The sequence below is a fragment of the Thioclava sp. NS-SX20 genome (assembly GCF_057380695.1).
This window is the reverse complement of the sequence record NZ_CM170816.1, coordinates 1660489-1775831: the sequence shown is the minus strand read 5'-3', so window position 1 is coordinate 1775831 and position 115343 is coordinate 1660489. Positions and strand designations below refer to the sequence as shown.

Genomic DNA, 115343 nt, shown 5'->3' with positions numbered 1-115343 from the left:
TGGATCCCCGAGTTATAGCTGTCGAGCGTGCCCTGGATGGCGCCTTCCAGCTCGGCACGGATCGCCCCGCGATCACGGTTGAGCACCGGTGCCAGTTCCGAGCGCGCGATGATGTCGCGCATGGCCGATTCGGCCACCGCGCGGATCGATTCCTGCGGATCGGAGAGGTTGAAGAGATATTTCGCCGGATCCTTGATGTTCCAGACGACTTGGAACTGGATATCAACGATATTCTGGTCGCCGGTCAGCATCAGGCCGGTATCGTTCGAGCCTGCGCGCCCCATCCCGATATCCACCGTCTGTTCCAGATCGACAGGCAGGATTTCATGGGTCACCACAGGCCAAGGGGCGAAGTTGAGGCCTGCGGTCTTGGTGGCCGAATATTTGCCGAAGGTCATCTCGACGGCTTCTTCGCCCTGCTGCACGGTATAGAACGACGACCATGCCCAAAGCACGGCAGCCCCGACCACGACAATCGCGCCGATGGTCTTGGCACCGGGACCATTGCTTGGGCCGCGCGGTCCGGCCCCGCGACCGGACCCCGAACGCCCGCCCATCAGCACGCGCAGCTGTTCGGAGCCCTTTTTCATGAACTCTTCGATCTCGGGGACCTGCTCTTTGCCGGGGCCACGTTGTCCGGGGCGCTTGTCGGACCCTTTCGGCTTGTCGCCGTCATCTCCGCCGCCCGTTCCCCAGGGACCTGAATTGCTCATGAGACTCCTCACCTTTTCTTGATCTCCGCAGTGATTTGGGGAGGGAACCCGCAGGTTTCAACCCGCCCCATAGCAGTTCTAAGTATATGATTGTCGATATTTCCGGATTCCCGCAGGGCCGGTTTGCCTGCGGGGGCCGTGGCTCAGACGCTGCGCGTCGGGCTGCGCATGGTTACCAGTTCTTCGGCCATTGTCGGATGCACGGCGCAGGTCGCATCGAATTGCGCCTTGGTCGCGCCCATCTTCATGGCAATGGCCACCATCTGGATCATCTCGCCCGCATCGGGGCCAACGATATGGCAGCCGGTCACGACCTGTGTCTTCTGATCCACCACCAGCTTCAGGAAGACCTTCTCGTCATTGCCCGCAAAGAGGCTCTTCATCGGGCGGAAGCTAGAGGTGTAAATATCGGCACCGGTGCCCGCGGCCTCCTCCTCGGTCACGCCACAGGTGCCGAATTCGGGCTGGGTGAAGACCGCCGAGGCCACCAGATCATGGTCCATCTTGAGCGGATTGGCCCCGAAGACGGTATCGGCAAAGGCGTGGCCCTCGCGGATTGCCACAGGGGTCAGCTGGATGCGGTCGGTCACATCGCCCACCGCAAAGATCGAGGGCACGTTGGTCTGCGACCATTCATCCACCAGCACCTCGCCCCGCTGGCCCAGTTTGACGCCGGCCTCCTCCAGCCCCAGCCCTTCGGTCAGCGGCACACGGCCCGTGGCGTAGAGTACGGCGTCATAGGTCTCTTCGGTTTGTCCCGCGATATGCACGCTGAAGGCCGTGCCCTTGCAGGTGACGCGGTCGATGACATGGCCGGTGCGAATGCGGACCCCCGCGCGTTCCATCTGCCCCACGATCACATCGCGCGATTCCGCATCGAAGCCGCGCAGAAGGGCCGAGCGGTTGAGCAACGAGACCTCGACACCCAGGCCGTTCAGGATGCAGGCGAATTCGCAGGCGATATAGCCCCCGCCCACGATCAGCATGGTCTTCGGCAGGGTCTTGAACTTGAACATGTCATTGGAGGTCAGCACATGTTCGCACCCCTCGAACTCCGGCACGAAGGGTTTGCCGCCCACCGCCACCAGAATATGCTTGGCCGAGACGATGCGCCCGTCGGCCAGTCTCACCTCATGCGGGCCCGCCACGGTCGCGCGGCAGTCGTGGAGGGTGACGCCCGCGCCTTCCTGTCCCTTGCGATAAAGCCCTTCCAGACGGTCAAGCTCGGCCTCCAGCTTCCTGTGGAAGACCTCCCAGTCGAAGGCACCGATCGTGGCGTCCCACCCATAGGCCTGCGCCTCGCGCACGGCTTCGGGATAGCCCGAGGCATAGACCATCAGCTTTTTCGGCACGCAGCCGCGAATGACACAGGTTCCGCCCATGCGGTATTCTTCGGCCAGTGCCACTTTCGCCCCGTGGCCTGCCGCGATCCGTGCGGCCCGGACCCCGCCAGAGCCGCCACCGATGACAAAAAGATCAAAGTCGAAATTGCTCATGGGAGATGTCCTTACGTTCCGCTCCGCCAGACGCGGGGCTGTCATGGGCAGCACATGGCCCTTCTGTTGCGCGAAGATAGACCACACATCGGCGGGCTTGGCCAGAGTTGCCGTCGTCGGGTCGCGTCTGCCCCGAATGCGCGGCCAATATGGTCAATGCGGCGGGTGGCCCAAAGCCGTGCCGTGGGACCATGAGCGCTTGAAGCCGGCATGTGTTGACACAGCTTGCACGGTGCTGGCGGCATTTCGGGTCTGGGCGGGGCAGGGCGGGGCCTTGGGCGGGGCGCTTCGATATGCGGAACGCCTCCCGCAGGCCCTGGAAAAGAAACGGGCCCGCAGCGGCAGCGCCGCCCGGACCCGGTCTAGCTTATTGGCCGTCGCAGCACGCCCGCAAGGCGGGTGGCTTGGCGGAGTGGCGGTTATTTCAGATCGCCGAAGATGTTGTCGTTCTCGGCAAAGTCGATCTTTTCATGCGCCACGGTGCCAGCATTGATATCGCGCACTTCGACGCGGCCATCGGCATCACCGATGATGACCATATCGCAGATATCGATGAACAGCCCGCTTTCCACCACACCGGCGATCTGGTTCAGCGCCAGTGCAAGTTGGCGCGGATTGCCGATCTTGTTCAGATGGCAGTCGATGATATGGTTGCCCTCATCGGTGACCAGAGGCTGGTCGCCCTCCATACGCACGGTGGTCTCGCGGCCCAGCACATCCATCGACGACAGCACTTCCTCGATCAGGGTGCGGGTCACCGGCCAGCCGAAGGGCGTGACCTCGACGGGCAGCGGGAAGGCCCCCAGATGCGCGACTTCCTTGGAGGCATCCGAAATCACGATCATCCGGTCCGAAGCGGTCGCCACGATCTTCTCTTGCAGAAGGGCTGCACCGCCGCCCTTGATCAGGTTCAGCTCGGGGTCGAATTCATCGGCACCGTCAATGGTCAGATCCAGCCATTTCGCCTCTTCCAGCGAGACGACCTTGATGCCCATCTGACGCGCGAGGTCTGCGGTGCGGGTCGAGGTCGGCACGCCGATGATGTTCAGCCCTTCCTCGCGCACACGCTCGCCCAGACAGCGCACCATCCATGCAGCGGTCGAGCCGGTGCCAAGGCCGACACGCATGCCGTCCTCGATGAAATCCACCGCGCGGCGGGCGGCGGCGAATTTGGCCTTGTCCATGGGGGAAAGCTCGGCGGGCATGGTTTTGCTCCTCAAAGATCCGTTCGCGCGGCTTATAGCAGACCTGCGCGACCATGCACGCGCTATTCCTCAGGGTTTCGTATAAAATCATATGGGGCCGCGTGATCAGGCGCGCGTGATCACGCGCGCTGGGGCAGGCGCAACATCCGCTGCGCTTTGCCCGTGGGCACGATCGGGCGCGCAGGCAGCATGCCGAACGGGTCGGCCTCGCGCGTGGCTTGCAGATAGCGGGCCGTTTCGGGGCCGACGCAACTCAGTGCGGCGGGGCCGGGCAGCAGGCTTTCGGTGCGGGCATCTTCGGCAAAGACGACCTCGTGGCGTTCGAACAGCAGATGGACCCACTGGATGCGGTCGCATTCGGCGCGGGTGATGCCGGGTTGTCCCACAAGGGCGCGGGCCGCCACAAGAATTTCCTCGCCCTGCAACGGGCCCCGCTCCGGTCGCATAAGCACCCTGTGCCGGCCCGACAGAAACAGCGGGCGCGTATTGCCGATAACTCCGGTTTCAAACCGCACCGGCGCATTGGCCCCGCGTCCGTTAACCAGCCAGCGCCCCGCCCATTCCAGCGGGCGATAGCCGTTATCGACGGTCTGGATACGCATCCCCTCGCGCAGCTTTTCCACCGGCACCGGCCCCTGTTTGGTGGCCACCAGACTGCCTGCCGCAAAGCAGATCGCCATCGCACTATAAGCAATAACCGGATCATTGCTGTCGATGCCCACAATATCGTAGCTCTGTCCGGCAAAGAGCCGTTCGGTAGAGGCGATCCCGTGCACTTGCCCCTGATATTCCAGCACATAGATCGTGATATTGTTGGCAGGATCGCTCGAACCGCTGGGGCGGATGATATAGCTGTATTCGGTCTCGACCCCGTCGCCCGCATCCCACGCGACCCCGTCGAATGTGGCGGCGGCGGCCAGCGCCTGCCCGCCATCGGCATCCTCGAAGCTGGCATCGTCATCGACCAGATCGACAAACTGCAGATCGGCGCCGGGGGAGATGACAAAGCTGGTGGCACCGGGCGCATCTGTCTCGGCCGTCGCATTCGATGCAAACGGGTCAGGCCCCGTGATCACGAGGTCGGAAATTTGCCAGGCGCCAAAGGTTGGCATGTCACCATCACGTCAGTTACAGAACCAGCCCTATCTGACCGATTTTCGGTAAATGTTCAGCTAATGTTCTTAATCTTGTGGGGGAATTCGCGCGTTTGATGCGCCGAATGTCGTTTTCGCGCAGGTCCGCCGGTCGGGCTGTGACATTGTGCAAAGGCAGCCATCCCCGCCCGCGCGGGACCATCCAGGGAGTGCGAGATGTTTCTGAGTGTGTTCGATATCTTCAAGATCGGGGTCGGGCCGTCCTCTTCGCATACGATGGGGCCGATGGTCGCCGGTGGCATGTTTCTGGCGCTTCTGCGGGGGTCGCATTTCAAGGCGCACGGGCTGCGTGCGCGGCTTTACGGGTCGCTGGCTTTCACCGGTAAGGGCCATGCCACCGACCGTGCCACGATCCTCGGTCTCGCGGGGGTTCTGCCCGAGAGCTATGACCACGAGGCCGCCGAAGCGGTTCTGGCGCAGAACGCCAAGGATCATCTGCTAAACCCCGAGGGGCTGGGGCCACTGGTTTTCAACCCCGAAACGGATCTGATCTTCGACTATGGCCCCGCACTGGAAGGCCATGCCAACGGGATGGTGCTGGAGGCGCTGGATAAGCAGGGCGACGTGCTGGCGCAGGAGACCTATTATTCCATCGGCGGCGGCTTTGTGCGCAGTGCCCGCGAGATGGCGGCCGCCGATGATGCCGCGGCCAAGGATGCGCCATCACCCGTGCCCTTCGGGTTCCGCTCGTCGGATGAGATGCTGTCGATGGCCCATGCCTCGGGGCTGGGGATCGCGCAGATGAAGCTGCAGAATGAGGCCCGTTTCCGCAGCCGCCCCGAGATCGAGGCAGGGCTGGTGCGCATCTGGGAGGTGATGAACGGCTGCCTATCGCGCGGGCTCGAGACCGATGGCATCCTGCCCGGAGGTCTGAAGGTTAAGCGCCGCGCCAAGGCGATCCATGACGCGCTGCAATCCGAACGCGGCCAGAACCTGCAGGCGCCGCATATCGTCAACGACTGGATCTCGACCTATGCGATGGCGGTGAATGAGGAAAATGCCGCCGGCGGGCAGGTCGTCACCGCGCCAACGAATGGGGCGGCGGGTGTGCTGCCTGCGGTGATCCGCTACTGGCTGGACCATGTTCCGGGGGCAAGTCGAGCCCGCGTGGGGGAATTCCTGCTGACGGCGGCGGCAATTGGCGGGCTGATCAAGACCAATGCCTCGATCTCGGGGGCGGAATGCGGCTGTCAGGCCGAGGTGGGGTCGGCGGCGGCCATGGCTGCGGCAGGTCTGTGCGCCGTGATGGGCGGCACGCCCGAGCAGATCGAGAATGCCGCCGAAATCGCCTTGGAGCATCATCTGGGCATGACCTGCGATCCGGTGCGCGGGCTGGTGCAGGTGCCCTGCATCGAGCGCAACGGTCTGGGGGCAATCAAGGCGGTCTCGGCGGCGTCGCTGTCGCTGCGCGGGGATGGCACGCATTTCGTGCCGCTTGACGCCGCGATCGAGACCATGCGTCAGACGGGCCGCGACATGCATGAACATTACAAGGAAACCAGCCTTGGCGGGCTGGCGGTGAATGTGCCTAATTGCTGAGCCCTGATCTTTCCTGCCCCCCGTCGAGATACTTTATCGGGAAACTTTTGGGGGTTTTGCGGCTTTTGCTAGGGAGATTGGCGAAAGGACAGGGGATGGCGCGCGAAATCAGGATCGAGGAACAGGCGCAGGTGCCTCTGGACGGGGCGATTTTCGGCTGGCTGGCGATGGTGCCGATCTGGCTCTTGGCGCTGACGGTTTGTCTTCAGGGCGAGATGCAGGATCTGGCGCTGCGCGGTCTTGTCCTATGGAGCGCGGGGATCGTGATGTTTCTGGCAGGTGTCCGGCGGGGCTTGAGCTTCCGCACGCCGGGCGGGCCTCGGGTCGGGCAGCTTGCGGTGATGCTGGGGATGTTCGGCGCTGGGCTTTTGGCGCTGATCCTGCCCGAGGCTATCGGGCTGGTGCTGCTGGCTTTGTGTTATGCGATTTACGCGGTCTTGGACCCGAGGGCCGCGCGGCGCCAGGAGGTGCCTTTGTATTTCATCCGGCTGCGGCCATGGCAGATGGGCAGCGCATGTCTGGCGCTTGGGGCTGCGTGGTTGGCGCTGGTGCTGTAAGGGGCTGACTTGCGGGCGGGGCACGGGCTGGTTAGACCGAGCGGGATTTATTTTGCGATTTCCTGCAGAGGTTTTTATGATCGAATTCGAGCGCGCTCCGAAAGGGGTCGATTATCACGATCTGACGCAGATCCCCCACTATCAGAAATATATCGAACTGGCTTTGCCACTGCCGTGGTTTGTCGGGTCTTTGGTACTTTATGCGGGGCCGTTCTGGCCTTTGGGTTTTATCTGCAGCTTTATGTTTTTCCTCTGCTGTCTGCGGCTGAACCATGAGGCGATCCATGGCAATCTTGCGGCTCCTCGGGCGGTGGATCACGCCGTCATGCATGGGCTGAGCGGTTTGATGCTGGGGTCGAACCATGCGGATGCCTTCTGCCATCTGGAGCATCACCGCGACATGATGGGCGAGGGCGATCACGAGGGCCATTGCGCGCGCATGAGCTTCTGGGAGGTGCTGCGCTATGGGCCGAGGTTTCCGGTCAAGCTGAACACGACAACATGGGCGAAGGGTGGTGCGCGCTGGCGGCGCAGGCTGCTGGTTGATTGGGCTTTGGTGGCGGCGCTGGTGCTGCTGGGAGTGCTGCTGCCTGCGTCTTGGGGAGGGGTGGCGCTGCGCTTCCATCTTCTGGCGATGGCTTTGGGGCAGTGTCTGACGGCGTTTTTTGCCGTGTGGATCACCCATCAAGGAACGGAAGAGACAGGGCTTGCGGGGCGCAGTCAGCGCGGACCGCTGGCTTGGGTCGCCTATCTGATGTTCTACCACCGCGAACATCATCTGTTTCCCAAAGTGCCGGTCAGCCGCCTGCCGGAACTGGCGCGGCGGCTGGATGCGACGGTGCCGGGCTATGCCGAGGGGCGCCAGCCTGTGGTGCCTGTCTGGGATGATGTCCGGCGCTAGGAATAGCCCAGCAGGGTGGCCCCTTCCTCGGGGAGGGGGACCCTCCCGCTCGGGCGGGGCCTCGGGGGCGCGTTACGCCCCCGACACGCGGCTCAGAGCGCGCGCCAGCCGATATCTTTGCGGCAGAAGCCCTCGGGCCAGTCGATCTGGTCGACCAGCGCATAGGCGCGGTCGCGGGCTTCTTGTAGCGTAGCACCTCGGGCAGTGACATTGAGCACGCGCCCGCCGGTGGCAAGGATTGCGCCGTCTTTTGCCGTGGTGCCTGCGTGGAAGACCGTTTCGCTTGAGGTCGAGGGCAGGGCGTCGAGGCCGCGGATCTCGGTGCCTTTGGTATAGCTGCCCGGATAGCCGTTTGCCGCCAGCACCACGGTCAGCGCATGGTCATCGGCCCATTGCGGTTGCACCTGATCCAGACGCCCTTCGGCACAGGCCAGCAGCAGGTCCAGCGCCTGCGCGCCCAAGCGCATCATCAGCACCTGACATTCCGGATCGCCGAAGCGGACGTTATATTCTACCAGACGCGGCTGGCCGTCCTTGATCATCAGGCCCGCATAGAGCACGCCTTGAAACGGGGTGCCGCGACGGGCCATCTCGGCCACGGTCGGTTTGACGATCTGGGTGATGGCCAGATCCTCGACCGCCTGCGTCAGGACGGGGGCGGGGGAATAGGCACCCATGCCGCCGGTATTTGGGCCGGTATCGCCATCGCCCACGCGCTTGTGGTCCTGAGCGCCGCCCACGACCGCGATATTCTCGCCATCCGACAGGATGAAGAGCGAGGCTTCCTCGCCCTCCATGAATTCCTCGATCACCACCTCTGCGCCGGCCTCGCCAAAGGCACCGCCGAAGATCTCGGTGATGCCGTCGAGCGCTTCTTGCAGCGTCATCGCCACGATCACGCCTTTGCCTGCGGCCAGACCATCGGCCTTGATGACGATGGGGGCGCCCTGTGCTTCCACATAGGCGCGGGCCGCATCGGCATTGTCGAACCGCGCATAGGCGGCGGTGGGGGCGTTGCAGGCATCGCAGACGGCTTTGGTGAAGGCCTTGGACGCTTCGAGCTGGGCGGCCTCGGCCGAGGGGCCGAAGGTCAGAAGGCCCGCCGCACGCAGCGCATCGGCCACACCTGCGGCCAGAGGGGCCTCGGGGCCGATCACCACGAAATCGATCGCCTGTTCCTGACACAGGTCCAGCACGGCTTGCGCATCGCAGGGGTCAATAGCGGCGCATTCGGCAATCGCGGCAATCCCCGCATTGCCCGGCGCGACGATCAGACGGTCGCATTTGGGGTTTTGCTTGATGGCCCATGCCAGCGCATGTTCGCGCCCGCCGCTTCCAAGAACCAGAATGTTCATATGTCGTCCCTTTGCCGCACTCGTGTGATCGCGCCCCGTTTACGGCGAAGGGGGCTTTCGGGCAAGTGGCATTGACGCCTTGAAGCGGCAGGGAGGATGGGCGAAACAGGGGCATGGATCTTTTTGAAGATGAATCAGGCCCGAGCGGCAATAACAACGCCCATGATTACACGGTCTCCGAGATTTCGGGGGCGGTCAAACGCGTGATCGAAGGCGAATTCGGCCGCGTGCGGGTGCGCGGCGAGGTGGGGCGTGCGACACGCCCGCGCTCGGGGCATCTGTATTTCGACCTGAAGGACGACCGCTCGGTGATCGCTGCGATCAGCTGGAAGGGGCAGGTGGACCGGATGGCGGTGATCCCCGAAGAGGGGATGGAGGTGATTGCCACCGGCAAGATGACCACCTTTCCGGGCCAGTCGAAATACCAGCTGATTGTCGATACCGTCGAGCCTGCGGGGGCGGGTGCGCTGATGGCGATGCTGGAGGCGCGCAAGAAGGCCTTGGGCGCCGAGGGTCTGTTTGATGCGGGGCGCAAGCGGCCCCTGCCGTGGCTGCCGAAGGTGATCGGGGTGGTGACCTCGCCCTCGGGGGCGGTGATCCGCGATATCCTGCACCGGCTCCGCGACCGCTTTCCGCGCCATGTGCTGATCTGGCCGGTGGCGGTGCAGGGGCAGAATTGTGCGGGCGAGGTGGCACGGGCGATCCGTGGCTTCAATGCGCTGGCGCCCGATGGGCCGATCCCGCGGCCCGATCTGCTGATCGTTGCGCGGGGGGGTGGCTCGATCGAGGACCTCTGGGGGTTCAACGAAGAGATTGTCGTACGGGCGGCGGCGGAAAGCCGTATCCCGCTGATTTCGGCGGTGGGCCATGAGACCGATACCACGCTGATCGATTATGCCTCGGACAAGCGGGCGCCCACGCCGACGGCTGCGGCCGAGATGGCGGTGCCGGTACGTGGCGAGCTGGCCGTTTGGCTGCAGGATGCGGGGGCGCGGATGGCGCGCGCGGTGCGGGCGCGGGTGGATATCCAGCGCCAGCGCCATAGCGATCTATCGCGTGCTTTGGGGCGGCCCGAGGCGGTTCTGGACCCCGTGCGCCAGCGCTATGACTGGTGGGCTGACAGGCTGGATCCGGCGCTGCGCGGGGTGACTTTGCGCAAGCGCTCCGAGTTTGGCCGGATCGAGGCGCGGCTGTCTCCGACCCTGCTGACGCGGGGGCTTTCGGAACAGGGGCGCAGGCTTGAGGGGCTGTCCGCGCGGCTGGTTTCGGCACGGGCGCGCAACCTTGATCTGGCGCGCTCGCGCAATGCGCAGTCGCGTGAAAGGCTGGAGGCTTTGGGCGAGCGGATGGCGCAGGCGCAGCAACGCCGGATCCGTCAGCTGGGCGAGCGGCTGGAGCAGATGGACCGTATGCGCCAGACTTTGGGCTATCGTGAGACGCTCAAGCGCGGCTATGCGGTGGTGCGCGCGGGCGAGAGCGTGGTGACGACGGCTGTTGAGGCGGCCGGGCACGCGGCGCTGCAGGTCGAATTTGCCGATGGCGTTCTGCCGATGGTCACTGGTGGGGAGGGCGGGCCGTTGCTTGGGGCGACCAAGGCCCCCGAGCCGAAATCCCTAGAGCCGAAATCCCCCGTGGCGAAATCCCCCGTGGCGGAGACTGCTGCGCCGAAACCCACCAAAAAGGCGCCCAAGAAGGCGGTGAAGACTCCACCGCCAGAGCAGGGCAGCCTGTTCTGATCGCGCCGATCTCCGGCGGGGCCGCGTCCTGTCGGGGCATTGAACCCCGCCAGTCCGCGCGATGCGTGCCGCATCGGGGCGCTTTACCCATAGGTCTTCGAGACTTGTCAGACGCCGATATCGGGGCCGGGGCAATTCAGCGGGGTCTCGCTTTCACTGAGCGAGATTAGCGGTTCGGACATACCGCCATCGCCCATGAACTGGGCTTTCAGCCCTTTGTCGGTATCGTAGAACTTCCAGCATTGCTGGCCGTTCTCGTCCTGATAGTCGAAGCAGATCTCTTCGCCCTGCTGATGCCAGACGCCCACTTTGCATTCGCTTTCGGTGAAGGCCCAGAGCACCTTGTGACCGGGCAGATATTGCTCGATTCCATAGGCTTGGCCATTGGCGGAATAGGTGATTGTCTTTCCGGTGGTGCGGGCGTCGAACCCCGCGGCATCCAGCGGGGGCGTGGCATCTTCGGCCTGCGACACAGTGGCAAGGAGGGCAAGCGGGAAGGCGAGGACGAGGGCGCGCATCAGGGGCTCCGGCTGGGCAAGATCGGGGCCATCTTGGCAAAAACCGTGCCAATGTGAAACCCACAGCCCCGTGAAACGCCTGCTATGCGCGCATTCTATCCGGGGGGCTGGAAGCCAGGGGCTTTTGCGGGGGCTGGACGCGAAGTTCAAGGCGGTTTTGGTGGGCGGAACCGCCGCTGCTTTGCGTGGCCTTTCCCTGCGCCAAGGCCGCGCCAAGCCGCTTCTGGCCGCAGGACCTTGCCGACGGCCGCCTGCTAGCGCCTGTCTGTGTGCGTAGCGGGTCCAGCGAGCCGGTCGAGCCGCCGATCCATGACGCGCCGCCACATCGGCGGGCAGAGCGCCAGCGTCGCCATGACCGGCAGCGAGCGCGGCAGGATCGGGCGGGTTGCCGTGATCTCGCCGATCCGCAGGGCAGGATAGGCGCGTGCGGGATGGGCATGGTGGTCGCTGTGACGCGGAGCGTTGAGCATCCAGAGCGAAGAGGCGGGTGGGCAGGCATCCCAGCTGTGATCCGGTCCTGCCGGTTCGACCCGCCCGTTCCGGATCTGCCGCCTTAACCCGTAATGCTGCACGTAATCGGCCAGCAGGAGCTGGATCTGCGCATGGGCGCATAGGCCCAGATAGGCGCATAGCCCCCAGGGCCCCCAAGCCAGTGTCACCATGCAGATCATCAGCACAGCCCCCAGACCATAGGCGAGATAGACCCTGTGCCGGACCGGACGTCCCGCCTTGCGACGCAGCGCTTCTTCGGCCTGCAAGCCCGCTTTCCAAGACCCGATCCAAGCGCGTGGCAGGAAGGTCCAGAACCCCATGCCGCGCGGCGCGGAATTGGGGTCTTGCGGGGTGGCGACATGGATATGGTGCACCAGCCTATGGGCCGAGGCGTGATGGCCGAAGAGCAGTGTGATATAGAGACATTGTCCCAGCCGGAAGAACAGCCGATTGCGGCGATGGATCAGCTCATGGGCGGCGGGCACGCTCACCTGCCCCAGAACGAAACCACATGCAAGAAACAGGGCAAGTTTGGACAGGGCAAGCGTGAACGGGTCCTTGTGCAGGGGAGTGGTGGGCAGCGGAGCGGCGCCCCATCCTGTGACCAGTGCGTTCAGGCACAGGGCGAAGATAACCAGATGGCCTGCGAAAATTGCCAGCAGAAGCCCGTCTGCGGCCGGAAATTCCACCCCTTCCGGCGCATCCGGCAGGGGGTCGGGGAAGAGCCTGTCGAGCAGGTGCAGAACCGTCGAACTGGCGCAGAAAGCCAGCAGGCACCACCAGCCGCCAAGCTCTGCTGCCAGCCCGACCAAGATCATGGGCACCAGTGTCGCACAGGCGAAGAGCGATGTTCCGGGCGGGCGCTTCATGGGGGTCCTTCGGTGGATCTGGGCAGGTTGCGACGGTGATACGGGATTTTCGGGGTGGAATCGACGGAAAACGGCGCAATTTCCCTGCGCTTGCGTGGAGAATGCTTTGGCAAGCCCTTCCATCGCTCGGCAGGATTGATTAGGTGAAAACGAAACCAATCTGGTCGGGGCCGTCAGGGCAGGGCCATCAGGCGTATAGGGGCAAGCTATGTCGTTTTTCAAAAAGTTGAAATCCCGTCTGACACGGTCCTCCTCGCGTCTTGAGGAAGGGATTGAGGATCTTGTGGCCGAAAAGCCGGCGCTGCCCGAACCCGAAGCGGTGCCTGACGTTGCACCCGATGCACAGGGTGTGGCGGCGCCCGAAGATACGAAGCCCGAGGCGGTAACGCCGGAAAAGGACAAGCCCGAGGCGGCAGGGTCGGGGGATGCGGGGGTGGGTATGTCGCGGCCCGATGCACAGCCGTCCGCTCAGCCGCAAACGCAGGGCGCGGCTTCTGTTGTGCCGCCTGCGGCTCCGGTCCAGAAAATGCCCGCCGCAGCGGAGCCGCTTCGCCCTGCCGCGCCAGCCAGCAAGCCCGGTTTCTTCGGTCGGCTTCTGGGTGGGGCGCGCGATGACAGCCCGCGCCGTGTGCTGGATGACGAATTTCTGGAAAGCCTCGAAGAGTTGCTGATTGCCTCGGATATGGGGGTCGATACGTCCCTGCGCGTGACGGCAAACCTTGCCGAGGGTCGTATGGGGCGCAAGCTTTCGGTCAACGAGATCAAGGGGCTGTTGGCGCAGGAAGTCGCCCGCATCATGGAACCCGTCGCCAAGCCGATGCCGATCTTCCCCAAGCGCCCGCAGGTGGTGCTGGTGGTGGGGGTCAATGGCTCGGGCAAGACCACGACCATCGGCAAGCTGGCCAGCCAGTTCAAGGCCGCCGGAAAATCGGTGGTGATTGCGGCAGGCGATACCTTCCGTGCAGCCGCGGTGGAGCAGCTGAAGGTCTGGGGCGAGCGCGCCGATGTGCCGGTGCTGACCGCGCCCGAGGGCTCGGACCCTGCAAGCCTTGCCTTTGACGCGATGACCCGTGCCGAGGCCGAGGGCGCAGACCTTCTGATGATCGACACGGCAGGCCGCCTGCAGAACCGCGCCGATCTGATGGAGGAGCTGGCCAAGATCGTCCGTGTGATCCGCAAGAAAGACCCGAGCGCGCCGCATAACACGCTTCTGGTGCTGGATGCGACGACGGGGCAGAACGCGCTGAACCAGGTGGAGACCTTCCGCAAGCTGGCCGATGTGTCGGGTCTGGTGATGACCAAGCTTGACGGCACCGCGAAGGGCGGGGTTCTGGTGGCGCTGGCAGACCGCTTCGGCCTGCCGATCCATGCCATTGGCGTGGGTGAACAGATCGATGATCTGGCCCCGTTCGACCCGCAGGAATTCGCGCAGGCGCTGGTGGGGATCGAGGCGAAATAATGCGTCTATCATGGGCCGCTGTGTTCGGATTGGGTCTGCTAGCATCCGGCCCCGTGGCCGCGCAGGCCCCTGATTGCGCTTTGATCGCGCAATGGGCCGATAGGGCGGGGCTGCGCTATAGGGGCATGAACCCCACGTCACAGGGCTGCGTGTTCAAGGATGTCTCCTTGCCGTATGAGGGTGGCCACAAGATCGCCTATGCCGACAGTTTGGACGTCAATGCCCGCGGAATGGCTGATGTCTATAAACAGGGGCTTCCGTCGCATCTGGATGTGAAAGCCACGAACCTCTTTTCCAGTACGGTCATGCCGCAGGACCTCGAAGACCCTCTTTTTGCCTATCTTCGGGTCGAAAGGGAACGGGTTGACGCTTTTCAGGTCTCTCTGGATATGGATTGGGCCTTCGACACAGGCTCTCTGGCGGTGAATACGCTGGAGATTACCGATCCCTCGGGGGCGGTGTCGCGGCTGTCCGTCACGCTTGGAGGGGTCTCTCCGGCGCTTCTGGAAGGCGGGCCTATCGAAGAAACCCCCTCTATCGAGAGTTTCGAGGCCGAGCTGGCTTTGAAACGCAATTTCGAGACATTCCTGTTGCGGCCTCTGGGGCTGGCGCTGCTGCCGCTTGAGGGTAACCCCGAAAGGAATGTCGAACGTCTGAAGGACGGTTACGCCGGTCTGGTGCGGAATATCCCCGAGACCTATATCGACGTGCCTTCCCAAAAGGCCTTGATCCGTCTGATTGGTGATATGCCCCATCCGCAGGGGGCTTTGAAAGTCGCCCTGCGCGGGCGGGTTGCTTCACAGGCTGTTCCGCCAGCACTGCTTGGGGATCCCTCGGGCTTATTGGCCCTTTTGGGGGAGATCGCGGGTGAGGGCGGCTTTGGTCTGGACATCCTGTATCCGCCGCAGCAATGAAGCTGCGCTGATAGGTATGTGAGCGGGCGAGGGCGTGACTTCCCGTGCCATTCGCGGCATATCGGAATAAAGGCCCAGCTAGGACAGGACGGAATATGTCGGAACGCAAGATCAGCCCCGTGGTGAAGGCCGCGCTTGAATGGGGTCCCATTCTGGCCTTTTTCGTGGTCTATATGAAACTCAAGGACCAGACGGTGATGTTCCACGGCACGGAATATCACGGCTTTATCGTCGCGACGGCGATGTTCATTCCGCTCTTGACCATCTGCACGCTTGTGCTGTGGAAACTGACGGGCAAGCTGGCGCCGATGCAGATTGCGACGCTTGTCTTGGTGATTGTCTTCGGCGGGCTGTCGGTCTGGCTCAATGATCCGAAATTCTTCAAGATGAAAGTGACGCTGATCTACTTGCTCTTTGCGGGGATCCTTGGCGCGGGGCTGCTGCTGGGAAAACCGTGGTTGCAGCTTGTGCTCTCTGACAATCTGCCGATGAAACCCGAGGGCTGGACCATCCTGACCAAGCGGCTGGCGCTGTTCTTTCTGGGGCTTGCGGTGCTCAACGAAGTGATCTGGCGCACCCAGTCGGAAGAGATGTGGGTCAATTTCAAGACCTTCGGCCTGATGATCCTGATGTTCGTCTTCCTGATGGCGCAGGGGGGGCTGCTGAAACGCTATGCCCTCGAGGAGAGCGCCGAGGACAAGACCGACGACTGAGGCGTTCCGGGGCAGCCAATCCTTGACCGGCCCAGCCTATAGGCGTATCGCATCGGCAAGAAGCGCCGGGTGACGGTCCGGCCATTTAGGATGAGGACGACGATGACCAAGGATTGGAACACCCGCACGAAACTGGTTCATGAAGGCATCCGCCGGAGCCAGTATGGCGAGATGGCCGAGGCTCTGTTTCTGACCCAAGGCTTTGTCTACCCTTCGGCAGAAGTGGCCGAGGAACGTTTCCTGCATGCCGGTCCGGACGAATTCATCTATGCCCGCTACGGCAACCCCACCACCCGCATGTTCGAAGACCGGATCGCCGCGATCGAGGGCACCGAAGACGCCTTTGCCTGCGCCTCCGGCATGGCCGCCGTCAATGCCGCGCTGACCTCTCAGGTGAAAGCGGGCGACCATATCGTGGCCGCGCGCCAGATGTTCGGGTCGTGCCTTTACGTGCTGAAGGTCCTGCAGGGCTTTGGCGTCGAGGTCACGCTGGTCGATGGCACCCAGCTTGCCGAATGGGACGCCGCGATCAAGCCCAACACCAAGCTCTGCTTCTTCGAGTCGGTCTCGAACCCCGGGCTGGAAGTGATCGATATCACGGGCGTGGCGAAAATCGCCCATGCGCATGGCGCGAAACTGGTGGTCGATAACGTCTTCGCCTCGCCGGTCTTCTCGAATGCGGTGGCGCAGGGCGCGGATATCATCGTCTATTCGACGACCAAACATATCGACGGCGGCGGGCGCGCGCTTGGCGGCGTGGTCTGTGGCGACCGCGAGTTCATCCGTGGGCCGCTCGAAACCTATGCCAAACATACCGGCGGCGCGATGAGCCCCTATCACGCATGGCTGCACCTGTCGGGCATGCAGACGCTGGACCTGCGGGTGCGGGCGCAGGCCGAAAGCGCGGCCAAAGTCGCCAAGGCGGCCGAAGGCCATCCGGCGCTGAACCGCTCGATCTATCCGGGCCTGCCGAGCCATCCGCAGCATGATCTGGCGATGGCGCAGATGGGGTCGGGTGGCACGATGGTGGCGCTGGATCTGAAGGGGGGCAAGGAGGCCGCGTTCAAATTCCTCAATGCGCTGGAGATCGTGAAGATTTCCAACAATCTGGGGGATGCCAAATCCATCGCGACCCACCCCGCGACCACCACCCACAAGAACCTGACCGAAGACGAACGCGCCGAAATCAAGATCACCCCCGGCATGGTGCGCATCTCGATCGGGATCGAGGATGGCGATGATCTGGTGAAAGATATCGTCGGGGCACTTGACGCAGTTTGATAAGCTTTTGTCGTTAAAAGGGTGGCACGATCACATCTGCCACCCTATCTGTGCGATCTACGGAAAGGACAAATCCCATGAACGTCGATCGCCGTATTGATGCCCGTCAGGAACGTGCCCGCGCAGCTTTGAACGAGTTGCGGGATTGGGCGGCTTCCGTCACACCGGAAGAAGTAGCCGCACTGGATCCGGCTATTGCGCGGCTCCTGCCCGGGCGGGAAGTGGCCAACTATCCGGATCTCACGCGCCGCTACGATCACGATTTTACCGTGGATGAGGCCTATAAGGCCACAATGCCCGATCTGCAGAACGGGCCGTCCTCGCTGATTGTAGGGGCCAAGGCGCGCATCGGCCACGTGGGGATCTCGAACTTCCGGCTCCCGATTCGTTACCGCCGCCGCGACGGGGGCGAGCGCGAGCTGGAAACCTCGGTCACCGGTACGGTCAGCCTTGAGGCCGAGAAAAAAGGCATCAATATGAGCCGCATCATGCGGTCCTTCTATGCCCATTCCGAGACGGATTTCTCGCTGGATGTGATGGCGGGGGTGCTGGACGATTATAAAGCCGACCTCGAAAGCTTCGATGCGCGCCTTGCGATGGCGTTCTCTTACCCGATGCGGCGCGACAGCCTGCGCTCGGGGCTGTCGGGCTGGCAATATTACGATATCGCTCTGGAGTTGATCGAACATAGTGGCCAGCGTCGCAAGATCATGCATCTGGACTATGTCTATAGCTCGACCTGCCCCTGCTCGCTGGAACTGTCAGAGCACGCGCGTTCGCAACGCGGGCAACTGGCGACACCACACTCCCAGCGTTCGGTGGCGCGAATCTCGGTGGAGACGCTGCCGGGTGAGCGCCTGTGGTTCGAGGATCTGATCGCGATTGCCCGCCGCCAGATACCCACTGAAACGCAAGTCATGGTGAAGCGGGAAGACGAACAGGCCTTCGCCGAGTTGAATGCCGCTCATCCGATCTTCGTTGAAGATGCCGTAAGAGTGCTGGCCGAAGGTCTGAAAGCAGATCCGCGTATCGGCGACTTCCGTGTTGTTGCCAGCCATCAGGAAAGCCTGCACAGCCATGATGCCGTTGCGGTGCTGACAGAAGGGTCGGTCTTTGCATCCGAAAGCCTTGACCCTCGATTGTTTGCGAGCCTGATTCACGGGGGGTAAGAGGCTCTGCCTCTCTTGAGCCTGCGGCTCAATTCACTCCGGGATATTTTTAGCAGCTGGAATGTAGCGTTTGCGCCCTAGTTCCAGCTGCCTGAAATATCCCGGGGGAGGCGCTCGGAACGAGCGACGGGGGCAGAGCCCCCTTTTGGTCGACGGGCATCTTTGCTATGACGGGAACAATGGTAGAACGCTTGGGGCCGGAACATGGCGCGATTTGACGAAGATGACGCATTTGAAGGCGCGGTCAGCCTGTCTGCGCGTGCAATGGCTGGGGCTGTGCCGCGTGCGCTGCCCTATCTTGACGGGTTGAACCCTGCGCAGCGCGAAGCGGTGGAGACTCTGGACGGGCCTGTGTTGATGCTGGCAGGGGCGGGCACGGGGAAGACCAAGGCTCTGACCTGCCGGATTGCGCATCTGATGACTACGGGGCGGGCGCGTCCCAATGAGGTTCTGGCCGTGACCTTCACCAATAAGGCCGCGCGCGAGATGAAGGACCGGATCGGGGCGCTACTTGGCGGCTCGATCGAGGGGATGCCCTGGCTTGGGACGTTCCATTCGGTTTGTGTGAAGCTTTTGCGGCGCCATGCAGAGCTTGTGGGGCTGAAGACCAATTTTACCATTCTGGATACCGACGACCAGATCCGCTTGCTCAAGCAGTTGATCATCGCGGCCAATATGGATGAGAAGCGCTGGCCTGCGCGGATGTTGGCGGGGCTGATTGACGGCTGGAAGAACAAGGCTTTGACGCCGGATCGTGTAACAGGGGGCGAGACAGCGGCCTTTGATCACCGCGGGTCCGAGCTTTACGCGCAATATCAGGAACGCCTGCGCACGCTGAATGCCGTGGATTTCGGTGATCTTCTTTTGCATATGGTCACGATTTTCCAGAAGTTTCCTGATGTGCTTGAACGCTATCAGCGCTGGTTCAAATATATTCTGGTGGATGAGTATCAGGATACCAACGTCGCTCAATATCTCTGGCTGAGGCTTCTGGCGCAGGGGCATAAGAATATCTGCTGTGTGGGCGATGATGACCAGTCGATCTATGGTTGGCGCGGGGCCGAGGTGGGTAATATCCTGCGGTTTGAACGCGATTTCGCGGGCGCCAAAGTGATCCGTCTGGAGCAGAATTACCGCTCGACCGAACATATTCTGGCGGCGGCCTCGCAGTTGATTTCCGGCAATGAGGGGCGCTTGGGTAAGACGCTCTGGACCGAGGAGCAGGGCGGCGAGAAAGTCCGGCTGATCGGCCATTGGGATGGCGAAGAAGAAGCGCGCTGGATCGGTGAGGAAATCGAGGCGCTCTCGCGGGGGACGCGGGGCATGGCGCCCTATAGCCTGGAGGATCAGGCGATTCTGGTGCGGGCCTCGCATCAGATGCGCGCCTTCGAGGACCGTTTTCTGACCATCGGCATGCCTTACCGCGTGATCGGCGGCCCGCGATTCTATGAGCGCATGGAGATTCGCGATGCGATGGCCTATTTCCGGCTTGCGATCAGCCCCGAGGACGATCTTGCCTTCGAGCGGGTGATCAATACGCCCAAACGGGGCTTGGGCGATAAGGCGCAGCAGAAGATCCAGATCGAGGCGCGGCAGAATGGTGTCAGCCTGCTGGAAGGCGCGCGGCTCTTGTTGGCTCAGGGCGGGATTAGCGGCAAGGGAGCAGGGCAGCTACGGGCCTTTGTGGCCAATGTCGATCGTTGGAATGAGGTCGTGAGGGCGGCCTCGCCTGCCTCGGCGCGCAGCCCTGCCGATGACGATGATGACCTGTTCGAGGTGCTGGATGATGCGGTGCCGCCGGCCAATGATCATTCGCATCTGCGTCTGGCCGAGGAAATTCTGGAGGATTCGGGCTATGTCGCCATGTGGCAGAACGACAAGACCCCGGAGGCTCCGGGTCGTCTGGAAAACCTCAAGGAACTGATCAAGGCGCTGGAGCAATTCGAGAACCTGCAGGGGTTCTTGGAGCATGTCGCGCTGATCATGGACAACGAATCGAAAGACACCGAGGCCAAGGTCACTCTGATGACGCTGCATGGCGCCAAGGGTCTGGAGTTTCCGGTGGTCTTCCTGCCCGGTTGGGAGGATGGTCTTTTCCCCAGCCAGCGCAGCATGGACGAATCGGGGATGAAGGGGCTCGAGGAAGAGCGCCGTCTGGGCTATGTGGGCATCACCCGCGCCGAGGAGGTCTGCTATATCTCTTTTGCGGGCAACCGTCGGGTCTATGGCCAGTGGCAGTCGCAGATGCCCTCGCGCTTTATCGACGAGCTGCCGTCAGATCATGTGGATGTCATGACGCCGCCCGGTCTGGGCGGGGGCGCGCCTTCGACGCTGGGCAGCCAGATCGATGCGCGCGCGGCCAGTGCCGATGTCTATAATTCGCCCGGTTGGAAGCGGCTGCAAAGCCGTGGGGTGCACAGCCAGACGCCTTCGCGCCCGCGTGCCGTCACCGTCGAGAACGACTTTGATATTGGCGACCGCGTGTTCCACAAGAAATTCGGCTATGGCGAGGTCATGGGCACCGAGGCCGACAAGCTGGTGGTCGAATTCGACATGGCGGGCACGAAGAAGCTGATCGCCTCTTTCGTGGTGCCCGCCGAGAGCGCCGACGATGTGCCGTTTTAAAGCGTGTTGAACAGTTTGGTGAGGCGCTTTGCCTCGCCATCCAGCCCGAAGGGCGGGTTGATAATGAACATCCCCGAGCCGATCATCCCATGCCCTTCGCGGGCGGGCGGGAAGCGGACTTCATGGGACAGCGCCTCGGGGTATTGGCCCACAAGCCGCGCCACCATTCCCGCCTGCGCGCGGTTTTCAAGAACCGGATACCACAGCGCGATAATGCCGACATTCCAGCGCGTCACCAGCTTGTCGATCAGCTTGGGGATGGCGGTGTAATCACTCTTCACCTCCCATGAGGGGTCGATCATGATCAGCCCGCGCCGCGGCGTGGGCGGCGTCATGGCCACAGCCATCTCCAGCCCGTCCTTGTTATGTAACCGCGCATGGCGCTTCATCACCGGAAACAGCGCCTGATATTCCTGCGGATGCAGTTCACAGACCTGAAGGCTGTCGATTTCGCGCAGGAGGGTCGCTGCGATCAGCGGTGATCCGGGATAGGCATCGGGGCCGTGGGCTTCGCGGGTCTTAGTAATCGCGCGGGCATAGGGATGATCGGGTTTGAACCAGCCCGCGACCTCGGGGCGCTGGATGCCTTGGGCGGCCTCGCCCGTCTTTACCGCTGAAGCATCCGACAGGTCATACAGCCCGCGCCCGCCATGGGTTTCCAGATAGCTCAGCGGCTTATCCTTGCGGGTCAGATAGTCCAGCATCACCGACAGCAGCGCATGTTTATGCAGGTCTGCCAGATTTCCGGCGTGATAGGCGTGTTGATAGGACAGCATGGCAAAGGCTCCCGGTCGTTTGGGCGGTGATGCCGCGATACGGGCCGTGGCGCAAGGGGGCGCGTGAACAAGGGGCGGATTCGGGGGAATTAAAGAAAAACGGCGACGCCCGGGAGGAGAGGGGCATCGCCGTTCTTGTAGACCAGGGCACTCGGGAGGAGGAGTGAGGGCCCTTGGAAACGGAACGGTTCTCAGGGAGGAGGAGGAGAACCGGTCCTAACGCGCGCCTCGGGAGGAGGAGTGAGGCGCGGTATCTGATGCGGTGTCCTCAGGGAGGAGGAGAACACCGCGAAACGATCAGCCCTAGGGAGGAGGAGCGGGCTGTCCGTATGCAAATGGGAAGAGGCTTCCCGTGTTTCAAGACCATCGGCGGCGTCTCTAGCCGAAAGAGAAGTCTGGCGGTTCCCCAAGGGAGGAGAAGAGGAACCGCCGACTTCACAAACGCGATCTTCAGGGAGGAGGAGGAAGATCGGCGTATCCGGCTGTGGCGCAACAGGGCCTGTAAAGGGTGGCGGCGGTCTCAGGGAGGAGGAGGAGACAGCCGCCCATTCCTAAGGCTCAGGGAGGAGGAGAGAGCCTATGGAAGCTTATGTTCAGTGACGACCGTAGGCGGCTTCTGCAGCAACGCGGGTCAGCATTGCGCGGCTCATGCCCAGATCATCCAGTTCGCGGGTCGAGAGCGAGCGCAGCTCTGCCAGCGTTTCGTTATAGAGTTTGCGACGAGCGATCGCGTCCTTGAGGGCTTCGATCAGTCCAAAGCCACGGCGGTCTTGGCGGATTTCAGTTGCTACTGCCATTTGCGTATTCCTTTGGGTTCGTGCTTGCGTTCGTGGCGTTTTCGCCTTCTGTTGTCGCTAACATGGCGAAAATGCCGCGTTCGCACAATGGTGACGGCGGCAAGCCCGTCATGCGGAAAGTGCATAACACATTCTGACCTATTTCCCCTGGATTCGGATATTTCATTGCGTGTGCCCCGTCATGGTTGCGGGAAAACGGCGGGCAGGGCGTTTCGGGGGCTTGAACAGCGCGTCCAAATGGCCACAGTCGGCGAAATTCGAGTTCTGGAGGCCCCGATGACACTCACCAAAGACACCGTTCTGGCAACCCTCGCGCAGGTCAGGCTGCCGCAAGGCGGCACCGTAACAGAGCGCAACCTGATTCACGCGCTGGCAGTCGAGGCGGGTGTGGTGCGATTCGTGCTGGAGGGGGCACCGCAGGCCGAGCTGGAGGCGATCCGGTCGCGGCTCGAGGTCGAGCTGAAGGCTCTACCGGATCTCAAGAGCCTGTCGATTGTGATCCCCGCGGCCGGACCTGCAGGGGCGAAGGGGCCGACCATTGGCGGGCATCCCAAGAAGCAGTCCGGTCCGCTGCCGGTGGAGGGGGTGACACATGTGATCGCCGTAGGGTCGGGGAAGGGAGGGGTCGGGAAATCGACCGTTTCCGCCAATCTTGCGGTTGCGCTGGCGCGTCAGGGGGTAAAGGTCGGGCTGCTGGATGCCGATATCTACGGCCCCTCCCAGCCGCGTATGATGGGGGTGTCCAAACGTCCGGCCTCGCCCGATGGCCATACGATCCTGCCGTTGCAGGCGCATGGGGTCACTCTGATGTCGATCGGGTTCATGCTGAAAGAGGACGAGGCGGTGATCTGGCGTGGTCCGATGCTGATGGGGGCGCTGCAGCAGCTTCTTGGGCAGGTGAAATGGGATCATTACGGGCCGCTGGATGTGCTGATCATCGATCTGCCGCCCGGAACGGGAGATATCCAGCTGTCCCTGTGTCAGAAGACCAAGCTTGACGGCGCGGTGATCGTGTCCACCCCGCAGGATATCGCGCTGTTGGATGCGCGCAAGGCGCTGGATATGTTCAAGCGTCTTGGCACGCCGGTGCTGGGCTTGGTCGAGAATATGTCCACCTATATCTGCCCGGAATGCGGCCATGAGGCGCATCTCTTCGGTCATGGCGGGGTGGCCGAGGAGGCCGCGCGGCTTGGTCTGCCGCTTTTGGGGTCTTTGCCGTTGAATATCGAGGTGCGTCTGGCCGCAGATGCGGGTACCCCTGTTGCGGCGGGCGAAACCGCTGTGGCGGCGCCTTATGCGGGGCTGGCCGCGACGCTTGCGCGGGTCGCGGATCTGGCGGGCTGAAGGGCCGGTCCGGTCCGGCGCCCGAGAACGCCGATCCGTGTCGTCCGATCCGGCAAAGCCGTGGCGGGGGCAGGACGGGAGCCCGCTGGGAATTCACGGGAACGGGCCACGGGAGTTCGCGGGACGGGAAATGACGGGAAACGGTCGGCTTCTGGCGAGGCCGACCGATTCTGATTCTGACTGAGGAGATAGTGGTCCTGCTTCCGATTCGGGGTGCGGTTGGCCGGTTAATCTCCCGTGACGCAGCGGAACTGCTTCGCGCATATTCCCCTTCTCCCGCAGTTGCATCATAAAAAATGGCGCATTTTGCCTAATTTTTGGCGAATTCCGAGGGTGGGTTGGGCTTGACTCTGGTGGCCGATCACGAGAGATCACGCTCCGGTGATAGTGGTTAATAAATAGTTAATAAGTTCTGGACCCGTGGTTTTTGGGTGACATTGTGCTCCGCCATTTGGGATTTGGCGGGATTAAGCAAAAGTTTTTTCATCACTAGATTTGGTGTCTGAATCTCACAAAACCACGATTTATTACTATGCCGTTCCCCTCATGTTCTCAGAAGGTTAACTTATCCACAGAGTTGTCCAAGGTCATTAACCAACTGTTAGCTAAAAACCTATTGCCTCCCGTAAATTCCCGTGGCATCCCTAACTCATCGCAAAGGCGGGAACATAGAGGCACAAAGACCTCACGGCGAAAAGAGCAGTTTCATACAGGCACCCCCTGACGCGAAAAAGAGAGATCCGGCGCGCGAGCGAGCAGACATCCCCCCAGGTGGCGCGCGCAGTCGGACAGCCCAGAGATGGGAACGAGGGCGGCGGATTGGGCAGTGGCAGCAGCTCAATCCGCCGTTTTCATTCTGACCCTTCGGGGTCGCCAATACACCCGACGGCCAGAGGCAGAAGGTGCGTCGAGAGGGGCAGGAGAGGGTTCGCAATTGGCGGGCATGTTCATAGGCGAATACACCTTCAAGGTGGACAGCAAGGGTCGCATGTCGATCCCGGCTGCGTATCGCCAAGAACTGGCCGACGGTGACCCGAGCCGCCCCAACCAAGATCGCCCCCGCATGGTGATCGTCTACGGGGCCGACAATCAGAAAATGCTTACGGTTTACACGCAAAGCGCCTTCGAGGCGCTTGCGGCCGATATCGCGGCCCTGCCGCGCGGCTCGAAAAACCGTACCATCCTGCAACGTATGGTATTGTCCAAATCGCAACCGCTGGAGATCGATCCGGATGGCCGTATGGTCCTTCCGGCATTCCTGCGCGAAAAGATCGGTCTTGAGAACGAGGCCTATTTCGCCGGCGTCGGCGAGACCTTCGAGATCTGGAAGCCCGAGACCTTCGAGGATGCCGATCAGGCCAATGTGGATCAATGGATCGACGAGATGGGCGATGATTTCGACCCGCTCTCGCTTTTGGGGGCCTAAACCATGAGCGCGCCCGGCCGTCCGCATATTCCGGTTCTTCTGCGTCCCTTGCTGAAGGCTGTGGCCCCTGTCGAGGGCATCTGGATTGATGGCACCTTTGGCGCGGGCGGCTATTCGCGCGGCCTTTTGGCGGAAGGTGCAGCAACGGTGATCGGTGTGGACCGTGATCCGATGGTCTTTGACATGGCCGAAAGCTGGCGCGGCGACTATGGCGACCGGCTGCGGCTGGTGCATGGCACCTTCTCCGAGATGGATGACTATGCCGCCGAGATCGCGCCCGAGGGGCGTGTGGATGGCGTGGTGCTGGATCTGGGCATCAGCTCGATGCAGATCGATCAGGCCGAGCGCGGCTTCTCCTTCATGCAGGACGGCCCTCTGGATATGCGTATGTCGCAGAGCGGGCCGTCGGCGGCCGATCTGGTCAATACGCTGGATGAGGAAGAGCTGGCCGATATCCTCTATCATTATGGCGAAGAACGCGCCTCGCGCCGGATTGCCCGCAATATTGTGAAAGCCCGCGAGATCGCGCCATTTGCTACGACCAAACAGCTGGTCGAGGTGATCGAGCGCTCGCTTCCGCGCCCCAAGCCCGGTCAGTCGCATCCGGCGACCCGCAGCTTTCAGGCGCTGCGCATCGCGGTGAATGATGAATTCGGTCAACTCATCGAGGGGCTTGAAGCCGCCGAGCGCGCGCTGAAACCGGGCGGGCTTCTGGCTGTGGTCAGTTTCCATTCGCTGGAAGACCGTGTTGTGAAGCGCTTCTTGCAGGCGCGCTCTGGCGGGGGCGGGCAGGGCTCGCGCTATGCACCAGTGCAGAAATCCGCCGTGCCGGGCTTTGATAAGCCCTCAAAGGCTATTCCTCCGGACGAAGAAGAGCTTATAGACAACCCGCGCGCCCGTTCGGCCAAATTGCGAGTCGCGCGTCGTCTTGATACCCCCGCCGCACCGGCGGACCGTAGCACGCTGGGGCTTCCTGCCCCTGTTCTGGAACCCGCTGGCAAAGCCACGCCGCATAAACGGAGAACTCGATGAGATCGTTGATCTATCTTGCAACGGCTCTGTGTGTGATGGGGCTGGCCTTCTGGGCGTATCGCGTCAATTACGATACTCAGGACAAGCGGGACGAGCTGCGCGCACTGGATCGCGAGATCGCGTCGCTGAACGAGGGTCTGGGCGTTCTGCATGCCGAATGGGCCTATCTCAACCGGCCCGATCGTCTGCGGGAACTGGTGAACCTGAATTTCACCGATCTCGAGCTTTTGCCGCTACAGGCCGACCAATTCGCCACCGTATCGGAAATTCCCTATCCGAATCCGGTCGAGATGGCGGATCCGGATGCCCCGCAGGAGCCGGATGTCTTGGCGCAGAACGGTCAGGCGGCGAAAAACGGGCAGGCACCAAAAGAGGGGTTGTAAGATGATCCGCATTCCGCTCCGGCCTTTGGCAAAGATCATTTCGGCCCGCAATCGCGGCGAGAACCCCGACGATATCGAACGCGAGAACACCCGCATCCGTGGCGAGGCCACCCGCGACCGTGCGCGGGTGCGTGCCGAGGGGCGGCTTCTGGTGATGGGGCTCGCCTTTGTGGCGGGCTTTACCGTTGTGGGTGTGCGGATGGGTTCGCTTGCGGCCTCCGAGCCGGTCGAGCCGCGCGCGGCCGCCCCTTCGGGCATCCATGCGCAGCGGGCCGATATCGTCGATCGCGAGGGCCGCGTGCTGGCCACCAATCTTGTGACCCATGCGCTTTATGCACAGCCGCCGATGATGGTGGACCCTGTGGGCACGGTTGACAAGCTGATCAAGATTTTCCCCGATCTTGACCATGACCGGCTGATGAAGGATTTCACCGGCAACCGAAAATTCGTCTGGATCAAAAAGAAGATCTCGCCCGAGCAGATGCAGGCCGTGCATGATATCGGCGAGCCGGGGCTGTTGTTCGGCCCGCGCGAGATGCGGCTTTATCCCAATGGTGCCGTGGCGGCCCATATCCTGGGCGGGTCGCGCTTCGGGGCCGAGGGGGTAAATTCTGCCGAGATCGTGGGGACGGCAGGTGTCGAGAAAGAATTCGATAGCTGGCTGCGCGATCCGGCCAATAAGGGCGCGCCGCTGAGGCTGTCGATCGACCTGACCGTGCAGGCGGCGCTGGAAGAAATTCTGGACGGCGGCATGAAGCTGATGAATGCCAAGGGCGCCACCGCGATCCTGATGCAGGTGCAGACCGGCCAGATCGTGGCGATGGCCAGCCTGCCCGATTTCGACCCCAACAAACGCCCGCGTCCGCTGACCACGGGCGATGCCTCCGACAGCCCGCTGTTCAACCGCGCGGTTCAGGGGCTTTATGAGCTGGGCTCGACCTTCAAGATTTTTGCGGTCTCGCAGGCGATGCAGATGGGGCTGGTGACCCCTACCACCGTCGTCGATAGCCAGTCGCCGATGAAAGTCGGGCGGTTCCGTATCCGCGATTTCCACAATTACGGTGCCCATCTGACGGTGACCGATGTCATCAAACACAGTTCGAACGTCGGCACGGCGCATATTGTCGAGATGTTCGGCCCCGATGCGCAGAAGAAGTTTCTTGCCAAGCTGGGCTTTCTCAAGCCGACCTCGGTCGAGCTGATCGAGGCCGAGACGGGCCAGCCGCAACTGCCGCCGAAATGGGGAGATGTTTCGGCGATGACCATCGGCTATGGGCATGGTCTGGCGGCCAGCCCGCTGCATCTGGCGGCGGCCTATGCCACCATTGCCAATCACGGTATCCGCGTCGAACCCACACTTCTGGCGGGGGTGGATAAAGGTCATGGCGAGCGGGTGATCAGCGATGATGTGTCGCGCAAGGCACTGGCGATGATGCGGATCGTTGTGACGCAGGGGACGGCCTCGTTCGGCAATGTGCCGGGCTATGAGGTGGGCGGCAAAACCGGCACCGCCGATAAGGTGAAGCCGACGGGCGGCTATTATGACGACAAGGTCATCGCCACCTTTGCCGGCGCGTTCCCGATTTCGGATCCGAAATATGTGCTGGTGCTGACGCTGGACGAGCCTTCGGACAATTCCGGCCCGATCCCGCGCCGCACCGCAGGCTGGACCGCTGTGCCCGTGGCCGCCGAGGTGATCCGCCGTTGTGCCCCGCTTCTGGGCCTGCGCCCGATGCCCGCGCATGACCAGATTGCCGGTATTCAGGTCACCAAGAAGCCGGGCGAGAAGACGGTCGCCGACGAGTGATCGGGGCAGGTCGCGGGGCCTGTCCGCACCGGTCGGAATTTGCCGATACGGTCGGGCGGCAGGCAGGCGATGCGTTGACCTTGTCCACTTGCCCGCGATAAATGAAGCCTATGGGGCAGGGGCCGCTTTTGACGGAAGGCGCGTCATCTCCGGCACCCTTTTCGCCGCGCGCCGAAATTGAAACAGAGAGCCATAATCATGCCGACAGATGTGCCGCAATCGAGCCTGATCGCATTGGGGCTGACCCCGCATTCGGGGGGGGACCGCCAGATTACAGGGCTTTCGGTCGACAGTCGTCAGGTCCGGCCCGGTCATCTTTTTGCAGCCCTTCCGGGCACGAAGGTGCATGGGGCCGATTTCGTGCCTGCCGCGCTGGCCAAAGGTGCGGTGGCCGTTCTGACCGACCGCGCGGGGGCGGCGCTGGTGCAGGCGGCTCTCTCCGAGGCGGGGGCGACGCTGGTTGTGGCGGAAGATCCGCGGCAGGCGCTGGCCTATGCGGCGGCGCTGTTTTTCGGGCAGCAGCCTGCCACGATGATCGCGGTGACCGGCACCAACGGGAAAACAAGCGTGGCCACGTTCACCCGCCAGATCTGGCAGGTTCTTGGCTATGAGGCGGTCAATATCGGCACCACCGGTGTAGAGGGGGCCTATTCCGCCCCGTCCAATCACACGACCCCCGAGCCGATCACGCTGCACCGCCTTCTGGCCGAGATGGCCAAGACCGGCATCACCCATGCCGCGATGGAGGCTTCGTCGCATGGTCTGGCCCAGAAGCGGCTGGATGGTGTGACCCTGCGCGCGGCGGCGTTTACCAACTTCACGCAAGACCATCTCGATTATCACGCCACCTTCGAGGACTATTTCGCGGCCAAGGCGGGGCTGTTCGGCCGTGTCCTGCCGGAAGACGGGGTGGCCGTGATCAATATGGATGACCCCAAAGGCGAGGCAATGGCCGAGATCGCCCATGCCCGCGGGCAGCGGGTGATCCGTGTGGGGCATGGTGAAGAATGCGAGATGCGGCTTCTGGGCAAGCGTCCCGATGCCACAGGGCAGGATGTGCGCTTTGCATGGGAGGGCAAGCCGCAGATGGTGCGCCTGTCGCTGATCGGCGAGTTCCAGGCGATGAATGTGCTGACGGCTGCGGCGCTGGTGATCGGCTGCGGGGCCGACCCTCTGTCTGTGGTGCAGGCGCTGGGGCATCTGACGACCGTCAGGGGGCGGATGCAGCAAGTCGCGGTGCGCGAGAACGGTGCGACGGTGTTTGTCGATTATGCCCATACGCCCGATGCGGTGGCCACGGCGCTGAGCGCGCTGCGTCCGCATGTGCTGGGCAAGATCGTGGTGATCGTCGGGGCGGGCGGGGACCGTGACCGGACCAAGCGCCCGCTGATGGGCAGGGCCGCGACCGATCATGCCGATATGGTCTTTGTCACCGATGATAATCCGCGCACCGAAGATCCCGCCCTGATCCGCGCGGCGGTGATGGAGGGCGCGGGCCCGACCGCAATCGAGGTGGGCGACCGTGCCGAGGCCATCCTGCTGGCGGTCGACAAGCTGGAACCGGGCGATGCGCTGCTGATTGCGGGCAAGGGCCATGAGACGGGGCAGGTGATCGGTACGGATGTCTATCCGTTCGATGATGCCGAACAGGCATCGGTTGCGGTGGCTGCACTGGATGGGAAAATCTGATGACACTCTGGACCACAGCCGAGATTGCCCGTGCCACGCGGGGACGGGCCACCCTTGACGCACAGATCGGCGGGATCTCCATTGACACCCGCACGATTGCGCGGGGGGATCTTTTCGTGGCGCTGACCGCGGCGCGCGACGGCCATGATTTCGTGCGGCAGGCGCTGGATAAGGGGGCGGGGGCGGCGCTTGTGTCGCGTATTCCCGAAGGCTGTAGCGAGGCCGATCCGCTGGTGCTTGTGGCGGATGTTCTGGAGGGGCTGCAGGATCTGGGCCGTGCGGGGCGCGCGCGCTCTGGCGCGAAGGTCATCGCGGTGACGGGGTCGGTGGGGAAGACCTCGACCAAGGAGATGCTGCGCGAGGTGCTCAAGGGGCAGGGCAAGACCCATGCGGCCGAGGCCTCTTTCAACAATCACTGGGGGGTGCCGATCACGCTGGCGCGCCTGCCGGCCGATGCCGATTTCGCGGTGATCGAGATCGGGATGAACCATCCGGGCGAGATCGCGCCGCTGGCGCGGATGGCGCGTCCGCATGTGGCGATGATCACCACGGTGGCTGCGGCCCATCTGGCGGCATTCGACGACCTCTTCGGCATTGCCCGCGAAAAGGCGGCGATCTTCGAGGGGCTGGAGCCCGGGGGCACCTGTGTCGTGCCCTTGGGGCTTGAGGTGTCGGACGTGCTGGTGCAGGCGGCGAAAGCGGCGGGCGAGGTGGTGACGTTCGGGGCGGACGAGGCGGCAGATTACCGGCTGGTCAGGGTGGATATTCATGGCGATACTACCGTGGTGCAGGCTGATGCGCGCGGGCAGGATCTGCTTTTCAAGGTGCAAAGCCCGGGGCGGCATTTCGCTTCCAACGCTTTGGGCGCGATTGCCGCCTGCGCGGCGCTTGGCTGCGAGCAGGCGGTGGCGGCCATCGATCTGGGGCATTGGGTGCCACCGGCGGGGCGCGGCACGCGCGAGAGGGTGCTGTTTGACCCGATCAACCCCGAACAGGGGATCGATCTGTTTGATGATGCCTTCAACGCCAATCCGACCTCGATGGCGGTGGCGCTTGAAATGCTGGCCGCCCAGATGCCGCAAGATGGTGTGGGGCGGGTCAAGCATGGCCGCCGTGTGGCCATTCTGGGCGAGATGCTGGAGCTGGGGCCGGGCGAGGCGGAGATGCATGCGGGGTTGGCGCGTCTGGCACCGATGGCGTCGATCGATGTGGTGCATATGGTCGGTCCGCGCATGGCGGCCTTGCGCGATGCGCTGCCTGCGGCCAAGCGCGGCGAGTGGTATGAAACGGCGCAGGACATGGTCAGCCGCGTGCGCCATCTGGTCGATGCGGGCGATGTGATTTTGGTGAAAGGCTCCAAGGGGTCGAAGGTGAGCCTTGTTGTCGAGGCGCTGCGTAAGCTTGGTCAGCCGGTTTCGACCGAGGTATAAAGGATAAGACGGAATGCTCTATTGGTTGACAAATCTTTCGGACGGGGGCGACCTCTTCAACCTGTTCCGTTACCTGACCTTCCGTGCGGGAGCGTCGTTTTTTACCGCGTTGATCTTCGGGTTCCTGTTCGGTCCGGCACTGATCAATTTCCTGCGTCGCACGCAGGGCAAAGGGCAGCCGATCCGCAGCGACGGGCCGGAAAGCCATCTGGCCAAAGCCGGTACGCCGACCATGGGGGGCTTGCTTATTCTGGCCTCCATTCTGGTGTCCACGCTGCTTTGGGCGCGGCTGGATAACGGCTATGTCTGGCTGGTTCTGATGGTGACGGTGGGCTATGCGCTGATCGGGTTCGCCGATGATTACGCAAAGGTCTCCAAGCAGAATACCAAAGGCGTCAGCGGGCGCGTGCGGATGGGGTTGGGGCTTTTGCTTGCGGCGGTTGCGGGGGTGTGGGCGGCATGGCTGCATCCGGCAGATCTGTCGGGACAACTGGCGGTGCCGGTGTTCAAGAATGTGCTGATCAATCTGGGTGTGCTCTTCGTGCCTTTTGCGATGCTGGTGATCGTGGGGGCGGCCAATGCGGTCAACCTGACCGACGGTCTGGACGGCCTGGCGATCATGCCCGCCATGATCGCGGCAGGCACTTTGGGGGCGATTGCCTATATCGTGGGCCGGAGCGATTTCACCTCCTATCTGGATGTGCATTACGTGCCCGGCACCGGCGAGATTCTGGTGTTTACGGCGGCACTGATCGGCGCGGGGCTTGGGTTCTTGTGGTATAACGCGCCGCCTGCGGCGGTGTTCATGGGCGATACGGGATCTTTGGCGCTTGGCGGCGCGATCGGGGCGATTGCGGTGTGCACCAAGCACGAGATCGTTCTGGCGATTGTCGGCGGGCTGTTCGTTGTGGAGGCCATGTCGGTGATCATTCAGGTGGCCTATTTTAAACGGACCGGCAAGCGGGTGTTCCTGATGGCGCCGATCCACCACCATTTCGAGAAGAAGGGGTGGGCGGAGAGCCAGATCGTGATCCGGTTCTGGATTATTTCTCTGATCCTTGCGCTGATCGGTCTTGCGACGTTGAAGCTGCGCTAAGAGAGGGGGCTGTCTGCCCCCTTTTGGGCCTTGCGGCCCAATTCACCCCCGAGGATATTTCGGGCAGCTGGAAACAGGCGACATGGGAAGGGTTTTGTCATGATTGCAGTACGCGGTGTCGAGGGGCAGAAGATTGCCGTTCTGGGCTTGGGCCGTTCTGGGCTGGCGACAGCGGCAGCGTTGCAGGCGGGCGGGGCCGAGGTGCTGGCGTGGGATGACAGTCCGGAGGGCCGCGCGCGGGCGGAGACGGCGGGGTTTGTCTGCCGCGATCTGTCGAAGGCGGGGGCTTTCGAGGATGTCGCCTTGCTGGTGGTCTCGCCGGGGATTCCGCATCTTTATCCGCATCCCAACCGGATTATCGCGCAGGCGATGCAGATGGGTGTGCCGGTGGATAACGATATCGGGCTGTTCTTCCGCTCTTGGGCGGGGCCGGACTGGGACAGCTTCGACGTGGCCCCGAAGACGATCTGTGTGACCGGATCGAATGGCAAATCCACCACCACCGCGCTGATCCATCATGTTCTGACCCATTGCGGGCGTCGGTCGCAGATGGCGGGCAATATCGGGCGCGGTGTGCTGGATCTGGAGCCTGCCGAGGATGGCGATGTGGTGGTGCTGGAATTGTCGAGCTATCAGACCGATCTGGCGCGGGCCTTGACGCCGGATGTGGCGGTGTTCACCAATCTGTCGCCGGACCATCTGGACCGCCATGCGGGAATGGGTGGTTATTTCGCGGCCAAGCGGCGGCTCTTTGCCGAGGGCGGGCCGGATCGGGCGGTGATTGGTGTGGACGAGCCCGAAGGGGTCTATCTGGCCAATCAGATCGCCACCAACCGCGAGGATGACCGGCTGATCCGTATTGCCGTGTCGCGCAAGCTGGGCGATTGGGGCTGGTCGGTTTTCGCGCGCAAGGGGTTTCTGGCCGAATGGCGCAAGGGGCGGCAGGTGGCCTCTATCGACCTGCGCGCGATCAAGGGGCTGCCGGGGGCGCATAACCATCAGAATGCCTGTGCGGCCTTTGCGGCACTGCGCGCCATCGGGCTTGCTCCGCGCGAGATCGAGGCCGCTTTCCACAGCTTTGCAGGTCTGCCCCATCGCAGCCAGACCGTTGCCGAGAAAGGCGGGGTGGCGTGGGTCAACGACTCCAAGGCGACCAATGTCGATAGTGCGTCCAAGGCGCTTCAGGCTTTCAAGAATATCCGCTGGATTGCGGGCGGGCTTGGGAAAGAGGGCGGGGTTGCCTCGCTGGCCAAGGATCTCGAACATGTGAAAAAGGCCTATTTCATCGGCCACTCGGCGCGGGATTTCGCCTTGCAGCTGACGGGGCTGGACCATGAGATCTGCGAAACGATGGACGCCGCTGTGGCGGCCTGTGCGCGCGATGCGGTGGCCGGAGATACCGTGCTGCTGGCACCGGCGGCGGCCAGCTTCGACCAGTATGGCAGTTTCGAAAAGCGCGGCGAGCATTTTGTCGCGCTGGTTGAGGCGCTGGCCGACTGAGAATCGCAAAGGTTTTCCGTTGTATAAATCAGGCTTTCCCTTTTATGGGATGGCCATGCATTTTCCTGAGTAGGAGCGGCGCGCGTTCTGGCGCACAGATCGCGGCAATCTCGTGGCGAAATCCTGCGAAATGCGCCGTAAATCGGACATAGTTTATCTGGCCATAAGGCATAAATTGCGCTAGCATCGAAGGCAGACCCGGAAAACGGGCATTTTTTCGAGGCAGTACGGCAGTAACAGCCCATGACAGATATGGTTTTCGGCACCGCGCCTTCGCGCGTCGGTGAACCTGTACTTCCACGCTGGTGGCGGACCCTTGACAAATGGGCGCTGTCTTGCGTGTTGATCCTGTTCGGGATCGGGATGCTTCTCGGGCTTGCGGCCTCGGTGCCGCTGGCCGAGAAGAACGGTCTTGAGGCGTTTTACTATGTGAAGCGTCAGGCCTTCTTTGGCGGTGCGGGCATCGTTGCCATGCTGCTGACCTCGATGATGAGCCCGCGTCAGGTGCGACGTGTGGGCGTGCTGGCCTTCTTTGCCTGCTTTGCCGCCATTCTGGCCTTGCCCTTCGTCGGCACGGATTTCGGCAAGGGGGCGATCCGCTGGTTCTCGTTCGGTTTTGCATCCGTGCAGCCTTCGGAATTTCTCAAGCCTGCCTTTATCGTGACCGCAGCATGGTTCATGGCGGCGGCTCACGAGATCGCAGGCCCGCCCGGTCGGCTATATTCCTTCATCCTGATGGTCATCATCGTGCTGATCCTTGCGATGCAGCCCGATTTCGGTCAGGCCTCGCTGATCCTCTTTTCGTGGATGGTGATGTATTTCGTCGGGGGCGCGCCGATCATGCTGCTTGTCTCGATCGGGGGGCTGACAGCCATCGGGGGCTTTACCGCCTATAACCTTTCCGACCACTTTGCCCGCCGTATCAATGGCTTCCTGTCCTCGGAGGTCGATCCGCGTACCCAGATCGGCTATGCCACCAACGCCATTCAGGAGGGCGGCTTCTTTGGCGTGGGCGTGGGCGAGGGCACAGTGAAATGGTCGCTGCCCGATGCGCATACCGATTTTATCATCGCGGTCGCGGCGGAAGAATACGGCCTGATCCTCGTGCTGATCATCATCGCGCTCTATGCCACGGTCGTCATGCGCTCGATGCTGCGTCTGATGCGCGAGCGTGATCCCTTCACCCGTCTGGCAGGCTGTGGTCTGGCCGCGGCGTTCGGGGTGCAGGCCTTTATCAATATGGGCGTGGCTGTGCGTCTTCTGCCTGCAAAGGGCATGACGCTTCCCTTTGTCAGCTATGGCGGTTCGTCGATGATCGCCTCGGGGATTGCCGTGGGCATGTTGCTCGCGCTGACCCGCTCGCGCCCGCAGGGGCAGATTTCGGATATTCTGGCGCGCAACAAACGCGGTTGAGAGGGGCTGGCATGACACAGGAGGCGGCACCTCTATTGCTGATCGCGGCAGGCGGCACGGGGGGGCATATGTTCCCCGCGCAGGCTCTGGCCGAAGAAATGGTGCGCCGTGGATGGCGTGTGAAGCTTTCCACCGATGATCGCGGCGCGCGCTATGCGGGCGGCTTTCCGCATGTGGTGCAGGTGGAGCAGGTCAGCTCGGCGACGTTTTCGCGCGGGGGCCTGCTGGCGCGTCTGCTGGTGCCGCTGAAAATTCTGGGCGGTATCGCCTCGGCGGTGGGGCGCAACCTGCGGGACAAACCTGCCGCTGTGGTGGGCTTTGGCGGCTATCCGACGATTCCGGCATTGGCTTCGGCACAGTTGCTGGGGCTGCCGCGTGCGATCCATGAACAGAATGGCGTGATGGGCAAGGTCAACCGCAAATTCGCCCCCAAGGTGAATGCGGTGGCCTGCGGCACCTGGCCGACCGACCTGCCTGCCGGTGTGCGGGCAATCCATACCGGAAATCCGGTGCGCGGGGCCGTGCTGGAGCGGGCAGGGGCCCCCTATATCGTGCCGGGAGACTATCCCATGTCGCTGCTGGTGATGGGCGGGTCGCAGGGCGCGCGCATCCTGTCGGATGTGGTGCCTGCCGCACTGGCCCTGCTGCCGCCCGAGATCCGGCGCAATCTGCGCGTGGCGCATCAGGCGCGGCCCGAAGATCTGGAGCGGGTGATTGCCGCCTATGAAGAAGCGGGTATCACCGCCGAGGTCCAGTCGTTTTTCAATGATGTGCCGCGCCGTCTGACCGAAGCGCAGCTTGTGATCTCGCGCTCGGGGGCGTCGTCGGTGGCCGATATCTCGGTGGTCGGGCGTCCGGCTATTCTGGTGCCTTTCGCCGCCGCTGCGGGCGACCATCAGAGCGCCAATGCCAAAGGGTTGACCGAGGCCGGTGGTGCGATTGTGATCCCCGAAAGCCGTATGACCCCGGAGACCTTGGCCGAACAGGTGGCCCTGGTGCTTGCAAACCCCGAGGGCGCCTTGCAGATGGCGCGCGCAAGCCAGAGCTATGGCATCACCGATGCCACGGCACGGCTTGTGGATATGGTGGAACAACTGACAGGAGACGCGCGATGAACGCGACGAAACTACCCGGTGAACTTGGCCCGATTCATTTCATCGGCATGGGTGGGATCGGCATGTCTGGCATCGCCGAAGTGCTTTTGACCCAAGGCTTTACGGTGCAGGGATCGGATGCGAAAGCCTCCAAGATCACCGACCGGCTGCAAGAGCTGGGCGCCACTTTCTATGAGGGCCAGCGCGCCGAGAATATCGGCAATGCGGGGGTCGTGGTGATTTCTTCCGCGATCAAGCGCGGCAATCCCGAGCTGGAAGAGGCGCGCAAGCGTGGCCTGCCGGTTGTGCGTCGCGCCGAGATGCTGGCCGAGCTGATGCGCTTGCGTTCGAATATCGCGATTGCGGGGACGCATGGCAAAACCACCACCACGACGATGGTGGCCACCCTGCTGGATAAGGGCAATTTTGACCCGACCGTGATCAATGGCGGGGTGATCCATGCCTATGGCTCGAATGCGCGGGCGGGCGAGGGCGAATGGATGGTGGTCGAGGCCGATGAATCCGACGGCTCGTTCAATCGGCTTCCGGCGACAATTGCGATTGTCACCAATATCGACCCCGAGCATATGGAGCATTGGGGCAATTTCGATGCCCTGCGCAAAGGGTTCTACGATTTCGTCTCGAATATCCCCTTCTACGGGCTGGCGGTCTGCTGCACCGACCACCCCGAGGTGCAGACGCTTGTGGGCAAGCTGACCGACCGTCGTGTGACGACCTTCGGGTTTAACGCTCAGGCCGATGTGCGCGCGCTGAACCTGCGCTATGAACGCGGGATCGCGCATTTCGACATAGCCCTTCAGGGCGAGGAACATGACGAGGCAGGCCGCGCCAAGCTGATCGAGGGCTGCACCCTGCCGATGCCCGGCGACCATAACGTGTCCAATGCGCTGGCGGCTGTGGCCGTGGCCCGCCATCTGGGCATGAAGCGCGACGAGATCCGCGAGGCGCTGGCCAATTTCAAGGGCGTGAACCGCCGCTTCACCAAGGTGGGCGAGGTTCTGGGCGGCGTGGCGATCATTGATGATTACGGCCACCACCCCGTTGAAATCGCAGCCGTTCTGAAGGCGGCCCGTCAGGCTGTTTCGGGCACGCCCGGCGCGCGGGTGATTGCTGTGCATCAACCGCACCGCTATTCGCGCCTGCATTCGCTGTTTGATGATTTCTGCACCTGCTTCAACGAGGCCGATGTGGTGGCCATCGCCGAGGTCTATTCGGCGGGCGAGGACCCGATCGAGGGCGCGACCCGCGAGGGCCTTGTGGCGGGGTTGATCCAGCATGGTCACCGCCATGCCCGCGCGATCCTGTCCGAGGACGATCTGGCGCGGCTGGTGCGTGAACAGGCGCGCCCCGGCGATATCGTGGTCTGCCTCGGGGCAGGGACGATTTCGACCTGGGCCAACGGGCTTCCGGCAAAGCTGGGCGCCTGATCTGTTTCGTCGACCTTTGAAGGGGGTGGGCGTTTGACAAGTGTGGCGCATGCCGTCGGAAACCGGCGTATTGCGCGTTGAAAAACAGAGACATGATTTGTCTCTGGACGATGTCCGGGCTGTCCGCCGGTCAGGATGTCGCACTGGGCCGGTCTGTCATGGGCCGGCCATTTCTTGCCAGCAACCCGATTGCAGGGGGCCAGCATCTGTTTTCCGGCAGCCGGACCCGACGCGGGGTCCCGTCACCAGAGACCCGAAGTCCAAGGCCGATATCAGAGGAATGGAGCCGTCATAATGTCACTCTCGCTCACCCTTGCCTGCCTATGGGGCGTCTTTGCCTCGGTTCTGGCGATGGGGCCGCAACGTTGGCACTGGGTCGCGGCTTGGGTGCTGATTGTGACGGGGGTGCCGATCCTCGGGGCGGTGACCTATCAGCAGGGGCCGCTTTGGGGCTTGGTGGTGCTGGCGGCGGGGATGTCGGTCCTGCGTTGGCCGCTGCACCGGCTGATTGCCCGCCTGCATGCCGAGCCGCGTCCGGCGGACAATCGTCAGGACGCCTGATCGCGATCCGCCTTTTGCGATAAATCGGGATAAATAGCGCGAGGGCTTGCCGTGCTGACAGGGCTTCGCTAGGAACGCCTGTATGACCGATATGCTTTCTCCCTCTTCCTATCAGCCGCGCGGTGCCCTGACGCCGCAGCGCGCATTGTCCGAGCTGACATGGCTGCGTGTGGGTGGTCCGGCCGATTGGCTGTTCCAGCCTGCCGATGCGGACGATCTTTGCGCGTTTCTGGCGGGGCTGCCGGAGACGGTTGCGGTGTTTCCGATGGGCGTCGGCTCGAACCTGATCGTGCGGGATGGCGGGCTGCGCGCCGTGGTGATCCGTCTGGGCCGTGGCTTCAACGGGATCGAGATCGAGGGCACGCGCATTCGGGCGGGCGCTGCGGCGCTGGATGCGCATGTGGCCCGCAAGGCGGCAGCAGGCGGCGTGGATCTGACCTTTTTGCGCACCATTCCCGGCTCTGTCGGCGGCGCGGTGCGGATGAATGCCGGGTGCTATGGCACCTATGTGGCCGACCATCTGGTGGAAATCGGTGTGGTCACGCGGGCGGGGGAGGCACGTCGCCTTCATGCGGCCGATCTGCATCTGGCCTATCGCCAGAGCGCGCTGCCGGAAGGCTGGGTGATCACCGATGCCGTGTTCGAGGGGCTCCCCGCCGAACCCGCCGATCTCGAAGCCCGCATGGCCGAACAGATCGCCAAGCGTGACGCCTCCCAGCCCAGCAAGGAGCGCAGCGCAGGCTCGACCTTCCGCAATCCGTCGGGGTTCAGCTCTACGGGGCGGGCCGATGATGTGCATGATCTCAAGGCGTGGAAAGTCATCGACGATGCCGGAATGCGTGGGGCCCGTCTTGGCGGGGCGCAAATGTCTGAAATGCATTCCAACTTCCTGATCAACGCGGGCGGTGCCAGTGCCGCCGATCTGGAAGGTTTGGGGGAAGAGGTCCGCAAAAAGGTTTTGCTCAACAGCGGAATTGAGCTACAGTGGGAAATCATGCGCGTCGGAGAAAGATAAGGCCATAGAAGAAGGGCCGTCTTTTGGCAGTAACCGATGGGCTTAACCAAAAGCGCAAAACGGGGAAAACCCCGACGAGGCAAAGTATGGCGGGTAAGTCGAGCAGGACGACCCAGCTTGTGGCGGTATTGATGGGTGGCGCGTCCGCAGAGCGGGATGTGTCTCTTTCTTCTGGGCGCGAATGCGCCATCGCCTTGCGGGCTGCGGGATATGAGGTGATCGAGGTCGATGCCGGCCCCGATCTGGCGCAGCGTCTCACCGAAATCGAACCGGATGTCGTCTTCAACGCGCTGCATGGCCGCTGGGGCGAGGATGGCTGTGTGCAGGGGCTGCTGGAATGGCTGCGTCTTCCCTATACGCATTCGGGGGTGCTTGCCTCGGCCATCGCGATGGACAAGGACCGCTCGAAGCAGGTCTATGCACAGGCCGGTCTGCCGGTGGTCGACAGCGTGATTGCCGCGCGCGACGAGGTGCGTAAGCGCCATGTCCTGCCGCCGCCTTATGTGGTCAAACCCAATAATGAAGGCTCCTCCGTCGGCGTCTATATCGTGCAGGAGGCGGCCAATAGCCCGCCGCAGCTTTCCGATGACATGCCCGAAAGCGTCATGGTGGAAACCTATGTGCCGGGGCGCGAACTGACCTGTGCCGTGATGGAAGACCGCGCCTTTTGCGTGACCGAGATCGTGACCACCGGCTGGTATGACTATCAGGCCAAATATTCGGCAGGTGGCTCGCGTCATGTCTGCCCCGCCGATATTCCCGAAGAGATCGCGACGGCCTGTCAGGATTTTGCGCTGCGGGCGCATAAGGCGCTTGGCTGCCGCGGTGTTTCGCGCACCGATTTCCGTTGGGATGACACGCGCGGATTGGCGGGGTTGTTCCTGCTGGAAACCAATAACCAGCCCGGTATGACGCCGACATCGCTGGTGCCGGAACAGGCGATGCAGGCGGGGATCGACTTTCCTGCGCTGTGCCGCTGGATGGTGGAGGATGCCTCATGCGGAAGGTAGGGGCGTCGCAGGATCCGTCCAAGGCGGATGCGGGCAAATGGGCGGGCACACGCGCGGTTGGCGGTGCCTCGCGCAGCCAGCAGGGCCAGCTTTACGTGCGCCGCTCGTCGCGCCGCAAGGACCCAGCCCCCTCGCGTCTGGCCTTCCGGCTGAACCGGCTCTGGCTGACGCCCATCGTGCGGTCGCTGACCCGTATCGGGGTGCCGACCTTTGCCGTGGTGCTGGGGCTGGGGATCTATTTCGGGGATTCCGGTCGGCGCGCGGATATGCTGCAGACCTACGAGGATATCAAGGCCTCGATCCAGAACCGTCCCGAATTCATGGTCAATGAACTCAAGGTCGAGGGAGCAAGCCCCGAGGTCGAGCGGGCGGTCTATACGATGCTGCCGACCGGTTTGCCGGTCTCTTCCTTCAATATCGATCTGGACCAGTATCGCGAGACGATCATGCGGCTGGATGCGGTGGCGGATGCCTCGATCAGCATCAAATCCGGCGGGGTGCTGGATGTGGTGGTGACCGAACGCACGCCGGTGATTTTGTGGCGCACGGCGACGGGGCTGGAGATGCTGGACCGCGGAGGGCATCGCGTTGCGACGCTGATCGACCGTGCCGCGCGCTCCGATCTGCCGTTGATTGCCGGTGTCGGCGCCAATCAGGCGGTTCCCGAGGCGTTGGCGATCCTGAAGGCGATGGGGCCGCTTCTGCCCAAAGCGCGCGGTCTGATCCGTGTGGGCCAGCGGCGTTGGGACATTGTTCTGGAGGGAGATCGCCGCGTGATGCTGCCGCAGGATACGCCGGTACAGGCGGTCGAGCGGCTTCTGGCGATGAATACCGCCGAAGATGTGCTTGCCCGTGATTTTACGCGGATCGATTTGCGTGACAAGGATCGCCCCACGATCCGGCTGACACCCCATGCGATGGAAAGTTATCGCGCCATCGCCCATAATTACTGAGCCATAGCTACCGAGATTGCATCCTATGCCCGATTTTTACCAAGCCCAGAGAGCGATGCGCAATATGCGCAAGGCCGCGATGCAGCGCGGTGTTGTTGCGCTTCTGGATATAGGCACATCGAAGATTGTGTGCTTGGTGCTGAAAATCGAAGGGCCGAGCGGTCTGGCAGAGATGGAGGGCGGCGGGCCTCTGGCGGGGCAGGCGGGCTTCAAGGTGATCGGTGCGGCCACCACACAATCGCGCGGGGTCCGCTTTGGCGAGATCGACACGATGGCGCAGACCGAGCGGGCGATCCGCACCGTGGTGCAGGCCGCGCAGAAGAAGGCCGCAATCCGTGTGGATCATGTGATTGCCTGCTTTGCGGGCGGCGAACCGCGCAGCTACGGGCTGACCGGCCAGATCGATATTGCCGGAGATCAGGTCACGGGGCAGGATGTGGGCCGCGTGCTGGCCGCCTGTGATGTGCCTGATTTCGGGGCAGGGCGCGAGGTGCTGCATGCCCAGCCCGTCAATTTCGCGCTTGATCACCGGTCGGGCCTGTCGGACCCGCGTGGCCATGCGGGGCGCAAGCTGGCAACCGATATGCACCTGCTGACGGTGGACGGGTTCGCGCTGCAGAACCTTGTGAATGCGATCCGGCGCTGCGATCTGGAGCTGGCCGGTGTGGCAAGCTCTGCCTATGTGTCGGGCGTGGCCAGCCTTGTCGAGGATGAACAGGAACTGGGGGCCGCCTGCATCGATTTGGGCGGTGGCGCGTCGGGCCTGTCTATCTTTATGAAAAAACACATGATCTACTCCGATGCCGTGCGCATGGGCGGTGATCATATCACCTCCGATATTTCGGCGGGGCTTCAGGTTTCGGGCCAGTTGGCCGAGCGGTTGAAGACAATTCATGGCGGGGTCCATGCGACCTCGATGGATGACCGCGAGCTGATCGAGCTTTCCGCCAATTCCGGCGATTGGGAAAAGGACAGCCGCACCGCCACCCGCGCCGAGCTGATCGGCATCATCCGGCCCCGCGTCGAGGAGATCTTCGAAGAGATCAAGGCGCGGCTGGATGTGGCGGGCTTCTCGCATATGCCCAGCCAGCAGATCGTGCTGACGGGCGGCACCAGCCAGTTGCCCGGTATTGACGGTATGGCGGCGCGAATCCTCGGCCATAACGTGCGCTTGGGGCGGCCGCTTCGCGTGCAGGGGTTGCCGCAGCAGGCGACATCTGCCGGTTTTAGCGCCATTGTCGGTCTGGCGCTGCATGCGACCAACCCGCAGGACGAGTGGTGGGATTTCGAGATCCCCGTCGACCGGCTGGGCGGGCGCAGCTTCCGCAGGGCGTTCCGCTGGTTCAAGGATAACTGGTAAAGCCCAGAGGCTTGCGCGCCAATCTTAATGTTGACGTAACTGTATCTGCCGCGAAAGCTAGGTCTTCCGGGGTGTTTTTTGTCATTCTACCATATCCGGAGAACTGCGCGAAATACCGCTGAGTCGCGCTTCGATCTGCCCAGATTTTGTGTCTTAACCGTGTTTTTCGCGTGACGACGCGTCGTTTTCTGGTAAAATAAGGGTAATTTTTCAAACGGCCGGGACAGGGCCAATCACCAAAAAAACAGGCGGACCTCTATGACCTTGAACCTCATGATGACCGATCAACAGGATCTGAAGCCGCGGATTACCGTCTTCGGCGTTGGTGGCGCTGGGGGCAACGCCGTCAATAACATGATCGAACAGGCGCTGGAAGGCGTGGAGTTCGTTGTTGCCAATACCGACGCGCAGGCGCTCCAGCAATCCAAGAGCCAGGCGCGCATCCAGATGGGGATCAAGGCGACCGAAGGTCTGGGCGCGGGCGCGCGCCCGTCTGTGGGTGCGGCTGCGGCCGAGGAGACGATCGAAGAGATCGTCGACCACCTTGCAGGCGCGCATATGTGCTTCATCACCGCCGGTATGGGCGGCGGCACCGGCACCGGTGCGGCACCGATCATCGCGCAGGCCGCGCGTGAGCTGGGCGTGCTGACCGTTGGCGTCGTGACCAAGCCCTTCCAGTTCGAAGGCACCAAGCGCATGCGTCAGGCCGAAGAAGGTCTGGAAGCGCTGCAAAAGGTTGTGGATACGCTGATCATCATCCCCAACCAGAACCTGTTCCGCCTTGCCAACGAAAAGACCACCTTCACCGAAGCCTTCGAGATGGCCGATGATGTGCTCTATCAGGGCGTGAAGGGTGTGACCGACCTCATGGTCCGTCCGGGCCTGATCAACCTCGACTTCGCGGATGTTCGCGCCGTGATGGACGAGATGGGTAAGGCAATGATGGGCACCGGCGAGGCCTCGGGCGAAGATCGTGCGATTCAGGCGGCAGAGAAGGCGATTGCCAACCCGCTCTTGGACGAGATCTCGCTGAAAGGCGCGAAGGGTGTGCTGATCAACATCACCGGCGGTTACGACCTGACCCTGTTCGAACTGGACGAAGCGGCCAACCGTATCCGCGAGGAAGTTGATCCGGATGCGAATATCATCGTCGGTTCGACCCTCGACCCCGATATGGATGGCATGATGCGCGTGTCGGTTGTGGCAACCGGTATCGACGCTCTGGCCGCTCCGGCAGAAGTTCCGGTGCCGCGTCGCACTCTGGCAGAGCCGCTGCGCAATCCGCAGGAAGCGGCCGAAGAAGCTCGCGCGGCTGCTCCGCATGTGCAAGAACCGGCTCCGGCCCCGCGTCAGCCGCAAGTTGCCGTGACCTCGGCCCAGCCCGTTCAGCAATCGCGCGGCTATCAGGCCCCGCAGCACCGTGCCGCACAGGAATACCGTCCGGCACAGGCGGAGATGCGCCAGTCTGCCCCGCAACAGGCCGAGCGTCATTACGAGCAGCCGCGTCAGGCCGCAGCCCAGCCGCAATACGAGGCACCCGCTGCCCAGCCGCAATATCGCCAGCAGCAGCCGCGCGCCCAATATGCCGCGCCGCAGGAAGAGCCGCAGCAGGCCCCGACCTACCAGTCGCGTCAGCCGCATTATAACGAAGCTGCCGAAGAGGCCGCCGAATATGTGGCCCCGCGTCCGCGTCAGCCCGGTCAGCCCTCGCCCGAGGCGCTTGCCCGTCTGCAGGCCGCTGTGAACCGTCAGCCGGCACAGGGTGTGGCTCCGCAGCAACCGCGTCAGGGCATGGCCGCAGAGCGCGCGCCGCAGCCGCAGGCCGAGAAGCCGCGTTTCGGGATCAACTCGCTGATCAACCGCATGACCGGCCACGCACATGATGCGCAGCAGCCCGCGCAGCAACCGGCCCGTCAGCAGCCGCGTGCTCAGGCGCCCGCACCGCAGCAGCCGCAGGCTCGCGCGGAAGACTATGATGACGAGCAGACCAATGATCAGGATCGTATCGAGATTCCGGCCTTCCTGCGCCGTCAGGCAAACTGATCGGTTTGAAATGTCTCGGTGAGAAACGCCAATCGCGCCGATCTTGCTGAAAAATTTCGATCACAAAATGCATAAAATAGGCCGGGTTTTCCCGGCCTATTTTCTTTTTTATTCAGGGGGTTGTAGGGTGCTTGGCGGGGTTCCGCTACGGCGTGTAGTTAATGTTTCATTCTGTTGCAAAGAGTGAGTTGAGAAAGTCGCAGGTTTTTCTTAACTGATGTTGCGATGGAACGAGGGACAACTTTCAACCGTTCGTCGCTAAGAATCGAAAGGAATTGATCGTGCAGACCAGCCTTGCAAAACCCGTGAGCTTCGATGGTGTCGGCCTCCACAAAGGCCAGCCCGTGCGCATGCGTCTTTTGCCTGCGCCCGCCGATCATGGCATCGTGTTCAACCGCGTGGATGTGACGAACCGTAACGGTCTGATCGCGGCCCGTTGGGATAATGTGACCAATGCCCGCCTTTGCACCCTGATCGAAAACGAAGACGGGATCACCGTCTCGACGATCGAACATATCATGGCCGCTCTGGCCGGTTGCGGCGTGCATAATGCGCTGATCGAAATCGACGGGCCGGAAGTGCCGATCCTTGACGGATCCTCGGCCCCCTTCGTCAAAGGCATCCGCGCTGCCGGTCTGGTGGAAGTGGGCGGCCAGTTGCGCGCTCTGCGTATCCTGCGCCCCGTCGAGGTGACGGAGGGCGAGGCATGGGCGCGACTGGAACCCAACCGCACGCTCGAGATCGATTTCTCGATTGATTTCACCGACAAGGCGATCGGTCATCAGCACAAGCGTCTGGGCATGTCCAACGGCGCTTTCGTGCGCGAGTTGATGGATAGCCGCACCTTCTGCCGCCGTGCCGATGTGGAGATGATGCAGAAGAACGGTCTGGCCCTTGGCGGCACCTATGACAATGCGGTCGTGATCGATGGCGACAAGGTGCTTAGCCCCGGTGGCCTGCGCCACAAGGACGAGGCGGTGCGCCATAAGATGCTGGACGCGCTTGGCGACCTTCTGCTGGCAGGCGGGCCGATTCTCGGGCGCTATGTGGGCAACCGCTCGGGGCATGCGATGACCAACAAGCTGCTGCGCGCGGTCTTCGCCACGCCTGGCGCCTATGAGTGGGTCGTGCTTGATTCCGAAGCGGCAGACGCCACCCCTGGCGCGGGCGTCTGTATGCCGCATCTTTTCGCCGCCCAGTAACGGATCCGGTGGGTTCGCGCCGCTTTGCGGCATGGCGCTCTTGCGATTGTGAAGCCTTCATGCGCTTGTGTGCATGGAGGCTTTTTCATTTGTCACAGTGATGCTTGGCTTCTCAATGCGTTGACGCTAGGAAGGTGCAGTGAAAGGCGTTTTGCGCAGCCGATTGTTCTGTGTTAAGCGGTGTTGAACGTTACTGCCCTCGGGCAGATCAGGAAGAGATCCCGCCCATCGGGGCAGGGCAAGAATGGGATAGGGCAGGGCATGATGCACGGCAAATCAGCGGCTACAAGGGTCGGGTGTCTCTTGCTGGTGGCGACCCTCGCTGCCTGTTCGGGCAAAGGCGACAGCCCCAAGGATGTGCCTCTGGACAACTTCACCGCGCAGCAGATCTACGAGCGCGGCGAATACGAGCTGGAAGTGGGGAACCCGCGCCGTCCGACGGATGCGCTGCATTACTTCCAAGAGGTCGAACGTCTTTATCCCTATTCGGAATGGGCGCAGCGCTCTGTGATCATGCAGGCCTATGCCCAGCACCGCGCGAAGAATTACGAAGAGGCGCGCTCGACCGCGCAGCGTTATCTTGACACCTATCCGGGGTCGGAAGATGCGCCCTATGCGAAATATCTTCTGGCGCTGAGCTATTACGACCAGATCGATGAGGTCGGTCGCGATCAGGGCCTGACCTATCAGGCGCTGCAGGCGCTGCGCGAAGTGATCGAGCAATATCCCGACAGCGATTATGCGCGCTCGGCAATGCTGAAATTCGACCTTGCCTTCGACCATCTGGCGGGCAAGGAAATGGAGATCGGTCGCTATTACCTCAAGCACGGCAATTACACGGCGGCCATCAACCGCTTCCGTGTCGTGGTCGAGCAGTTCCAGACCACGACCCACACGCCCGAGGCGCTGGAACGTCTGGTCGAGGCCTATCTGGCTCTTGGTCTGACCGACGAGGCCCAGACGGCGGCGGCGATCCTTGGCCATAACTTCCAGTCTTCGCCCTTCTACGAAGACGCCTACAAGCTTTTGCGTGCCAAAGGGCTTGAACCGGAAAACAAGGGCGATAGCTGGCTTTCAACGATTTACCGCCAGGTTATCAAGGGGCAGTGGCTGTAAGCCCGCGCCCCGACTGGCCCTATAGCGGGACCACCCATGCTGCGCAGCCTTGAGATTCGCGATATCCTCATCGTGGAACGCACCGAGTTGGACTTCGGTGCGGGGCTCAATGTTTTGACGGGCGAGACAGGGGCGGGGAAGTCGATCCTGCTGGACTGTCTGGGCTTTGTGCTGGGCTGGCGGGGGCGTGCCGAACTGGTGCGCAAGGGGGCCGAACAGGGCGAAGTCACCGCCGAGTTCGACCTGCCCGAGGGCCATCCGGTGCGCGACATCCTGCGCGAGGCCGATCTGCCCGAAGATGACGCGCTGATCCTGCGCCGTGTGAACCGCGCCGATGGCCGCAAGACCGCCTATGTCAACGACCGCCGTGTGACGGGCGAGGTGCTACGCCGGATCTCGGCGTCGCTGGTGGAGCTGCATGGGCAGCAGGATGATGGCGGTTTGCTGAATGAAAAAGGCCACCGCGCGATGCTGGATGCCTTCGCCGAAAACGCCCCGCTTCTGGCGCAGGTTGCGGCGGCGTGGAAAGATCGTTCTGCGGCGCGCAAGGCCCTGTCGGCGGCGCAGGCCGCATTGGCCGAGGTGCAGGCCGAGGAAGAATTCCTGCGTCATTCGGTGGGAGAGCTGGACAAGCTGGACCCTCAGCCGGGCGAGGAAGCGACCCTTGATACCGAGCGCCGCGTGATGCAGCAGGCCGAGAAGATCCGCTCGGATGTGGCGCGCGCCTTGCAGGCCTTGGGGCCGGAAGGGGCCGAAGGGCTGATGCGCGAGGCCGACCGCTGGCTTCAGGGTGCTGCCGATCGTGCCGAGGGGCGGCTCGATCAACCTCTCAGCGTGCTGGAACGCGCGCTGATCGAATTGGGCGATGCCACGCAAGGCGTGGAAGAGGCGCTGGATGCGCTCAGCTTCGACCCCTACGCGCTGGAAGCCACCGAAGAGCGTCTTTTTGCCATTCGTGCTTTGGCCCGCAAACATGGGGTGCAACCCGATGATCTGGGTGATTTCGCCACCGGACTGCGCGCGCGGCTTGAGGCGCTGGATGCAGGCGAGGGCCGGATCCGCGATCTCGAATCGGCCGTGACCAAGGCCGATCTGGCCTATCGCGAGGTGGCCGACAGGCTGGGTCTGGCGCGGCGCAAGGCGGCCACCCGTCTCGATCAGGCGATGGCGGCGGAGCTGGCACCGCTGAAGATGGAACGCGCGGTGTTCGAGACCCGCGTGTCGGCGGGAGAACCCTCAGTGGAAGGCTCGGATAATGTGGCCTTCACCGTGGCCACCAACCCCGGCGCGCCTGCGGGGCCGTTGAACAAAATCGCCTCGGGCGGCGAGCTTTCGCGGTTTTTGCTGGCGCTGAAGGTGGTGCTGTCGAAAGGCGCCGATGCGCTGGTGCTGATCTTTGACGAGATCGACCGCGGGGTGGGGGGGGCCACCGCCGATGCGGTGGGCCGTCGTCTGGCGCGGGTGGCCGATGAGGCACAGGTGCTGGTGGTGACCCATTCGCCGCAGGTGGCCGCAAGGGGCGCACAGCATTTCCGCGTGCAGAAACGGGTGGAAGGCGGAATGACGCTGTCCGAGGTCGTGCCGCTGGATGAGACCGAACGCCGCGACGAGATCGCCCGTATGATCGCCGGTGCCGAGGTGACAGATGCCGCCCGTGCCGCCGCAGCCGAGCTTCTGGGGGCGGGCTGATCCCCGCCGAAAGGCCGGTTTGCACAGCCGCTCTGCATGCGGAATCTGGTCCGTGGGGCTTTTCTCTTGCCGGTTCCGGGCCTAGAACCGTGGGCAAAGATCCGGAGACAGATTATGGCATATGATGCAGCCCTCGACGCCCTGAAATCCCTGCTGGGGGACCGGTTGAGCCTGACGCAGGCCGATCGCGACCTGCATGGCCAGAATGAAACCTGGTTCGCCCCCGCGCCGCCCGATGCGGTGGCCTATCCCGCCACGACCGAAGAGGTGTCGCAGATCATGAAAATCTGCACCGCCCATAAGATGCCGGTGGTGGCTTGGGGCACGGGCACTTCGCTGGAAGGGCACGCGCTGGCAATTCATGGCGGGCTCTGTCTGGATATGAGCCGGATGGATAAGCTGGTCGAGCTCTATCAGGACGACATGCAGGTCCGCGTCCAGCCCGGCATGACGCGCGAGGTGCTCAACACCGAACTGCGCGCCACGGGGCTGTTCTTCCCTGTCGATCCGGGGGCGAATGCGTCCTTGGGGGGCATGGCCTCGACGCGGGCGTCTGGCACCACCACGGTGGGCTATGGCACGATGAAGGATAACGTGATGGGGCTGGAGGTCGTGCTGGCCGATGGCACCATCATCCGCACCGGCTCGCGCGCGCGGAAGTCTTCGGCGGGCTATGACCTGACCGCGCTGATGCTGGGCTCGGAAGGCACGCTGGGGATTATCACGGAACTCACGCTGAAACTGCATGGCCAGCCCGAGGCAGTCTCTTCGGCGGTTTGTGCTTTCGATACCCTGCATGCGGCGGTGGAAACCGTGCAGATGGTGATCCAGATGGGCATCCGCATGGCGCGGATCGAATTTGTCGATGCGATGACCGCGCAGATCTTCAACAAGATGAATGGCACCGACCTGCCGGAAAAACCGCATCTGATGATCGAGTTCCACGGGTCCGAGGCGATGGTGGCCGAGCAATCCGAACGCTTTGGCGAGGTGGTCACCGAGATGGGCGGCGCCAATTTCGACTGGGCGACCACCGCCGAAGACCGCACGCGGCTGTGGCGGATGCGTCATGGCGCCTATCCGGCCTGTATCGCCTATCGTCCGGGCTGTATGGGGCTGGTGACCGATATCGTGGTGCCGATCTCGCGTCTGGCCGAGGCGGTCGAGGACACCCGCCGCGACATTGATGCGGCAGGGCTGGTCGGCCCGATCCTTGGCCATGTGGGCGATGGGAATTTCCACTCGGTTCTGATGCTGGATCGCAACGACAAGGATGAATTCAAACGCGCCAAAGAGGTCGCCGCCAAAATGTCCGAGCGCGCGCTGTCGATGGGCGGGACGGTGACCGGCGAACATGGTATCGGCATGGGCAAGCTGGCCTATATGGAGGCCGAACATGGTGCGGCATGGCAGGTCATGGGCGCGATCAAACAGGCGCTCGACCCGTTGAATATTCTTAATCCCGGCAAGATGGTGCCGGACCAGACCAAGGCCGTCAGGGAGGCTGCTGAATGATCTCTTCCATCGAGGTTCCGTTTCCGAGCCCCGAAGATTTGCCGCGCGCGTTCACCCGCGCGTGGAGCTCGAAGGACGCGCGGCTTATGGCGTCTTTCTTTACCGACGATGCCGATTTCCTCGGGCTGACGGGGGAATCCGCCGACGGGCGCGCACAGATTGCCGAATTGCTGGCGGGCGAGCTGGCAGGGGCGTTCTCCCGCGCGAGGCTGGTCACCGGCAAGGTGCGTTTCCGGCCTGTGGGGCGCGATGTGGTGATTGTGCAGCAACGTTTCGTGCTGTCAGGCATCATCAATGCCGATGGCTCGGATGCCGGACGGGTCGGGGCGGTGTTCATTTCGGTCATGACACGCGCGGGCACCGGCTGGTTGATCGTTTCGGGCCAGTTCGTGGTTGAAAGCTAAGGCGGGGGCCCTGCGGGGCCTCCGAATCCCCTGATCCCGCGCGATGGATCCGGCTTGTAAGACGCCGTGGCAATGCGCGTCTGGGGCGAAATGATCCGACGGATTTTCCGCTTAATATTATAGACGTTTTTAAACTGCACTTTCGATGGGCGATGAATAGGTGCCAAAATGGTCGCTTCACGCATCAAAATGGCCGTATTTTGACCAGACACTTTCCGCATTGACCGGCCGTTCACCGGATTTTGCCTTCTTTCCAAGCGAAGGGTTGAAATAAAGGCAGAGCCTTGGTTAGGTTGGCTCACGGGAATGTAAAAACAATAAACCGAGATAAATCCGACGGGGAGCCCGATTTGGCTATGAACAGTGACAACGGCGGATTCGTCGTTTTCGACCGCGTGCAAAAAAGCTACGACGGTGAGAATCTGGTCGTAAAAGACCTCAACCTGTCCATCGGAAAAGGCGAGTTTCTGACGATGCTCGGGCCGTCAGGCTCGGGCAAGACGACCTGCCTGATGATGCTTGCAGGCTTCGAGACCGCGACCAATGGCGAGATTCGTCTTGGGGGAACTAATATCAACAACGTGCCGCCGCACAAGCGCGGAATTGGTATGGTGTTCCAGAATTATGCGCTTTTCCCGCATATGACGGTGGCCGAAAATCTGGCCTTCCCGCTGGAAGTGCGCAAAATGGGCAAGGCCGAACGCGAGGCCAAGATCAAACGCGCGCTGGATATGGTGCAGATGGGGGCGTTTGCCAACCGTCGTCCGGGCCAGATGTCGGGCGGTCAATGCCAGCGGATCGCGCTGGCGCGGGCGCTGGTCTTCGATCCCGAGCTGGTCTTGATGGACGAACCGCTCGGCGCGCTCGACAAGCAGCTGCGCGAGCATATGCAGTTCGAGATCAAGGCGCTGCACGAGAACCTTGGCATCACCGTCGTCTATGTGACCCATGATCAGGGCGAGGCGCTGACCATGTCGGACCGCGTGGCGGTATTCAATGATGGCCGCATCCAGCAACTCGCGCCGCCCGACGAGCTGTATGAACGCCCCAAAAACAGCTTCGTGGCGCAGTTCATCGGCGAAAACAACCGCCTGCCAGGCAAGGTCGAAACCCTCGACAAGGCGGCGGGGCTGTGCACCATCCGGCTGCAGAATGGCGAGCTGATCGCGGCGACGGCGGTCAATATCCGCCATGAGGGGCAGGACACGCTGGTATCGATCCGCCCCGAACGTATCGAATTCGACCCCGCTCGTATGGCGCCCGACTGGCACCTGATCGAGGCCGAAGTCCTTGATGTCGTCTATATGGGCGATATCTACCGCACCGTCCTGCGCGTCGCGGGCACGGAAGATTTCGTGATGAAGACCCGTAATACATTGGGCGCCTCGATGCTTCCGAAAGGCCAGAAGATCAAAATCGGCTGGCACCCTGATGATGCACGGGCACTCGACCCTCTGTGATCGAATTCTTAACCGCGGGCGGCGCAATCTGCCTGTGGACCGTCTAGGGACGACGGGAACACCTGACCTTTTTCAACGGGAGAGACTACATGACTTTCAAGAAAGCCCTTCTGGCGAGTACCGCCGCGGCTCTGTTTGCCGCGCCGCTCTCTGCAGAGGAGATGGCCAATTCCATGACGATCGTGTCTTGGGGCGGGGCCTACCAGAACAGCCAGAACAAAGCCTATGTTGAGCCCTATCTCGCCGAAAATCCCGGTTTGACCGCCCATTGGGATGAATCCTCCAATGAGGCCGTGGCCAAGCTGCGCGCAATGAACGAAGCCGGTAACGTGACCTGGGATCTGGTCGATGTCGTGGCCTCCGACGCGATCCGGCTGTGTGATGAAGGGCTGGCCGCCGAGATCGACCCCGAGACCGATCTTGTCAAAGGGGCCGACGGCTCCAGCGCCGAGGATGATTTCGGGGATCTGATGGTGTCGGACTGCTTCATTCCGCAGATCGTCTATTCGACCACCGTCGGGTACCGGACCGATATGGTGCCCGAAGGCACCGATCCGCCGACCGATATCTGCGCCCTGTTCGATACCAAAACCTATCCGGGCAAGCGCGCGCTCGAGAAGCGTCCGATCAACAATATGGAATGGGCGCTGTATTGTGACGGCGTCGCCAAAGACGATATCTACGATGTTCTGGAGACCGATGAAGGTCAGGAACGCGCCTTCAAGAAGCTCGATACCATCAAGAAGGATGTTGTCTGGTGGTCCGCCGGTGCCGATACGCCGCAGCTTCTGGCCGATGGCGAGGTCTTCATGGGCTCCACCTATAATGGCCGTCTCTTCTCGGTCATCGAAGAGCAGCATCAGCCGGTGGCCATGCTCTGGGATATGCAGGTCTTCGATATCGATGGCTGGATCATTCCGGCAGGGCTGCCCGCCGACCGTCTGGCGCGCGTGAAGGACTTCATCAAGAAGGAAACCACCACCGAGGCTCTGGCCCGCGAGGCCAGCTATATCTCCTACGGTCCGGCGCGGGCCTCTTCGGCACCGCTGGTTGGCAAACACGCGACGCTGGGCATCGATATGGCCCCGCATATGCCGACCGATCCGGCCAATGCGAAAAACACCCTTCTGTATAACTACGAATGGTGGGCCGATTACCGCGACGATCTGGATGCCAAGTTCCAGGCATGGCTCGCGCAGTAAGCGCCTGACATCATGACCATTCCGGGGGCCGCACGCCCGGCCCCCGATTGCCTTCCGACCCGCCCAGTTCAAGAGGCAGGCGGTTGAACCGACAGGGACCAATGACATGAGCGACACCGTCGAAAGCGCCGACCAGATTTCCGGCGAAGGCAGCCGCGAACTCAAGCGCAGTCTTGCGCGCGCGCTGCGGGCACAGAAGATGCGGGCGCTGGCAATGATCGCCCCGCTGCTGATTTTCATTCTCGTGACGTTTATCGCGCCGATTGCGGATATGCTGTTCCGTTCGGTCGAGAACGAGATCGTGTCCGACACGCTGCCACTGACGGTGAAGGCGCTTGACGATTGGGATTATAGCAGCGGCCAAGCCCCGTCCGAAAAGGTCTTTGCCGCTTTCTATTACGATATGTATGTCGCCTCCGAGCTGAAAGAACATACCCGTCTTGGCTCGCGGCTGAATTACGAGACCACGGGGATCTCGTCGCTGTTCCGCAAGTCGGGCCGCCGTGTGGACCGGTTCGATACGGATATCTACACCAAGCAGTTCACGGCGCTGGATCCGGCATGGGCGGCCCCCGCCACATGGGAGACGCTGGCCGGGGCTCTTGAAGAGACCCCCGATGCGCTGCCCGAAACCGCAGGCGCGCTGAAAGATTACGAACATATGCTGAAGGCGGATGGCAAGACGCTGGCCAAAACCAAGCCGGTCGATATGCTGTTCACCGCGCTTTACCGCGATCTGGCCGCCGGTGCGCCGGGGCCGGAGGGCACGCTTGCGCCGATCTTCGCGCAGGCCAAGGCGGCGGTGGGCAGCTTCGAGACCGTCTCGATCCGCGACCAGTTTTCGGCCATCGACAAGGGCTGGCTCGACCCCGAAGTATGGGGCACCATCAAGGCCTATGCGCCGAAATTCACTCCCGGCTATTTCCTGACCGCCATTGACTACAAACTGACCCCGCATGGCATCGAGAAACAGCCCGAAGACCAGCAGGTCTATCTGAAGCTGTTCTGGCGCACGCTGGTGATGTCGCTGGCGATTACGGTCAGCTGCATCCTGCTGGGCTATCCGGTGGCCTATCTGTTGGCCAATCTGCCGATGCGCACCTCGAACCTGTTGATGATCCTTGTGCTTCTGCCTTTCTGGACCTCGCTTCTGGTGCGGACCTCTGCGTGGAAGGTGCTGTTGCAAAATCAGGGGGTGATCAATGATATTCTCGTCTGGGCGCATATCATCGGGGAAGACGGGCGGCTGGCGCTGATCAATAACCAGACCGGCACGATCATCGCGATGACCCATATCCTGCTGCCCTTCATGATCTTGCCACTGTATTCCGTGATGCAGACCATCCCGCCAACCTATGTGCGTGCGGCCAAATCCTTGGGCGCGACCGACTGGACGGCCTTCTGGCGGGTCTACTTCCCGCAATCGGTGCCGGGCATCGGGGCAGGGTCCATTCTCGTGTTCATCCTTGCCATCGGCTACTACATCACGCCGGAACTGGTGGGGGGTACCTCGGGGATCTTCATCTCGAACCGCATCGCCTATCACATCTCCAGCTCGCTGAACTGGGGTCTCGCCGCCGCCCTTGGCAGCATCCTTCTGGCCGCCGTCATGCTGCTCTACTGGGCCTATGACAAAATCGTCGGCATCGATAACGTGAAACTGGGATAAGAGACATGAGCGCACTTCCCCCCTATGCCTCCACCGGCCAGCGGATCTGGTTCTATACGTTCCGTGTTCTGTGTGGCCTGATCTTCTTCTTCCTGATCGCACCGATCATCACGATCATTCCGCTTTCCTTCAACGCCGAGAACTTCTTTACCTTCACGCCGGGTATGCTGGCACTGGACCCCGATGCCTATTCGCTCAAGCATTATGTGGATTTCTTCACCAATCCCGACTGGCAGCAGGCGCTGAAAAACTCGGTCACGATCGCACCGGTGGCGACGCTGATCTCGGTGTCTTTGGGGACGCTGGCGGCCATCGGCCTCAGCCAGAGCCATGTGCCCTTCAAGCGTGCGATCATGGCGATCCTGATCTCGCCGATGATCGTGCCGCTGATCATCTCGGCGGCGGGGATGTATTTCTTCTACTCCCGCGTCGGCTTGCAGGGCACCTATATCGGTGTGGTGCTGGCCCATGCCGCTCTGGGCATCCCCTTCGTCATCATCACCGTGACGGCCACGCTGGTGGGCTTTGACCGCTCGCTGACCCGTGCTGCGGCGAATATGGGCGCAGGGCCGGTGCGCACCTTCTTCAAGGTGCAGATGCCGCTGATCCTGCCGGGCGTGATCTCGGGCGCGCTTTTCGCCTTTATCACCTCCTTCGATGAGGTGGTGGTGGTGCTGTTTGTGGGTTCGGCCTCGCAAAAGACCCTGCCGTGGCAGATGTTCATCGGCCTGCGCGAACAGATCTCGCCCACCATTCTGGCGGTGGCTACGATCCTTGTGGTGTTCTCTATCGCGCTACTGGCAGCGGTAGAGCTGCTGCGCCGCCGGAATGAACGTCTGCGCGGTGTCACCCCGCGCTAAACGGGCAAGATGAAAGCTTAAATGAACCAGAAGGCCCGCGCGCTACGCGGGCCTTTTTATGTTTCAATAGCTGCGGAAAACCGGTTCAAGTCGTTTTCCATATCATGGCGCTGCTTATCTTGTGACAGGTGGGTTTCAATCTCCGGCTGCGGGATGTGCAGCAACTCAAGCTTCAAGAACACCTCGGGCAGAAATCCGGAACTGACCGTTGCCAGCACCAGCCGGAGCTGCGCCAGCATATCATCGCCACGATGGGAGGCATGCATTAAGGCGATAGGCTTGTGAATAAGCTCCTCGCGCGAGACCAGCCAGTCGATGGCGTTTTTCAAGCCACCCGGAATAGAGCGCACATATTCGGGGCTCGCGATAATCAGCCCGTCGCTTTTTCTGATCATCCCGGCCAGAGTCACAACCGGTTCAGGGGGGGGCGCTCTTCTGATCTGGCGAAAACACCGGAAGATCCCCCAGCCGGTCATAGATAACGCGTGTCTGCGGTAGATTCTACGGCAAGGGTTTATTGTCCATCAGGTGGCGGTTTGATAAGCCAAGGCACGTTAGACGGAGCCCGATATGATTGTGACCAGTGAAGCCGAGCTAGACGGGCTGAAAGAGATTGGCCGGATCTGCGCTAATGTGCTGCAGGGGATGGCCCGCGCGGTCGAGCCGGGGATGACGACGCTGGAGCTGGATGACATCGGGCGTGCCATGCTGGAGGCGGCAGGCGCGGTCTCGGCCCCCGAGGCGGTCTACCAGTTTCCCGGCGCCACCTGCATTTCGGTCAATGAGGAAGTGGCGCATGGCATTCCGTCGGGTCGGGTGATCCGCGCGGGCGATCTGATCAATATCGATGTTTCGGCCAGCAAAAATGGCTATTTCGCCGATAATGGTGCAAGTTTCGGGGTGGGGCAGATGCGCCCCGTGCTGGACCAGCTGTGCCGCGACGGGAAGAAGGCCATGCAGATCGGCGTGAAACAGGTCGCGGCGGGCAAGCCCCTGAACGGCATCGGCATGGCGATCGAGCGCTTTGCCAAGCCGCGCGGCTATACGCTGATCCGCAATCTGGCTAGCCACGGGGTGGGCAATTCGCTGCATGAATACCCGGAGGAAATCCCGACATGGACCGAGAAACGCGACAAGCGCGTGATCGAGAAGGGGCTGGTGCTGACGGTCGAGCCCTTCCTGTCGATGGGCGGCGAATGGGCCGATACCGAGGAAGACGGCTGGACGCTTTATGCCGAGCCCTCGGCCCCCACCGTGCAATATGAACATACCGTGGTGGCGACCGAGAAGGGCGTGATCATCGTCACGATTCCCGACTGAAGTCCCGATTAAGGCAGGAAGGCGATCCACGTCCATATGGTCAGGGTCGAAAGCGCCGTGCCCACCAGCACCGCCGAAGCCGCCACCCGTTTGCCCACGCCATAGATATTGGCGAAGAGATAGGCATTGACCCCCGGCGCCATCGCCGCTGTCATCGTGACCGAACGCAGCTGGTCCATGTTCAGGCCAAAGCCGAACCGCGCCAACACATAGGCAAGTCCCGGATGCACAAGCAAGGACAGCACGCAGACCATCGTGATCGCGCGGCTGTCCCCTTCGGGGCGATAGCGCACCAGCACGCCGCCGAGCCCGAAAAGCGCCGCCGGAATCGCCGCCCCCGCCATCATATCCATCGCCGCCCAGATCGGATGCGGCAGCGGCTGGCCGGTGACGAACTGCCCCAGCTTGATCAGCAGCCCGCAAAGGATGCCGATCACCAGAGGCGTTCGCAGCACGCCTTTCAGCGCATTGATTCCCACCCGCGCAAGGCTGATGCCCTGACCTGCCGAGCGCGTGGCCTCCATCGCCAGAATGCCTACCGTATAGAGGAAGGGCGAATGGATCGAGATGATCGCGAAATTGCCCGCCAGCGCCTCGGTGCCATAGGCGCGCTCGGTGATCGGGATGCCCAGCAGCAGCGAGTTGGAGAACAGGCAGCAGAAACCGATGGCGATCGCCTCGTCGGGATGGCGGCCCATTAGGCGCGCGCCCAGAATGCCGATCCCGAAGGCCAGCAGAGCGCCCGCGTAAAAGCTGACCATCAACCGCCAGTCGAAGCTTGCGCCCAGATCCAGTTTCGCAATCGACCGCGCCAGCAGCACCGGCACCGCGAAATTCTGCGCAAAGCGCATCAGCCCGTCAACCGCGGTCTCCGAAAACAGGCCTTTCCAAGTGGCAAGATAGCCAAGACCGACGATCAGGAAGACAGGCAGGATGACGTCGATCAATGCGCTCATGCGTCGGGCAGCTCCAGCACCATGCCATCATAGGCGGGGACCACATGATCGGGGGTCTCGCGCATCACCGCGTCATAATCGAGGTCGATATGCATATTGGTGATCACGCCGTGGCGGTTGCCCGCGCGCTCCATCCATTCCAGCGCAAGCGCCAGATGGGCATGGGTCGGATGCGGCTTGCGACGCAGCCCGTCCAGCACCCAGATATCGAGGTTTTGCAGATAGGGCCAAGCCAGAGGCGGAATATCCGACACATCGGGCAGATAGGCCAGACCGCCCTGTGGCCCGCCGATACGGAAGCCCAAAGCCTTGATATTGCCGTGATCCACCTCGAAAGGGGTGAACGGCAACTGCCCGCCCGCCCCATCGATGATGAAGGGGCCGTCGATCTCGGTCAGCTCGCAGATCGGTTTGTAATTGCTGTCCTCGGGCTGGACAAAAGCATAGTCGAAGGCCTTGACCAGACGGCCAGCGGTCTCGGGGTCGGCAAAGACCGGCAGACGCTGGCCCATGTTGAACACGATCTGGCGCAGGTCATCGAGCCCGTGGATATGGTCGGCATGGGAATGGGTATAGACCACCGCATCCAATTCGCCCACGCCCGCATCCAGTAACTGTGCGCGCATATCGGGGCCGGTGTCGATCAGCACGCGGGTGGTGCCTGCCGCGCCCAGACGTTCGACCAGCATCGAACAGCGGCGGCGGGCGTTCTTGGGGTTTGCGGGGTCACATTCCCCCCAATGCCCGCCAAGCCGCGGCACGCCGCCCGAGGAACCACAGCCAAGGATCGTGAAGCGCAGGGTCATTTGGCCCTCCAGCTGGCGGCCTTGGCAAAGAGCGTGTCGAAGTTGTTCTGCGTCTGCGCTGCAAACTCGGCGTAGTCCATGCCGAAGACCTCGGCACCCACACGGGCGGTATGGGCGGTGTAGGCCGGTTCGTTGCGCTTGCCGCGATGGGGTTTGGGCGCAAGATAGGGGCTGTCGGTTTCCACCAGAATGCGGTCCACGGGGGCGGTGGCGAAAATATCGCGGATCTCCTGGCTTTTCGGGAAGGTCGCAATGCCCGACATCGACAGGTAGATCCCCATTTCAAGCGCGGCTTTCGCCAGTTCCGGCCCCGAGGAAAAACAATGCAGCACGCAAGGATAGGCTTTGCGGGCCATGCCCTCGCCAAGGAGTTTCGCCATATCCTCATCGGCATTGCGGGCATGGATGATCAGCGGCAACTGGGTTTCCTGCGCCGCCTCGATATGGATCTTCAGGCTGACCTTCTGCACCTCGGCGCTATCGGCGGAATAGTGGTAATCCAGACCCGTCTCGCCCAGCCCCACGAATTTCGGGTGCTGGGCCAGCGCCACCAGTTCCTCGACCGAGACCATCGGCTCTTCGGCGGCGCTCATCGGGTGGGTGCCTGCCGCATAGAAGACCTGATCATAGCGCTCGGCAATCGCGCGGACCTGCGGTTCGTTTTTCAGCCGCGTGCAGATGGTCACCATCCGGCTGACGCCCGCCTCGAGAGCGCGGGCAATGACCTGATCGCGGTCCTCGTCGAAACTGTCGAAATCCAGATGGCAGTGGCTGTCGGTAATTTGCGGAATATCGGTCTCGCGGGCCACTTTGCCTCTCTTTCCGGACGGCTCAGGCGGCCGCCGCTGTTAATTTAAGAACCATATCGACCACCAGCGCGGCAGGGTCAAGGTTCACCGCCCGCCCATGACGCGCGCGGGTGCCAAGTTCTTGGTGCAATGCCGCCCATTTCATCGCTGCCAGCTGATCGGGCGACAATCGCGCCATCAGCTTGGCCTCGCCCTGCGCTCCTTCTGGATGGGGCGGGCCCATCACGCCCGCACGCGCCAGCCGCGCCATGAACAGATCCAAAAGCCCCAGCGCCAAATCAAACCGCTCGGCATTCTGCTTGCCGGTGAAACTTTCGGCCAAAGCCAGCGCCTTGGGCCGGTCGAGGCGGGGCAGGGTGGCCATAAGATCCACGATCTGGGCATAGGTCTCCAGCCCGTTCAGATTGATTAGCCGGATCGCCTCGCCCACCGACCCTGCCGAAAGCGCCGAAAGCGCCATCATATCCACATCGGGGTCCATCGCCTCGGCCTGATCCAGCGCCTGTGCCATCGCCTCGGGGTCGAGTGCATGCAGACGTAGCTCGCGGCAGCGCGAGCGGATGGTCGGCAAAAGCCCCGCAGGCTGATGCGAGATCATCAGAAAGGTCACCCGCTCGGGCGGCTCTTCCAGAAGCTTCAGAAGCGCATTGGCGGCCTGCACATTCATCTCGTCGGCGCAATCGACAATCACCACACGGGGGCCGCCATCGCTGGCCGATAGATGCAGGAAGCTGCGCATCTCGCGCACGCGGTCCACGCGGATATCCTGAGATAGCGCCGATCCGGTGGCATTCGGCCCGCGCTTGAGCTCGAACACACCGGGTTCGGACCCTGCCATGATCCGCCGCACCGCCGCATGGTCGGGGTCGGTAGTCAGGGTCTCGGGCGGCTCGGGGGCGAACATGCCGCCTGCCTCGGGCTGCGACATCAGGAATTTGGCGATGCGCCATGCAAACGTCGCCTTGCCGATGCCACGCGGGCCGGTCAGTAGCCAGCCGTGATGCAGGCGCCCTGCACGGAAGGCCTCAAGAAACTCGGCCTCGGCCTTCGACTGGCCAAAGACCGCCTCGGCCATACGCGGATGGGGCGCACCCTCGATGCAGGAGGGATCGGGCAGGCCCGGCTCGGTCTTGGCAGCTCTCGGGGCCATCAGGGGGCCTTCTTCAGGTCGGCGGCCATGTCCTGCGTGTAGCGCAGCACATCGGCGGCCACCTCTTCGGGGGAGCGCCCGCCATTGATTGTGCGGAACCGGTCGGGGAAAAGGTGGCTCAGATCCACAAATCCCGCGCGCATCTTCTTTTGCAGGTCCAGCCCGAAATCCTCGAACCGTTCCTCATGGCCCTGCCGTCCCTTGGCACGCGCGAGCCCCACTGCGGGGTCGATGTCGATCAGGAAGGTCAGATCGGGTTCGCGTCCGATCATCATATCGTGCAGGCGGTCCACCAAAGCGCGGATATCGCCGCGCGAGAGGCCCTGATACATGCGGGTACTGTCGGCGAAACGGTCGCAGATCACCACTTTGCCGGCGGTCAGTGCGGGCGTGATCACCCGCTCCATATGGTCGCGCCGCGCGGCGGTGAACAAAAGAAGTTCGGTATGGGGCGACCAGCGGTCCGGCTCGCCCTGCAAGACGAGCGCGCGGATTTCCTCGGCCCCGGTCGACCCGCCGGGTTCACGGGTCAGAACGACATCGAGGCCCTCCTTGCGGAGAGCCTCTGCCAGAAGACGGGCTTGGGTCGATTTGCCCGACCCGTCAATCCCCTCGAAACTGATGAACATCAGAATCCCTTAGCTGTTAGCGGCCTCTAGGGCCTTCGCGGTTAGCCGCGACAATGCCGTTTTTATCCGGATCATGAAACCCCCTTCGGCCACATCTTCGCCCGCGACCAGATCGACCATCTTCGGCTTGTCGATCCCCGGAATGGTCAGGGCCAGTTCTCCCAGCTTGGTTCCGGCCTTGACCGGCGCTTCGATGGGGGTGGTGTAATGCGCCTCGGCCTTGATCGCATCCTGCGCGGTGGCGGGCACCAGCAGTTCGAGATCTTCGGCAGGCACCAGCGAGACATCTTTCTGCGCGCCCAGCCAGACCGGCACGCGGGCCACCTGCGTGCCTTTGGTGACAACGGTTTTCATAACGAATTGGCGAAAGGCCCAGTTGGCAACCGCCTCGGCCTCCTGACGGCGGGCGGTTTCGCTATCCATACCGGCCAGCACGAAAACGATGCGGCGGTTGCCCAGATGGGCCGATCCCACGATACCATAGCCCGCTTCCTGGGTATGGCCGGTTTTCATGCCATCTGCAGTCCAGTCAGCGGCCTTGATCTCCAGCAGCGGGTTGCGGTTTTGCGCATTCGCGGGCGCGCGGTCCTTGTAATTGAATTCGGTCATCCCGAAGAACTTATAATATTCGGGGAATTCGGTGATGATGCGGGTCGCGAGGATGCCCAGATCATGGGTGGACATGCGCTGGCCGGGGTCGGGCCAGCCCGAGGCATTGGCAAACATCGAGTTCTTCATGCCCAGTTGGTGGGCGCGTTCGGTCATCTGCTCGGCAAAGGCGGATTCCGAGCCTGCCAGCCCTTCGGCCACGGTCACACAGGCATCATTGCCGGAATTGATGATGATCCCGTGGATCAGCTCTTCCACCGTCGGACGGTCCATCGTGTTGAGGAACATCGTCGAGCCGCCCATCGATTGCGCATGGTCGGAGACGGAGAAGGTCGTGTCCATCGTCACCCGCCCGTCGCGCAGCGCCTCGAACAGCAGATCCAGCGTCATCAGCTTCGACATCGAGGCGGGCGGCAGCGGAATATCGGCATTTTTTGCCATCAGGACGGTTTTGGTCGAGACATCATAGACCCACGCCGCCGAGGCCGAGGTGTCGAATGCTTTTGCCTTGGGCGCCGTGAACGGCAGGACAGTCACCACCGTGAGGCAAAGTGCGGCGAACCGGTGCGCGAAACGCATCATATTTCTTCCTTATTTCGAGACGGCAAAGGCGTCGGTAAAGCCCAGCCCCTTGATTTTCGTCAGCAACGTGTTGCGGTCGGATTGGGACGCGGCGGGACCAGCCACAACGCGCCAGAATTTCTTGCCCTGCCAGTTTTCCTCGATGGTCTGGGCCACAACGCCGGATTTACCAAGCTTGGCGGTTGCGCTTTCGGCATTGGCCTTGACCGAGAAGATCCCGATCTGCACCAGCAGACCGCTAGGTTTGGCGGCGGAGGGCTGGACGGCTGCGGCCTGCGCGGCGGGCGGTTTGGAGGCCGCTTCGGGGGCGGGCTTGGCCGCCGGTTTCGCGGCAGGCTTGCCCGAGCCCTGCGGGGCGGGGGGCGCCTTTGCGGGCGTCTGTGCGGGCAGGGCGCCGGTGGTGATGGTTTCGGGCGTCATCGCGTCGGAGGCGGCCACGACCTCGGCTTCGGGGGCAGGGTCCGTCCCTTCGGGCGCGGCTTCCTGACGGCGCAGCGCCACCACCGAAAGCTTGGCGGGCGCACCGGCCAGCATGCCAAGCGCATCTGCCGCATCCGAGGACACCTGCAATTTGGGGCCGGGATTCTCGCGTTCGCGGCGGAACAACGCGCCAATCACGAATTTGCCGTTTTCGGTGTTGCGGATGATCACGCGCTCGGGGTCCTTGACGGTCGGATGGGCGACCCAGACACCGCCCAGCGACGGCCGGCCATCCCAAAGCCCCTGCTCCTCGACGGAAAAGACCTGAGGGGCCTCGACATCACGCTCGACCAGCCGTGCCGAGGTCTGCTCGGTCACGGCACCGTCTTCGGTCTTGCTTTTGCCGAAGGGCAGGCCCGTGGTCTGGCAGGCCGCAAGCGACAGGCCCGCGCCAAGCATGAGGATCACCGGAGATAGACGTCGTCTGTGCATTCTGCCCTTCCCATTGACGGGTCGCGATGGGAATATCCCTATCTGCCCTGAGCGCGCCCCGCGGGGCGGCGATTACATTGCCTCGGATGCCAGCCTCTTTCGGGCCGGTCGTGTCGTGCAACTGTAACTGGCAAATCGTCGCAAGGAAAGCACCTCTGGTGCCGTGAAAGGGGCCTGACAAGGCGTCTGGCCTCAGAAATGCGTGAGGGCGCGAAACCTTGCCGGTGCGCGCCCTGTGTGGCGGAGGTTTCCGCCCACGTGTCAGCCGGTGCGCTCACCGGTGTTCTGTGGCGTTAACCGGCCAGCCGCTCCTGCGGGACCTGCTGTGCCACAGGCGCGTCCAGAATGAACTTGCTGCTTTCTCTGGCCAGAGCCTCGGCCATATTCTGCAAGACGCGGGTGGTGGCCGACGCTTCCTCGAACATTGCGGCGTTCTGCTGGGTGACCTGATCAAGCTGGTTCACGGCCGTCTGGATCTCGTTCAGGCCGATCGATTGCTCGGCTGCCGAATTGGCGATATCGCGCACGGCCTGATCCAGCAACATGACCGCATCCTGAATTTCCTGCAAGGACACGCCCGACTGGTTGACGAGCGACACGCCCGAGGTCACCTGTTTCTCGGAGGTCGAGATCAGCTCGGCGATTTCCTGTGCCGCCCCCGATGACCGCTGGGCAAGCGCACGGACCTCCGAGGCCACCACCGCAAAGCCGCGCCCTGTCTCGCCCGCCCGTGCCGCCTCGACACCGGCGTTCAGCGCCAGAAGATTGGTCTGGAAGGCGATGTCGTCAATCACCGAGGTGATGCGCGAAATGGCCTGACTGCTTTGGGCAATCGCATTCATCGCGACGATCGTATCCTGCACGATCTGCCGCCCGTTCTCGGCCCGCACACGCGCACTGCCCACCGACTTCTCGGCCTGACGCGCCCCATCGGCCGAACTTTTGACCGACGCCGCAAGCTGGTTGATGGCCGCCGCCGATTCCTCCAGCGAGGCCGCCTGTGCCTCGGTGCGCTGGCCCAGCTTGTCGCCGGCCTGAGTAAGGCTCAAGGTCTCGACATTCAGCGTCATCGCGCTTTCGACGATGCTGCTGATCAGGGACGAAATCTGCTCGAGCGAGTTGTTCATATCGTCACGCAGCTTTTCCAGCTCTGGCGGCACCTCGACATGCAGCCGCTGGCTCAGATCGCCGCGGTTCATTGCCTCGGCGATACGCTGGAAATCGGCAATCGCGTTTTTGCGCAGGGTCACGTCCGTGGCGAATTTGACCACTTTGACAACCTTGCCCTCGTCATCGAAAATCGGGTTATAGGTGGCTTGAATCCAGATTTCCTTGCCCGATTTGCAGATCCGGCGATATTCCGCGCGCTGGAACTTGCCCGCCCCTAGATCCTGCCAGAACTGCGCATAGGCGGGGCTGGTCCGTTCCGCCTCGGCCACGAAAATCCGGTGATGCTGGCCCGTGATCTCGTCAAGACGGTAGCCCAGAGCCTCTAGGAACAGGTCATTGGCGCGCAGCACCTTGCCCTCGGGGGTGAATTCGATCACCGCCTGAGACCGGCCCAAAGCCGCGATCTGCCCCTCGGCATCCGTCGTGCGGGCCTTGTCGGCGGTAATATCCGTGGCGATCTTGACCACGCGCAGCACCCTGCCGCGATGATCGGTGACCGGATTGTAGCTGGCATTCAGCCAGATATCGCACCCCGATTTGGTGCGGCGTTTGAACTCGCCCGACTGGAACTTGCCCGCTCGCAGCTCTTCCCAGAACTGCATATAGGCCGGACTGTCCGCCTTACCCACCGGCATGAAGCTTGCATGATGCAGGCCCACCAGCTCGGGGGCCGTATAGCCCATCGCCTTGCAGAAGGCGGCATTGGCAAAAATCACCTCGCCCTCGGGGGTGAATTCGATCACCGCATTCGACTTGTCCAGCGCATCCAGCTTGCCCGTCATCGCCAAGCGGGCCATTTCCTGCTTGGTGACATCGCTGGCCGTTTCGATGATACCGCTGACATGGCCTTCGGGGCCATAGAACGGCGTATAGCTGGCGCTGATATAAACGCACCCGCCCTCGCGTGTCTTGCGTGCGAAGACCTGCGTCTGCGCTTTGCCATTGCGCAGCGCCTCCCAGAAGGCAGAATATTCGGGCAGGTCTGCCTGTCCGTCGGGCATGAAAATACGATGATGCTGGCCGATCAGCGTCTCGGGCGTATAGCCCATCAGATCGCAGAAAATCTGGTTGGCCTGACGGATCGTGCCGTCGGGGGCAAAGCAGATGACCGCTTGCGACTGCAGGACAGCCCATTCGATGGGAAAGCTGTCAGAGGGTGCGGCGGCGCGGCGTTTTTTGAAGGTTAACACGGGAGGTGCTCCGTAATCATTACGGAACCCAAACTAGGCTGAATTACTTAATAATCTGCTTCGTAAGATAAGCATGTGATTGATATACATAGGAAATATAGACAGGATTTACGATCTTAACATGCAGAAAAATTGCAGGTTTACCTAGAGGAAATGGCTAAGTCCCTTATTTCTAAAACAGAATTCGGGATCTACTGCGCGGCGGGCGATTTCTATATCGACCCGCACCGTCCGGTGCCGCGTGCGGTGATCACTCACGGCCATGCCGATCACGCGCGAGCGGGCCACGGGGCGGTTCTCGCTACAGGTGAAACGCTTGATATCATGAGGATTCGCTATGGCGAAACCTTCGCGGGGGCGACGCAGAAGCTGACAGATCCGATTCGCCTTGGCGGGGTGGATCTGCGGCTTGTGCCGGCCGGTCATGTGCTGGGCTCGGCGCAGGTGGTGATCGAGAAAGGCGGGCGGCGCGAGGTGGTGTCGGGGGATTATTCCCGCGTGGCCAATCCGGCCTGTGCGCCCTTCGAGCCTGTGCCCTGCGACCTCTTCGTGACCGAGGCCACCTTTGCCCTGCCGGTCTTCCGTCACCCCGACCCGCTGAACGAGATCAACCGGCTTCTGGCCTCGGTGCGCCGGTTTCCCGAGCGGGCCCATATCGTCGGGGCCTATGCATTGGGCAAGGCGCAGCGGGTCATCATGTTGCTGCGGCAGGCAGGCTATAGCGAGCCGGTCTATATTCATGGCGCGCTTCAGGCGCTTTGTGACTACCATCTGTCACAAGGCATTGCCTTGGGGGATCTGCGCCCCGCGACAATGGAGACCGCGCAGGCGCGGGCGCTGCACGGGGCGATCATCATCGCGCCGCCCTCGGCCTTCGGCTCGGCCTGGGTGCAGCGTTTTGCCGATCCGGTGATCGCTTTTGCCAGTGGCTGGATGCAGATCCGCGCCCATGCGCGCAGGCGGGGGGTGGAATTGCCGCTGGTCATCTCCGATCATGTCGACTGGCCCGATGTGACCCGCACCATCCGGCAGGTCGACCCGCAGGAACTCTGGATCACGCATGGGCGCGAGGAGGCGCTGATGCGGTGGGCGGTGCTGGAGGGGCGGCATGCGCGCCCGCTGCATCTGCTGGGCTATGACGAGGAACCCGAGTGATGCGCGCCTTTGCCGAGCTTCTGGAACGTCTGGCCTTTACCGGCGGCCGCAATGCGAAACTGGCCTATCTGGCCGCATATTTCCATGCCACGCCGGACCCCGATCGGGGCTATGCGCTGGCCGCGCTGACCGGTGATCTGTCTTTGGGCCGTGTGCAGCCCGCGCTTTTGCGCGAGATGGTGGCGGAGCGCGTGGATGCCGAGCTGTTCGCGCTGTCTTACGATTTTGTCGGGGATCTGGCCGAGACAATCGCCCTGATCTGGCCCGACCCTGCCACTTGCGAGGATCTGTCTCTGGTCGAGGTGGTCGGCACGTTGACGCCGCTGTCCAGGCCCCAGGCCGCGCGGCAGATCGCGCAATGGCTGGACCATCTGGCCGCCCCCGCACGGCTGGCCCTGCTGAAACTGGCCACGGGCGGGCTGCGCGTTGGCGTTTCGGCACGGCTGGCGCGGCTGGCACTGGCGCAGATGGGCGCGCAGGACGGGGGGCCATCTGTCGAGGAGATCGAGGAACTCTGGCATGGGCTGACCCCGCCCTATACCGCGCTGTTTGGCTGGATCGAGGGTGGGCCGCGTCCCGCCCATGCCGCGCTTGCGCCGTTCCGTCCGGTGATGCTGTCGACGCCCGTCACCGAGGAGGAACTGTCGAAATTCGCGCCCGAAGACTATGTGGCCGAATGGAAATGGGACGGGATCCGCGTGCAGGCCGTGTCCGAAGGCGGCACCCGCAGGCTGTATTCGCGCACGGGCGACGATATCTCGGGCAGCTTTCCCGATCTGGTCGGGGCGATGGCTTTCGAGGGCGCACTGGATGGCGAGCTGCTGATCCGGCGCGGCGATCAGGTGGCCCCCTTTGCCGATCTCCAGAAACGTCTGGGGCGTAAGACACCCGGCCAGAAGATGATGGCCGAGGCCCCCGCCGCGCTGCGTGCCTATGACATCCTGACATGGCAGGGCGAAGACCTGCGACCGCTTCCCTTCACCGCCCGTCGCGCACGGCTGGAGCAGGCCGTGGCAGGGCTTGGTCCGCGGCTGGATGTGTCGCCGCTTGTGCCTTTCGCGGACTGGCAGGCACTGGCGGCATTGCGGGCCAACCCGCCCGAGGCAGTGATCGAGGGGGTCATGCTCAAGCGTCCGGACAGCGCCTATCTGGCCGGCCGCCCGCGCGGGCCGTGGTTCAAATGGAAGCGCGAGGCGCGGCTGGTGGATGCGGTGCTGCTTTATGCACAGCGCGGGCATGGCAAGCGGTCGGGGTTCTACTCGGATTTCACCTTCGCGCTTTGGGATGGCGAGGCGCCGGAGGCGCCGCTGGTGCCTGTCGGCAAAGCCTATTCCGGCTTCACCGATGAAGACCTGCGCCGTCTCGACCGTTTTGTGCGCACCCATACGCGTGAACGCTTCGGCCCCGTGCGCTCGCTTGTGCCGGAGCTGGTGGTCGAGGTGGCCTTCGAGGGGCTCAACCGCTCTGCGCGCCATAAATCCGGTGTGGCGATGCGGTTTCCGCGCATCAACCGCATCCGCTGGGACAAACCCGCCCATGAGGCCGACCGCCTGCAATCGCTGCTGGATCAACTGCCCTGATGCCGATACCCTTCGGTCCGGTAGCAAAGGGGGGAATGCAATGTCCGAGAAAACCAGTGCCCTGCGTATGGCGCGCTATAACAGCTGGCAGAACAACGCGATGATTTCGGCGGCCAACCAGTTGCCCATGCGCGAAAGACAGCGCGATTTCGGCACTTTCTTCAAATCGATCGAGGCGACATTCTCGCATCTCTATTGGGCCGACCAGACATGGCTGGCGCGCTTCGGGGTGGGGGCGCCCTTGGGGCTGGGCCTTCCGAAAGCACCGGTCTGATCCATGATTGGGACCTCTTCCAGAGCGACCGTCAGGCACTTGACCAGCAGATTTTCGACTGGGTCGAGGGGCTGGACGAGACGTGGTTCTCTGGCACGCTGTCATGGTATTCCGGTGCCTTGGGGCGCGATATGGTCAGACCGCATGCGCAGGTGCTGGCGCATATCTTCAACCATCAGACCCATCACCGTGGCCAGATCCATGCCATGTTGTCGATGGCAGGTGTCAATTCGGGCGTGACCGATCTGGCCTTCATGCCGGAGTAGGGCCTGTAGATAGAACGCGCCAAAGGGGCGCGCGTTAGGGCTGGCCTTCTGTCCGCTCGGCATCTGGCGCGGGGTCGGGATCGGGCAGATGGGCGGTGGTGTCGGCCGCCGCCGCCGCAGGCACCTCATCCGCAGGTTCGGTATCCGCAGGCAGCGCCGGGATCGGTACCCGCAGGATCTTGCGCCCCATCGCATAGGCAATGCCGCCGCCGGTCAGGCGGGCCAGTTCGGGGTGGTCCATCTCCAACCCGCCGGTAAAGGTGCCGAAAGCGGGCAGGACCATGTGGGTTTCGCCCACCAGAAGTGCACGGGCGGCACGCCCCGCGATACGGGTCTTGGGGTGGAAATGCCCCGAGATATCCGGCCCCCGTCCGGCCTTGTGCCGGAAGGTCAGGTTGCCGAAGCGCAGCTCGGGCATGATATCTCCGGGCAGGTCATGCTGGCCCGGATCATGGTTGCCGGTGATCCAGATCCAGTCAGAGACCTTGGCAATCGCCGCCAGCCGCGCCTTGACCGAACGCGCCAGAGACCGCCCCGCCTCATCATCGTCAAACGCATCCCCCAGCGAGACCACGCAGGCGGGCTTGGTGAAAAACAGCGTGGCATCAAGGCGGGCCAGAGTGTCGAGATCCCCGAAAGGGGGCAGCAGCGCGCCGCCCCGCCGCGCCACGCGCTCGGCCTTGCCGAAATGCAGATCCCCCAAAATCAGGGTGCGCCGTTCGGGCCAGTAAAGCGCCCCTGTGGACAGCACCATGAAACTATGGCCCGCAAAGCGCACGGGCGCCGTGACCAGCTTCTCGTCGAAATCGGGGAGTATGCTCGACATCCCGTCCGTCATGTCAGACCTGCCTCTTTCATCAACCGTTCGGCTTCCTGTTCCATCAGACGCATTTCGCCCGAACCGCCACGGATCGCAACCCGTCCGGCCTCCAGCAGAAGTGGCGCGGCCAGGGGGGACACATGCGCCAGCGGGTGATAGGCGATCCGCTCATGGGCCTGCAACATGTCCTCGATCCGGCCAAAATCCACAAGCCCCCGCTGCGCTTCGTCTTGGGTCATCCTTAACATGAGATGCTGCGGGTCGTGCCGACGCAGGGTGTCATACAGGATATCCGAGCTGAAAACCGCCTGTTTGCCAGAGCGCCGTCCGCCGGGCAGGGTGCGCTGGATCAGGCCCGCAATGGTGGCCACCGTGCGGAAGGCGCGCTTCATCACCGCATTTTGCCCCAGCCAGTCGGCAAAGCCCATGCGCAGTCCCGCAGGTTCCAGCAGGCTGGCGGGATGGTGCACCGGATCGACCGACCAGATCAGAACCGCATAATCGGTGGCGGTAAAGCCCAAAGGCCCCAGACCCAGATCCTCCATCCGTTTGGTGACCAGAAGGCCCAGCGTCTGATGGGCATTGCGCCCCGCAAAGCCGTAGATGCAGGTATAGTGGCGGTCCTTGCGGGGGAAGGTCTCGACCAGCAGGACGCGCGGCTGCGGCAGGCCGGAAAGGCGGCCCTGCCGGTCCAGCCAGTCGCGACAATGGGGGGGCAGGGCCTGCCAGCGGGCAGGGTCCGCGATCAGCGCCTCGACGCGGTGGGAAAGCTGGGTCGAGGTGGCCAGCTTGGTGCCGGAATAGACCGCGATCTTCGGCTCGCGCCCGCGGGCGGGGCTGACCTCGACCACCAGATCATGCAGCCCCTCATAGCGCACCACCTGACCGCCAATCAGGAAGGTATCTCCGGGCGAGAGGGTGGCGGCAAAGGCTTCCTCGACCTCGCCTAAAGGCGCGCCGCCCCGCCGCGCTTTCATCCGCACCTTCAGGGTCTCGCTATCGACGATGGTGCCGATATTCATCCGCAGATCCCGCGCCGCACGGGGGTCGCGCAGCTGCCACACCCCCTGCCGCTGCATCAGGCGCTGCCAGCGGTCATAGGCCCGCAGCGCGTAACCGCCCGTGGCGCAGTAGTCCAGACAGGCGTCGAAATCCTCTTGCGAGAGACCGGTATAGGGGCCCGCCCGCTGGATTTCGGTATAAAGCGCCTCTGCCGAAAACGGGCCTGCGCAGGCGGTCAGCAGGATATGCTGGCACAGCACATCCAGAGGGCCGGGGCCGCGTGGGTCGCCATCCAGATCATGCGCGCGCACGGCCTCGAGGGCTGCGGCACATTCGATCTCCTCAAAGCGGTTGGCGGCGACGATACGCGCGCGCGAGGGTGTGTCATAGCGGTGATTGGCCCGCCCGATCCGTTGCACCAGACGTTTGACATTCTTGGGCGCACCCACCTGAATGACCAGATCGACATCGCCCCAATCCAGCCCCAGATCCAGCGAGCCGGTGCAGACCACGGCGCGCAGGCGGCCCGCCACCATCGCCGCCTCGACCTTCTGGCGGGCCTCACGCGCCAGCGAGCCGTGATGCAGCCCGATCGGCTCGTTGGTATCATTGACCTCCCAGAGCGCCTGAAAGAACAGCTCGGCCTGCGCGCGGGTGTTCAGAAATACCAGCGTCAGGCGGGCCTCGCGAATGGCGGCCATCACATCGCGCACCGCATAGCGCCCGCCGCCGCCCGACCACGGTGGCGGATCGGTGGTGGCCAGCATGGCAATATCGGGGGGCGGTCCGGGATCGGCCTGCAGGATATGCGCTCCGCCCATAAAGCGGGCCAGCCCCTCGGGGTCTTCCACCGTGGCCGACAAGCCGGTGACAGTCAGCGCGGGCGAAAGGACGCGCAGCCGCGCCAGCCCCAGCATAAGCTGGTCCCCACGGCGGCTTTCGGCCAAGGCGTGGATCTCGTCGAGGATCACCCGTTTCACACCGGCGAAAATTTTGGGGGCTTCGGGATAGGACAGCAGCAGCGCCAGCGATTCCGGTGTGGTCAACAGGATGTCGGGCGGGTCCACGCGCTGCCGCCTGCGGGTGGTGGCCTTGGTGTCGCCGGTGCGGTCCTCGATGCGAATCTGCAACCCCAATCCGGTCACAGGGGCGGTCAGCGCCCGCGCGATATCGGCACTCAGCGCCTTGAGCGGGGAGACATAAAGCGTATGAAGCCCGCCTTCGGTGCCCTTTAGCAGATCGGCAAGGCTGGGCAGAAAGCCCGCAAGCGTCTTGCCACCGCCCGTGGGCGCGATCAGCAGCGTGTCGCCCGGCTGGCGCAACATTTCCAACTGGTGAGGATGGGGCACCCAGCCCTGATCTGTAAACCAGCGTTGCAGCTTGGGGGGCAGGGCCGGTTCTGGCGGAGGGGGGATCTGGGCTGTCATGCCTAGCAGATAGGGTGGTCCGGCGCCCGCGCAATAGGGCGCCGCAGGGTTCTGTCACCGCCCCGCCGTTACATGCACGGGAGGGGCGGAGGCAAGGGCAGGGTCAGTTCCGCAAAAAGCCCATCTTGGTCAGCACATCCGACAGATCCCCTGTGGTATAGGGTTTGCGCATCAGCTCGGCCTCGGGATAGGCGTCAATACCGGCTTCGTTCGCATCATAGCCGGAAGCCAGCACGATAGGGACCCCCTGCGCGGCGAGATGTTCGGCCACCGGCAACGAGGTTTCCTCGCCCAGATTGACATCCAGCACGGCAAGCTTCGGCACGAACCCGTCCTTCAGGATCGACAGCGCCTCGGCTACGGAGGCCGCCGTGCGCACCTCGTCCGCGCCCATGTCCTCCAGCATCCCTGCCAGATCCAGCGCAACGATCATCGTATCTTCCAGCACAAGAGCCGGACCACCAACCCAAGGTTCGCCACTGGCAGGAGAGGTTTCGTCTTGCATATTGATCTCTGGATTTCCATCAAACGGGCGATGAGTGATAACAATATTGGCCGGTAATGAGAAGCGCGCCTCGACGCCGGCCGAGTTGTAACGCACCTCGGCGGCGCCTTTCAGCTCATGCGGGATGGTCTTCTCGATCACGGTCGAGCCGAAGCCGCGGCGCGTCGGTGCACGCACCACGGGTCCGCCCCGCTCGTGCCAGTCGATCGTCCATGTGCCATCGGGCTCTTCGGTAATGCCGATCTCGACCCGTCCGCTGGGCGCATGCAGGGCCCCGTATTTCACCGAATTGGTCACCAGTTCGTGGAAGACCAGCGCCAAGGGCGTGAACGCCTCTGCCGTGATGACGATATTCTGGCCCCTGAAATCCAGACGGCTCTTGTTGCCCAGCCCGAAGGCATTGGCCTCGACCTCGATCAGCTCGGCCAGCGGGATCGGCGCGAACTGGTCGCGGGTCAGCTGGTCATGGGCGCGCGCCAGCGCGTTGATGCGCCCGTCCAGTGCCACGGTGAATTCGCTCAAGGTCTCGGCGCCGCTGCTGGACTGTTTCATGATCGAGCGGATGAGATTGAGGATATTGCGCACACGGTGGTTCAGCTCGGAAATCAGCAATGCCTGCCGTTCCTGCGCCTGTTTGCGCTCTTTCTCGGCCTGATCGGTCAGCTTGAGCACCACTTCCAGCAAGGTGCCGCGCAGGGCCTCGGCGGCCCGCAACTCGCCCGCCGCCCAAGGCGCACAGTGGCCATGCACCTCCTCGCGCCACGCCTCGAAAGATTTGCGCGGGCTCAGGCGGTCGCCATTGGGACCATGCTCGACCGGTTTCTCGGGGTTGCCCGCCCATGTCACCGATTTCGCGATCTCGCGGCGGAACAGCACCAGATAGTCGCGCGGACGGCGCGAGATCGGCAGCGCCAGCAGGCCGGCGCAGTCTTCCTGATAGGTCGCGGCCTCGGGAAAGCCTTTGGACAGATGGTCGGTCGCATAGACCCGCGATCCCGAAGCGGTGTTGAGATAGCGTGCAAGGCGGTAGAACTGTTCTTCGGTCGGGGTGGTGCCCTGTGTCAGCAGCTTGCCGTCACTGTAAAGCGCGATCCCGTCGAACTGGATCAGATCCTCGATCTGGCGGGCGATATCGCTGAAATTCTCGGCCCACTCGCTGGTGGCCGAAACCAGCGCCATGATCCGGTTATGGGTCTCTTGCGCGCGCAGGGCCGATTCATTTTCGATCATCGTCTCGGCGCGGGCCAGCTCGTAGGCGAAAAGCTGGCCGAAAAGTTCGACCGAGGTGCGCTTTTCGTAATCCATGATCAGCGGTTCGGGATGGTGGCAGGCAATCAGCCCCCACAATTCCCCCTGATTGAGGATGGACACCGACATCGAGGCCTGAACGCCCATATTGCGCAGATATTCCAGATGGATCGGCGAAACCGAGCGCGATACGGAAAGCGACAGGTCCAGTGGCTCCCCCATCGGGTTTTGCGCCGGTAAGATCTCGGAGCCCGCATCATCGACATTGCCGATCAGCCGCAGAAGCGAGCGTTTATAAAGGGCGCGCGCCTGTTTGGGGATGTCGGACCCCGGAAAGCGCAGCCCTAGATAGCCACTCATGCCGGGGGCAAGCGCCTCGGCGATCACCTTGCCGGAGCCATCGGGCGAGAACTGGTAGACCATCACCCGCGCAAACCCCGTCAGGCGACGCAGGCTTTCGGCGGCAGAACTCGCCATCTGCGGCACATCGCGCATCGTCGACAGCTTCTGGATCAGCGGCTGCACCACGGCCAGATCACTGGCATGGTTGTGGCTTTTCTTGATTTCGAATTCCAGAATGAACCCATGTTTATAGGCATGGGCCGCTACGTCAAAAAGCACACCGCGCCGCCCGATTTCCAAGCCGAAAAGACGCACCGTTTGCTGGTCGAGGCTGAGCCGCGTCAGATGGGCACGGATCAGTTGCTTGGTCTGCACCGGCAGCAGATCGGCCAGCGGCAGCCCCAGCAGGTCTTCGGCAGCAAGGCCCAGCATGCGCGCGGCATTGGCCGAATGATGCTGCACGATCCAGTCATGGCTCAGCGCAATCAGGCAGGCCCAGCTTTGGACGCGCCCGAGCTGGTGGATCGGTTCGCGGTCGCAATTTGTAAGATCCGTTTGGGTCAAGGCGGAATAGTCCGGCATCTGGGTCATAAAGGTGCTTTCTCTGCCCGATGGGGATGCATCGGTGCAGCAGGGGACGAGAGATGCTGAGACAGGGCAAGGGCGAACCATTCGAAGCACTGTTCGGCATCTGCGATAATACTCTCGGTTTGAGGATTTTCTACCGAAATTTGAGATGTTTGATGAACGTAGTTTTGCCAAAGACGGGGGTCGAAAACATGCTCCAGATACTGGCTTGGCACCGCGTCGCGGCCCTGTTGTACAAGGGCCTCGCGACGGCGGCGGGCCAGCACCTGTGTGCCCAGCCGCGACCCGAACAGCACATAGTCTCGAGCCAGCGGATGCAGGCGCAGCGGGGCCGTGTTCTGGCTTTGAGGCGCGTCGCCACAAAGGGCATGACCCGTGAAAGGCGCGAGATCGGCCTCCAGCGCCGCCAGCAGCCTGCGGATCAGCGCCGAGCCTGCCATTTGCTCCGTTGCATGATCCGTATCGGTTGCGCCCTGCATCCGGCCCAGAGCCTGACGATGCGCGCGCAGGAAGACCGCATAATCGGCATCGATCCCGAGATCGAGTGCCGAGAACGCGCGGTCCAAGGCATCATGGGCAGGTGTCAGACGCTGCCGCAGGGCATCGCGCAGGGTTTGTGCACCGGAACTGGCCGTCTCTGGCGCGGCGGGGGAATGGGTCAATGGCAACATGCTTTCGCAGTAAGAGTGAACTTGTTACGCGCGGGTATAGCGAAACTTATAAAGAATGAGAGGGCACAAATCATGCGCCTCGTCCCCCTTGGCACAGGTGCCGCATCCCAACTATGTCAAAAGACATAACTCAAAGATTTTTCCCTCGTTGTTCGTGGCCTATCGGCTGAAGATTTCGGTTCATGCATACCAATCGGGCTAACCTGTCATAGCCGTGAAGGTTCCCTCGGTGCAGAAATAAAGTTCTCGCGCGGCCAAGGTTGTCTTGGCGCTGGCTTGCGCCATTTGTGGGGAGAATATCACAGGCCCGCCCGCACAGGTTTCGCGTAGGTTTCGGGCGGTTGCGGAGGGTCTGCCCATGATGCGTTATCACTGCCCGTCCTGTCGCGCCGAAGTCTATTTCGGTAATGACACCTGTCTGTCCTGCGGGACGGAACTCGTGTTCGAGCCCGGACGCGGCTTTCTGGATTTGCGGGCGGAAGGCCTGCCGGCTTGTGAAAACCGTGCGCGTATCGGCTGTAACTGGGTGGCCGATGCGCAGGAGGGGGCGCAGGGAGGGCTGTGCCTGTCCTGTCGGCATACGACGGTGATCCCCGATCTTTCAGTGGAGGGCAATCTGCAGCGCTGGGCCGAGTTCGAAGCGGCCAAGCGCAATCTGATGCGGATGGCTGTCCTGCTGGATCTGCCCCTGACCGACAGCGCGGGGCCGCGCCCGCGTTTTCTGTTCAAAGCGCCGGATGCGGGTGAAGCGGTGGTGATGGGGCATGCCGATGGCGATATCACGCTCAATATCGCCGAGGCCGATGATGAGTATCGCGCCGCGACCCGTGCGGAAATGGGCGAGCCCTATCGCACCCTGATCGGGCATTTGCGCCACGAATCGGGGCATGCGTTCTGGGAGGTGCTGGTGAAGCCCTTTCCCGACCGTCTGGCGGCGTGCCGTGCGTTGTTCGGTGATGAGCGCGAAGATTACGGGCAGGCGCTGGAGCGCCATTACGCGCAGCCCGCGCCCGCAGGGTGGGAGCAGGCCTTCGTATCCGAATATGCCACCGCCCATCCCTATGAGGATTTCGCCGAAAGCTGGGCAAACCTGCTGCATATCCTCGACGGGCTGGAAACCGCGCTGTGTTACGGGCTGATGCCTGCAGGGCACGAACTGGCCGCGCCCGAGGCCCCGCGCGATATCCTGTTCTGGTTGCTGGGGATCGCGATGGAGGATCTGGTCTCGGCCTGGATCGCGCTGTCACTGGCGCTAAACGCGCTGAATGACAGTCTGGGCCATCCCAGCTTCTATCCCTTCATCCTCACCCCGAAGGTCTCTGAAAAGCTGGATTGGGTGCGGCAGGTCATCCGGCAGGGATGTCTGGCGGATTAGGGGCGGCGGATCAGGGGGGCGCAAGGAAGCCATACTGCTGCAACTCGGCTTTCGAGAGCAGATAGATCCGGTCGGGGGCGGTTCGCATGGCAGGCTCCATCACCGCAGGGTCGATGCCCATCCTGATCAGATAGGCCATCACCGCCGCTTGCCCGCGCTGCACAGATTCCACCGCCATGAATGCGGGTAGGATGGCGCTGGTGCCGAAGCTGTGCTGATGCACGCCAAGCTTGCCATTGGGCGCAACCTGCCGCGTGCGGCCTCCGGCAAAGAGATAGGGGCAGGCGGACAGGCAGATCGCCCCGTCCTTGACCGAGGTCGCAATGCCGCTGTCGCGCAGAACCTCGCCGATCTCCAGCGCATCCGAGACCGAACCGCCGGTCGAATCCAGACTGACCATGCGGATGGTCTGCCCCGTTTCGGCGCGGCGGCGCAGTTCCTCGGTGATGCGGGCCGCATCGCCGGCGGCGATCTGGCCGGTCAGGGTCAGATCCGCCCCTTCGCCGCCAAGCTCCAGCCGCTCGGGCATCGGGCCTTGTGGGGCGGGCACGCCCGGAGCGGTGCCGGGCCTGCGATCGGGCGTATAGGGGCGGGTCGAGGGGCCGGAGGGCAGGGGCGCGGTCAGCGGGTCTTTGCCGCCCCAGCTACCGATCAGGTCAATCCCCATCAGCGCCACGCCAATGGCCACCTGCGCGCCGATCAGCGCAACGATGACGCGCCGGATCTGGTTGGGCGGTTGGGATATGTCGCGCATCGCCGCTTACTCCACCGGACGGAGGGAGGCGGCAGGCGCGGACGTTCCGTGCCGCATCTCGGGCGGGGAGACCGTGGGGGGCGGCGTCAGGTCAGGCCCGATATTCAGATCCCGCGCAGCTGCCAGTGCCGCGCGCAGCTCGGCCACGGTCATATGTTCTTCGGGGGCATGGGCGCCCTGCGCCTGACGGATTGCCGACTGCACCACCATCAGGATGAAGACCAGAACGGCAGGCAGCAGGTCGATGGCGATCGCCCCCGCCCAGGACGGGACGAAATTGCCCGCATAGCGGATCACCGCATCGGCGGCCGAAAGCGCGGTATATTCGATTTCGGCGGGGTCGGGCAGGGCCTGCACCTCTGCAGCGGCGCTTTCCAGCGTGCTGGCGCGGTCGGCCAGAAGGGTCATGACCGAGGCAATCGTGCTTTCTTGCGAGCTGCGTCCCGCATCGGTGCTGGCATCAAGGTCGGGCAGCACCACCGAATCCCGCAGGTCTGCCGCCGCCCGCATCACCAAAGGCGCGACATTCAACTGGCGCAGCTCGGCAATAATCGCCGACAGCCGCACCGCCTCTTCGGAAAACCGCACCGAGCGGCCCTCGACCGCGCCCGGCTCGACCGAAAGCGCCCGCATCCGCGACAGGATCGCATTGCCACTGGCAAAGGCTTCCTCCACCGCCTTGTCCTGTGCGGCAATCTGTGCCTCAAGGCCCTGTAGCTCGTTGGATTTCTGGGTCAGGACGCGGAAGACCGCACCACGCCCTGCAAGCCCCGACAGATCGCCCGTGGCTTCCTGCTGGGACAGCCCGTCGAATGTGTCGCGCACGCGGGCCACATCGCGGGCCAGCGCCTGACCGGCAATGGTCTTGGCATGGGTGCGTTCCAGCGCGGTCTGATACTCCTGTACGGTATGGGCCAGATGCTGTTCTACCGCCGCAGCCCCCGCCAGCGCTGCGGCATTCAGCCAGCTCGACATGGCGACAATCGCCAGCGATCCCAGCGCCATGCTCAGCAGCAACCCCAGCCGCGAGGCCGCCGTGCGCATCGCGGGCAAAAGCCGCATCATATAGGACCAGAACACGAAGATCCCCACCGAGACCGCCAGCGAATAGCTGAGCGCGGCAAAGGTGGTCCATGCCCCGCTATCATCCAAGAGCGAGCGCACGCCCAGATAGGTATAGATCCCCGACGCAGCCGCCAGCACGCCAAGCGCCGCGCCGGTAAAACTGTCGAGCCAGCGCAGATGGCGCGACAGCTCGTGGGCGTAACGATGGGCCTCGCTTTCGGGGAGGATGGAGGTCTGCGAAACGGGCGGAAGAGGCGTATCGGCCAAGGGCGGCTCCTTTGAAGGGGCAGGGCTGGGAAGAACGTCTGGTGGTGGTGGGGGCGGTGCATCACCGGCACGGCCCCGTTATAAATCGCGATGGGAGGCGCGTATTTCAAGGGCGCGCGCCTGCCAGCCCCCGCCTCAGCAAAGGGGGAAGACGGGCCGCCGGATTTCGCGCCGTTGGGGCTTTCGCGGCTTTGGGGCCGTTTTGCCCCTTTGCTTTTGCCGCGCGCTCCATATCTTGAGAGCCAGCAAAGGAGATATCCATGAGCACCGAAAAGACCTATGCCAAGTCGCGCGACGCGATCGAACGCCTGACGCCCGAGCAGTTCCGCGTGACCCAGCAATCGGGCACAGAACGCCCCGGCACGGGCGCGTATCTGCACGAGAAGCGCCGCGGCCTCTATGTGGATGTGGTCTCGGGCGAGCCGCTTTTCGCATCCTCGTCCAAGTATGAATCGGGGTGCGGCTGGCCCAGCTTTACCCGCCCGCTCCTTGCGGACCACATCACCGAGATCCATGATACCAGCCACGGCATGATCCGCACCGAGGTCCGCTCGACCTATGGGGACAGCCATCTGGGCCATGTCTTTCCCGACGGCCCGCGCGAGCAGGGGGGCTTGCGCTATTGCATCAACTCGGCCTCGCTGCGGTTTGTCCCGCTCGAGGAGATGGAGGCCGAAGGCTATGGCGATCTGATTGCCCGCATCGACTGACAGCAAGGGGGGGGGGCGGAGCGCTGGCGCGCCGCCCCGTTTTGTGGCCCGTTTTGTGTCCTGCTTCGTGGCCTGCCTGTCCCGCGCGGTGTCTCCGGTTCTGTTCCGGTTTGGCTTGGGGGCAGAAAGATATGTGGATCTGCGCACAAAAGGTCCCGCCTCGGGGCCTTTTGAATGGCGGGGCGCTGTGGCAGGCTCGCCCCCGATAGGCCCGACTGATGGGGGCGACTGATAGGCCCGACTGATGCGCGCGTCCCGCCGGACAGGGCGCGTCTTTGTGGCTTATGTCCATCCCGCGCGTCGGACCCGCAGTTGACCCCGCACTCTGAGAGGAATGAGTATATGCGTAAAGTAAAGCTTGGCCGGACCGATATCGAGGTGAGCGAGATCTGCCTCGGGTCGATGACATGGGGCTCGCAGGACAGCGAGGAAAACGGTCATGCCCAGCTCGATTATGCTTTGGAGCGCGGCGTGGATTTCATTGACACCGCCGAGATGTATCCGGTCAATCCTGTGTCGAAGGACACGGTGGGCCGCACCGAAGAGATCATCGGGAACTGGCTGGCCCGAACCGGCAAGCGGCAGGATGTCATTCTGGCGACCAAGATCACCGGCGAGGGCGGTGCCGCGCGCGAGGGGGCGGCGATCACCGGACCGGCCATCCGCGCCTGTGTCGAGGACAGCCTGCGCCGCCTGCAAAGCGATTATATCGACCTCTACCAGTTCCACTGGCCCAATCGCGGCAGCTACCATTTCCGCAAGACATGGAGCTTTGCACCCGACCGGCAGCCCGCGAAATCGGAGATCCGCGCCAATATGGTCGAGTGTCTCGAAACGCTGGGGGCGTTGGTCAGGGAGGGCAAGCTGCGTGCGTTCGGTCTGTCCAATGAAAGCGCATGGGGCACGGCGCAGTTTCTGGAACTGGCCGAGGCGGGGCACGGCCCGCGCGTAGCCTCGATCCAGAACGAATATTCGCTGATGTGCCGCTATTACGATCTCGATCTGGCCGAACTGGGCGTGCAGGAGGATGTCACGCTTCTGGCCTATTCGCCGCTCGCCGCCGGTATCCTGTCGGGGCAGTATTCGGGCGGGGCTGTGCCTGCGGGGTCGCGGATGGCGGCCAATGGCAATCTGGGCGGACGGGCCAATCCGCGCGCCTTCGAGATTGCCGATCTGTATGTGAGGATTGCCCGCGATCACGGGCTGGACCCGATCACGATGGCCATCGCCTTCACGCTGGATCGCCCCTTCCCCTGCCTGCCGATCATTGGCGGGCGCTCGGTGGCGCAGATCGGGGCGTCGATCGATGCGGCGGGGCTGGTGCTGTCGGCTGACGTCAAAGAGGCGATCGCCAAGGTGCATCATGATCACCCGATGCCCTTTTAAGGTCATCCTGCTGGGGGCCGCGCTGATGGGCGTGGCCTCCTGTCGGCCCGGTTTCCTCCCATTCGGCACGCCCGAGGCGGCACAGACCCTGCCGCCCGTGGGCGAGGCGCGCGACAGCCTGTTGCAGCAGTCCTGCACAAAGCGCGGGGGCACGTGGAATCAGCGGGCGGATGGTGCAATCTGCGTGACGCGGCCGAAAGATGCGGGTAAGTCCTGTCGCAAGGCGTCCGATTGCGAGGGTGAATGTCTTGCCCGGTCGAACACCTGTGCGCCGGTGCGCCCCTTGATGGGCTGCAACGACATCCGCACCGAAAACGGTATGAGTGTGACCCAATGCCTTGGCTGAGCCGGAACCTGGCCCTTGCAACCGCGATTGCTGCTGTGACTTTGGCCAGCTGTGGCCGCGCACCGCAGGAAAAGCTGGTGCGTGATCCGAAATCGGGGATTTCCTCCGCGGCACTTTTTGACCCCGAACGCTTTGCCGGCGAGTGGCTGGTGGTGGCCTCCAGCACGCCGCGCTGCGCGGGGGGCAAGCAGAACTGGGCCCTCTCCGGCAAGACCGGCTATCGCCTCTCGGGCACCGATTGCAGCGATGGCACGGCACCGCGCATGCTTGGCGGGACGGCGGTTGTAACCGGACCGGGCGGGCGGATCTCGACCTCGGACAGCTTTGGCCGCGAACCGGTCTGGGTGCTATGGGTCGATCAGGATTACCGCATCGTCGCATTGGGCACCCCGTCGGGCCGCTGGGGCCAGATCATGGTGCGCCCCTCGGTCGGGCCGCGCTCGGACCTGTTGACGGCGGCGCGCGAAGTCATGGCCTTTAACGGCTACTATCTGAACCTTATTACCAACTGATCCCGCCTGCGGGATCGTCACCATTGATCCTGCGCGAGCTTCTCGCGCGGGACGGAAAGCGTTGTAGAATGTGGATTCTCCTGACCCTTTGCGCCGCAGCCCTGCAGACAGGGCGTTTCGTGCTGCAAAAGAAGCTGGCCGGGTCGGGTCTGTCGGCCGCAGGGGCCACGTTCTCGCGCTTTGTGTTCGGGGCACCGCTGGCGATTGCGGGCGCATTGATCCTGCTGCCCGAGATGGGCCGTCCTGCGGATCTGTTCGGCCAGATGGGGGCGGGGTTCTGGGCCTATGTGGTGATCGGTGGCGCGGCGCAGGCCTCGGCGACGCTGCTTCTGGTGCGGTTGTTTGCCTTGCGTAATTTCGCGGTGGGGATTGCCTTTACCAAAACCGAAGTGGTGCAGGTCGCGCTGATGTCGCTTGTCTTTCTGGGGGACCGGATTGCCGTGCTGGGCTGGGTCGGGATCGTGCTGGGGCTGGTGGGGGTGTTGTGCCTTTCGCGCCCGCCCGAAGGGGGCATCGCGGGCAGAGCGGCGGTATACGGGATTTTGGCAGGCGGGCTGTTCGGGCTGTCGGCCATCGCCTATCGCGGGGCGACGCTGGAGCTCATGCCCTTGCCCTTCATGGGGCGTGCCTTTGTCACGCTGGCCTGTGTGACATCGGTGCAGACATTGGGGATGGGGCTGTGCCTGCGCCTGTTCCAACCCGGCGAACTGACGCGCGTGCTGCGGGCATGGTCGCGCACGATCTGGGTCGGTATTCTTGGCGCGGCAGGCTCTGCGGGCTGGTTCATGGCCTTCGCCCTCCAGAATGCCGCCTATGTGCGGGCATTGGGGCAGGTGGAGATGGTCTTTACCCTCTGCGCGTCGGTGCTGATTTTCCACGAGCGGCTGCACCGCCGCGAGGCGGTGGGCATCGCGCTGGTGCTGGCCTCGGTGATTGTGGTGGTGCTGGCCGCCGCCTAGCAGATCCGCGAAAAGACAGGACGCGGGCCGCGATTGTCAAAAAACGGGACCCCCTCAGCGGGGGCCATATCCTGCAGTCTATGGGCCGCAGCCAGCAAGGCACCCGCCTCGGCCAGCACCAGTTCGGTGACAAAGGGCAGATCCAGCGCGCGCGCCTCGTGCAGGGGAACCCATGTCAGATGGCGCAATTCCCCATCATTGGGCAGAGGGGCGTCGGGATTGGCAAGGTCGCGGGCATTGGCCATCAGGAAACGCGCATCGAATCGTCTGGGGCGCTGGCGTGGCGTGATGGCCCGGAAGATGAAGTGCAATCCGGCGCCCTGACGCAGCGTTAGTCCTGTTTCCTCCTGCAATTCGCGCAATCCGCAACTGATCAGCGCATCGGCCAGCGCCCCGAGTCGCCTATGGCAGCGCGGCGAGAGGCCCGAATTCTGCGGGCTTGAGGTGTCCTGCGGGTCCAGCCCGCCGCCCGGAAATACGAATTTATTCGGCATGAACTGGGCCTTCGCCCCGCGCTGCCCCATGAGAACGGCGGGCCCCTGCGTGGTTTGGCGCCATAAAATAAGGCTGCAGGCATCGCGGATCGGTGGCGGGGTCTGGGGGGGGAGCGGCGCGGACATGGGGTCTCCGTTTTTCGTGATGCGGATGTGATCGGGGCTTAAGTTTGCTTCAGGCTCACTTCAGGGTCGGGCGGCAAAAAGAACAGGTCGAAGGCGCACACGCCCCTTCGGAGGAATTGGAAACGCAATGATACCGCGCCGATCTGGCAACGGAAAGACAGGCGGCGCACGTAGCAAATAGGACAGGTCCTGAACGGATCGGTGAGGAGTTCGAGATGAAAACGACGATCAAGAAATCCATCGGAGCAGTTCTTCTGGCCACGACCGGCCTCGCCATGGTGGCAGGCGGCGTTTCGGCTCAGCAAGCCCAGCCCGCCCCCGCGCAGTCAGAGGCCCCGATGCCTCCGCGCGATGGGAAAGCTGGCGCTGCAATGGATTTCTCGCGCTTTGATACCGATAAAGACGGTGTTGTAACCCTGAAAGAACTGCAGGCCCCGCGGGCGGAAAAAGCCGCCAAGCTTGATGCGAACGGGGATGGCTATATCACCGAAGAAGAGATGGTTGCCGCAGAGATGGCGGATGCTCAGGCCCGCATCGAGAAGCGCGTGAAGGCCTATTTCGAGATGATGGACAGCAATGGCGACGGCAAGCTGAGCGCAGCCGAGCTGGCCGCCAAGCCCGATCCGGAGATCCGGTTCTTCATGATGGCCGATACCAATGGCGACGGCAAACTTGATGCCGACGAGCTGGCAGCGGCCAAGCAGAAGATGGCGGCGGGCCATGACCGTTTTGACGGCAAGGGTGGTCCGCGTGGCGAGCGTGGCATGCGCGGGGATCAGGGCGCAAAAGGCGATCATGGTGCCCGTGGGGACCAAGGGGGCCGTGGGGATCACGGTGCGCGCGGTGACGGGCATGGCCCGAAAGGGGATCGTGGTCCGCGCGGTGACGCGAATGGCCGCCCGCCCATGCCGCCCGCAGATGCGCCCGAGGCTCCCGCAGCCGATAATGCAAACTGAGTTTGGTCTTCCATAAGTGATTGGCCGGTCCGTTTTTTCGGGCCGGCTACGTTATGTGTCTGGCGCTCTGTCTTGCGGAAATTCCGGTATCTGCTAGGGGGAGAACAGGCGAAAGGAATGGCAGTCGAAATGGGGGCAGAAACATCCGACGAGGCATTGCTTCTGGCCTATGGTCAGGGCGACCGTGCTGCAGCGCAGGCGCTGACAGTGCGCCTTGCGCCATTGAGCTATCGTCTGGCCTGCCGCATGCTGCGCGATGAGGCCGAAGCCGAGGATGTGGCGCAGGAAGCCATGTTGCGGCTGTGGAAAATTGCCCCGCAATGGCGTGTGGGGGAAGCCAAAGTTTCCACATGGCTGTATCGTGTGACCTCGAATCTGGCGACGGACCGTTTGCGCAAACGGCGCGCCACATCTTTGGATGAGGCGGGCGATCCCGCCGATGAAACTTTGTCTGTTGATGAACAAATGCTGGAAAATCAGCGCGCTGAGGCGTTACAATGGGCACTGGACCAGTTGCCGATCCGCCAGAAACAGGCGGTGATTTTACGCCATCTTGAAGGTTTATCCAATCCGGAGATCGCGGAAGCGATGGAAACCGGCGTGGAGGCCGTAGAAAGTCTGACAGCACGGGGGAAACGTGCATTGGCCGCCCTGTTACGCCAACGTAAGGATAGTCTTGGCTATGACAGGGATTAAGGCCGTGAAGGAGGGTGTGATGATGGTTGACGAACATAAGCTTGAGCCATTCTGGCAAGCCGCGCGGGACCAGCAGCCCGAGCCGTCGCCCGAATTTCTGGCGCGCGTGCTGGCGGATGGTCTACAGATGCAGGCACAGCACTTGCGTCCCGGCGCTCCGGGGGCGGCGGATGTGGCCTGGACCGGCGGTCTGTTCGGTCTGATATCCGTGCTGCGCGATGCCGCACGCAACTGGTTGCCGATGGGCGGCATGGTGGCGGCAACCTGCATGGGCGTTATTATTGGTTTGTCGAGCGGCAATCCTTTGTCCTATGTTGGGCTGAAGACGATTTCCACCGCTGAGGCAACAACTGTTGAGCTGTTGCCGACCGGTGATCTGTTCTCCGTTGCCGCGCAGGTCGCAAGCGAGTCTGGAGCTTATTAAATGAACGAGACAAGGCGCAAAGGGGATCGTAAGACCCGCTGGGCACTTATGATTTCCGTCACGCTCAATCTCTTGGTCGCAGGCGTTATTATTGGCGGTGCCTTCGGTCCCGCCAATCGCGGCCCCCAGCCGCCGCAGGTCGGGCTGGGGCCTTTTGACCGTGGGTTGACCGATGCGGACCGCCAGACCCTGACCCGGATGGCCAAGGCCGAAGGGTTCGAGTTCAACAATTATCCCGGTGCTATGGATGTCTGGCTGGACAGGATTCTGACGGCGATCGAGCAGACCCCCTATGATGAGGTCGCCGTGCGCGATGCGCTGAATGCGCACCGGATGCATATCGTGTCCCGTATCCAGACCGGCGAGGATATTATGGTGAAGTGGCTCGGGACACTCACCCCCGAGGACCGCAAGACCTTTGTCGAGCGGATTCGCACCCATGAAGAAGAAGGGGGTGGCCCGCCACCGCAGCATTAGCCTGCCGCGTGAGCGGTTGCAGGACGCGCTGTTCGAACGCCCCGCTGGAAAAACCGGCGGGGCGTTTTGTTGTTCCTATCGCTGTTGCGGGGGCTTCGGGCCTTGGGGGCAGAGGCGGGGGCGGGGGCGTTCAGGCGGCCGAGGGGCAGGGAAAGACCTGCACCTGATTGCGCCCGTTATGTTTGGACAGCAGCATCGCGTGATCTGCCGCCTCGAACAGATGATCGATGGACCGGAGGCGCTCGTCGCCCAGCACCAGCCCGATCGAGATCGTCACGTTCAGATCCGGCCCATTGGCGCGGTGGAAGGGGCGTTCGTTGATCACCCGACAAAGCAGGTCCGCCGCCAGTCGCGCCTCTTCGGGCGGGCAGTCGGGCAGAGCGATCAGGAACTCCTCGCCGCCGATGCGGGCAAGGAGGTCATTGCCGTCCAGCACGGTGCTCAGACGATGGGCAACCTCGGTCAGCACGCTGTCTCCGACGGCATGGCCATAGGTGTCGTTGATGTCCTTGAAACGGTCCAGATCCAGCAGCATCACGGCAAAATCCTTGCCGGTGCGGCGGGCATGATCGGCGATCCGCTCCAGCTGCGGCATGGCATAACGGCGGTTATACAGCCCCGTCAGCGGGTCGATCGTGGCAAGGCGCAGCCCTTCGGTCAGGTTCTTCCGGCTTTGGTCAAGGCGGCGTTTGCGGGCCAGATGGCGGCGCAGGCGTAAGGCGATATCCTCGGTGGTTTCGCGGGCGGTCATATCGGCGGGCAGCACATCATCGGCCCCCAGATCCAGAGCCATCACCGCCGTTTCGCGGGCCTCGGCCTCGGCGGCAATGCAGATCACCGCCGCTTTCGATCCGGCACGGGCACGCAGCTCGGCCATCAGGCGCAACCCCTCGTCGCGGCGCGACAGATCCGCAGCCAGAATAAGCGCGTCGAAAGCGCTTTGGGCTTCGGTGGCCACGCTCAGCGCCTCGGAGCGTTCGAGAATGGTCAGGTAATTGGCGGGGAGATGCCGCGCCAAGGCCTGTTTCCATGCGGCGGCCTGCACGCGGGTCGGGGCGATCAGCCCGATCCGTGCTGGTGCGGCGAAGGTGGCCGGCCCTTCGGCAAAGCCCAGATCGCGGAAGGTGCTTTCGCGCAGGCGCATTTCGGCATCGGTGGAACGGGTCCGCAGCAGGCTGCGCAGACGCGCCAGCAGCAGCACCTCGTCATAGGGTTTGGGCAGGCAGACATCGGCCCCCGCCCGCAATGCGGCCAGACGGTTGGCGATATCTTCCGGCTGATGCAGGAAAATCACGGGAATCTCGCTGGTCAGCGGGTCGGTTTTCAGATGGTGCACAAGCTCCACCCCGCTCATATCCGGTTGCGCCTGATCGATCAGGATCAGCTCGGGGCGCTCGCGGATGGCAAGGTTCAGTGCCATCTGCCCGTTACTGGCCAAGACGACATCGTAGCGTGCTCCGGCAAGCTTTGCCTTGAGCATGATGCGATTGGTCGCGATCTGGTCTGCAATCAGGATCTTGCCTGCCATGACGCCTTGTTCTCCCTCGGCGTTAATTCACTTGTGCATATTGCTTGGTATTAGGTTAATAAAATGTTTCGACTTGTCGGAAAGGAAATTCAAATGCGGCAAGAAACTGCCGAAGAGATCGCGCTTGGTGCATTGGGCTGGCTGGCCGGTCGGGAAAACCTGCTGGAGGCCTTTCTCAACGTCAGCGGCGCCGAGGCCAGCCAGATCCGTTCCATCGCGCGCGAGACCGGTTTCCAGACGGCGCTGCTGGATTTTATCCTGACGCAGGACGCATGGGTGATCGACTGTGCGCAGGATCTGGGCTATCGCCCCGACGAACTTGTTGCCGCGCGGGCCGTTCTGGGCGGCGGCGACCAGATGCATTGGACCTGAGGAGCTTTCATGCAGATTGCGGCGCTGCTGTTTGACAAAGACGGAACCCTGTTCGATTTCCATGCGACATGGAGCGCATGGGCCCGCGATCTGCTGCAGCATCTGTCGGACGGCGATCCGGCCTTGGCAACGGTGCTGGCGGAGGCCATAGACTATGACCTTCGGGCGGGGCGGTTCCGGCCCAGCTCGGTGGCGATTGCGGGAACAATGGATGAGATCGTTGCCGCGCTGGCCGCGCATCTGCCGCAATGGTCCCGCGCGGATCTGGCGCAGGAGATGCACCGCATGGCGCAGGGCGCACCGCAGGTGGCCGCAGCACCGCTGGCGGATTTGCTGCCGCGCTTGCGTGCGCGGGGGCTGAAACTGGGGGTGATGACCAATGATGCCGAGGCGTCGGCACGGGTCCATCTGCACCGCGAGGCGGCGCTGGATTATTTCGACTATGTGATGGGCGCCGATAGCGGGTTCGGGGCCAAACCCGATCCGGCACCGCTGCTGGCACTGGCGCAGAAGCTGGGGGTCGCGGCGGAGGCTTGTGTGATGCTGGGCGACAGCCTGCATGACCTTCAGGCGGCAAAAGCGGCGGGTATGATGCCGGTCGGGGTGCTGACCGGTCCGGCCACCGCCGAGGTGCTGGCCCCTTTCGCGCAGGCTATTCTGTCCGATATTGGTGAATTGCCCGAATGGCTTGCCAGTCAGGGTTGAGGCTGATGTCTTATGACGGGTTGAGGGTATTTTAACAGTCAGGATCTAGGCTGGGCGCATATGTCGCTTAACCCGGGTCCGATTGTCATGCATGGCCTTATAAATACCTCGATTCAGACCTTTTTGATTGGAAATTACGGCACGGCTGTCTGGCTGGATGTCGCGACTGAAATCGGCATTCCTCCCGAAGGCTATGAGGCGATGCTGACCTATGACCATTCCCATACGGACGCCTTGCTGGCGGCGGCTTCCACACGGCTGAACAAGCCGCGGCTGGGCTTTCTGGAAGACCTCGGGGCCTATGTCGCCATGATCGAGCCGGTGCGCAGGCTCTTGCGGTTCAGCGGCCCCGACTATCCGGAATTTCTGTTATCTCTGAACGAGATGCAGGGCAGGGCGCAGATGGCTCTGCCCGATCTCGAAATGCCGGAACTTACCTGCTCTCTCGAGCATGTGGGGGTTTACCGGCTGTCCGTTCATAGCAAGATGCTGGGCTGGGGGGCGGCGATGACCGGTCTGGTCCGCGCGATGGCCGATGATTACGGGGCTCTGGCCTTTATCGAATATCTCGATCAGGTGCAGGATCGGGGCGGCGTCTGTGACGACCAGATGGTGCAGGAAGACGTTTTGGTCACCCTGCTTGAAGAAAGTTTTGCCGAAGGTCGCAGCTTCGACCTCGCGGCACCGGCGGGGAGAGTGTGATGTTGATCAGCCAGATGGAGACCGCCCCCGTGCCGCGCGCGCCCGCCTTGTCGGTCGAGGCTCTGGGCCAGTTGATGCCGATGTTTCTGTGGCTGGACGGGGATGGCACGATTTTGGGCATGGGGCCGACCCTGATGAAAGTGGTGGGCGGTGCCTCCGCGCTCGGGCATTCGGTGACGGATTGCTTCCAGATGGGGCGGGGCCGGACACGGCAGGCCACGTTCGATATTTCCCCGTCGCGGCGGATCCATCTGACCCCGCGCAGCTGGCCCGACGTGTCTTTGCGTGGTGTGGTGGTGCCGATCGTCCAGCGGGGGGTGATGCTCAACCTGACATTCGGGGTGCATCTTAACAAGGCAATCCGGGCCTTCCGCCTGACCGAAGCCGATTTCTCCACCTCCGACCTCACGATGGAGCTGCTCTATCTGCAAGAGGCCAAGACGGCCGTTCTGGGAGAGTTGCGTGCGCTCAATCACCGGCTGGAGCGCGCCCGCCGCAGCGCGGAAGATGCGGCGCGCACAGATCCGCTGACCGGCCTGTCCAACCGCCGCGCCTTCGATATCGCACTGGAGGCCAGTCTTGAGGCCGGTCGTCGCGGGGGGGCGCCCTTCGCGCTGGCCCAGCTTGATCTGGACCATTTCAAGGCGGTGAATGACACGCTTGGCCATGCGGCGGGCGATCATGTTCTGGCGGTGGTGGCCAAAATCCTGCGCGAGGAAACGCGCGAGATGGATGTCGTCTCGCGGGTGGGGGGCGATGAATTTGTCATGCTGCTGCGCGATTCGGTCGATCCGGAGCGGCTGCGGATGATGGGCGCGCGCATCATTGCCCGTCTGGAAGAGCCGATCCCCTTCGAGGGGCATGAATGCCGGATTTCAGGCTCGATCGGGGTGGCGATGTCGCAAGATTACGACGATCCGGTGGCGGAAGAAATGATGGCCGATGCCGATGCCGCGCTTTACACCTCGAAGCGGGAAGGACGCGCCCGTTGCACCCTGTCGGTGCCGGGGTCGGGGGGAGCATCCTAGGCAGGCCCTTTCACGGGCCGCCGTGCAGGAAAACGCGCAAACATGCGGCTTTGCGCTGCGGAGCACAGCCTTTTGTGCGGTGTCCTGCCCACGGGCAGTTTCCGCACGCGGCAGTGGCATAATGTCGCATTTGGGCTTCCCATCCGCAGGTGCTTTGGCTAGGTCTTCGCGCATGAGCCAGAATTTTCCTATAGCCCGTCCGGGAATGCGCATCGGCCTCTTGGGGGGATCTTTCGATCCGGCCCATCAGGGGCATGCCCATATCAGTCGTGTGGCACTACGGCGGTTCGGGCTGGATCAGGTCTGGTGGCTGCTCAGTCCGGGCAATCCGCTCAAGGCCAAGGGGCCTGCGCCGCTGGCTGCGCGGATGCGGCGCGCGCGCGAGGTCATGCCCGATCCCCGGATCAAGATCACCGATCTGGAACAGCGGCTGGGCACATGTTTTACCGCCGATACGCTGCGTGCGCTGCAGGCCCATTATCGGCAGGTGGATTTTGTCTGGCTGATGGGGGCGGACAACCTGATCCAGATCGACCGCTGGGATCACTGGCAGGATATTTTCGACCGGATGCCGGTCGGGGTTCTGGCGCGCCCCGGGGTGCGGTTGCGGGCACGCTGTTCGAAAGCGGCGCGGGTTTTCGCCCATGCCAAACTGCCCGGATGGCGTTCGCAGGAACTGGCGGCGGGGCCTGCGCCGCGCTGGTGCTTTATCAACATGCCGATGTCTTCGGAATCCTCGACCCGTATCCGCGATGCCGGAGACTGGAAAAGCCCTGCGCGCGAAGCTTGAACCAGAGCCTCGCGCGGGTTATTCTGGCCAGACATTCCAGAAAAAGGCGGTTTGGCACGATGCAGGTTTCTCGGCGCGGTTTCGTTACGGGTCTGGCGGCTTCTACTCTTGGGCTGGCGGCACCGCCGACATTGGCGCAGGCCCAGGTGGCCTCGGGCGAGGGGTATGTGCAGGCGGCGCGGCTGGGGGGCGATGTCGGCTATGTGGTGATGGATGCGCGCAGCGGGCAGGTGCTGGAGGCACGCAACCCGACGATGGGTCTGCCGCCCGCCTCGACGGCAAAAACCATCACGACGCTTTATGCCCTTGAAACCCTTGGAACAAACTACCGTTTCGGCACGTGGCTGATTGCGACGGGGCCGGTGGTGAATGGCGTGATTCAGGGCGATCTGGTCCTGTCGGGCGGGGCGGACCCGACGCTTTCGACCGATCATCTGGGGGCAATGGCGGCAGAGCTTGCGCGGATCGGGGTGCGGGGCGTGACGGGGCGGTTTCTTGTCTGGGGCGGGGCGCTGCCCTATGCCGAGGAAATCGCGAAGGACCAGCCCGTTTATGTCAGCTATAACCCCTCTATCTCAGGGCTGATCCTGAACTATAACCGCGTCTATTTTGCGTGGAAACGTGCCGGAAACGGCTATCAACTGACGATGGATGCCCGCGGCGACAGCTACACGCCGACGGCCTATACCGCGTCGATGCAGGTGGCTGCGCGCCAGTCGCCGCTTTTCGCCTATTCGGATCGCGGGGGAAAAGAGCAATGGACGGTGGCGGCCCCTGCCTTGGGGCGCTCTGGGTCGCGCTGGCTGCCAGTGCGGCATCCGACGGCCTATGCGGGGGATGTGTTCCAGACGCTGGCGCGCGGGCAGGGCTGCCCCCTGCCCAGCCCGCAAGAGGCCAAGACGGCTCCTGTTGGCACGGTTCTGGTGACTCATGCCTCGCAGCTTCTGCCGACTATCCTGCAGGATATGCTGAAATATTCCACCAACCTGACGGCCGAGGCGGTGGGGATGACCTCCTCGACGGTGCGTGGTTTGCCGGCCGCGCGCGGGCGCTCGGGGACCGCGATGAGCCGGTGGATTGCAGCCAAGGCGGGCACGCAGGCGATCGATCTTGTCGACCATTCGGGGCTGGGCGGCGCGTCGCGTGTGACGGCGATGGATATGGTGCGGGTGATTGCCGCAGGCCAGCCGATGGGTCTGCGCAACCTTGTCAAACCTTTCAAGCTGCGTGATGCGGCAGGGCGCAACCTGCAAAGCCAGCCTTTTGCAGTAGATGCGAAGACCGGCACGCTGAATTTCGTGTCCTCGCTGGCGGGCTATATGACGGCACCGAACGGGCGCGAGCTGATGTTTGCCATCCTGACCGGCGATGTGGACCGCCGCCGCCGCACGCAGGACGAAGATCGTCCGGCGGGGTCGGTGGAATGGGTGAAGCGTTCGAAAATACTTCAGTCGCAACTGCTTATGCGATGGGGCGCTGTTTACGGCTAACCCCTGCGCAGTCGGTGTTCAGACCGGTAGCACCATATGACGGGCGCGGGCTCCGCGCTCGATTGCGGCGGCGTGCAGGCGGTCAAGCCCCAGTTCGATCCGCGTTTCTTCCAGCATGCGCAACTCGGGCTGGTTGAGAAGCCCGTCGGCTGCGGCCACATCGCAGGCCAGCGCATAGGCGGTTTCGGACATCGCTTGCGGCAGGCTGTCGCGCACAAGCCCGAATAGCGCCTCGATACCGTCTTCCTCCTCGAACAGCGCAAAGACGGTGCGGGCGATTGTGCCGATCCGGTCCGCATCGTAATCGGCAAAGACCGGCAGGTGGTTCACAATGCGCTCGATCGCCACCAGTTCCGAGGTGCGGATCTCTTCATCCGAGGCGGAAACCGCCACCATGACCGCCACAAGGGCATCTTGCGGCGAAAGCGAGGGAAGGGCATCCGGCATGGTCTTTGGTCCTTTGCAAACAGGGTTATGAGGCTTGAGTTATTGACGACCCTGCCCGCGTTCAATAGGGGAAGGGCAACGGGGCGGTTTTTCGCCCAATTCCACCGTTATGAGGTATAGCATGAGCACTCTGCGCGACGCCGCACTGAAGTCCAAAGCATGGCCCTTTGAAGAAGCGCGCAGCATCCTCAAACGGTACGAGAAACAGCCGCCCGAAAAGGGCTATGTGCTGTTCGAGACGGGCTATGGTCCCTCGGGGCTGCCGCATATCGGCACCTTTGGCGAGGTGGCGCGCACGACGATGATCCGCCGCGCGTTTGAAGCGATCTCGGATATCCCGACCCGCCTGATCTGTTTCTCGGATGACATGGATGGGATGCGCAAGATCCCGTCGAATGTGCCCAATCAGGAGATGCTGCACGAGAACGCGCAAAAGCCGCTGACCTCGGTGCCGGACCCGTTCGAGGAATATGAGAGCTTCGGCCATCATAACAACGCGATGCTGCGTCGTTTCCTTGATACGTTCGGCTTTGAATACGAGTTTTATTCGGCAACCGAATTCTACAAATCGGGCCAGTTCGACGAGGTGCTGAAACGCGCGGTCGAGCGCTATGATGACATCATGAAGGTGATGCTGAAATCGCTGCGCGACGAGCGGGCCTCGACCTATTCGATCTTCCTGCCGATCCATCCCGAGACGGGGCGTGTTCTTTATGTGCCGATGAAATCGGTGAATGTGGCGGATTACACGATCACCTTTGACGACGAGGATGGCCGCGAATGGACGCTGCCGGTGACGGGCGGCAATGTGAAGCTGCAATGGAAGCCGGATTTCGGCGCGCGTTGGGCGGCTTTGGGCGTCGATTTCGAGATGTATGGCAAGGACCACTCGACCAACACCCCGATCTACGACCGTATCTGCGAGATCTTGGGCGGCAAGAAGCCCGAGCATTTCACCTATGAGCTTTTCCTTGATGCCAATGGCGAGAAAATCTCGAAGTCCAAGGGCAATGGCCTGTCGATCGACGAATGGCTGACCTATGCCTCGACCGAGAGCTTGGGCTATTTCATGTTCCTCAAGCCGAAGACCGCAAAACGGCTGCATTTCGATGTCATCCCGAAGATGATGGACGAATATCACCAGCAGCTGCGCGCCTTCCCCGATCAGACCTTGGAACAGCAGGTGGCCAACCCTGTCTGGCACATCCACGGCGGCCAGCCGCCGGAATCGAAGATGGTGGTGCCGTTCTCGATGCTGCTGAACCTTGCGTCGGTGGCAGGGGCTGCGGATAAGGACGGGCTATGGGGCTTTATCCGCCGCTATGCGCCGGAAGCGACCCCCGAGAGCCATCCCGATCTGGATCAGGCGGCGGGCTTCGCGCTGCGTTACTTCGATGATTTCGTGAAGCCCACGCTGCAATTCCGCCTGCCGTCGGATCAGGAGCGTGCGGCGCTGGAAGATCTGCTGGCCTGCCTGCAAGATCCGGCCCGCGCTGTGGCCGAGATTGCCAAGAAAAACGACGCAGAGGGCAAAGGCGAGGCCGCTCCGGAAGCCGATATGACCTCGGATGATTTCCTGCAGACCTTGGTGTTCGCGATTGGCAAGAACCACGGGTTCGACAACCTGCGCGCGTGGTTCCAGGCGCTGTACGAGGTGCTGTTGGGGCAATCCCAAGGGCCGCGTTTCGGCGGGTTTATCGCACTTTACGGGGCGGATGAGACCGTGGCGCTGATCACGCGTGCGCTGAAGGGCGAACTGGTCGCCTGAGCCAGATCCAAGACTTGTGAAACCGCTCCGGATTTTTGCTTCGGGGCGGTTTTGTTAACTATAGATTGAGCTATCCGCGCGACACTTGGCCTATCTCCTGCCAGAGGTGCTGCCATGCTTGTCCGTCTCAGTCTATGCTGTCTGCTTGCCGGTGTGTCTTCCGGTTATGCATTTGATATTGATCGTGATTTCTTCATAGATACCGGCATGTCCAGCCTTGGGGCCTATCTGGCGCCCGAGGTGGCATTGGGGCCGAATCTGTCGCTGCGGCTGCCGGTTTATGCGGCGGAGCTGGGATCTGTATCTGTTAACCAGAGAGGCACGGCCTTTCACGGCGGGCTCGACTCGTTTCAGGGCGGGGTGGTGCTGGATTACAGGCCGTGGGAAAATGGTGTGTTTGTCTCGGGGGGTGTGCTTTGGGGCGGATATGATTTTTCGGGACAGTTGCGCGAGATTGACACCGGGAGCGGCCCTGTATCGGGGGGCTTCGGTTTCGAGGTGGCACAATCGCAGGATGTGGCGCCGGTGGTGTCGGTGGGCTATCGTTATTTCTCGGGCTCGGCGTTTTATGCAGGGGTCGAGCTGGGCGGAAAAATTGCCACCCATACTCTGCATCTGACGGGGCTTGAGGCGCTTGATTCTGTGGACAAGCGCGCGGTTGAGGCGGAGCAGGCCCGCATTAATGCCGATCTGGAGGAGGTCTCGGTGGTGCCGTTTATGACGGTTTCTGCCGGTTTTTCTTTCTGAAATCCTCACCCTGTTGCGCCGGCTGTTGCAAGCGGACGCTGCGGTCGGAAGATGTTCATACCTGAGGACCAGCCTGTGATCAGGCGGCAGAAGATCTTTGCAGATGGCGTTGGCCGGAGCTTTCCGGAGCACGCCTTGCGGGTGATGCCGATGATCACAGGAGGATGCTATGAATGTCGCGATAACCGAGGGGCTGGCCATCATGCCGCCCGCATTTTCGGACGGGCTGGATGTCTGGTCTTCGGCCAACGGAACCAGCGGGTCTGCGACATATGCGGGTTCGGCCTCGGCGGCTTATGTGCCCTCGGATGCCGATTTTGGGGGCTGTCTGGAACTGCAGAAGACCCAGTCCACGCAGAAACTGCGCTGGATGGGTCAGGTGCCAATCCGGCCCGGTCTCTATTTGCAGATCACCGCACGGGTGAAGGCGGTCAGCGGGAACCTTCCCAGCGTGCGGATTGCGGGCTATGCGATGGGCGCGTCGGCGCATGTGTCGGGGCTGACCGAGGTGGGGGCGGCCACAGCGCTATCGGCCTATGGCGAGGTGGTCACGGTGCGGGCCATCGTTTCGGTTGCCGCCCGCGAAGGCGTGGATATGGCTTGGGGAATGGACCCTGTTTACGGCCATTTCGGCATTGATCTGACAGGACAGACGGGCGGAGTGGTGCGCATCGACGACCTGGAGATCGAGGATGTCAGCGAGTATTTCTTTCGCGATCTGATCGGCATGGTGGATGTGCGCGATTACGGGGCCAAGGGCGATGGCAGCACCGATGATGCGGCAGCCTTTGCGGCAGCCGATAGTGATGCGGGCGGGCGCACGGTTCTGGTGCCGGAGGGCAGCTACTACATTGCGTCCTCGATCTCGTTGCAATCGCCCATGCGGTTTATCGGGACGTTGGTGATGCCTGCGGCGGCACGGCTGGCGCTGATGACGAGCTATGATTTCCCGACCTATGCCGCGGCCTTTGGCGATGAGGAGCTTGGCCTGCGTAAGGCGTTGCAGGCGCTGTTCGGCTATGTGGATCATAACGTTCTGGACCTGAAAGGCCGTCGGGTGGAAATCACCAAGCCGCTGCGGGTCGAGGAATACGCCCCCGATCTGTCCAGCTTTTCCAACCGTCGTGTGCTGCAGAACGGCCAGTTGAATGTGATCGAGGGGACGGCATGGAATGATGTGACGGTGATGAGCGCGGCCACCTATAATATCGCGCAGCCGACGACCCTGACGGGGGTTGCCAATGTGGCGAATATTCCCGTGGGCGCGCATATCACCGGCACAGGGGTCGGGCGCGAGGTCTATGTGCGGGCCAAGAATGTGGGCGCGCAGACCATCACCCTGAGCCAGCCGCTTTATGGCGGGTCGGGCACGCGGAGCTATACTTTCACCCGCTACCAGTACGTGCTGGATTTCTCGGGGATGGACAAACTGGACCGCTTCAATATCGCCAATGTCGAGATCCTGTGTAACGGCGTGTCCAGCGCATGGATGTTTGCGCCGGACGGGCAGATGAACCAGATCCGCGACAGCTATGTGGTGCGGCCCAAGGATCGGGTCTTCACCTCGATCGGGCGGGGGTGTCAGGATTTCCTGATCGACGGTTGCCAGTTCCTCTCGGACGAGCAATCCACCCCCGCCCAGGACCGCAAATCGGTGGTGCTCAATGTCAACGCCAATGACGTGAAGATCCGCGACTCGCGCTTCGTGCGCTTTGGCACCACCTTCGTGCTGAACGGCTCGGGGCATCTGATCGTGGGTAACCACTGGTTTCAGGGCGACAACGAGACATCGGCCACGCGGGTGGCGGGGCTGGTCTTTACCCAGACCAATGTGCAATCGGCAGTCACCGGCAATTACATCGATAACAACATTATCGAGTGGACCAACGAACATGACGCCACCCCCGATTTCGGCAATGAATACAGCTTTGGCGGGCTGACGGTGACCGGCAATACCTGTGTGTGCATCAACACGGCCGCCTGGTTCACATGGTTCTCGATCAAGCCCTATGGCACGGGGCATTTCATTCAGGGGCTGAATATCTCGAACAATGTGTTCAAGTCGCTCAATGGCACCATCGACAAGATCGAGAAGGTCGATACCACCTTTGCCGATCTGGATTATTCCCGCATCCGGAATGTGATGATTGAAGGGAATATGTTCAACGGGGTCACCAAATTCACCTGTTCGCCGGTGACGTTGGAGATGAACCAGTCCACCGCGCAGCAGGTCTGGGTGCTGGATGCGGCCGAGTACATGCCGTTCGGGGGATGGGCGCGCAATGTCGAAGGGATCGTGGCCGAGGGGATGGTGCGTGATGGCAGCGCGGCACGGGTGACCGAAATGCCCTATGTGCAGGTCGAACAGGGCACGGCGAAGCAACAGGTCTGGCTGAACTGGTCAAAGGCCACGCGCGGGCGGTTGCAGGTCAGGCTGCGGATGGACACACCTGTTTGACCGAGCCATGCGGGTTTCGGGCCGATACACGCCGCTTCCTTCGGGGGGCGGCTTTCAGCTTTGCAGCAGGTCGGCAGCGGTCAGGCGATAGCTACGGGCAAAACCGCCATTGAGCTGGGCTGCGAGGATATGGAACTCGATGAAGTAGAAATCGCCCAGATCGATATAGAGCTTGGATTTGGGATGGTCGGCCAGCCAGCGGTCGCGCAGGCTGGGATGACGCGGGTCCATCCGGTCCAGCGGGCGGGCCTCGACCTGAAGGCTGAGGCGGGGATGGGTCAGCGGGTCGCCCTTGCTGCCCGGAATGCCGATCAGCATACCTGCCCGCGGGTCCGCAGCCAGTGCGCGGGCATGGACCGAAAGCCCAGAGACCAGCGACCATAATCCACCCGCCGGACCGGGCCCGATGGCGATGCGCGAGACATGCGGAAAGCCGGTGGCCGGATCAATGGTGCCGATGGCGGCGAACAGCGACTCTGCCAGCAATCTGCGCGCAAGATCGCGCGACTCCTGATCGGCGTCCTGCACTGGATCGGCCCGTTGCACAGCCCCCGAAAGCGGCAGCGGGTCTTTTGGTATGTCGATCGGTGCGGGCATCGGATGTCCCTCTCTGGGGTGGTTTTACAAAGGGTAGGATTGCGGGCGGAGCTTGGCAAGTTTGTGGATAAATCACGCCGTCTCCGGGGCAGCCTTTCGGGCGGATCGAATCAGGTCATTTTCGTCTTCGGGCCATGCTGCACACGCATAAAGTGTTTCTGCGATGCGGCGAAGCCCCTTGGCCTAAAGTTGTAGATGCTGATTTTGCGCTACAGGCAACAGTTTGACGAAACGTCATAAAATCGGCGTAATTTTTTAAAAATTTACAAATACGCAAATATAGACGTGAATAAATTAACAGAAAAGATGAACGAAAAAAGGGGGTTATCAAAAATCGTATCTCGTGTTTACACTCGTCTCTGGGGAAAGGTGCATCTGATGGAGGTCGGAGGCACCGCGCGGCTCAAAAGGGCCGCAGGATATAGCTGAGGGAGGAAAGCTTATGGCTGCTCAGGAACAGGTGCTGGCTGCGCCGGATATGCGCGAAGTACCGAGCCATTTCGGGCCGGCACATGCCGATGCCGCTAAATATCGCGAGATGTATAACGAGTCGGTCGAAAATCCGGAGGCCTTCTGGGGCCGTGAAGGCAAACGGCTGGACTGGATCACCCCCTATACCAAGGTCAAGGACACCGATTTCACCTTTGGCAATGTGTCGATCAAGTGGTTCCATGACGGGGTGCTCAATGCCTCGGTCAACTGCATCGACCGCCATCTGGCCACGCGCGGCGATCAGACCGCGATCATTTTCGAGCCCGACGAGCCGAGCGATCCGGCGCAATACATCACCTATCGCGAACTGAGCGAGAAGGTGAACCGTATGGCCAACGTCCTGCTGTCGCAGGGCGTCATGCGTGGCGACCGTGTGGTGATCTATCTGCCGATGATCCCCGAGGCCGCCTATGCGATGCTGGCCTGTGCGCGGATCGGCGCGATCCATTCGATCGTCTTCGCGGGCTTCTCGCCGGATGCGCTTGCCAACCGGATCAATGACTGTGGCGCGAAGCTGGTAATCACCGCCGACACCGCGCCGCGCGGGGGGCGTCGCACGCCGCTGAAGTCGAATACCGATGCCGCGCTTCTGCACTGCTCGGACAAGGTGCGCTGCCTTGTGGTCAAGCATACCGGCGACCAGACCACGTGGATTCAGGGCCGCGATGTGGATGTGAAGGCGATGATGGAAGACGTCTCGCCCGAGTGCCCGCCGCGTCCGATGAATGCCGAAGACCCGCTGTTCATCCTCTATACCTCCGGCTCGACCGGCAAGCCCAAGGGCGTGGTGCATTGCACCGGTGGCTATCTCGTCTATGCGGCGATGACCCATGAATATGTCTTCGATTACCATCAGGGGGATGTCTACTGGTGTTCGGCGGATGTGGGCTGGGTCACCGGCCACAGCTATATCGTCTATGGTCCGTTGGCCAATGGCGGCACCTCGCTGATGTTCGAAGGCACCCCGACCTATCCGGATGCGGGCCGCTTCTGGGAAGTCTGCGAAAAGCACAAGGTCAACCAGTTCTACACCGCGCCGACCGCGATCCGCGCGCTGATGGGGCAGGGGCCGGAATATGTCGAGAAATACGATCTGTCCGCGCTGAAAACGCTGGGGTCGGTGGGCGAGCCGATCAACCCCGAAGCCTGGGCCTGGTATGACAAATACGTGGGCAAAGGCAAATGCCCCATCGTCGATACCTGGTGGCAGACCGAGACCGGCGGCCATATGATCACGCCGCTTCCGGGCGCGATCCCGACCAAACCCGGATCTGCCACGCGTCCGTTCTTCGGTGTGAAGCCGGTGATCCTTGATCCGACCACGGCGGTCAAACAGGATGAGACCGCCACCGAAGGCGTGCTGTGTATCGCCGATAGCTGGCCGGGGCAGATGCGCACCGTCTGGGGCGATCACGAGCGCTTCCAGGAGACCTATTTCAGCCAGTACAAGGGCTATTACTTCACCGGCGACGGCTGCCGCCGTGACAGCGATGGCTATTACTGGATCACGGGTCGCGTGGATGATGTGATCAACGTCTCGGGGCACCGGATGGGCACGGCCGAGGTGGAATCGGCGCTGGTGGCGCATCAGGCTGTGGCTGAGGCCGCCGTGGTGGGCTTCCCGCACGAACTCAAGGGGCAGGGCATCTACGCCTATGTCACCCTGATGAACGATGTCGAGCCCTCCGACGATCTGCGCAAGGATCTGGAAAAATGGGTGCGCACCGAGATTGGCCCGATTGCCAAGCCCGATGTCATCCAATGGGCGCCCGGTCTGCCGAAGACCCGTTCGGGCAAGATCATGCGCCGTATCCTGCGCAAGATCGCCGAGAACGACACCGGTGCCTTGGGCGATATCTCGACGCTGGCCGATCCGTCAGTGGTTGATGATCTGATTGCCAACCGTGCGAACAAGGGGTGAGCTCATGGCCGATACCGTCAAGACAACACCTGCTGTTCTGATCCTGCTTGGGCCTCCGGGCGCAGGCAAGGGCACTCAGGCCCGGATGCTGGAGGAGAAATTCGGGCTGGTGCAGCTTTCGACCGGTGACATGCTGCGCGAGGCCGTGGCTCAGGGCACGCCTGCCGGTCTGGCTGCGAAATCGGTGATGGAGGCCGGTGGCCTTGTCAGTGACGAGATTGTTCTGGCGATCCTGCGGGACCGTCTTGGCAAGCCCGATACCCGTTCTGGTGTTATTCTTGACGGCTTCCCCCGCACGGCGGGGCAAGCGGCGGCGCTGGATGATCTGCTGCATTACACCGATCAGCAGGTGACGGCGGCGATTTCTCTGGCGGTCGATGACGAGGCGATGATCGCCCGTGTTGCTGGCCGCTATACCTGCGCCAAATGCGGCGAAGGATACCACGACACGTTTAAACAGCCCGCCGTGGCGGGCACGTGCGACAAATGTGGCGGCACCGAATTCAAACGTCGGGCCGACGATAATGCCGAAACTGCGCGGACAAGGTTGGAGGCCTATCACGCGCAGACGGCACCGCTCATCGCGCATTACCGCGCGTTGGGCAAGCTGGAAGAGGTGGATGCGATGGGCAGCATCGATACCGTCGCTTCCGAGCTTCGCATGGTCATGGAGGAGAAGGGCGTGACCACGCGCGACTAAGGATCGAAGGACCGGCCCTTGCGGGGGCCGGTCGCCCGATCCGGTTTAAGGGAGGGGCCTGTTTTGGGCAGCCTGAGGGCTGTGCGCGGCTGGTCTATGGAGAAAATCCAAGGGAGACAAACACAATGGCTGATCAACCATCATCCAATGCTTATTGGAAAGCGAATATACGCACGATCCGGCTTTACCTTGTAATTTGGTTCATCTGTTCCTTCGGCTTCGGCATTCTGCTGCGACCGATGCTTGCGGGCATTCCGGTCGGTGGCACAGACCTCGGCTTCTGGTTCGCCCAGCAGGGCTCTATCCTCGTGTTCCTCGTGCTGATCTTTGCCTATGCGGCCAAGATGAACAAGCTCGACCGTGAACATGGCGTCGAAGAGTAACGGAGGCAAGTAAGACTTATGGATCAGTTTACCCTGAATCTGCTGGTAGTCGGCGCGACCTTCGCCCTCTATATCGGCATCGCGATCTGGGCCCGTGCCGGATCGACCTCGGAATTCTATGCGGCAGGGCGCGGTGTCCACCCCGTGCTCAACGGTATGGCCACCGGCGCGGACTGGATGTCGGCGGCGTCCTTCATCTCGATGGCCGGTATCATCGCCTTCGGCGGTTTCAATACCTCGGCCTATCTGATGGGCTGGACCGGCGGCTATGTGCTGCTGGCGATGCTGCTGGCGCCTTACCTGCGCAAATTCGGCAAATTCACCGTGCCGGAATTCATCGGCGACCGCTTCTACAGCCAGACCGCGCGCACCGTGGCCGTGATCTGCCTGATCATCGCATCGGTCACCTATGTGATCGGCCAGATGACCGGCGTGGGCGTGGCCTTCTCGCGCTTCCTCGAAGTGGATAACGCAACCGGCCTCTATATCGGTGCGGCGATCGTCTTCATGTATGCCGTGCTTGGCGGGATGAAGGGCATCACCTACACGCAGGTTGCGCAATATGTCGTGCTGATCATCGCCTATACCATTCCGGCGGTGTTCATCTCGCTGCAACTGACCGGCAATCCGATCCCGGGTCTGGGTCTGTTCTCTGACAGCACCGCCACCGGCAAGCCGATCCTGCAGGAACTCAATGGTCTGCTGGGCGATCTGGGCTTCTCCAGCTATACCGAGCAGTCGGACACCATGCTGAACATGTTCCTGTTCACCATGTCGCTGATGATCGGCACCGCCGGTCTGCCCCACGTTATCGTGCGCTTCTTCACCGTGCCGAAAGTGTCGGATGCCCGTACCTCGGCCGGCTGGGCGCTGGTGTTCATCGCGCTGCTCTATCTGACCGCGCCTGCGGTTGGGGCGATGGCCCGTCTGAACCTGATCAACACCGTCTATCCCGAAGGCACCCAATCGGCACCGCTGGCCTATGATGCGCGTCCCGACTGGATGAAGAACTGGGAACAGACCGGTCTTCTGAAATTCGAAGACAAGAACGGTGACGGCCTGATCAACTATGTCGCAGATCCGGCGGCCAACGAGTTCGATGTCAACCGCGACATCATCGTGCTGGCCAACCCCGAAATCGCCAATCTTCCGGGCTGGGTGATCGCATTGATCGCAGCCGGTGGTCTGGCAGCGGCTCTGTCCACGGCGGCAGGTCTGTTGATGGCGATCTCTTCGGCGGTCAGCCACGACCTGATCAAGGGTCAGATCAATCCGGGCATCTCCGAGAAGAACGAGCTGCTGTCGGCACGGATCTCGATGGCGGTGGCGATTGCGGTGGCCACGTGGCTGGGCCTCAATCCTCCGGGCTTTGCAGCGCAAACCGTGGCACTGGCCTTCGGTCTGGCAGCCGCCTCGATCTTCCCCGCACTGATGATGGGCATCTTCTCGAAGCGCATCAACAACAAGGGGGCCGTGGCCGGCATGCTGACCGGTCTGATCGTGACCATCATCTATATCTTCCTGCATAAGGGCTGGTTCTTCATCCCCGGCACGGCAAGCTTCGATGATGCGGACCCGCTGCTTCTGTCGGTGAAATCCACCTCCTTCGGGGCGATTGGCGCAGTGATCAACTTCGTGGTGGCCTATATCGTGTCCTCCGCGACCGAAGAACCGCCGGAAGAAATTCAGGATCTGATCGAATCGATCCGTATCCCGAAAGGCGCAGGCCAGGCCGTGGATCACTGATCCACCAAGGCTGGCGATGACTGCAGGCGGGGCCTTCGCCTGTAGTGCTCCGGGGGGCGGGCCCACGTCACCCCCGGAGCATTTTCCCCCCAACCTGATTACTGGCGAACGGATAGAGATCATGCGTGACGATCTTGCCTCTGTTATGACATTTCTCGAAGGGGTCCACCCCTACGACACCCTGCCGCGTAACGATCTGGCCCGCGTGGCCCGATCCTTTGACCGCAGGACGCTGGAGGCCGGTGCCGAGATCTACCGTTTGGGCAGCGCGCTGGACGGGCTGTATCTGGTGCAATCCGGTGCAGTCGAGGTGAGTGATGCCAACGGGGCGCTGGTCTCGGTGCTGGGGCCGCGCAACAGTTTTGGCGAACGCGGCCTGATGCGCGACGGTCAGGCCGCCACCACCGCGCGGATGCGCGAGGCGGGCGTTCTGCTGCTTTTGCCTGCCGCCGAATTTACCCGTCTGTGCCAGAGCGTTGACAGTTTCCGCCGGTTTTTTGACCGGATGCCGGTGCGCAAAGCCCGTGCAGGGGCCGATCTGGCGACGATGCGGGTGGCAGATCTGCTGTCGGGCAAGGCGGTGGCCTGCCGCCCCGAGACCAATGTGGTCGAGGCAGCACGGATGATGCGCGACCTTCATGTATCGTCCTTGGGGGTGACGGACCCGCAGGGCCGTCTGCTGGGCATCGTGACGCAGCGCGATATGTCGAACAAGGTTCTGGCGGGCAATTTCCCGATGTCGGCAGAGGTGGGGCGGGTGATGACCCCCGATCCGGTGACCCTGCCGCCCGATGCGCTGGGGTCGGATATCCTGCACCGGATGCTGGAAAAAGGGATCGGGCATCTACCGGTGACCGAGCACGGGCGTTTCATCGGCATGATCACCCAGACCGATCTCACCCGCTTTCAGGCGGTCAGTTCCGCGAGCCTGATCCACGAGATCGCGCGCGCGCAGGATGTCGCCGGTATGGCCGCGATAACCGCGCGTATCCCGCAGCTTCTGGTGCAGCTGGTGGGGGCCCATCACGCGCATGAGGTCACCACGCGGCTGATCACCGATATCGCCGATGCGGTGACCCGCCGTCTGCTGGCGATGGCCGAGGCACAGCTTGGCCCCGCGCCTGCGCCTTGGGTGTGGGCGGCCTGCGGCTCTCAGGGGCGGCAGGAGCAGACCGGCGTCTCCGATCAGGATAACTGCCTGATCGTCGGGGACACGGCCACCGAAGCCGATATGGAGTATTTCCGCCGCTTCGCGCAGATCGTCTCGGACGGTCTGCACGCGTGCGGTTACGTCTATTGTCCGGGCGATATGATGGCGACCAATCCGCGCTGGTGCCAGCGTGCCGAGGTCTGGGCGCGCTATTTCCGCGGCTGGATAGCGACGCCCAATCCCGAGGCGCAGATGCTGGCCTCTGTCATGTTCGACCTGCGGGTGATCGGCGGCACAGCCCCTGCTCTGTTCGAGGCATTGCAGGCCGAAACCCTTGCCAATGCGGCAAAAAATTCGATTTTCGTGGCGCATATGATTGCCAATAGCCTCAAACACCACCCGCCGCTGGGGCTGATCCGCGGCTTTGCCACCATCCGTTCGGGCGAACACCGCCACCAGATCGACCTCAAGCATAATGGTGTGGTGCCGGTGGCCGATCTGGGGCGGGTCCATGCGCTGCGGGGGCAGCTTGCGGTGGCCAATACGCGCGCGCGCCTGCTGGCGGCCTGCGAGGCGGGCACGATATCGGTGGCGGGCGGGCAGGACCTGATTGCCGCCTATGACCTGATCGCGATGACACGGCTGGAAAATCAGGCACGCCAGATCCGCAAAGGCGCGGCCCCCGACAACTATCTGGCCCCCTCGGCGCTGCCCGATTTCGAACGTTCCCATCTGCGCGACGCTTTCGTGGTGGTGCGCAGCCTGCAATCGGCTCTGGGTCATGGTAAGGCCAGTGTCAGCTAGGGCGGGTGCCCGTGCAACTGTGACGGTTTAACGAAGGAGACCCCTTATGATCGTGGATTTTATCGCAATGCTTTCCGCCGCGGCTCTGGCGGTTCTGGTGGTCTTCGCGTTCCGGCACGGCTTGCGCAAATGGGGCGGGGTCGTGCTGCCCAAATGGGTGATGCCCGCAATGGCGGGGCTGGCGATGCTGGGCTATACCATCCATGCCGAATACCGCTGGTATCCCGATCTGAAGGCGGGGCTGAATGGCGATATGAGCGTGGTAATGACGGTCGAGGACCGTAACTGGTGGCGCCCGTGGACCTATGCGGCCCCGGTGACCACCCGCTTCATGGCGGTCGATCTGGCGCAGGTCACCGATCCGGCACCGGGGGTGCGGGCGGGCAAGCTGCTGCTGGTCTCGCGCTGGCAACCGATGCAGCAGGTGCCCGTGGCCTATGATTGCGCAGGCCATCGGCGCGCGGATCTGATTGGTGGCGCGCATCTGCAGGACGGCACCCTGACCGGCGGCGAATGGTTGACTGTCTCGCCGCAAGATCCGGCGCTTGCCGCCCTTTGCGGGAGCGCGCGTCATGGCTGAGGATGCCCCGCGCCGTGTGCTGATTGTCGAGGACGAAGACAATATCGCCTTGGCGCTTGATTTTCTGATGGGCCGCGAAGGGTTTGATCATGCCCGGATTTCCACAGGTGCAGGGGCGCTGGACCTGATCCGCGAAATGCGCCCCGATCTGGTCTTGCTGGATATCATGCTGCCCGAGGTTTCGGGATATGAAATCTGCGAGGCCATGCGCACCGACCCCGATCTGCGCGGCGTGAAGATCCTGCTGATGACGGCGCGCGGCTCTTCGGTGGAGCGGCGCAAGGGGCTGGCGCTCGGGGCGGACGGGTTTATCGCCAAACCTTTCGAACTGAAGGAACTGCGCGCCGAGCTGCACCGCCTGCTGGACGAGGCCGCCTGATGTCCGACTGGATTGCCACGCTGGGTCTGCGTCTGCGGGTCTTCCTGCTGTTTGCGGGGCTCGCCTTCGGACTTGTGCTGGCGCTGCTGGCGGGGGTGTGGCTGGGCGCACGGCAAGGGGCCGGACATGAGGCGCTGATCGTCATGGCGCTGGTGTCCGGTCTTCTGGGGGTGACGCTGATTGCGGGACTGTGGCTGCTGTTCGACGAGCATGTCGCCCGCCCGATCGAGGCGCTGTCGGGAGCCATGCGCATGGGAGGCTGGGGCGACAGGGCCGCGTTCGACGCCCCCTATCTGGGCGATCTCGCCTCGGCGGGGGCGGCGCTCGGTGCGGCGATGTCGGCCCAGAAGGACCGGCTTGCCGCCGATGTCGAACAGGCGCTGGGGCAGGCGGCAACCAGTCAGGCGCGGCTGGAGCTGCTGCTGGCGGATCTGCCGGTGGGCGTGGTGCTTCTGTCAGCCGACCAGCGGCTGGTCTTCTATAATCCGCAAGCGGCAGAGCTGCTTGGCCACGGTGCCAACCGTCCGGGGCTGGGCCGTAAACTGGAAGATTTCCTCTCGATCGCGCCGATCCTGCATGCGGTGGAACGTCTGGCCAAAAGCGCCGACCCCGAGGCGCGCTCGGATGTGCTTTGTGTCACCGGTGCAGGCCAGACCCTGACCGGCCATCTGCGCGCCGTACCGGCGGGGGAAGGGGGGCATGTGCTGACCTTGCAGGACATGTCGGCAATGATGGCGCAGAACCGCGCGCAGATCGCCCTGACGGCAGAGCTGCTTGCCCGCACCCGACCGGGCGTTGCGGCGCTGCAATCGCTGATGGAAACGCTCAGCGATCCCGATGGCCCCGTTGGCGAGACCCGCGATCGCATCCGTCAGGCGGCCCGCCACGAGGCGCAGACGCTGGCGCAGGACCTGCACCGGATGGCACAGGCTTTCGAAACCCTGCCCGATTGCACCCTGACCGCGCTGCGTGCCTCCGATCTGGCCGAGGCGCTGAGGGCGCGCGTCGAGACGCAGGGAACGGCACTGACCTTGGCCACAGCCCCGCTGATGCTGCGCTGCGATGCGGGCGGGGTGCTGGCGCTCTGGTCGGCGCTGGCCGCGCTGGTCGCGGAGGATCGGCGCAGCGACTTCCGGTTCGAGATCACGCAGGAAGGGGCGGGGGCACTTCTGTCCCTCGAATGGCAGGGCCCGTCCTTGGGGCTCGGCGCTCTGGAAGCCTTCCTGCACCAACCGGACCTGTCGCTGGGGCAATCGCCACGCCAGATCCTCGACCATCACCACAGCGATCTCTGGCCCGAACCCCTGCATGACGGACGCGCGCGCCTGTGTATGCCCTTGCGGGAACTGGCGGGCCGCAACGATCCGCCCGCCGCCCTGCCGCGCCGCGTCACCTATGATTTCGACCTGCTCGACCGTCAGCCGCTGGGCGATATCCGTGCCAGCACGCTCGACAGGCTGACCTATGTGGTCTTCGATACCGAAACCACGGGGCTCGATCCCCAACGGGACGCCATCGTGCAGATCGCCGGACAACGTATCGTCAACGGGCGGGTGTCGGAAACCTTCGATATGCTGGTCAACCCCGCCCGTCCGATCCCTGCCTCCGCGACCGCCATCCACGGCATTTCCGATGAAATGGTGGCGCAGGCCCCCTCGGTGGCAGATGCCCTTTCGGCCTTCCACCATTTTGCCAAGGATGCGGTGCTTGTGGCACATAATGCGCCCTTCGATATCGGCCTGCTTCAGGCGGCAGAGCAGACCCACCGGCTGGGATACCAATTCGACCATCCGGTGCTCGATACGGTGCTGCTCTCGGCCATCCTGTTCGGCCAGTCGCAGACCCATACGCTGGATGCGCTCTGTGACCGTCTGGGCATCATCATCGCGCCGGAATTGCGCCATAGCGCGATGGGCGATGCCGATGCCACAGCCTCCGCCTTCCTGCGCATGTTGCCCGCACTGAAATCCAAGGGCTTGCAGACGCTGTCCGAGGTGATCATCGCCGCGCGCAAACACGGGCGCCTGATCCGCGACCTCAATCTGTGAACCAGACCGGCTGCGGTAAAACGGGCTGCGAAAAAACGGGCTACGGTAAAAACGGGCGCCCCGAAAGCGCCCGTCCCGCAGTCCAGCTGCATGAAATATCCCGGGGTGAATTGGGGCCTCAGGCCCCAAGAGGGGCAGCGCCCCTTACTTGAAGAAGCGGCTGTCCTTCAACTGGTCCCACGCCCAGACAACCTCCTGCAGCATCTCCTCCTGCGACCGGTCGCCCCCGTTCATATCGGGGTGCAGCACCTTGATCAGCGCCTTATAGGCCTTGCGCACCTCGGCCTTGGTCTCGGCATTGGTCACCTCGAGGATCTCGGCGGCCTTGCGTTCGGTTGGCGGCAGCTTGCGTCCCACAGAACGGCGGCCCGGATTCTGCGTCGCATTCTCGCCCAGAATCTCATGCGGGTCGGTCACCCCATGACGGGCAAGGCCCAGCTTCTCGTCATTGGCGCGGTTGAACGGCTTGGTCGGGCGCTCCCAGACGGTGGCATTGTCCAGAAAGGCCTGAAACTCTTCTTCGGACTGGCCCTGGAAATAGTTCCAGTTCAGGTTGTATTCGCGGATATGTTCCTTGCAGAACCAGAAATATTCGTCCAGCACCTTCGGGCTTTTGGGGGCGCGGTATTTCGCGGGCTCGTTGCAGCCCGCCTTGTCACAGACACGGGTCGAGGTCTCGAAGGCCCCCGACATGCCACGGCGGCCCTTCTGGCGGCGCTTCTTGTCTGCCGCAGCCGAGATGTTAAATCCAAACGGGTCGTTCTTTTCCATAAGGGTGGGTCTCCGTAATCTGACGGCTCGGGGGGAGTATGACGGCATGCGGGGAGGGCTGACCCCGCCTCCGACTCGGGTCACGCATTCTATGTCATTTTTCGTCGGGTGAAAGCCCTGGATCTCACTTTTGATCGCGACGCGAGCGGCCATGAACCCAGCCCGTTCGACAGGCGTATAGGGAGGGCTCTCCTTGGGACAGGCGTGGCAGACGGCACGGGCTTTATGTGACCTGAGGCGGGGGCCTCCGGTGCGGACCGGAGGCGCGGGGCATCCTGTTAGCTGCGGCCCGTCCCGTCATCGCTCTCGCTGGCGGCACCGCCGAGTTTGGGCGATTTGCCTTCCGGCCCGTTGGCCGATAGCGAGCGGGCGCGCTTTTCGATCGCACTGGGGATGCGCGGCGGTTGCGGCGTTGCAGGGCCGGCTTCGGCTTTTGGCAATGTCGCATTAGTGGCTCTGGCGGGCGCGGTCGGCGCAGGCGCAGGGGGCGCTGGTGCAGGGGCAGGCGCTACATATGTAGCGGCCGGTTCTGCCCGAAGCGGGGCCTTCGGCACCGGTGCCGTATGGTCCTCGGCAACAGGACGCGGGGCAAGCGCGGATTTCGGGCGGCGGAAGACCAGAAGATTGTGATAGGTGGTGGTCTTGCTGCGCAAGCCGCTGCGCTCTTCGGCAGGGAGGGTCTCGGCGCGCAGATAGTGCCAGCCATCTACGGCCATAGCGTTCAGCGTGGCCGTAAGAGTATTGGCAAAACGGTCCTCGGCGGTTTTCAGGCCGCGATCGCGTTCGCCACGCACGGGGGCGGGAATGACTTTATACTCATACTCTTGCATCGGAAGCCTCGCGCGTTCTGGTTCGGGCGGAACTTGTCGGTCATGTGAGGCCCGGGGTCAAGTGACGGATGGGTGAACGCTCTGCAAAGCGGGCATGGAAAAGGGGCGCCAAAGCGCCCCTTCGCAATCTGTTCCGAGCGTTTCAGGACCGGCCGCGTTCAGGACTGGCCGCGTTACTGCCCGAGCTTCTTGACCACCAGCTCGTTGACCGCTGCCGGATTGGCCTTGCCACCCGTCGATTTCATCACCTGGCCCACAAACCAGCCCGCCAGTTTCGGGTTGGCCTTGGCCTTCTCGACCTGCGCCGGGTTGGCGGCGATCACCTCGTCCACGGCGGCCTCGATGGCGCCCATATCGGTGACCTGCTTCATGCCGCGCTCTTCGACCAGAACCTCGGGGTCGCCGCCTTCGCTATAGACGATCTCGAAGAGATCCTTACCGATCTTGCCCGAGATATCGCCCGATTTGATCAGCTTGACGATCTTGCCCAGCTGTTCGGGCGACACGGGCGAGGTGGTCACATCATGGTCGTCTTTCTTCAGACGACCGAAGAGTTCGTTGATCACCCAGTTGGCCGAAAGCTTGCCATCGCCGCCGACGGCCAGAACGGCCTCGAAGTAATCGGCATTCTCGACCTCGGCGGTCAGCACCGAGGCGTCATATTCCGACAGGCCGAGTTCTTTCACGAAACGCGCTTTCTTGGCGTCGGGAAGTTCGGGCATGGAGGCTGCGATGTCATCGACCCAAGCCTGTTCGATTTCCAGCGGCAGCAGGTCGGGGCAGGGGAAATAACGGTAGTCATGCGCTTCTTCTTTCGAGCGCATGGAACGGGTCTCGTTCTTGTCGGGATCATAGAGGCGGGTTTCCTGCACCACCTCGCCGCCATCCTCGACGATGGCGATCTGGCGGCGGGCCTCATATTCGATGGCTGCCTGAATGAAGCGCATGGAGTTCATGTTCTTGATCTCGCAGCGCGTGCCCAAGACCGAGAAATCGCCGGTTTCGCGGAATTTCTCGTAATCGCCCGGTTTGCAGATCGAGACGTTCACATCGGCGCGCAGGTTGCCGTTTTGCATATTGCCGTCACAGGTGCCCAAGTAGCGCAGGATCTGGCGCAGCTTGCCGACATAGGCGGCCGCCTCTTCGGGGCCACGGATATCGGGGCGCGAGACGATTTCCATCAGCGCCACGCCCGTGCGGTTGAGGTCGACGAAGGACATGTTCGGGTCCATGTCGTGGATCGATTTGCCCGCATCCTGTTCGAGGTGGATCCGCTCGATACGGACCATGCGCCCGACGCCCGGCCCCATATCGACAAGCATTTCGCCTTCCCCCACGATGGGGTGGTAGAGCTGGCTGATCTGATAGCCCTGCGGCAGGTCGGGGTAGAAGTAGTTCTTGCGGTCAAAAGCCGAGAAGAGGTTGATGTCGGCTTTCAGCCCCAGCCCCGTGCGCACGGCCTGTGCCACGCAATATTCGTTGATGACCGGCAGCATGCCCGGCATGGCGGCGTCCACGAAGGCGACATTCGAGTTGGGCTCGGCGCCGAAAGTGGTGGAAGCGCCCGAGAACAGCTTGGCATTGGAATGGACCTGCGCGTGGACCTCGAGACCGATCACCAGTTCCCAATCCGATTTGGCCCCGGCGATGACTTTCGGTTTGGGCGCTTCATAAGCGAGATGGTCGAGCATATCCGCATTCCTCGTGTCTTTGGCAGGCCTCTGGCCCCAACGTGCTTGAGTGTCTTCTAGGACAGGGGCAGATCGGGGGCAAGAGGGGGAATGGGCAGAGGGGGCTCTGCCCCCGCGCCCTTGCGGGCGCCCCCCGGGATATTTGGAGCAGCTGGAACGGGGGCGGCGGATCTTTATTGACGGGGGCTGGCCGGATTTGGGGGATAGGGGGCTGCGTGTGCGGTAACGGGAAAGGCCCGCGCGGGGCGGGCCTTTGGGGTTATCCGAGCAGGCGTTGCGACATTTCGCTGAGGTCGCGCGAGAGGCCGCGGGTTTGGGTGATGCGGGTCAGTTCCTCGCGGATCATCTGCTGGCGGGGGGCGTCATAGCGGCGCCATGTCTCGAAGCTGGTGGACATGCGGGCGGCTGTTTGCGGGTTCATCGGGTCCAGTTTGATCAGCCAGTCGGCCAGAAAGGCATAGCCCGAGCCGTCCTTCGCGTGGAAGCCCGCGTGGTTGGCGGTGAGCCCGCCCACCAGCGCGCGGAAGCGGTTGGGGTTTTTCCAGTCGAAGGCGGAGTCTTGCGCCAGTTCGCGCGCGCGGGACACGGCACTTTCGGGCGGGCAGGCAGCGACTTCGACCATGAACCATTTGTCCATCACGAGGCGGTTGTCCTGCCAGCGGTTGCGGAAGGCCTGTGAGGCCTCTTGGCCTAGCCCTGCACGGATCAGGATTGAAAGCGCGCCGAAGCTTTCGGTCATATTATTCGCCTGATCGAAGAGGGCTTTGGCGCGGGTGCCGCCGTCGAGTTTGGTTAGCAGGCTCAGGCAGGCAAGGCGCAGGCCCCTTTTGCCCGCGGGCTCGGCATCGGGGGAATAGGGGCCTTTGACCTCCAGCGCGTCGTAAAGCGCGGCGAGGCGGGCCTCATGTGTGGTGGCGATGGCTTTCGACAGCGTATTGCGGGCCGCGTGGATCGCATCGGGGTCGGGCGTGCCGCCTGCGGCGAAGATCGCCTGTGCCAATTCGTCCTCGCCCGGAAGCGCGAGGCAATGCGCGATGAAGGCAGGTTCCAGCGTGTCGTCGGCGAGCAGGTTGCCGATGGCATCAAGATAGGCGGGGGCGGCCTCCGTGCCCGTTGTCATATCGATCAGCGTGCGTTGGGCAAGGCTGCGGCCTGCCTCCCAGCGGTTGAAACCATCGGTGTCATGGGCCAGCAGGAAGGCCTGTTCTTCGGGGCTCTGCTCGCGTTGCAGGACCACGGGTGCCGAGAAATCGCGCAGGATCGAGGGGACGGGCTTTTCGGCCACATCGAAGCTGAAGCTCTGTTCTTCCTCGGTCATTTCCAGAAGCTGGGTGGACAGCACCTCGCGGCCTTGCAGGTCCAGCAGGCCCAAGGCAATCGGGATATGGCGCGGGGCTTTTTCGGCCTCGCCCGGGGTGGGGGGCGTGGACTGGCGGAAGGTCAGCGTGTAGCGGCCATCGGCATAGGTATCGGTGACCTTCAGATGCGGCGTGCCTGCGGACGTATACCACAGCGCGAATTGCGACAGGTCACGCCCCGTCACATCCTCGAAGACCTTCAGCCAGTCCTCGATCGTGCAGGCCTGCCCGTCATGGCGGTCGAAGTAGAGGTCAAGCGCGCGGCGGTAGCCCTCATCGCCCGCAAGGCGTTTGAGCATGCCCACGATCTCGGCGCCTTTTTCATAGACGGTGACGGTGTAGAAGTTGTTGATCTCGCGGTAGTGGTTGGGGCGCGGGGGGTGCGCCAGCGGGCCTTGGTCTTCGCGGAACTGGCGGGTGCGCAGCATCGCGGCATCCTCGATCCGCTTGACCGGACCAAGGCGCACATCGCGGGTGAAGCTCTGGTCGCGGAAGACGGTCAGGCCTTCCTTCAGGCACAGCTGGAACCAGTCGCGGCAGGTGATGCGGTCGCCTGTCCAATTGTGGAAATACTCATGCCCGATGACGGCCTCGATACGCATGTAATCGGTGTCGGTTGCGGTTTCGGGGGAGGCCAGAACCAGTTTGGAGTTGAAGATATTCAGCCCCTTATTCTCCATCGCCCCCATGTTGAAATCATCGACCGCCACAAGGTTGAAGACCGAGAGGTCATATTCGCGCCCATAAGCCTCTTCATCCCAGACCATCGACCGCACAAGGCTTTCGAGGGCGAAATCACAGCGGTCCTCATCGCCCGGACGCACCCAGATGTTCAGATCGACCTCGAGGCCGGATTTCGTGGTGAATTTGCCCGAAGTCGCCACCAGATCGCCCGCCACCAGCGCGAAAAGATAGGCGGGTTTGGGCCATGGGTCATCCCATTCGGCCCAACCCTCACCGGAGGCACCCGCATTGCCATTCGACAGAAGCACCGGCAGGTCGCCTTCGATGCGCACATGGAAGCGCGCCATCACATCGGGACGGTCGGGGTAGAAGGTGATCTTGCGGAAGCCCTCGGCCTCGCATTGGGTGCAATACATGCCGTTCGACATATAAAGCCCCTCTAGCGCTGTATTGGCATTGGGCGCGATCTCGACCTCGGTCTCAAGGGTGAAGGCGCCTTCGGGCAGGGCGGCGGCATGGACCGTCAGACCCGTCTCGGTCAGCAGGTAATCGGCAGGTTGCAAGGCGGTGCCGTCAATGCCCAGCGAGATCAGCTTGAGGTCTTCGCCATCCAGATGCAGCGAGGC

General features: G+C 62.8%; 101 protein-coding genes (2 of these 101 only partly in view). 69 read left to right on the top strand and 32 right to left on the bottom strand.

Features of this window, described 5'->3' with window-relative positions:
- The 4 genes from hflK to AC2ISB_RS08570 form a co-directional block, all read right to left on the bottom strand.
- Window positions 1-713, bottom strand: partial view of an FtsH protease activity modulator HflK gene (gene hflK, locus AC2ISB_RS08585; protein WP_486574721.1) — the 5' portion only. The gene continues 433 nt to the left of window position 1, outside the view; the window shows 713 of its 1146 coding nt (coding positions 1-713); it begins with the start codon at window positions 711-713; the stop codon falls past the left edge of the window.
- A gap of 143 nt (window positions 714-856) precedes the next feature.
- Complete coding sequence (gorA, locus tag AC2ISB_RS08580; RefSeq protein WP_486574720.1) at window positions 857-2209, bottom strand: glutathione-disulfide reductase; 1353 nt, start codon at window positions 2207-2209, stop codon at window positions 857-859.
- 419 nt (window positions 2210-2628) lie between these two features.
- Window positions 2629-3414 carry a ribose-5-phosphate isomerase RpiA gene (gene rpiA, locus AC2ISB_RS08575; protein ID WP_339107816.1) on the bottom strand — a complete coding sequence of 262 codons (786 nt, stop codon included), beginning with the start codon at window positions 3412-3414 and terminating at the stop codon, window positions 2629-2631.
- A 119-nt stretch (window positions 3415-3533) separates the two neighbouring features.
- A complete protein-coding gene (locus AC2ISB_RS08570; protein WP_486574719.1) occupies window positions 3534-4526 on the bottom strand; it encodes a Hint domain-containing protein in 993 nt (330 codons plus the stop codon).
- 198 nt (window positions 4527-4724) lie between these two features.
- Here AC2ISB_RS08570 and AC2ISB_RS08565 point away from each other — a divergent pair, with 198 nt between their 5' ends.
- The 3 genes from AC2ISB_RS08565 (at window position 4725) to AC2ISB_RS08555 (ending at window position 7565) form a co-directional block, all read left to right on the top strand.
- Window positions 4725-6107, top strand: a complete 1383-nt coding sequence (locus AC2ISB_RS08565) for an L-serine ammonia-lyase (RefSeq protein ID WP_486574718.1) — start codon at window positions 4725-4727, stop codon at window positions 6105-6107.
- A gap of 95 nt (window positions 6108-6202) precedes the next feature.
- Window positions 6203-6664, top strand: a complete 462-nt coding sequence (locus AC2ISB_RS08560) for a DUF3429 domain-containing protein (protein WP_486574717.1) — start codon at window positions 6203-6205, stop codon at window positions 6662-6664.
- A 76-nt stretch (window positions 6665-6740) separates the two neighbouring features.
- Window positions 6741-7565 (top strand): fatty acid desaturase, encoded by an 825-nt coding sequence (locus AC2ISB_RS08555; RefSeq protein WP_486574716.1) that lies wholly within the window; start codon window positions 6741-6743, stop codon window positions 7563-7565.
- Window positions 7566-7657: 92 nt separating this feature from the next.
- Here AC2ISB_RS08555 and purD read toward each other — a convergent pair whose 3' ends face one another.
- Complete coding sequence (purD, locus tag AC2ISB_RS08550) at window positions 7658-8920, bottom strand: phosphoribosylamine--glycine ligase (RefSeq protein ID WP_486574715.1); 1263 nt, start codon at window positions 8918-8920, stop codon at window positions 7658-7660.
- A 113-nt stretch (window positions 8921-9033) separates the two neighbouring features.
- On the opposite strand from purD, the gene xseA reads away from it, so the two are divergent.
- Window positions 9034-10656: an exodeoxyribonuclease VII large subunit gene (gene xseA, locus AC2ISB_RS08545; protein WP_486574714.1), complete on the top strand. Its 1623-nt coding sequence runs from the start codon at window positions 9034-9036 to the stop codon at window positions 10654-10656.
- A gap of 107 nt (window positions 10657-10763) precedes the next feature.
- On the opposite strand, the gene AC2ISB_RS08540 is transcribed toward xseA, so the two are convergent.
- Both AC2ISB_RS08540 and AC2ISB_RS08535 read right to left on the bottom strand, forming a co-directional pair.
- Window positions 10764-11174 carry a hypothetical protein gene (locus AC2ISB_RS08540; RefSeq protein WP_486574713.1) on the bottom strand — a complete coding sequence of 137 codons (411 nt, stop codon included), beginning with the start codon at window positions 11172-11174 and terminating at the stop codon, window positions 10764-10766.
- A 254-nt stretch (window positions 11175-11428) separates the two neighbouring features.
- On the bottom strand, window positions 11429-12535 hold the full coding sequence (locus tag AC2ISB_RS08535) for an alkane 1-monooxygenase (protein ID WP_486574712.1): 1107 nt from the start codon (window positions 12533-12535) through the stop codon (window positions 11429-11431).
- 208 nt (window positions 12536-12743) lie between these two features.
- Between AC2ISB_RS08535 and ftsY the strand changes: the two genes are divergently transcribed.
- The 6 genes from ftsY to AC2ISB_RS08505 all read left to right on the top strand — a co-directional run bounded on the left by ftsY (window position 12744) and on the right by AC2ISB_RS08505 (window position 20696).
- Window positions 12744-13994 (top strand): signal recognition particle-docking protein FtsY, encoded by a 1251-nt coding sequence (ftsY, locus tag AC2ISB_RS08530; RefSeq protein WP_486574711.1) that lies wholly within the window; start codon window positions 12744-12746, stop codon window positions 13992-13994.
- The gene (locus tag AC2ISB_RS08525) at window positions 13994-14908 is read left to right on the top strand and encodes a hypothetical protein (RefSeq protein ID WP_486574710.1); all 915 of its coding nucleotides are present in this window, start codon (window positions 13994-13996) and stop codon (window positions 14906-14908) included. The genes ftsY and AC2ISB_RS08525 overlap by 1 nt, the downstream gene beginning before the upstream one ends.
- 95 nt (window positions 14909-15003) lie before the next feature.
- Complete coding sequence (locus tag AC2ISB_RS08520; RefSeq protein ID WP_486574709.1) at window positions 15004-15621, top strand: inner membrane-spanning protein YciB; 618 nt, start codon at window positions 15004-15006, stop codon at window positions 15619-15621.
- 102 nt (window positions 15622-15723) lie between these two features.
- Window positions 15724-16902, top strand: a complete 1179-nt coding sequence (gene metZ / locus AC2ISB_RS08515) for an O-succinylhomoserine sulfhydrylase (RefSeq protein WP_339107804.1) — start codon at window positions 15724-15726, stop codon at window positions 16900-16902.
- A 77-nt stretch (window positions 16903-16979) separates the two neighbouring features.
- The gene (gene folE2, locus AC2ISB_RS08510; protein WP_339107803.1) at window positions 16980-18071 is read left to right on the top strand and encodes a GTP cyclohydrolase FolE2; all 1092 of its coding nucleotides are present in this window, start codon (window positions 16980-16982) and stop codon (window positions 18069-18071) included.
- 204 nt (window positions 18072-18275) lie between these two features.
- The gene (locus AC2ISB_RS08505; RefSeq protein ID WP_486574708.1) at window positions 18276-20696 is read left to right on the top strand and encodes an ATP-dependent helicase; all 2421 of its coding nucleotides are present in this window, start codon (window positions 18276-18278) and stop codon (window positions 20694-20696) included.
- On the opposite strand, the gene rlmJ is transcribed toward AC2ISB_RS08505, so the two are convergent.
- Window positions 20693-21472, bottom strand: a complete 780-nt coding sequence (gene rlmJ, locus AC2ISB_RS08500) for a 23S rRNA (adenine(2030)-N(6))-methyltransferase RlmJ (protein ID WP_486574707.1) — start codon at window positions 21470-21472, stop codon at window positions 20693-20695. The genes AC2ISB_RS08505 and rlmJ overlap by 4 nt on opposite strands.
- 593 nt (window positions 21473-22065) lie before the next feature.
- Window positions 22066-22269: a YjiS-like domain-containing protein gene (locus AC2ISB_RS08495; RefSeq protein WP_339107800.1), complete on the bottom strand. Its 204-nt coding sequence runs from the start codon at window positions 22267-22269 to the stop codon at window positions 22066-22068.
- Between the two features lie 276 nt (window positions 22270-22545).
- Between AC2ISB_RS08495 and AC2ISB_RS08490 the strand changes: the two genes are divergently transcribed.
- From AC2ISB_RS08490 to AC2ISB_RS08360, 27 genes are all read left to right on the top strand, one after another.
- Window positions 22546-23613: an Mrp/NBP35 family ATP-binding protein gene (locus tag AC2ISB_RS08490; protein WP_486574706.1), complete on the top strand. Its 1068-nt coding sequence runs from the start codon at window positions 22546-22548 to the stop codon at window positions 23611-23613.
- A gap of 943 nt (window positions 23614-24556) precedes the next feature.
- A complete protein-coding gene (gene mraZ, locus AC2ISB_RS08485) occupies window positions 24557-25039 on the top strand; it encodes a division/cell wall cluster transcriptional repressor MraZ (RefSeq protein WP_406721678.1) in 483 nt (160 codons plus the stop codon).
- Between the two features lie 3 nt (window positions 25040-25042).
- Complete coding sequence (gene rsmH, locus AC2ISB_RS08480; RefSeq protein ID WP_486574705.1) at window positions 25043-26071, top strand: 16S rRNA (cytosine(1402)-N(4))-methyltransferase RsmH; 1029 nt, start codon at window positions 25043-25045, stop codon at window positions 26069-26071.
- Window positions 26068-26454, top strand: coding sequence for a cell division protein FtsL (gene ftsL / locus AC2ISB_RS08475; protein WP_339107796.1), 387 nt, complete (start codon window positions 26068-26070; stop codon window positions 26452-26454). Before rsmH ends, ftsL begins: the two co-directional genes overlap by 4 nt.
- Before the next feature lies 1 nt (window position 26455).
- On the top strand, window positions 26456-28261 hold the full coding sequence (locus tag AC2ISB_RS08470) for a peptidoglycan D,D-transpeptidase FtsI family protein (RefSeq protein ID WP_339107795.1): 1806 nt from the start codon (window positions 26456-26458) through the stop codon (window positions 28259-28261).
- Between the two features lie 198 nt (window positions 28262-28459).
- On the top strand, window positions 28460-29950 hold the full coding sequence (locus AC2ISB_RS08465) for a UDP-N-acetylmuramoyl-L-alanyl-D-glutamate--2,6-diaminopimelate ligase (protein WP_339107794.1): 1491 nt from the start codon (window positions 28460-28462) through the stop codon (window positions 29948-29950).
- Window positions 29950-31380 carry a UDP-N-acetylmuramoyl-tripeptide--D-alanyl-D-alanine ligase gene (locus AC2ISB_RS08460; RefSeq protein ID WP_406736247.1) on the top strand — a complete coding sequence of 477 codons (1431 nt, stop codon included), beginning with the start codon at window positions 29950-29952 and terminating at the stop codon, window positions 31378-31380. Before AC2ISB_RS08465 ends, AC2ISB_RS08460 begins: the two co-directional genes overlap by 1 nt.
- A gap of 13 nt (window positions 31381-31393) precedes the next feature.
- Entirely contained in the window at window positions 31394-32476 is a 1083-nt protein-coding gene (gene mraY, locus AC2ISB_RS08455) for a phospho-N-acetylmuramoyl-pentapeptide-transferase (protein ID WP_339107793.1), read from the top strand.
- A gap of 99 nt (window positions 32477-32575) precedes the next feature.
- On the top strand, window positions 32576-33976 hold the full coding sequence (gene murD / locus AC2ISB_RS08450; protein ID WP_486574704.1) for a UDP-N-acetylmuramoyl-L-alanine--D-glutamate ligase: 1401 nt from the start codon (window positions 32576-32578) through the stop codon (window positions 33974-33976).
- Window positions 33977-34219: 243 nt separating this feature from the next.
- Window positions 34220-35389 carry a putative lipid II flippase FtsW gene (ftsW, locus tag AC2ISB_RS08445; protein WP_339107791.1) on the top strand — a complete coding sequence of 390 codons (1170 nt, stop codon included), beginning with the start codon at window positions 34220-34222 and terminating at the stop codon, window positions 35387-35389.
- Between the two features lie 11 nt (window positions 35390-35400).
- On the top strand, window positions 35401-36504 hold the full coding sequence (locus tag AC2ISB_RS08440) for a UDP-N-acetylglucosamine--N-acetylmuramyl-(pentapeptide) pyrophosphoryl-undecaprenol N-acetylglucosamine transferase (protein WP_339107790.1): 1104 nt from the start codon (window positions 35401-35403) through the stop codon (window positions 36502-36504).
- Window positions 36501-37931: a UDP-N-acetylmuramate--L-alanine ligase gene (gene murC / locus AC2ISB_RS08435; RefSeq protein ID WP_339107789.1), complete on the top strand. Its 1431-nt coding sequence runs from the start codon at window positions 36501-36503 to the stop codon at window positions 37929-37931. Before AC2ISB_RS08440 ends, murC begins: the two co-directional genes overlap by 4 nt.
- 294 nt (window positions 37932-38225) lie before the next feature.
- The gene (locus AC2ISB_RS08430) at window positions 38226-38492 is read left to right on the top strand and encodes a DUF2484 family protein (RefSeq protein WP_339107788.1); all 267 of its coding nucleotides are present in this window, start codon (window positions 38226-38228) and stop codon (window positions 38490-38492) included.
- 91 nt (window positions 38493-38583) lie between these two features.
- A complete protein-coding gene (gene murB / locus AC2ISB_RS08425) occupies window positions 38584-39507 on the top strand; it encodes a UDP-N-acetylmuramate dehydrogenase (RefSeq protein ID WP_486576779.1) in 924 nt (307 codons plus the stop codon).
- 86 nt (window positions 39508-39593) lie between these two features.
- On the top strand, window positions 39594-40517 hold the full coding sequence (locus AC2ISB_RS08420) for a D-alanine--D-alanine ligase (protein ID WP_406721055.1): 924 nt from the start codon (window positions 39594-39596) through the stop codon (window positions 40515-40517).
- Window positions 40505-41470, top strand: coding sequence for a cell division protein FtsQ/DivIB (locus AC2ISB_RS08415; protein ID WP_486574703.1), 966 nt, complete (start codon window positions 40505-40507; stop codon window positions 41468-41470). The genes AC2ISB_RS08420 and AC2ISB_RS08415 overlap by 13 nt, the downstream gene beginning before the upstream one ends.
- A 25-nt stretch (window positions 41471-41495) precedes the next feature.
- Window positions 41496-42830 (top strand): cell division protein FtsA, encoded by a 1335-nt coding sequence (gene ftsA, locus AC2ISB_RS08410; RefSeq protein ID WP_339107784.1) that lies wholly within the window; start codon window positions 41496-41498, stop codon window positions 42828-42830.
- A gap of 258 nt (window positions 42831-43088) precedes the next feature.
- A complete protein-coding gene (gene ftsZ / locus AC2ISB_RS08405) occupies window positions 43089-44873 on the top strand; it encodes a cell division protein FtsZ (protein WP_339107783.1) in 1785 nt (594 codons plus the stop codon).
- A 281-nt stretch (window positions 44874-45154) separates the two neighbouring features.
- The gene (lpxC, locus tag AC2ISB_RS08400; RefSeq protein WP_486574702.1) at window positions 45155-46075 is read left to right on the top strand and encodes a UDP-3-O-acyl-N-acetylglucosamine deacetylase; all 921 of its coding nucleotides are present in this window, start codon (window positions 45155-45157) and stop codon (window positions 46073-46075) included.
- 261 nt (window positions 46076-46336) lie between these two features.
- The gene (locus tag AC2ISB_RS08395; protein WP_339107781.1) at window positions 46337-47191 is read left to right on the top strand and encodes an outer membrane protein assembly factor BamD; all 855 of its coding nucleotides are present in this window, start codon (window positions 46337-46339) and stop codon (window positions 47189-47191) included.
- Between the two features lie 36 nt (window positions 47192-47227).
- Window positions 47228-48880, top strand: coding sequence for a DNA repair protein RecN (gene recN, locus AC2ISB_RS08390; protein WP_486574701.1), 1653 nt, complete (start codon window positions 47228-47230; stop codon window positions 48878-48880).
- A gap of 114 nt (window positions 48881-48994) precedes the next feature.
- Window positions 48995-50395, top strand: coding sequence for an FAD-binding oxidoreductase (locus AC2ISB_RS08385; protein WP_406721051.1), 1401 nt, complete (start codon window positions 48995-48997; stop codon window positions 50393-50395).
- Window positions 50392-50799: a YybH family protein gene (locus tag AC2ISB_RS08380; RefSeq protein ID WP_339107778.1), complete on the top strand. Its 408-nt coding sequence runs from the start codon at window positions 50392-50394 to the stop codon at window positions 50797-50799. The genes AC2ISB_RS08385 and AC2ISB_RS08380 overlap by 4 nt, the downstream gene beginning before the upstream one ends.
- Before the next feature lie 356 nt (window positions 50800-51155).
- A complete protein-coding gene (locus tag AC2ISB_RS08375; protein ID WP_406721049.1) occupies window positions 51156-52259 on the top strand; it encodes an ABC transporter ATP-binding protein in 1104 nt (367 codons plus the stop codon).
- 89 nt (window positions 52260-52348) lie between these two features.
- Window positions 52349-53461 (top strand): extracellular solute-binding protein, encoded by a 1113-nt coding sequence (locus AC2ISB_RS08370; RefSeq protein WP_339107776.1) that lies wholly within the window; start codon window positions 52349-52351, stop codon window positions 53459-53461.
- A gap of 106 nt (window positions 53462-53567) precedes the next feature.
- The gene (locus AC2ISB_RS08365; protein WP_406736254.1) at window positions 53568-55130 is read left to right on the top strand and encodes an ABC transporter permease; all 1563 of its coding nucleotides are present in this window, start codon (window positions 53568-53570) and stop codon (window positions 55128-55130) included.
- Between the two features lie 5 nt (window positions 55131-55135).
- Window positions 55136-55990, top strand: a complete 855-nt coding sequence (locus AC2ISB_RS08360) for an ABC transporter permease (RefSeq protein ID WP_339107774.1) — start codon at window positions 55136-55138, stop codon at window positions 55988-55990.
- Window positions 55991-56046: 56 nt separating this feature from the next.
- On the opposite strand, the gene AC2ISB_RS08355 is transcribed toward AC2ISB_RS08360, so the two are convergent.
- Window positions 56047-56466, bottom strand: a complete 420-nt coding sequence (locus AC2ISB_RS08355) for an NADPH-dependent FMN reductase (protein WP_486574700.1) — start codon at window positions 56464-56466, stop codon at window positions 56047-56049.
- A gap of 94 nt (window positions 56467-56560) precedes the next feature.
- On the opposite strand from AC2ISB_RS08355, the gene map reads away from it, so the two are divergent.
- Window positions 56561-57310 carry a type I methionyl aminopeptidase gene (gene map, locus AC2ISB_RS08350; protein WP_486574699.1) on the top strand — a complete coding sequence of 250 codons (750 nt, stop codon included), beginning with the start codon at window positions 56561-56563 and terminating at the stop codon, window positions 57308-57310.
- A gap of 8 nt (window positions 57311-57318) precedes the next feature.
- Here map and AC2ISB_RS08345 read toward each other — a convergent pair whose 3' ends face one another.
- From AC2ISB_RS08345 to AC2ISB_RS08310, 8 genes are all read right to left on the bottom strand, one after another.
- On the bottom strand, window positions 57319-58266 hold the full coding sequence (locus AC2ISB_RS08345; protein WP_486574698.1) for an AEC family transporter: 948 nt from the start codon (window positions 58264-58266) through the stop codon (window positions 57319-57321).
- Entirely contained in the window at window positions 58263-59072 is an 810-nt protein-coding gene (locus AC2ISB_RS08340; protein ID WP_339107771.1) for an MBL fold metallo-hydrolase, read from the bottom strand. The genes AC2ISB_RS08345 and AC2ISB_RS08340 overlap by 4 nt, the downstream gene beginning before the upstream one ends.
- Entirely contained in the window at window positions 59069-59881 is an 813-nt protein-coding gene (locus AC2ISB_RS08335; protein ID WP_339107770.1) for a TatD family hydrolase, read from the bottom strand. The genes AC2ISB_RS08340 and AC2ISB_RS08335 overlap by 4 nt, the downstream gene beginning before the upstream one ends.
- A gap of 22 nt (window positions 59882-59903) precedes the next feature.
- Entirely contained in the window at window positions 59904-61031 is a 1128-nt protein-coding gene (locus AC2ISB_RS08330; RefSeq protein ID WP_486574697.1) for a DNA polymerase III subunit delta', read from the bottom strand.
- Window positions 61031-61660, bottom strand: a complete 630-nt coding sequence (gene tmk / locus AC2ISB_RS08325) for a dTMP kinase (protein WP_339107768.1) — start codon at window positions 61658-61660, stop codon at window positions 61031-61033. Before tmk ends, AC2ISB_RS08330 begins: the two co-directional genes overlap by 1 nt.
- 9 nt (window positions 61661-61669) lie before the next feature.
- Complete coding sequence (locus tag AC2ISB_RS08320) at window positions 61670-62848, bottom strand: D-alanyl-D-alanine carboxypeptidase family protein (protein WP_339109527.1); 1179 nt, start codon at window positions 62846-62848, stop codon at window positions 61670-61672.
- 12 nt (window positions 62849-62860) lie between these two features.
- Complete coding sequence (locus tag AC2ISB_RS08315) at window positions 62861-63763, bottom strand: SPOR domain-containing protein (protein WP_486574696.1); 903 nt, start codon at window positions 63761-63763, stop codon at window positions 62861-62863.
- 293 nt (window positions 63764-64056) lie between these two features.
- Window positions 64057-66123 carry a methyl-accepting chemotaxis protein gene (locus tag AC2ISB_RS08310; RefSeq protein ID WP_486574695.1) on the bottom strand — a complete coding sequence of 689 codons (2067 nt, stop codon included), beginning with the start codon at window positions 66121-66123 and terminating at the stop codon, window positions 64057-64059.
- Window positions 66124-66276: 153 nt separating this feature from the next.
- On the opposite strand from AC2ISB_RS08310, the gene AC2ISB_RS08305 reads away from it, so the two are divergent.
- Genes AC2ISB_RS08305 through AC2ISB_RS08290 form a run of 4 tightly spaced genes read left to right on the top strand, consistent with a single transcriptional unit; the run spans window position 66277 to window position 69398 of the window.
- Window positions 66277-67278: a ligase-associated DNA damage response exonuclease gene (locus AC2ISB_RS08305; RefSeq protein ID WP_486574694.1), complete on the top strand. Its 1002-nt coding sequence runs from the start codon at window positions 66277-66279 to the stop codon at window positions 67276-67278.
- Window positions 67278-68858: a cisplatin damage response ATP-dependent DNA ligase gene (locus AC2ISB_RS08300; RefSeq protein ID WP_486574693.1), complete on the top strand. Its 1581-nt coding sequence runs from the start codon at window positions 67278-67280 to the stop codon at window positions 68856-68858. The genes AC2ISB_RS08305 and AC2ISB_RS08300 overlap by 1 nt, the downstream gene beginning before the upstream one ends.
- 40 nt (window positions 68859-68898) lie before the next feature.
- A complete protein-coding gene (locus AC2ISB_RS08295) occupies window positions 68899-69132 on the top strand; it encodes a DinB family protein (protein WP_486574692.1) in 234 nt (77 codons plus the stop codon).
- A complete protein-coding gene (locus AC2ISB_RS08290; RefSeq protein ID WP_486574691.1) occupies window positions 69069-69398 on the top strand; it encodes a DinB family protein in 330 nt (109 codons plus the stop codon). Before AC2ISB_RS08295 ends, AC2ISB_RS08290 begins: the two co-directional genes overlap by 64 nt.
- Window positions 69399-69432: 34 nt before the next feature.
- Here the strand turns inward: AC2ISB_RS08290 and pdeM are convergent, their stop codons facing one another.
- The 4 genes from pdeM to AC2ISB_RS08270 all read right to left on the bottom strand — a co-directional run bounded on the left by pdeM (window position 69433) and on the right by AC2ISB_RS08270 (window position 75992).
- A complete protein-coding gene (gene pdeM / locus AC2ISB_RS08285) occupies window positions 69433-70224 on the bottom strand; it encodes a ligase-associated DNA damage response endonuclease PdeM (RefSeq protein ID WP_406721038.1) in 792 nt (263 codons plus the stop codon).
- A gap of 8 nt (window positions 70225-70232) precedes the next feature.
- Complete coding sequence (locus AC2ISB_RS08280) at window positions 70233-72647, bottom strand: ligase-associated DNA damage response DEXH box helicase (protein WP_486574690.1); 2415 nt, start codon at window positions 72645-72647, stop codon at window positions 70233-70235.
- A gap of 103 nt (window positions 72648-72750) precedes the next feature.
- Complete coding sequence (locus tag AC2ISB_RS08275; protein WP_486574689.1) at window positions 72751-75333, bottom strand: HWE histidine kinase domain-containing protein; 2583 nt, start codon at window positions 75331-75333, stop codon at window positions 72751-72753.
- Window positions 75330-75992, bottom strand: coding sequence for a heme oxygenase-like domain-containing protein (locus tag AC2ISB_RS08270; RefSeq protein WP_486574688.1), 663 nt, complete (start codon window positions 75990-75992; stop codon window positions 75330-75332). Before AC2ISB_RS08270 ends, AC2ISB_RS08275 begins: the two co-directional genes overlap by 4 nt.
- A gap of 367 nt (window positions 75993-76359) precedes the next feature.
- Here AC2ISB_RS08270 and AC2ISB_RS08265 point away from each other — a divergent pair, with 367 nt between their 5' ends.
- Window positions 76360-77376, top strand: coding sequence for a zinc-binding metallopeptidase family protein (locus tag AC2ISB_RS08265; protein WP_406736267.1), 1017 nt, complete (start codon window positions 76360-76362; stop codon window positions 77374-77376).
- A gap of 10 nt (window positions 77377-77386) precedes the next feature.
- On the opposite strand, the gene AC2ISB_RS08260 is transcribed toward AC2ISB_RS08265, so the two are convergent.
- Together AC2ISB_RS08260 and AC2ISB_RS08255 are read right to left on the bottom strand one after the other, a co-directional pair.
- Window positions 77387-78130 carry a COG3904 family protein gene (locus tag AC2ISB_RS08260; protein WP_339107757.1) on the bottom strand — a complete coding sequence of 248 codons (744 nt, stop codon included), beginning with the start codon at window positions 78128-78130 and terminating at the stop codon, window positions 77387-77389.
- Window positions 78131-78136: 6 nt separating this feature from the next.
- A complete protein-coding gene (locus AC2ISB_RS08255; RefSeq protein ID WP_486574687.1) occupies window positions 78137-79462 on the bottom strand; it encodes a hypothetical protein in 1326 nt (441 codons plus the stop codon).
- A 260-nt stretch (window positions 79463-79722) separates the two neighbouring features.
- Here AC2ISB_RS08255 and msrB point away from each other — a divergent pair, with 260 nt between their 5' ends.
- The 5 genes from msrB (at window position 79723) to AC2ISB_RS08230 (ending at window position 83375) form a co-directional block, all read left to right on the top strand.
- Window positions 79723-80172 (top strand): peptide-methionine (R)-S-oxide reductase MsrB, encoded by a 450-nt coding sequence (msrB, locus tag AC2ISB_RS08250; protein WP_339107756.1) that lies wholly within the window; start codon window positions 79723-79725, stop codon window positions 80170-80172.
- A 342-nt stretch (window positions 80173-80514) separates the two neighbouring features.
- Window positions 80515-81558 carry an aldo/keto reductase gene (locus AC2ISB_RS08245; RefSeq protein WP_406721030.1) on the top strand — a complete coding sequence of 348 codons (1044 nt, stop codon included), beginning with the start codon at window positions 80515-80517 and terminating at the stop codon, window positions 81556-81558.
- Window positions 81536-81904 carry a hypothetical protein gene (locus AC2ISB_RS08240; RefSeq protein ID WP_486574686.1) on the top strand — a complete coding sequence of 123 codons (369 nt, stop codon included), beginning with the start codon at window positions 81536-81538 and terminating at the stop codon, window positions 81902-81904. Before AC2ISB_RS08245 ends, AC2ISB_RS08240 begins: the two co-directional genes overlap by 23 nt.
- Window positions 81892-82416 carry a lipocalin/fatty acid-binding family protein gene (locus AC2ISB_RS08235; RefSeq protein ID WP_339107753.1) on the top strand — a complete coding sequence of 175 codons (525 nt, stop codon included), beginning with the start codon at window positions 81892-81894 and terminating at the stop codon, window positions 82414-82416. Before AC2ISB_RS08240 ends, AC2ISB_RS08235 begins: the two co-directional genes overlap by 13 nt.
- Window positions 82417-82484: 68 nt before the next feature.
- The gene (locus AC2ISB_RS08230) at window positions 82485-83375 is read left to right on the top strand and encodes a DMT family transporter (RefSeq protein WP_486574685.1); all 891 of its coding nucleotides are present in this window, start codon (window positions 82485-82487) and stop codon (window positions 83373-83375) included.
- On the opposite strand, the gene AC2ISB_RS08225 is transcribed toward AC2ISB_RS08230, so the two are convergent.
- Complete coding sequence (locus AC2ISB_RS08225) at window positions 83372-83995, bottom strand: NUDIX hydrolase (protein WP_486574684.1); 624 nt, start codon at window positions 83993-83995, stop codon at window positions 83372-83374. The two genes, AC2ISB_RS08230 and AC2ISB_RS08225, sit on opposite strands and share 4 nt — an antisense overlap.
- Window positions 83996-84210: 215 nt before the next feature.
- Here AC2ISB_RS08225 and AC2ISB_RS08220 point away from each other — a divergent pair, with 215 nt between their 5' ends.
- The 4 genes from AC2ISB_RS08220 to AC2ISB_RS08205 all read left to right on the top strand — a co-directional run bounded on the left by AC2ISB_RS08220 (window position 84211) and on the right by AC2ISB_RS08205 (window position 86548).
- Window positions 84211-84951 (top strand): EF-hand domain-containing protein, encoded by a 741-nt coding sequence (locus AC2ISB_RS08220; protein WP_339107750.1) that lies wholly within the window; start codon window positions 84211-84213, stop codon window positions 84949-84951.
- A gap of 117 nt (window positions 84952-85068) precedes the next feature.
- Window positions 85069-85647 carry an RNA polymerase sigma factor gene (locus tag AC2ISB_RS08215; RefSeq protein ID WP_339107749.1) on the top strand — a complete coding sequence of 193 codons (579 nt, stop codon included), beginning with the start codon at window positions 85069-85071 and terminating at the stop codon, window positions 85645-85647.
- Between the two features lie 19 nt (window positions 85648-85666).
- Window positions 85667-86071 (top strand): hypothetical protein, encoded by a 405-nt coding sequence (locus AC2ISB_RS08210; RefSeq protein WP_486574683.1) that lies wholly within the window; start codon window positions 85667-85669, stop codon window positions 86069-86071.
- Window positions 86072-86548, top strand: a complete 477-nt coding sequence (locus tag AC2ISB_RS08205) for a periplasmic heavy metal sensor (protein ID WP_486574682.1) — start codon at window positions 86072-86074, stop codon at window positions 86546-86548.
- Between the two features lie 130 nt (window positions 86549-86678).
- Here the strand turns inward: AC2ISB_RS08205 and AC2ISB_RS08200 are convergent, their stop codons facing one another.
- Window positions 86679-88076 carry a diguanylate cyclase domain-containing protein gene (locus AC2ISB_RS08200; RefSeq protein ID WP_339107746.1) on the bottom strand — a complete coding sequence of 466 codons (1398 nt, stop codon included), beginning with the start codon at window positions 88074-88076 and terminating at the stop codon, window positions 86679-86681.
- 93 nt (window positions 88077-88169) lie between these two features.
- Here AC2ISB_RS08200 and AC2ISB_RS08195 point away from each other — a divergent pair, with 93 nt between their 5' ends.
- From AC2ISB_RS08195 to dacB, 6 genes are all read left to right on the top strand, one after another.
- On the top strand, window positions 88170-88448 hold the full coding sequence (locus tag AC2ISB_RS08195) for a DUF3572 domain-containing protein (RefSeq protein WP_339107745.1): 279 nt from the start codon (window positions 88170-88172) through the stop codon (window positions 88446-88448).
- Between the two features lie 9 nt (window positions 88449-88457).
- Complete coding sequence (locus AC2ISB_RS08190) at window positions 88458-89153, top strand: HAD family hydrolase (protein WP_339107744.1); 696 nt, start codon at window positions 88458-88460, stop codon at window positions 89151-89153.
- A 60-nt stretch (window positions 89154-89213) separates the two neighbouring features.
- Window positions 89214-89855 carry a heme NO-binding domain-containing protein gene (locus tag AC2ISB_RS08185; RefSeq protein WP_339107743.1) on the top strand — a complete coding sequence of 214 codons (642 nt, stop codon included), beginning with the start codon at window positions 89214-89216 and terminating at the stop codon, window positions 89853-89855.
- On the top strand, window positions 89855-90883 hold the full coding sequence (locus AC2ISB_RS08180) for a GGDEF domain-containing protein (protein WP_486574681.1): 1029 nt from the start codon (window positions 89855-89857) through the stop codon (window positions 90881-90883). Before AC2ISB_RS08185 ends, AC2ISB_RS08180 begins: the two co-directional genes overlap by 1 nt.
- Window positions 90884-91055: 172 nt before the next feature.
- Window positions 91056-91673, top strand: coding sequence for a nicotinate-nucleotide adenylyltransferase (locus AC2ISB_RS08175; protein ID WP_339107741.1), 618 nt, complete (start codon window positions 91056-91058; stop codon window positions 91671-91673).
- A gap of 59 nt (window positions 91674-91732) precedes the next feature.
- Window positions 91733-93163: a D-alanyl-D-alanine carboxypeptidase/D-alanyl-D-alanine endopeptidase gene (gene dacB, locus AC2ISB_RS08170; protein WP_406736273.1), complete on the top strand. Its 1431-nt coding sequence runs from the start codon at window positions 91733-91735 to the stop codon at window positions 93161-93163.
- An 18-nt stretch (window positions 93164-93181) separates the two neighbouring features.
- Here dacB and AC2ISB_RS08165 read toward each other — a convergent pair whose 3' ends face one another.
- Window positions 93182-93610: a tellurite resistance TerB family protein gene (locus AC2ISB_RS08165; RefSeq protein ID WP_486574680.1), complete on the bottom strand. Its 429-nt coding sequence runs from the start codon at window positions 93608-93610 to the stop codon at window positions 93182-93184.
- Between the two features lie 121 nt (window positions 93611-93731).
- Between AC2ISB_RS08165 and AC2ISB_RS08160 the strand changes: the two genes are divergently transcribed.
- From AC2ISB_RS08160 to AC2ISB_RS08150, 3 genes are all read left to right on the top strand, one after another.
- The gene (locus AC2ISB_RS08160) at window positions 93732-95378 is read left to right on the top strand and encodes a lysine--tRNA ligase (protein WP_486574679.1); all 1647 of its coding nucleotides are present in this window, start codon (window positions 93732-93734) and stop codon (window positions 95376-95378) included.
- A 207-nt stretch (window positions 95379-95585) separates the two neighbouring features.
- Window positions 95586-96125, top strand: a complete 540-nt coding sequence (locus AC2ISB_RS08155) for a hypothetical protein (RefSeq protein WP_486574678.1) — start codon at window positions 95586-95588, stop codon at window positions 96123-96125.
- Between the two features lie 169 nt (window positions 96126-96294).
- Window positions 96295-98583, top strand: a complete 2289-nt coding sequence (locus AC2ISB_RS08150; protein WP_486574677.1) for a glycosyl hydrolase family 28-related protein — start codon at window positions 96295-96297, stop codon at window positions 98581-98583.
- 54 nt (window positions 98584-98637) lie between these two features.
- On the opposite strand, the gene AC2ISB_RS08145 is transcribed toward AC2ISB_RS08150, so the two are convergent.
- Window positions 98638-99180: a HugZ family pyridoxamine 5'-phosphate oxidase gene (locus tag AC2ISB_RS08145; protein ID WP_406721018.1), complete on the bottom strand. Its 543-nt coding sequence runs from the start codon at window positions 99178-99180 to the stop codon at window positions 98638-98640.
- 478 nt (window positions 99181-99658) lie between these two features.
- On the opposite strand from AC2ISB_RS08145, the gene acs reads away from it, so the two are divergent.
- The 8 genes from acs to AC2ISB_RS08105 all read left to right on the top strand — a co-directional run bounded on the left by acs (window position 99659) and on the right by AC2ISB_RS08105 (window position 109383).
- Window positions 99659-101593, top strand: coding sequence for an acetate--CoA ligase (gene acs / locus AC2ISB_RS08140; RefSeq protein ID WP_339109525.1), 1935 nt, complete (start codon window positions 99659-99661; stop codon window positions 101591-101593).
- 4 nt (window positions 101594-101597) lie between these two features.
- Complete coding sequence (locus AC2ISB_RS08135) at window positions 101598-102293, top strand: adenylate kinase (protein ID WP_486574676.1); 696 nt, start codon at window positions 101598-101600, stop codon at window positions 102291-102293.
- Between the two features lie 125 nt (window positions 102294-102418).
- Window positions 102419-102676, top strand: coding sequence for a DUF4212 domain-containing protein (locus AC2ISB_RS08130; protein WP_406721017.1), 258 nt, complete (start codon window positions 102419-102421; stop codon window positions 102674-102676).
- A gap of 18 nt (window positions 102677-102694) precedes the next feature.
- The gene (locus AC2ISB_RS08125; RefSeq protein WP_339107732.1) at window positions 102695-104422 is read left to right on the top strand and encodes a sodium:solute symporter family protein; all 1728 of its coding nucleotides are present in this window, start codon (window positions 102695-102697) and stop codon (window positions 104420-104422) included.
- Between the two features lie 121 nt (window positions 104423-104543).
- Complete coding sequence (locus AC2ISB_RS08120; protein ID WP_486574675.1) at window positions 104544-106376, top strand: DUF294 nucleotidyltransferase-like domain-containing protein; 1833 nt, start codon at window positions 104544-104546, stop codon at window positions 106374-106376.
- Window positions 106377-106422: 46 nt separating this feature from the next.
- Window positions 106423-106956 carry a hypothetical protein gene (locus tag AC2ISB_RS08115; RefSeq protein WP_339107730.1) on the top strand — a complete coding sequence of 178 codons (534 nt, stop codon included), beginning with the start codon at window positions 106423-106425 and terminating at the stop codon, window positions 106954-106956.
- Window positions 106949-107335 carry a response regulator transcription factor gene (locus AC2ISB_RS08110; RefSeq protein ID WP_339107729.1) on the top strand — a complete coding sequence of 129 codons (387 nt, stop codon included), beginning with the start codon at window positions 106949-106951 and terminating at the stop codon, window positions 107333-107335. The genes AC2ISB_RS08115 and AC2ISB_RS08110 overlap by 8 nt, the downstream gene beginning before the upstream one ends.
- Window positions 107335-109383, top strand: coding sequence for a 3'-5' exonuclease (locus AC2ISB_RS08105; RefSeq protein WP_486574674.1), 2049 nt, complete (start codon window positions 107335-107337; stop codon window positions 109381-109383). The genes AC2ISB_RS08110 and AC2ISB_RS08105 overlap by 1 nt, the downstream gene beginning before the upstream one ends.
- A 144-nt stretch (window positions 109384-109527) precedes the next feature.
- On the opposite strand, the gene AC2ISB_RS08100 is transcribed toward AC2ISB_RS08105, so the two are convergent.
- The 4 genes from AC2ISB_RS08100 to pepN form a co-directional block, all read right to left on the bottom strand.
- The gene (locus AC2ISB_RS08100) at window positions 109528-110154 is read right to left on the bottom strand and encodes a DnaJ domain-containing protein (protein WP_339107727.1); all 627 of its coding nucleotides are present in this window, start codon (window positions 110152-110154) and stop codon (window positions 109528-109530) included.
- Between the two features lie 278 nt (window positions 110155-110432).
- The gene (locus tag AC2ISB_RS08095; RefSeq protein ID WP_486574673.1) at window positions 110433-110984 is read right to left on the bottom strand and encodes a DUF4177 domain-containing protein; all 552 of its coding nucleotides are present in this window, start codon (window positions 110982-110984) and stop codon (window positions 110433-110435) included.
- A gap of 173 nt (window positions 110985-111157) precedes the next feature.
- Window positions 111158-112675, bottom strand: coding sequence for an Asp-tRNA(Asn)/Glu-tRNA(Gln) amidotransferase subunit GatB (gene gatB, locus AC2ISB_RS08090; protein ID WP_339107725.1), 1518 nt, complete (start codon window positions 112673-112675; stop codon window positions 111158-111160).
- A 259-nt stretch (window positions 112676-112934) separates the two neighbouring features.
- Window positions 112935-115343, bottom strand: partial view of an aminopeptidase N gene (gene pepN, locus AC2ISB_RS08085; RefSeq protein WP_486574672.1) — the 3' portion only. The gene runs 135 nt beyond the window's last position; only the last 2409 of its 2544 coding nucleotides appear in the window; its start codon lies off the right edge, out of view; it ends in the stop codon at window positions 112935-112937.

Coding starts and splice junctions, on each gene's coding strand:
- gorA (WP_486574720.1), bottom strand. CDS start 2,209: ATGAGCAATTTCGACTTTGATCTTTTTGTCATCGGTGGCGGCTCTGGC.
- rpiA (WP_339107816.1), bottom strand. CDS start 3,414: ATGCCCGCCGAGCTTTCCCCCATGGACAAGGCCAAATTCGCCGCCGCC.
- AC2ISB_RS08570 (WP_486574719.1), bottom strand. CDS start 4,526: ATGCCAACCTTTGGCGCCTGGCAAATTTCCGACCTCGTGATCACGGGG.
- AC2ISB_RS08565 (WP_486574718.1), top strand. CDS start 4,725: ATGTTTCTGAGTGTGTTCGATATCTTCAAGATCGGGGTCGGGCCGTCC.
- AC2ISB_RS08560 (WP_486574717.1), top strand. CDS start 6,203: ATGGCGCGCGAAATCAGGATCGAGGAACAGGCGCAGGTGCCTCTGGAC.
- AC2ISB_RS08555 (WP_486574716.1), top strand. CDS start 6,741: ATGATCGAATTCGAGCGCGCTCCGAAAGGGGTCGATTATCACGATCTG.
- purD (WP_486574715.1), bottom strand. CDS start 8,920: ATGAACATTCTGGTTCTTGGAAGCGGCGGGCGCGAACATGCGCTGGCA.
- xseA (WP_486574714.1), top strand. CDS start 9,034: ATGGATCTTTTTGAAGATGAATCAGGCCCGAGCGGCAATAACAACGCC.
- AC2ISB_RS08540 (WP_486574713.1), bottom strand. CDS start 11,174: ATGCGCGCCCTCGTCCTCGCCTTCCCGCTTGCCCTCCTTGCCACTGTG.
- AC2ISB_RS08535 (WP_486574712.1), bottom strand. CDS start 12,535: ATGAAGCGCCCGCCCGGAACATCGCTCTTCGCCTGTGCGACACTGGTG.
- ftsY (WP_486574711.1), top strand. CDS start 12,744: ATGTCGTTTTTCAAAAAGTTGAAATCCCGTCTGACACGGTCCTCCTCG.
- AC2ISB_RS08525 (WP_486574710.1), top strand. CDS start 13,994: ATGCGTCTATCATGGGCCGCTGTGTTCGGATTGGGTCTGCTAGCATCC.
- AC2ISB_RS08520 (WP_486574709.1), top strand. CDS start 15,004: ATGTCGGAACGCAAGATCAGCCCCGTGGTGAAGGCCGCGCTTGAATGG.
- metZ (WP_339107804.1), top strand. CDS start 15,724: ATGACCAAGGATTGGAACACCCGCACGAAACTGGTTCATGAAGGCATC.
- folE2 (WP_339107803.1), top strand. CDS start 16,980: ATGAACGTCGATCGCCGTATTGATGCCCGTCAGGAACGTGCCCGCGCA.
- AC2ISB_RS08505 (WP_486574708.1), top strand. CDS start 18,276: ATGGCGCGATTTGACGAAGATGACGCATTTGAAGGCGCGGTCAGCCTG.
- rlmJ (WP_486574707.1), bottom strand. CDS start 21,472: ATGCTGTCCTATCAACACGCCTATCACGCCGGAAATCTGGCAGACCTG.
- AC2ISB_RS08495 (WP_339107800.1), bottom strand. CDS start 22,269: ATGGCAGTAGCAACTGAAATCCGCCAAGACCGCCGTGGCTTTGGACTG.
- AC2ISB_RS08490 (WP_486574706.1), top strand. CDS start 22,546: ATGACACTCACCAAAGACACCGTTCTGGCAACCCTCGCGCAGGTCAGG.
- mraZ (WP_406721678.1), top strand. CDS start 24,557: ATGTTCATAGGCGAATACACCTTCAAGGTGGACAGCAAGGGTCGCATG.
- rsmH (WP_486574705.1), top strand. CDS start 25,043: ATGAGCGCGCCCGGCCGTCCGCATATTCCGGTTCTTCTGCGTCCCTTG.
- ftsL (WP_339107796.1), top strand. CDS start 26,068: ATGAGATCGTTGATCTATCTTGCAACGGCTCTGTGTGTGATGGGGCTG.
- AC2ISB_RS08470 (WP_339107795.1), top strand. CDS start 26,456: ATGATCCGCATTCCGCTCCGGCCTTTGGCAAAGATCATTTCGGCCCGC.
- AC2ISB_RS08465 (WP_339107794.1), top strand. CDS start 28,460: ATGCCGACAGATGTGCCGCAATCGAGCCTGATCGCATTGGGGCTGACC.
- AC2ISB_RS08460 (WP_406736247.1), top strand. CDS start 29,950: ATGACACTCTGGACCACAGCCGAGATTGCCCGTGCCACGCGGGGACGG.
- mraY (WP_339107793.1), top strand. CDS start 31,394: ATGCTCTATTGGTTGACAAATCTTTCGGACGGGGGCGACCTCTTCAAC.
- murD (WP_486574704.1), top strand. CDS start 32,576: ATGATTGCAGTACGCGGTGTCGAGGGGCAGAAGATTGCCGTTCTGGGC.
- ftsW (WP_339107791.1), top strand. CDS start 34,220: ATGACAGATATGGTTTTCGGCACCGCGCCTTCGCGCGTCGGTGAACCT.
- AC2ISB_RS08440 (WP_339107790.1), top strand. CDS start 35,401: ATGACACAGGAGGCGGCACCTCTATTGCTGATCGCGGCAGGCGGCACG.
- murC (WP_339107789.1), top strand. CDS start 36,501: ATGAACGCGACGAAACTACCCGGTGAACTTGGCCCGATTCATTTCATC.
- AC2ISB_RS08430 (WP_339107788.1), top strand. CDS start 38,226: ATGTCACTCTCGCTCACCCTTGCCTGCCTATGGGGCGTCTTTGCCTCG.
- murB (WP_486576779.1), top strand. CDS start 38,584: ATGCTTTCTCCCTCTTCCTATCAGCCGCGCGGTGCCCTGACGCCGCAG.
- AC2ISB_RS08420 (WP_406721055.1), top strand. CDS start 39,594: ATGGCGGGTAAGTCGAGCAGGACGACCCAGCTTGTGGCGGTATTGATG.
- AC2ISB_RS08415 (WP_486574703.1), top strand. CDS start 40,505: ATGCGGAAGGTAGGGGCGTCGCAGGATCCGTCCAAGGCGGATGCGGGC.
- ftsA (WP_339107784.1), top strand. CDS start 41,496: ATGCCCGATTTTTACCAAGCCCAGAGAGCGATGCGCAATATGCGCAAG.
- ftsZ (WP_339107783.1), top strand. CDS start 43,089: ATGACCTTGAACCTCATGATGACCGATCAACAGGATCTGAAGCCGCGG.
- AC2ISB_RS08395 (WP_339107781.1), top strand. CDS start 46,337: ATGATGCACGGCAAATCAGCGGCTACAAGGGTCGGGTGTCTCTTGCTG.
- recN (WP_486574701.1), top strand. CDS start 47,228: ATGCTGCGCAGCCTTGAGATTCGCGATATCCTCATCGTGGAACGCACC.
- AC2ISB_RS08385 (WP_406721051.1), top strand. CDS start 48,995: ATGGCATATGATGCAGCCCTCGACGCCCTGAAATCCCTGCTGGGGGAC.
- AC2ISB_RS08380 (WP_339107778.1), top strand. CDS start 50,392: ATGATCTCTTCCATCGAGGTTCCGTTTCCGAGCCCCGAAGATTTGCCG.
- AC2ISB_RS08375 (WP_406721049.1), top strand. CDS start 51,156: ATGAACAGTGACAACGGCGGATTCGTCGTTTTCGACCGCGTGCAAAAA.
- AC2ISB_RS08370 (WP_339107776.1), top strand. CDS start 52,349: ATGACTTTCAAGAAAGCCCTTCTGGCGAGTACCGCCGCGGCTCTGTTT.
- AC2ISB_RS08365 (WP_406736254.1), top strand. CDS start 53,568: ATGAGCGACACCGTCGAAAGCGCCGACCAGATTTCCGGCGAAGGCAGC.
- AC2ISB_RS08360 (WP_339107774.1), top strand. CDS start 55,136: ATGAGCGCACTTCCCCCCTATGCCTCCACCGGCCAGCGGATCTGGTTC.
- AC2ISB_RS08355 (WP_486574700.1), bottom strand. CDS start 56,466: ATGACCGGCTGGGGGATCTTCCGGTGTTTTCGCCAGATCAGAAGAGCG.
- map (WP_486574699.1), top strand. CDS start 56,561: ATGATTGTGACCAGTGAAGCCGAGCTAGACGGGCTGAAAGAGATTGGC.
- AC2ISB_RS08345 (WP_486574698.1), bottom strand. CDS start 58,266: ATGAGCGCATTGATCGACGTCATCCTGCCTGTCTTCCTGATCGTCGGT.
- AC2ISB_RS08340 (WP_339107771.1), bottom strand. CDS start 59,072: ATGACCCTGCGCTTCACGATCCTTGGCTGTGGTTCCTCGGGCGGCGTG.
- AC2ISB_RS08330 (WP_486574697.1), bottom strand. CDS start 61,031: ATGGCCCCGAGAGCTGCCAAGACCGAGCCGGGCCTGCCCGATCCCTCC.
- tmk (WP_339107768.1), bottom strand. CDS start 61,660: ATGTTCATCAGTTTCGAGGGGATTGACGGGTCGGGCAAATCGACCCAA.
- AC2ISB_RS08320 (WP_339109527.1), bottom strand. CDS start 62,848: ATGCGTTTCGCGCACCGGTTCGCCGCACTTTGCCTCACGGTGGTGACT.
- AC2ISB_RS08315 (WP_486574696.1), bottom strand. CDS start 63,763: ATGCACAGACGACGTCTATCTCCGGTGATCCTCATGCTTGGCGCGGGC.
- AC2ISB_RS08305 (WP_486574694.1), top strand. CDS start 66,277: ATGGCTAAGTCCCTTATTTCTAAAACAGAATTCGGGATCTACTGCGCG.
- AC2ISB_RS08300 (WP_486574693.1), top strand. CDS start 67,278: ATGCGCGCCTTTGCCGAGCTTCTGGAACGTCTGGCCTTTACCGGCGGC.
- AC2ISB_RS08295 (WP_486574692.1), top strand. CDS start 68,899: ATGTCCGAGAAAACCAGTGCCCTGCGTATGGCGCGCTATAACAGCTGG.
- AC2ISB_RS08290 (WP_486574691.1), top strand. CDS start 69,069: ATGGCTGGCGCGCTTCGGGGTGGGGGCGCCCTTGGGGCTGGGCCTTCC.
- pdeM (WP_406721038.1), bottom strand. CDS start 70,224: ATGTCGAGCATACTCCCCGATTTCGACGAGAAGCTGGTCACGGCGCCC.
- AC2ISB_RS08280 (WP_486574690.1), bottom strand. CDS start 72,647: ATGACAGCCCAGATCCCCCCTCCGCCAGAACCGGCCCTGCCCCCCAAG.
- AC2ISB_RS08275 (WP_486574689.1), bottom strand. CDS start 75,333: ATGACCCAGATGCCGGACTATTCCGCCTTGACCCAAACGGATCTTACA.
- AC2ISB_RS08265 (WP_406736267.1), top strand. CDS start 76,360: ATGATGCGTTATCACTGCCCGTCCTGTCGCGCCGAAGTCTATTTCGGT.
- AC2ISB_RS08260 (WP_339107757.1), bottom strand. CDS start 78,130: ATGCGCGACATATCCCAACCGCCCAACCAGATCCGGCGCGTCATCGTT.
- msrB (WP_339107756.1), top strand. CDS start 79,723: ATGAGCACCGAAAAGACCTATGCCAAGTCGCGCGACGCGATCGAACGC.
- AC2ISB_RS08245 (WP_406721030.1), top strand. CDS start 80,515: ATGCGTAAAGTAAAGCTTGGCCGGACCGATATCGAGGTGAGCGAGATC.
- AC2ISB_RS08240 (WP_486574686.1), top strand. CDS start 81,536: ATGATCACCCGATGCCCTTTTAAGGTCATCCTGCTGGGGGCCGCGCTG.
- AC2ISB_RS08235 (WP_339107753.1), top strand. CDS start 81,892: ATGCCTTGGCTGAGCCGGAACCTGGCCCTTGCAACCGCGATTGCTGCT.
- AC2ISB_RS08230 (WP_486574685.1), top strand. CDS start 82,485: ATGTGGATTCTCCTGACCCTTTGCGCCGCAGCCCTGCAGACAGGGCGT.
- AC2ISB_RS08225 (WP_486574684.1), bottom strand. CDS start 83,995: ATGTCCGCGCCGCTCCCCCCCCAGACCCCGCCACCGATCCGCGATGCC.
- AC2ISB_RS08220 (WP_339107750.1), top strand. CDS start 84,211: ATGAAAACGACGATCAAGAAATCCATCGGAGCAGTTCTTCTGGCCACG.
- AC2ISB_RS08215 (WP_339107749.1), top strand. CDS start 85,069: ATGGCAGTCGAAATGGGGGCAGAAACATCCGACGAGGCATTGCTTCTG.
- AC2ISB_RS08210 (WP_486574683.1), top strand. CDS start 85,667: ATGATGGTTGACGAACATAAGCTTGAGCCATTCTGGCAAGCCGCGCGG.
- AC2ISB_RS08205 (WP_486574682.1), top strand. CDS start 86,072: ATGAACGAGACAAGGCGCAAAGGGGATCGTAAGACCCGCTGGGCACTT.
- AC2ISB_RS08200 (WP_339107746.1), bottom strand. CDS start 88,076: ATGGCAGGCAAGATCCTGATTGCAGACCAGATCGCGACCAATCGCATC.
- AC2ISB_RS08195 (WP_339107745.1), top strand. CDS start 88,170: ATGCGGCAAGAAACTGCCGAAGAGATCGCGCTTGGTGCATTGGGCTGG.
- AC2ISB_RS08190 (WP_339107744.1), top strand. CDS start 88,458: ATGCAGATTGCGGCGCTGCTGTTTGACAAAGACGGAACCCTGTTCGAT.
- AC2ISB_RS08185 (WP_339107743.1), top strand. CDS start 89,214: ATGTCGCTTAACCCGGGTCCGATTGTCATGCATGGCCTTATAAATACC.
- AC2ISB_RS08180 (WP_486574681.1), top strand. CDS start 89,855: ATGTTGATCAGCCAGATGGAGACCGCCCCCGTGCCGCGCGCGCCCGCC.
- AC2ISB_RS08175 (WP_339107741.1), top strand. CDS start 91,056: ATGAGCCAGAATTTTCCTATAGCCCGTCCGGGAATGCGCATCGGCCTC.
- dacB (WP_406736273.1), top strand. CDS start 91,733: ATGCAGGTTTCTCGGCGCGGTTTCGTTACGGGTCTGGCGGCTTCTACT.
- AC2ISB_RS08165 (WP_486574680.1), bottom strand. CDS start 93,610: ATGCCGGATGCCCTTCCCTCGCTTTCGCCGCAAGATGCCCTTGTGGCG.
- AC2ISB_RS08160 (WP_486574679.1), top strand. CDS start 93,732: ATGAGCACTCTGCGCGACGCCGCACTGAAGTCCAAAGCATGGCCCTTT.
- AC2ISB_RS08155 (WP_486574678.1), top strand. CDS start 95,586: ATGTCCAGCCTTGGGGCCTATCTGGCGCCCGAGGTGGCATTGGGGCCG.
- AC2ISB_RS08150 (WP_486574677.1), top strand. CDS start 96,295: ATGAATGTCGCGATAACCGAGGGGCTGGCCATCATGCCGCCCGCATTT.
- AC2ISB_RS08145 (WP_406721018.1), bottom strand. CDS start 99,180: ATGCCCGCACCGATCGACATACCAAAAGACCCGCTGCCGCTTTCGGGG.
- acs (WP_339109525.1), top strand. CDS start 99,659: ATGCGCGAAGTACCGAGCCATTTCGGGCCGGCACATGCCGATGCCGCT.
- AC2ISB_RS08135 (WP_486574676.1), top strand. CDS start 101,598: ATGGCCGATACCGTCAAGACAACACCTGCTGTTCTGATCCTGCTTGGG.
- AC2ISB_RS08130 (WP_406721017.1), top strand. CDS start 102,419: ATGGCTGATCAACCATCATCCAATGCTTATTGGAAAGCGAATATACGC.
- AC2ISB_RS08125 (WP_339107732.1), top strand. CDS start 102,695: ATGGATCAGTTTACCCTGAATCTGCTGGTAGTCGGCGCGACCTTCGCC.
- AC2ISB_RS08120 (WP_486574675.1), top strand. CDS start 104,544: ATGCGTGACGATCTTGCCTCTGTTATGACATTTCTCGAAGGGGTCCAC.
- AC2ISB_RS08115 (WP_339107730.1), top strand. CDS start 106,423: ATGATCGTGGATTTTATCGCAATGCTTTCCGCCGCGGCTCTGGCGGTT.
- AC2ISB_RS08110 (WP_339107729.1), top strand. CDS start 106,949: ATGGCTGAGGATGCCCCGCGCCGTGTGCTGATTGTCGAGGACGAAGAC.
- AC2ISB_RS08105 (WP_486574674.1), top strand. CDS start 107,335: ATGTCCGACTGGATTGCCACGCTGGGTCTGCGTCTGCGGGTCTTCCTG.
- AC2ISB_RS08100 (WP_339107727.1), bottom strand. CDS start 110,154: ATGGAAAAGAACGACCCGTTTGGATTTAACATCTCGGCTGCGGCAGAC.
- AC2ISB_RS08095 (WP_486574673.1), bottom strand. CDS start 110,984: ATGCAAGAGTATGAGTATAAAGTCATTCCCGCCCCCGTGCGTGGCGAA.
- gatB (WP_339107725.1), bottom strand. CDS start 112,675: ATGCTCGACCATCTCGCTTATGAAGCGCCCAAACCGAAAGTCATCGCC.